Here is an 82517-nt window from a genome sequence, read left to right as displayed (position 1 = left end):
GCGGGCACGGTCGCTTCCGGTGCGGCGCCGGCCTTGGAAATTCGCACGGCGTCGTCGAATTCGGCGTCGATCTCAGCTGAGGGCTTGAACGTCACGCGGCTGACGATGACGGCCAGCAGCAGGTTGATGAGGAAGCCGGGAATGATTTCGTAGACGTCGCCCAGGACGCCCGGCATGGCCAAGGTTCCCCACAGGAAGGCAACGGCTGCACCGGCGATCATGCCGGTCAGGGCTCCGGCCGTGGTGAGCTTGCGCCAGAACAGCGCCAGCAGGATGGTGGGACCGAAAGCGGCACCGAATCCGGCCCAGGCAAAGCCCACCAGGTCCAGGATGGACGCGTTTCGGTCCAGCGCAATCAGGATGGAAATGACTGAGACCGCCAGCACGGCCAGCCGTCCGAGCATCACCATGGACTTAGGGGAGGCGTCGCGCTTGAGCACGATCTTGTAGAGATCCTCCACCAGGGCGGAGGAGGTGACGATCAGCTGCGAGGAGATCGTGCTCATGATCGCGGCCAGTACCGCAGCGAGGACAAAGCCTGCCACCAGCGGATGGAAGAAGATCTGCGAGAGCTCCAGGAAAACAGCCTCGGGATCGCTGATGCTGAGGTTGTTCTGCTGGAAGTAGGCAGCACCGATAAGCGCGGTCATGAGGGCGCCAATGACGGTCAGCAGCATCCAGCCCACGCCTATCCGGCGGCCGGCAACGGCGTCCCTGGAGGAGCGCAGCGCCATGAAACGGACAATGATGTGGGGCTGGCCAAAGTAGCCCAGGCCCCAGGCGAGGGCGGAAATGATGCCGACGGCGGTGCCCCCGGCGATCGGGTCCAGCATGTCGGGGTTGATCTCGCGGAGGGATTCGGTCATGCCGCCGAAGCCGCCCACCTGGCCCAGGCCTACAAGCGGAACGACAATGAGTGCCAGAAGCATCATCAGGCCCTGCACCACGTCGGTGTAGCTGGCGGCCAGGAAGCCGCCGAAGAGCGTGTAGGCGATGGTCACGCCGGCAACAATCAGCATGCCCGTCAGGTAGGTGGAGCCGAAGGAGCTTTCAAAGAAGACGCCGCCGGCCACCATGCCGGAGGAAACGTAGAACGTGAAGAACACCAGGATGATCACTCCGGACACCACGCGCAGTACCCGGGACCGGTCCTTGAGCCGGTTCTCCAGGAAGCTGGGCACCGTGATCGAGTTGTTGGACACCTGGGTGTAGGAACGCAGGCGCGGAGCCACGAACTTCCAGTTCAGCCAGGCGCCGGCGGTGAGGCCGACGGCGATCCAGCCCTCCACCAGGCCCGAGACGTAAATGGCACCGGGCAAACCCATCAGCAGCCAGCCGGACATGTCCGAGGCACCGGCGCTGAGGGCGGCCACTCCGGGCTTCAGGTCACGGCCGGCAAGCATGTAGTCATCGAGGTCGGTAGTGCGCCGGTAGGCCCACCAGCCGATCGCCAGCATGGCGAGCATATAAATCGCCATGGCGATCAGTTTGTACGTCTGGTCAGTCATCGTTTTGTTAGCCGTTCACTCTGGTTACGTATCGCGGTCGCGGCCCGAAGGCCCGTCCAAGTATGCCAAGCGTCACAGTGACCGGAGAAATCGCGCGGAATCCGGCGGTACTCAGCGGGAGCGGAAGACCGTGTCCTGCCAGTCCTTGTGGGCGGCTGCATCCCGGCCCATCATCACGTGCTTAACGTTGGTGTAATCCTCGAAGGAGTACACGGACATGTCCTTGCCGAAACCGGAGGCTTTGTACCCTCCGTGCGGCATTTCGGAGACGATCGGGATGTGGTCGTTGATCCAGACGCAGCCGGCGGCAATCTCCTCGCCGGCACGCAGGGACCGGGACAGGTCCCGGGTCCAGGCGGAGGCTGCCAGCCCGTAGGCGGTGTCGTTGGCGAGGCGGATGCCGTCGTCGTCGGAATCGAAGGGCAGGGCGGTGAGCACCGGACCGAAGACCTCATCCTGCACAATTTCGGAGTCCTGCGCCGCGCCGGTGACCAGGGTGGGCCGGTAGAACGCCCCGGCGGCCAGGTCTCCGCCCGGAGCGCTGCCGCCGGCCCGGACCGTGGCCCCGGCGGCGCGGGCGCGTGCAACGAATCCGGCCACCTTGTCGCGGTGGGCATGGCTGATCAGCGAGCCCAGGTCCGTGTCCGGATCGGCGGGATCGCCCACCACCACGGCATCCATCAGCTCGGCCACCCGGGCTGTGAAGTCCTCGAACAGGGGCCGCTGGATGTAGGCGCGGGTGGCTGCCGTGCAGTCCTGGCCGCCGTTGATGATGGAACCTGCCACGGCACCGTGTGCAGCGGCCTCGACGTCGGCGTCATCAAACACCACAAAGGGCGCCTTGCCTCCCAGCTCAAGGTGGACCCGCTTGGCGGTGCGGGCCGCCAGTGCCATGATCCGGCGCCCGACGGCGGTGGATCCGGTGAAGGAGGTCATGGCCACGTCCGGATGGGTCACCAGTGCTTCTCCCGCCACCTGCCCGGCACCGGTGACCACGTTGATCACGCCGTCGGGGATTCCGGCGGCGGCCGCCGCTTCGGCAAACAGCAGGGATGTTCCCGGGGTCAGTTCACTGGGTTTGAGCACAATGGTGTTGCCGGCTGCCACGGCGGGCAGGATCTTCCAGCCGGCCATCTGCAGGGGATAATTCCAGGGGGCGATGGAGCCGATCACGCCGATCGGTTCACGCCGGATCATGGAGGTTCCGCCGGCACCGTACTCGCCTGCGGCCAGCCCGTGCAGCTGGCGGGCGGCACCGGCGAAGAAGGAGACGTTGTCCACGGTTCCCGGAACATCGAACTGCGTGGACATTCGGATGGACTTTCCGGTCTGGGCGGTTTCCAGGGCGGCTAGTTCTCCGGCTCTGGCCTCCAGCTCAGCCGCGAGGCGCAGCAGCGCCGCGGAGCGGTCCGCAGGAGTTCTCCGGGACCACCCGGCGAAGGCAGCCCTGGCCGCGGCAACGGCGTTGTCGACGTCCCGCGGGTCCGCGTACCGCAGGGTCTCGGCGATCTCACCGGTGGCGGGATTGATCCGTTTGGCCTCTTCACCGCCGCCCTGCCGGTAGGCACCGTTGATGAACTGATGGCCGTCAAACGCCGGTCCGGTTGTTGTACTCATGAATCAAATCCCATTCCGATGCTGTCCAGTGCCTTGAGCCACGGTCCCCGCCGGCCCTGCCGCCGGTCCGCGCGGACCATGGCCGCCGTCGTTATTTTAATGCCCAGCCATGCCGCTGGTTCCGGGGGGAACGGCAGGGGTTTCCTGCGGACCATCTTCAGCCGGGTGCGTTCGGTGTCCTCGCCGGAGAGCAGGTCCAGGAGCACCTCTGCGCCGAACCGGGTGGCTCCCACGCCCAGGCCGGTGAAACCTGCACAGTACGCGGTCTTTCCGCCGTGCGCGGTATCGAAGAAGGGGAAGAACCGGCTGCAGGTGTCAATCGCGCCGCCCCACGCATGGCTGAAGGACACGTCTTCCAGCTGCGGAAAGGTGGCACGGAAATGGGCTGCCAGCCGCTCAAAGCTTGCACGGCGCACGTCATGTCCGGCCTTCAGCGAGCGGCCGAAATGGTAGACCGCGTCATAACCGCCGAAAAGGATCCGGGACCGTCCCTGCGCGTCGGTGGTGAGCCGGTAGTAGTGGAACCGGTTGTTCAGATCGGCCAGACCCTGGCGGTTGTGCCAGCCGACGGCGGCAAGCTGGCCGTCCGTGAGCGGCTCGGTCATGAGCACGTAGTCATAGACCGGAACCGTGTGCAGCCGGGTCCGTTTGAGCAGGGACGGGAACACATTGGTGGCCAGGGCAACTCGGCCGGCGGTGACGGTGCCGCCGTCGGCCGTGAGACGGACCCTGCTGCCGAGGTTCTCAATGCCGCGCACCGGGGTGTGTTCACGGATTTCGACGCCGGCGGCCAGGCAGGCGCGCCGCAGCCCCCACACCAGCCGGGCGGGATTGAGCATGGCAGTGCTTTTCCGGTCCCAGAGCCCGGCCAGATACAGCGGGGAATCAACTTCCTTCCGGACTGCTTCGCGGTCCAGGAACACCAGGTCCGGATCTGTTCCGGCTTCCTCGGCCAGCCACTGCACCTGGTGTTCTTCAGTGGCCACGGACAGGGTTCCGGTCCATTCAAAGCCGCAGTCGATGCCATAGCGTTCCACGGCGGCAGCGATTTCGCGCAGATTTTCCCGGCCCAGGCGTTCCAGCTGTTCGGCCTCGCCGGGCAGGTGGGCGCGTCCATTGGCGTCCCCGTGGGTCAGGGACGCTTCGCAGAACCCGCCGTTGCGTCCGGACGCCGCCCAGCCCACCCGGGATCCCTCCAGCAGCACCACGCTTCGGGCGGGATCACGTTCCTTGGCCAGCAATGCTGTCCACAGCCCCGTGTAACCGCCGCCGACGACGGCGAGGTCCGCGTCCAGGTGCCCGCTCAGCGCGGGCAGGGCCCCGGGGCGGTCCGGGTCATCCAGCCAGTAGGAACCGGATGCCGCCGCTGCCAGCGAGCCGGCGACGGCGGCCGGCGGAAACTGCCGTTCAGCCTGTTCGTAAACGGTGGCCATGGCTCTACGCGGTCACGAAGGAGTCCGCGATGCCCAGGACATCGTCGAGGATGCCCAGTCCCGTCCGGGCCTGATCATCGGTGACATTCAGCGGCGGAACCACGTGGATGCGGTTGAAGTTGGCGAACGGCAGCAGCCCGCGGTCCTTGCAGGCCGCGATCAGGGTGTTCATTTCCGGGCTGGAGGCGCCGTAGGGTGCCAGCGGCTCCCGGGTCTCCGGGTTTTTGACCAGTTCAACGGCCCAGAAAGCACCTGTGCCGCGGACCTCACCCACGCTGGGGTGCTTGGCTGCAAGGTCCGCCAGCCCGGGGCCAAAGACGGTGTCGCCCAGGCGTGCGGCGTTTTCCACCATGCCTTCTTCCCGCATGGCGCCGATGGTGGCCACGGCCGCGGCACACGCCAGCGGATGCCCGGAGTACGTCAGGCCGCCGGGGTAGGCCCGGTCCGCAAAGGTGGCGGCAATTTCATCCGAGATGGCTACACCGCCCAGCGGTACGTAGCCCGAGTTGATGCCCTTGGCGAACGTAAGCAGGTCCGGCATGACGTCCCCGCCGTGTTCCACGGCAAACCACTTGCCTGAGCGCCCGAAGCCGGCCATCACTTCATCGGCGATGAACATGATGCCGTAGCGGCGGGTCAGCTCCCGGACACCGGCCAGGTATCCGGGCGGCGGCACCATGATTCCGGCGGTGCCGGGGATGGACTCCAGCACCACTGCGGCAAAGGCGGACGGCCCTTCCAGCTGGATGATCTGTTCCAGATGGTCCAGTGCGCGCCGGCATTCCTCTTCCTCCGTGGTGGCGTGGAACTGGGAGCGGTAGAGGAACGGAGCGTGGAAATGGACGGTGCCCGCCGTGCCGTAGTCGTTGGGAATCCTTCGGGGGTCACCGGTGACGTTGACCGCCAGTGCCGTGCCGCCGTGATAGGAGCGGTAGGCGGAGAGGACCTTGTACCGTCCGGTGTGCAGGCGGGCCATGCGGACGGCGTGTTCAACGGCGTCGGCACCGCCGTTGGTGAAGAACACCGTGTCCAGATTCCCCGGTGTCAGTTCCGACACCAGCCGGGCCGCTTCCGAGCGTGCGTCGTTGACGTACTGCGGAGCAATGGTGCAGAGCTTGCCGGCCTGCTCCTGGATGGCGGCCACCACCTTGGGATGCTGGTGGCCAATGTTGGTGTTGACCAGCTGGGAGGAGAAGTCCAGCAGTTTCCGGCCCTCGCCGTCCCACACATAGGAGCCCTCTGCGCGGGTGACGGTCATGGGTTTGATCTGCTTTTGAGCGGACCAGGAGTGGAAAACGTGTTTGCGGTCCAGCTCATAGGCGCGGCGGCCTGCGGCGAGTTCGGCTTCGGTTACTGCGGATTCGGTGGTGGTGTTCATGATCGGTGTTCCTCCTGGGTCTTAGGCGTTCTGCGGGAAGCCGAGGTTCAGCCCTCCGTGGCTGGGGTCCAGCCAGCGGGTGGTGACCACTTTGCCACGGGTGAAGAAATGCACGCCCTCGGTGCCGTGTGCGTGCGAGTCGCCGAAGAGTGAGTTCTTCCAGCCGCCGAAGGAGTAGTAGGCCATGGGAACCGGGATCGGCACATTGATCCCGACCATTCCCACCTCTACCTCGTTCTCGAAGCGCCGGGCGGCGCCGCCGTCGTTCGTGAAGATCGCGGTGCCGTTGCCGTACGGGTTGGCGTTGATCAGGGCCAGGGCATCGTCGTAGCTGTCCGCCCGAATGACGGAGAGCACGGGTCCGAAGATCTCATCGGTGTAGATGGACATGTCCGGGGTGACGTGGTCGAACAGGGTGGGGCCAAGGAAGAATCCCTCGCCCTCGGCGTCGGGCGCCACGTCCCGGCCGTCCACCACCACGGCGGCGCCGGCGGCAGCACCTGCATCGATGTAGCCGGCCACTTTGTCGCGGTGGGCAGCGGTCACCAGCGGCCCCATATCTGCGCCGCGCAGGCCGTCGCCGATGCGCAGCGTGCGGGTGCGTTCGGCGATTTTGGCCACCAGCTCGTCGGCAATGGGTTCAACGGCCACCAGCGCGGAGATAGCCATGCAGCGCTCGCCGGCGGAGCCGAAGCCGGCATTGACGGCGGCGTCCGCTGCCAGGTCCAGGTCAGCGTCCGGCAGGACAATCATGTGGTTCTTGGCGCCGCCCAGGGCCTGGACACGCTTGCCGGCGGCCGTGGCTTCACGGTAGACGTACTGCGCAATGGGGGTGGAGCCGACAAAGGAGACGGACTTGATGTCCGGGTGGTGCAGCAGAGTGTCCACCGCTTCCTTGTCACCGTGGACCACGTTGAAGACGCCGTCCGGCAGGCCCGCTTCCTTCCACAGTTCCGCCATCCAGTTTGCCGCCGTCGGGTCCTTTTCGCTGGGCTTGACGACAACGGTGTTGCCGGCCGCGATGGCGACGGGGAAGAACCACATGGGCACCATGGCCGGGAAGTTGAACGGACTGATGATGGCGGCCGGACCCACCGGCTGCCGCACTGAGTGCACGTCCACGTTGGTGGAGGCATTTTCCGTGTAGCCGCCCTTGATCAGATGCGGAATGCCGCAGGCGAATTCCACCACTTCCTGGCCGCGGCTGATTTCGCCGAGGGCATCGTCGAGCACCTTGCCGTGTTCGGCGGTGATGATGGCGGCCAGCTCCGGTTTGCGGGCGTTCAGCAGCTCACGGAAGGTAAAAAGGATCTGGACCCGGCGCGCCAGTGACGTGTCACGCCAGCCGGGAAAGGCTGCTTTGGCGGCTGCGACGGCCTCGTTGACCGTCTCTGCCGAAGCCAGCGCCACCTGGGAGGTGACCTTCCCGGTGGCCGGGTTGGTGACGTCGGCCAGCCGGGTGCCGGCCGGCCCCGTGAAGGTGCCGTTGATCCAGTGCTTTGTGGTTTGCATGCCTGCTCCTGTGGATGGAATGCGGGAAACGTAAGTGGCACCATCCTGCCGGGAGCCACCCCCGGGCACCATTGGCAGCGTGTTAGGAAATGTGCAGACTTCTTTACGGTTTGTAAGGCCGACGCCGGATGGGACGGCTAGACTCGCGGCATGATGCTGACCGTTGCGGCCGTGCTGGAGCTGGACGTGGTGCGGGCCGGAGCACCCGAGGTGCTTGCCGGAGCCGGATTCCTGGACTGCCCGGTGCGCTGGGTGCACGTTGCGGAGCTGCGGAACCTGGCTGACCTGCTGGAAGGAGGAGAGCTGGTGCTCACCACCGGACTGGCTTTCGGGGATTCGGCCGGGGATGCGGCGGACTATCTGGCCGGGCTGGAGGCAGCCGGAGCGGCGGCGGTGATGGTTGAGCTCTCCGGTGATCGGCGGGCGGATGCCGCGGCCCTCGCCGCCGCTGCTGAGGGTGCCCGCTTGCCGGTGATCCGGCTGCACCGGCAGATCCGGTTCGTGGAGGTCACCGAGGTGGTGCACCGGCGCATCGTGGCCCGGCAGTTTGAACAGGTTGCCCGGGCGCGGGAAGTCCATGAAGTGTTCACTCTGCTGAGCCTGCAAAGTGCCGGAGTGCAGGAGATTGTGGACCAGGCCGCCCAGCTGGTGGCTGCGCCGGTGGTGCTGGAAGACGGTTCGCATCTGGTGGTGGCCTTCGCGCCGGGGCCGGTGCCGCCGCAGGACCTGCTGGGGAACTGGCAGCGCCGCTCGCGTGCAGTCCACCGGACCGGCCCCGAGATCAGGGAGGCCAAGGCGCCGCCAGCGGAAAGCGGACAGGCGCCGCCGTCGGAGGGAAGCGGACAGGCGCCGGGTGGAACCTGGCTGCAGGCGCCGGTGGATCTGGGCAGTCGGCAGTGGGGCCGGCTGGTGATTCCGCAGGCCCCGGCCTCGCCCGAAGCTGTTGCCGAGGCCTCCATGGTGCTGGAACGGGCAGGCCAGGCGCTGGCGATAAACCTGCTGACGGAGCGGGACCAGGCCGGACTGGCGCAGCAGGCCCAGGCAGGGCTCATCCACGAACTGCGCTCGCCGCGGGTGCCCGGGGAAACTGAAGCCCAAACACGGGCGGAGGCGCTGGGGCTGAAGCCCTCGCCGGCCTATCTGCCGCTGGTGCTGCATTTGGACGCCGGTGCCGGAGCTGATCCGATGTCCATGCAGCGGAAGGAACGCGCGTTGCTCGAGCTGCTGGACAGCGTGGTTTCCTCCACCCGGAATACTGCGCTGGCCGCAGCTCTGCAGACCGGCCAGGTGGCGGTGCTGCTGGCCCTGCCGGCCCGGTTGCTGGAGGACAGCGTGCTGGAACGCATCTGCGGGGTGCTGGCCGAACGGTCTGCCGCAGCGGCGGAACCGCTGATCTGGACTGCGGGGGTTGGCCGTGCCCGCTCCTCCCTGGCGGAAGCTGCCGCCGGACTGGATGAGGCGGCCCATGTGGCGCAGACGGCAGGAACACTGTCCGGCGGCGGCAAACGGTTTTACCGGTCCACGGATGTCCGGCTGCGCGGGCTGCTCGCGCTGCTGCGCGAGGATCCGCGGGCGGTGTCCTTTGCGGACGCTGAGCTGTCCGGCATCCTCGGGGACGGGGCAGGGGAGGACCTGGCGCTGCTGCAGCGTTTCCTTGAATGCGGAGGCAACAAGACAGCGCTGGCCCGCAGCGGCTTCCTGAGCCGGCCCACCCTCTACGCCCGGTTGGAGCGGCTGCAGACCCGGCTGGGTGTGTCCCTGGATGATCCGGAATCCCGCACCTCGCTGCACGTGGCGGTGCTGCTGCACCGGCTGCGGGTTCTCCCGGCGGGGTGATCAGGTTCCCGCCTCTGCCGGGACCGGACCGAAGCCGCGGGGCTGATGCCTATAACTCGTAGAGATGCAGGACGGGATGGTTGCCGTCCGGGCCGGTCCAGTCAGCCCGGACGGTGTCGAACCGGGTCCAGCCGTGCTTTTCGTAGAGCCGGATGGCTGAATCGCTGCCGTCCAGCACATCGAGCACAAGGGAAAGGCCGGCTTTCCCCGCATACTCCTCAACTGCGGACAGCAGCGTGCCGCCTGCTCCCGTTCCCCGGGCTGCATCGCAGACAAAGAAGCGCGTGAGGCTCATAGCCCCTTCCCTGACTGCCGGCCCCTGCGTTGTGAGTGCAATGTGCCCAACAGTCCGTCCCGCTGTTTCGGCGACCCAGGCGGGGCCTCCGGACGGAGCACAAATCCAGGCCCAGGACACGTTGCCGGGCCTCAGGGGATACCGGTCGCGGCGGTGGACTTCACGAAGCCCGGCAATAAGGTCTGTTTCGTCGCCTTCCCGGCGTTCACGGATCCACACCCTGAGAAACGTAGCCCGGAACCGGCGGCTTTGTCCCGATTCGCCCGCAGATGCTCCCTGCCCGCCAGCGTAACCGTGGCTCCGGCACCGCCGTCATGCGGTAGGTTTTCCCCATGACTTCGACCACCTCGGTTTACGGCCAGGCTGTGGCTGCCGTACAGATTGACAATGACCGGATCCGGGTAACCGAGTGGCGTTTCCCTCCGGGAACGCAGACCGGCTGGCACCGCCATGAACTGGACTACGTGGTGGTGCCCACCATCGACGGGCACATGAGCTATGAGACCGCAGAGGAGCAGGTCACCAAGGATCTCGTGGTCGGAGCCTCCTACGCCCGTGAGGCCGGAGCCGAGCACAATGTCATCAATAAGACGGACACGGAATTCGCGTTCATCGAAATTGAGCTCAAGCAGCAGGCCTAACCTTCGCGACGCACTGCCAGCAGGTCGCCCACTTCGCACTCCAGCGCCCGGCAAACGGCGGACAGGGTGGAAAACCTGATGGCCCGCGCCCGGTCATTCTTCAGCACTGACAGGTTCACTACGCTGACCCCCACCAGCCGGCTGAGCTCGGTCAGGGTCAAGCCGCGCTGCTCCAGCAGTTCATCGAGCCTGCAGCGGATGCCGTCTTCATCTTCGGCCGGCATTCAGACCAGCCCCTCGGTGTCTTTCTGCAGCCGGCGGCCGTACTGGAACGCGCCCGCCACCAACACGAGCGCGAGGCCAGCCACAGCGGGTGCAAGGCTGAAGCTGCCCACGAAGAGGACATACCCGGCCCCCGCGTCCCCGTTGACTCCGATGACGTCCGCCAGACGCGTGCGCCCGATGGTGTCGATGACCTGACCGGCGCTGCCGGCCAGTGCCAGGACAACGCCGCACGCCCCGATGACCCATGCCGAGCCGGCGGTGAACAAGACTTTCCTCCTGAGCCGGAAGGCCAGCAGGAACATCAGGCCCAGGACAGCCAGCACGGCCACCTGGTTCAGGGCTTCACCCCAGGCCAGCAGGGCGGCTTCAGCGCCGGGAACCTGCGGAACCGTTGCATCCACCGACGCGTAGCTCGCCTTGGCACCAAGGGACAGATCTGCCGGGCCGAACTCATCGGTGGCCAGTGGAAGGGTCAGCGTGGTGGAACCGCTGAAGTAACCGACGATCCGCCGGACCGAAAGGACGGTGGCGGCCACGGCGCCGGCAGCAGCCAGAATCATTGCCGTTGCGGTGTCACTCCGGGAAACGATTCCGTTGCCGCCGGCCGTGCTGCGCTGCGTGCCAATGTTCTGCTTCACGATGGGACCCCCGGTTATCGTTTATCGACAATATCGCTAAACGATAACCGCGGATGCCTCCGAGGGCAAGGCCCATGCGGGTTGACCAGGGTCGGGTCAGCGCCCGGAGATCAGATCCGCGGCTTTGGCGATGGGCGACGTCGTGCTCCGCCCGCTTCCTTCGGCGCGGTCCGCAGCGTGGTACGCCCGGTACATCGTGTTGACGCCCAGCCAGCGCAGCGGTTCGGGTTCCCAGCTCCGGGCGCGCCGGTTGACCCAGGGCATCCTCGTCAGTTCGCTGTCCGGCGCCAGAATGAGGTCCCGCAGCGTGCGGCCGGCAAGGTTGGACGCCGTGACGCCGGTGCCCACATAGCCGCCGGCCCAGCCGACGCCGGTGGCCGGATCCAGCCCCACGGTGGCTTTCCAATCCCGCGGAACGCCGAGCACTCCGGCCCAGGCATGGTCGATTCGGGCTCCTGCTGCTGCCGGAAACATCTCACTCAGCAGGGACGCGAGGCCGGCGATGGTGGCAGGCTGTGTAGCGCCGTCGGAGTCGGTGCGGGACCCGAAACGATAGGGGACGCCGCGGCCGCCCAGCGCAATCCGCCCGTCGGCAGTGCGCTGGGCATACATATAGGCATGGGCCATATCCGCCACCGTGTCCCGCCCGGCCCAGCCGATCTCCTCCCACACGCGCTCCGCCAGCGGCTCCGTGACGATCATGGAGGAGTTCATCGGCAGCCATTCACGGTGCGAGCCGGGCAGATTGGCGGTGAACCCCTCGGTGGCCCGCAGCACATAACGGGCGCGCACGGTTCCCCGCGGGGTCTCCGCGGCGGCCGGCACTCCGGCCCGTCCCGGCCGGATTTCGGTCACCGGCGTCTGCTCATACACCGGCACTCCCAGCGCCTCGACGGCGGCGGCCAGCCCGCGCACCAGCTGTGCCGGCTGGATCCGGGCGCAGTGCGGATGGTGCAGCCCGCCCAGTGCGCCGGCAATGCGCACCCGGCCGGCGGTTTCCGCCGCATCGAGGAGCCTGGCCCCGGACTGCGGCCACTGGTCCTCCTCCCGGACCCATGCCCGCAACCGCTGAAGCTGCGCCGGGTTGCGCGCCACGTTCAGCTCGCCGCCCTTGACGATTCCGGCGTCGATCCCCTCCGCGGCCGCGACGGAAATGACCTCGTCCACCGTGGCGTTCAACAGCTCCTGGAACCTGCCCACCGCGGCGCGGCCGTGCGATTTCACGTACCGGCCGCGCCCGCCGGTGATGGAATTGGTCAGCCAGCCGCCGTTGCGGCCGGAGGCACCAAACCCGGCAAACCGGGATTCGAGCACCACCACGGACAGGTCCGGGCGCGCCTTCTTGAGGTAGTAGGCGCTCCACAAACCGGAGTAGCCGGCACCGACGACGGCGACATCCACCTCCGCGTTCCCGTCCAGGGCAGGGCGGGGAACCGGCAGTCCGGTTTCCGCGTACCAGAAGGACACCTGCCCGTTGACGGGCCCGTTGGAAGCTGCCATGTCAGAGGTGGTTCAACCCCTCCGTGAGGACGCTCCGCAGAATGGACTCCATCTGGTCGAACTCCCGCTGGCCCATGGTCAGCGGGGGAGCGAGCTGGATTACCGGGTCTCCCCGGTCATCGGCGCGGCAGTACAGGCCGGCGTCGTACAGGGCGGTGGAGACGTAGCCGCGCAGCAGACGCTCGGATTCCTCTTCGCTGAAGGTCTCCTTCGTCGTTTTGTCCTTCACCAGTTCGATGCCGTAGAAGTAGCCCTCACCGCGCACGTCGCCAACGATGGGCAGGTCCAGCAGCTTCTCCAGCGTGGCGCGGAACGCCGGCGCGTTGGTCTTGACCCGCTCATTGAGTCCTTCACGCTCGAAAATGTCCAGGTTGGCCATGGCGACGGCGGCGGAGACCGGGTGCCCGCCGAAGGTGTAACCGTGGTAGAACGTTGTGTCGCCGCGGCTGAACGGCTCAAAGAGCCGATCGGTGGCAATCATCGCTCCGATGGGGGCATAACCGCTGGTCAGGCCTTTGGCGCACGTGATGATGTCCGGCTGGAAGCCGAAATCGGTGCTGGCGAACATGGATCCGATCCGTCCGAAGGCGCAGATGGTTTCATCTGCCACCAGCAGGACGTCGTACTCGTCGCAGATTTCCCGGACCCGCTGGAAATAGCCCGGGGGAGGAGGGAAGCAGCCGCCGGAGTTCTGCACGGGTTCCAGGAACACCGCCGCTACCGTGTCCGCACCTTCGAACTCGATGGCCTCGCCAATCCGGTCCGCCGCCCAGCGGCCGAAGGCTTCCGGATCCTCCAGGCCTGCCGGTGCGCGGTACTGGTTGGTGTTCGGCACCCGGAACGCACCGGGAACCAGCGGCTCAAACGGTGCTTTCATGTCGGGGATGCCCGTGATGGACAGGGCACCCTGCGGCGTGCCGTGGTAAGCGACGGCGCGGGAAATGACCTTGGTTTTGCCCGGCTTGCCGGTCAACTTGAAGTACTGCTTGGCCAGTTTCCAGGCCGATTCCACCGCCTCGCCGCCGCCGGTGGTGAAGAAGACCCGGTTGAGGTCCCCGGGTGCTCCCTCCGCCAGGCGTTCAGCCAGATCGATGGCCGGCGGATGGGCATAGGACCACAGCGGCATGAAGGCCAGCTCGCGGGACTGCTTGGCGGCTGCCTCGGCCAGTTCTTCCCTGCCGTGTCCCACCTGCACCGCGAAGAGCCCGGCCAGGCCGTCAATGAGCTCATGACCCCGGTCATCGTAAATCAGGTGCCCGCTTCCGCGCGTGATGACGGGGACCCGCCCGCCGGCCGCGGGCCCGGAATGACGGGCCATGTGCATCCACAGATGGTCCCGGGCGGCCTGTTGGCGGTCGGTGCCGCGGGGTGTGGTGGAGGTGGTTTGGACTGCTGCTTCGGTCATCGTGTGCCCCAGTTGTAGGCCTGCTTCCGCAGGGAGAGATACATGAATGTTTCGGTTCCGCTGACGCCGGGAAGGCTGCGCACCAGATTCACCAGGCTCATCAGATCCTGGTCGCTTTCGCAGACCACTTCAGCGAAGATGTCGAACGAGCCGGCCGTGACCACGCAGTAATCCACCTGGCCGATGCCGGCGATCAGATCTGCGGCCTGTTCAACATCGCCGCTGGTCTTGATGCCCAGCATGGCCTGCCGCGGAAAACCCAGCTGCAGCGGATCAGTCACCGCCACAATCTGCATGATGCCGGCGTCGGCCAGTTTCTGGACCCGCTGCCGTACTGCTGCTTCGGACAGTCCCACAGCCTTGCCAATGGCGGCGTAGGACCGCCGGCCGTCTTCCTGGAGCTGTTCGATGATGGCCTTGGAGACGTCATCAATTCCCGGCGCCGCCGCAATTTCCCCAGTCATCAGTGCCTTTCTCGTTCGACGGTGTTTGTGGCCGAACCGCGCCTGGTTCACATTGAAGCGGGTAAAGGACGGTGAAACAAGGTTTTTCAGTACGGATTACTCATATTTATCGGGAGATTCTTTCGGAAACCGTTGTGTAACAAAAGATTTACAACTAAAAACCTTGTTTGCCCCGGTGCGGCTCTGACAATATCAACGCAACATCCTCCCGTCCGCAGATGTTCAGCAAGGAGCACGCCCATGGCAAAGCGCCCCATCACCGATCCGATGCTCAGAAGCATCGTCAACGCCCAGCTCTCCCGCCGGAAGATGCTCGTGGGTGCCGGCGGGCTGACACTGGCGTCCATGCTGGCTGCCTGCGGAACCGGCGGCGGCACGGCCGGAAAGTCAGCGGCGGCTGCCACGGCCGCCGCCGATCTGTCCGAGTCCGAGAAACTCGTGAACTGGGCCAACTGGACCCTTTACCTGGACTATGACGACTCCACCGGCACCTATCCGTCGCTGGAAGCCTTCACCCGGGCCACCGGAATTGACGTGAACTATTCCGAGGATGTGGACGGAAATGACACGTACTTCGGAAAGATCCAGGGCCAGCTGGCAGCGGGACAGGATATTGGCGCGGACATTGTCACGGTCACCGACTGGATGACCAGCCGGCTGATCAGGCTGGGATACACCCAGGAACTGAACCTGGACAACATTCCCAATGCCGCCAATCTCCTGGCCGGACTGCAGGACGTTGATTTTGATCCGGGACGGAGGCATTCCCTGACCTGGCAGACGGGCTTCGCCGGCATCGCCTGGAACAAGGAGGCGTTCCCGAAAGGATTGAAGAGTGTCTCGGACCTCTGGCAGCCCGAACTGAAGGGACGCGTTGAGGTCCTCGACGAAATGCGCGACACCATGGGCCTGATCATGATGGAAAACGGTGTGGACGTGACGGGAAACTGGACCGCCGATGATTTCGACAACGCCCTTGATGTGCTGTCCAAGCAGATTGCCGACGGCCAGATCCGGCAGGTGAAGGGGAACTCCTACAAAGAGGACCTCATCTCCGGTGATGCCCTGGCGGTCATTGGCTGGTCCGGGGACATCACGCAGCTGAATTTCGAAGAGGGCAACAAATGGGAGTTCGCCCTGCCTGAAGCCGGTGGAACCCTGTGGTCGGACAATATGTCCATCCCCGTAGGCTCCCCGCACAAGGCCAATGCGGAGAAGTTGATGAACTACTATCTGGACCCGGAAAATGCGGCCACCGTGGCCGCCTACGTGAATTACATTTGCCCGGTTGAGGGTGCGCGTGAAGCGATGGAGGCAATTGACCCGGAGCTGTCCGATAATCCGCTGATTTTTCCCACCGATGAGTACATGGCCCGGGCCCACGTGGTGCGCACCCTGAGCGCGGACGAGGAAACCGATCTGTCGGACCGCTTCCAGACGGCGATCGGCAACTGATGGCTGCCATCGATCTGCGGCCTGAGCCGGACTCCCGCGGGGAAACCTCCGGGCAGGACCTGGTCCTGTCACGGCTGAGCAAGCGTTTCACGGATTTCACCGCCGTCGACGGGCTGGACCTCGTCATCCCCTCGGGCTCCTTCTTCGCGCTGCTGGGGCCTTCCGGCTGCGGCAAGACCACCACGCTGCGGATGATCGCCGGTTTGGAGCAGCCAACCTCGGGAACCATCAGCATCGGCGGCCGGGACATTACGGGCACCACGCCCCACCGGCGGCCGGTGAACACGGTGTTCCAGAACTATGCGCTTTTCCCGCACATGAGCGTGCTGGACAACGTGGGCTTTGGGCTTAAACGGCGCAAAGTGCGCGACGCCGATGCCCAGGCCAAGGCGGCCCTGGAACTGGTGGAACTCGGTCATCTCGGCAACCGGCGCCCCGCCCAGCTGTCCGGCGGCCAGCAGCAGCGGGTTGCGCTGGCGCGTGCCGTCGTCAACCGGCCCGCGGTCCTGCTGCTGGACGAACCGCTGGGTGCGCTGGATATGAAGCTGCGCCGCCAGATGCAGACGGAGTTGAAGAAGATCCAGACCGAAGTGGGCCTGACCTTTGTCCACGTCACCCACGACCAGGAGGAAGCCATGACCATGGCGGACACCGTGGCCGTGATGAACAACGGCCGCGTGGAGCAGATGGGAGCCCCGCAGGAGCTCTACGAGCTGCCCCGCACCGCTTTTGTGGCGAACTTCCTCGGAAAATCCAATCTGATGCAGGCCGACGTCACCGGGGAGAGCGGCGGATATCTGCAGCTCAACGCCGGCGGCCAGCACCTGCAGGTCCGCCTCGACCGGGCTACGGACCACGCCGGGCGGGTCCTGATCGGCATCAGGCCGGAAAAGCTGCGCATGCTGCCGGGGGCCGCCGTACCGCCGCCGGTACCGCCGGCAGCACCCGGGAGGCTGCCCGCCGGGGGTGCGGAAGGAACAGAAGCTGCGCTGCGCGCCGTCGTCCTGGACGCTTCCTTTTCCGGTGCCAGCACCGAGTACCTTGTGGAGGTTGAAGGGATCGGCACCATGGGCGTGTTCAGCCAAAACCGCGGAGCTGCACTGGCCGCACCCGGCGACCGGGTGAGCCTGAGCTGGGATGCCGACCACGCCTTTGGACTGCGCGGTGACGAGGACCGTCTGGCCGGCGCGGGCGAGGACGGACTCTGATGGCGCTGCTCACCGGCAGCCGCTCCGTCGGAGCAGGAGCTGCCGGAACAGACACCGGGGCAGGCACCGCGGGCGGCGGGGAGGACTCAGCCGGCCGGCGCCGCGGACGGATAGGCTACCTGCTGATCCTTCCGGGCTTCATCTTCATGCTGCTGTTCTTCGTCCTGCCGGTGTTTTCGCTGCTGGCAACCTCCCTCTATGTAAAACCGGAGGGAGCTGACGTAGGCCAGTTTGCTCCGGCCCTGGAATTCGGCAACTACGCGGTGGTGCTGCAGAACTACTGGCCGGCCATTGTCCGCTCCTTCGGATTTGCGCTGATCGCCACTGTCGCCGCCCTCGTCATCGGCTACCCGATGGCCTATCTGGTGGCGGTGCGGCTGCGGGAACACAAGCTGCTCAAGGGCATCCTGCTGGTGCTGATCATCGCGCCGTTCTTCACCAGCTTCATCCTGCGCACCCAGGCCTGGAAACAGATCCTCGCGGACGAGGGCCCCGTAGTGGGAGTCCTGCGCGCAGTCTCCCTCCTGCCCGACGACGGACGTCTCACGGCCACGGCCTTCGCCGTCATCTGCGGACTGACCTACAACTTCCTGCCCTTCATGGCACTGCCCATCTATGCCTCCCTGGAACGGATGGACATGCGGCTGATCGAAGCCGGGGGAGACCTCTACGCCAGTCCGCTGGAAACGTTCCGGCGGATCACTTTTCCCCTGTCCCTTCCCGGGGGTCATGGCGGGCACCCTGCTGACCTTCATCCCGGCCACCGGCGACTATGTGAATGCGGCCCTGCTGGGCAACAACCAGAACACCACCATGATTGGGCAGGTCATCGATTCGAGGTTCTTCCGGGTGGTGGACTACCCGGGAGCGTCCGCCCTGTCCTTCCTGCTCATGCTGGCCATCCTGTTCCTGGTCCTGCTGTACGTGCGCCGCTTCGGAACCAAAGAACTGATGTGAGGGATTCCATGCAACAGACCATTGGACGCTGGCTGATTCCGGTCACCGCCGGATTGGCCTTCCTCTTCCTGCTGGTGCCGATCGGCTATGTGTTTGCGTTTTCCTTCAACGACGCCGGACGCACCAACCTGACCTGGCGCGGCTTCACCCTCGCCAACTGGCAGAATCCCTGCGGGGCGCCGGAAGTATGCGCATCCCTGGCCAACAGCCTGCAGATCGGAGCCGTCTCCACCGTGCTGGCCACGGCATTGGGGACGGCAATCGCCGTCGGGCTGGTGCGGTACCGCTTCCGGTTCAGCGCAACGGCCAACATGCTGATCTTCCTGCCGCTGGCCACTCCCGAGGTGGTGCTGGGAGCGTCACTGCTGGCCCAGTTCCTGAACCTCGGCGCGGAGCTGGGCAAGGGCACGCTGATCATCGCGCACACCATGTTCTGCATCTCGTTTGTGGTGGTCACGGTCAAGGCCAGGGTTGCCAGCCTGGATCCCAAACTTGAGGAGGCGGCAGCGGACCTCTATGCCTCGCCCCTGCAGGCCTTTTGGCGGGTGACCTTTCCGCTGCTGCTGCCCGGCGTCATGGCCGCCGCGCTGCTCGCCTTCGCGATGAGCTTTGATGATTTCATCATCACGAATTTCAATTCAGGGTCCGTGGACACCTTTCCGAAGTTCATTTACGTGGCGGCCACCCGGGGAATTCCCGCACAGGCCAATGTCATCGGATCGGCAATGTTTATTGTCTCGCTGCTGGTGGTGATTGGCGGCCAGATGATTTCCCACCGCAGGGCCAAGGTGCTGGCAGCCCGGTAACCGGCTCAGCGCCGGCGGCGGATGCGGATCGGCCCCTTTGCCGTGAGGATATCCACCACTTCACCGTGCTGCGTGACGTCAACGTCTCCGGTCTCCACCAATCTGGCCGCCGCCCGCCGGGCACTGTCCATCAGCGGACGCCAATTGTCCGGCGCCACCGCACGGGCGGCATCCGAGGGGCAGATGGTGGAAGCGGGTGCCCGGCCCGCGAGCAGACCAAGGATGGCCGCTTCAAGGCGGGCGCCGGCGTCGTCCTGCTCGGCATCTGCGTTTGGGGCGGCCTCCGCTGAGCTGTTATCCATGCAGGCCATTGTGCCGCGGATTCCGGGAGGCCGGAACCGGTTTATGTTTGCCGGTTCCCCGTTTGCCGCCCGGTGTGGCCGCGCGGGCCTGCAGCGGACCACACTGGAAAAGCAGATCCGGTGATAACCCAACCAAGGAGACTGACATGGCTGATCCGGTGTCACCGCAGGGAGCGGAGCATGAGCTGTTGATGGTGCGGGACTTTCCGGTCCCGCAGCAGGCCGTTTACGATGCCTGGGCCGATCTGGCGCATGCCACGGACTGGTGGGGTCCTGAGGGCTTTATCGTGCCCCCGGAGCGGGTGAGCATCGATAACCGGGTGGGCGGAACCTACCGTGCCTGCATGGTCAACACCCTGACCGGCGATGAGCTGTGGTGGGGCGGCACCCTGAGGGAGCTGAAACCGCCGGACCGGCTGGTCATGACGCAGGAATGGCAGTCGCCGGACGGAACGCCGTCGAGCCCGGAAACCCTGATCACCGTGGACCTGGCCCCGCATGACGGCGGTACGCGCCAGACGTTCCGGCAGGGGCCCTTCGCGGACCGGCGTGATTTGGACGGGCACCAGAGCGGCTGGAACTCGTCCTTTGACCGGCTCGCCCGTTATTTGGCACGCCACCGCGGCGCGGGTGAACGGCGCGGGTGAAAGGCGGTAAGCCGTGCGCAAAAGGGCCGCGTGAAATAAGAGCGTGCCCTTTGCTGTTGCACCATGAGTGCCCGGGCAAACAGCCGGCAAGGCACAACGTGCAACGAAAGGCCGAAAACCCACATGACTGTTCCGCTGTCGATCCTCGATCTTGCCATCATTGACGAGGGCGAAACCGCACGCGAATCCTTCGCCTCCAGCCTCGCCCTGGCACAGCACGCCGAGAAGCTGGGCTACACCCGTATCTGGTACGCCGAGCACCACAACATGCCCACCATCGCCTCCTCGGCCACCAGCGTGCTGGTGGGCTACATTGCCGCCCACACCGAGAGCATCCGGCTCGGTGCCGGCGGGGTCATGCTGCCCAACCACGCGCCGCTGACCATTGCGGAGCAGTTCGGGACCCTGGAGACGCTCTTCCCCGGACGGATTGACCTGGGCCTGGGCCGCGCGCCCGGCAGCGACCAGAAGACGATGCGTGCCCTGCGCCGCGATCCCATGTCCTCGGACAGCTTCCCGCAGGATGTGCAGGAGCTGCAGGGTTACCTCACCGGAAACACCCTGATCCCCGGCATTGACGCCACCCCGGGCAAGGGCACCAACGTGCCGCTGTACATTCTGGGCTCGTCCCTGTTCGGTGCCAAGCTGGCTGCGGCCCTGGGCCTGCCCTACTCCTTCGCCTCGCACTTTGCCCCGCAGGCGCTGCAGGATGCGGTGGCCATCTACCGCCGGGACTTCCGCCCCTCCGAGCAGCTGGCGGAGCCGTACGTCATTGCCGGCGTCAACGTCATTGCCGCGGACACCTCCGAAGAAGCACAGCAGATGTTCATCGACGGCCAGCGCCGGCGCGTCACCCAGCTCTTTGGCCGGGACCGGACGTTCACGCCCGAGGAAGCGGACATGATCCTGGAGTCCCCGGGCGGACAGCAGGTCAAGCAGATGGGCCGCTACTCCGCTGTCGGAACCCCTGCCGAAGTCCGCGACTACCTGGACTGGTTCAGCACGCACGCCGATGCCGACGAACTGATCGTGGCAACCCAGACCCCCACCCTGGAATCCCGGCTGCATTCCTTCGAGCTGCTGGCCGGCGTGACGGAGCTTGCGCGGGCGTAGGGCCAGCCTGTGCTAGAAACGAAGCATGATTGAAACCCCGCAGGTAATCCAGTGTTCCGTCGGCATGCGCTGGGGGGACATGGATGCCTACGGGCACGTGAACAACGTGGAAATCCTGCGGATTCTGGAAGAGGCACGGATCCATGCCTTCGGCCCGCCCGGCGGTACCGGCGGGCCGGGGCAGGAACCCGTCGTCGCCCTCTTTAACAATCTTCCCGAGGGCACCCAGGCGCTGGTGGCGGAACACCGGGTGAAGTACTTGTCGCCGTTGACCTACCGCAATATTCCGGCAGACATTGCCGTATGGATCAGCGCGGTCAAAGCCGCCAGCCTCACCATCGCGTACATCATCAGGGACCCGGTTACGGGGCAGGACTGCGCCCGGGCCGAAACCACTCTGGCTTTTGTCGACGCCGGCACCGGCCGGCTGCTGCGGATCGTTCCGGAGCAAAAGGAGCTCCTGCGCCCGTATCTGGGTGCATCTGTTTTCTGAACCGTTCCTGCACAGCGGGACTGCCTCCGCCGTCCCGGAGGGATTGGCTAGGGTGGAGGCCATGGGGCGGGAGAGAACTCCGCCGGGAAGCAACAGGTAGCCAGTGGCGCAGCGCAAGACAGACCGGAAGAACGAGCAGGGGGATCAAACCCGTACGCGGATTCTCGAGGAAGCCATGCGGCTTGCCGCCTGTCACGGTTACGAGGGCACCAGGCTCTCCATGATCAGGAAGGCCACGGGACTGTCAGCCAGCTCCATCTACTGGCACTTCTCGGACAAGGACGAGCTGTTTGCCGCAGCCCTGGAGCGTTCCTTTGAGCTGCAGTCACAGTCCATCCCGAACTGGCTGGACTCACCGCCGGGGGACTCCCGGACCGCTGACCTGTACGGCAACATCCTGCAGTTTCCCCGCATCGACGACTCCATGGCGTACTGGCGGTTTGGCCTTCAAATTTCCGTGGTCCGTCCCCGGATTGTTTCCCCGGCACGCGCCCGGTTCCTGCAAATCCGCCGTGAAAGCACGCAGTGGCTGGTGAAATGGTGGGAACGCACCCTGCCCGCGGACATGGAGCAGAAAGAAGCCGCTGCCGGGCTGCTGGGGCGTTTGACCATCGCCATCCGGGACAGCGAGTTCATCCAGCGGCACGGCTCGGGCGGGCTCGACGAGGACCGTGTCACCTGGATGATTGCCGCCTGTCTGAATGCCGCGGCGGACCGGGTTGCGGAACTGGCGTCCAGCGGCTCCCTTGATGCCGTCAGGGACGCGCCCGCGGCTGCTCCTGCACCTGCACCTGTCCCGGAAGGCAGCGGTGAAAGCCCGCGGGACGTGTTTTTGCGCGCAGCGGAGGACACCATTGTGGAATTTGGCTACGACGGCGTCACGGTGGCCCGGGTGTGTGAGAAGGCCGGGCTTCCGGCCAGCTCGCTGTACTGGTCCTTCAAAGGCAAGGATGATCTGGTGGCCACTGTGGTGGACAACGCCTGCCGGGGATGGGACAAAGCAAAACCGGCCATGGAAGCGCGTCCGTTGGACGGTGACTGGTCCGTGGTCCTGAAGCGTCTGCAGTTGAAGACGCTGGAAGGTTTTACTGCCCGGACGCGGATCCGCAGGCTGGGTCTGCTGCTGCTGCTTCAGCCCGCTGCGGGCCCCGGCGCCGGCAACCAGCGGCTGGAGCCGGTGCTGCAGAACATGCAGAGCATGACCGACGAGTGGTTCCGGAGCGTCCTCGACCCGGAGCTTGATGACACGTCACGGAGCGAGCTGGCCGGGTATCTGTCTGAATGCCTTTTCCGCATCCTGGACGGGCTGATGCTGAGCAGGCAGATCGAAGAGGGACCTTGGGACCCGGAACTGCTTTCCGATGTGACGAGCACGGCGCTGTACCGTGTTGCCGGCCTGATGCAGGCCGGCAACACGGTGGCGTGGAATGCCTAGGCGCTGGCCCGCACCGGATCCAGCGACGCACCAACCTTCCGGGCCGCCTGAAGCAGCTCCTCCGCCCAGGCCAGGACGGCGGCCGCATCGGCCTGGCGGGGAAGGCCGGCGATGCGCAGGACCAGCCGGACCTTGCCTGCTTCATCAAAAACGGGGGCAAGCAGCGAATCCACGTCATACCTCCGTCCCTCTTCGAGGATCACCGGAGCGTAGCTGCTGGACGTGCGGGAAATGATCTCCCGGATATTGCGTTCCTGCGCCGGCGTGTAGACGCCGGAGGAATAGTCACGCAGCGCCTCGAAGATTTGCTCGTCCCGGTAGCCTCCGCGCATGGTCATCGACCAGCCCCGGCTTCGCACCGCCTCCAGGCGTTCCCGGTATTCACCGGGGGTGCACTCGTCACTGGGCAGTGCGCGCGACAGCCAACGGTCCACGGCGTCGTCATCCTCCCAGGCCAGGCACAGCTCGCCCATGGGCGGCATCAGCGGAATCCGTTCACCCAGGCGGTCCTGTGCTCCCGGCGCCGATCCCGTCACGGCAACGTTGACCGCCATTTGGTCGCTGATGACGGCCATGGCCGTGCACTCGGCGTCGAACAGCTCCGCCAGCCGGTCCATTTCGGAGCGGCCGCGCTCGGCCAGCCGGACTCCGGTGATGAGGTCCGCTTCGAAGGGTGCGCTCAGCGAAAGCGGTGCAAACCGCCCGTAGCCGCCCTGGAAGAACAGCAGCGGAGCCACCGGGCTGCACACCTGCAGTTCCTGGACAGCGCCGAGCACGATGTGGTGGTCTCCGGCGTCGCTGACGGATTCGAACGTACAGTCGATGAAGGCCACCACGCCGTCCAGCACCGGGGCGCCCAGAGGCGACGGATGCCAGGACACGCCGTCGAACTTGTTGGCGGCCCGCCCGGCAAACGTGCGGCAAATATCTTCCTGGTCCGCGGCAAGGACATTGACGCAGAAGGACTGGGCGGTCCGGAGCCGTTTGAAGGTCTGCGACGCAACGGTGGGAAGGAAAGCCACCAGGGGCGGATCCAGGGACACCGAGGTGAAGGACCCCACGATCATGCCTACGGGTTCGCCGTCGTCGGCTATCCCGGTGATCAGGACCACTCCGGTGGGGAAATGGCCCAGCACGTTGCGGAATACCAGCGGATCGCTCATTGCCGGGCGTTGTTCGCCGTTACTGATGTCGCTCATCGTTTCTGCCTTTCATCCGCCGTTGTACGGTTACCGACGCGCCAGGAGGTCCAGGGCCACATCCACGATCATGTCCTCCTGGCCGCCCACCATCCGGCGCTTGCCCAGTTCCATCAGGATGTCCGTAGCGGGGATTCCATAGCGGCTGCTGGCCGATTCTGCGTGGCGCAGGAAGCTGGAGTACACGCCTGCGTATCCCAGCGAGAGGGTTTCCCGGTCAACGCGCACCGGGCGGTCCTGGAGGGGGCGTACCAGGTCATCGGCAGCATCCATCAGTGCCGAAAGGTCGCAGCCGTGCTCCATGCCGAATTTGTCCGCGGCGGCAATAAATGCCTCCAAGGGGGCGTTGCCGGCCCCGGCGCCCATCCCGGCCAGGGAAGCATCCACACGGTTGGCGCCGTGTTCCACGGCAGTCAACGAGTTCGCAACGCTCAGCGAGAGGTTTTCATGGGCATGGATGCCGATCTCCGTAGCGGGATCCAGCACCTGCCGGAAAGCGTCAATCCGCTCCGCGACGCCCGGCATGGTCAGTGCACCGCCGGAATCGACCACGTAGACACAGGTGGCGCCGTAGGTTTCCATGAGCTTTGCCTGCTTGGCCAGTTCGGCGGCCGGAATCATGTGGGACATCATCAGGAAGCCCACCGTGTCCATGCCCAGTTCCCGTGCGGCTCCGATGTGCTGCGCTGATACGTCCGCTTCGGTGCAGTGGGTGGCCACGCGGACCACTGATGCACCGGCGCTGTGCGCATCCTTGAGATGGTGGATGGTGGCGATGCCGGGCAAGGCCAGGGTTGCAACCTTTGCCTGCTTCACGGCCCCGGCTACGGCGGAGATCCATTCAAGGTCCGTGTGGGCGCCGAAGCCGTAGACACACGATGAACCGTTAATGCCGTCTCCGTGCGCCACCTCGATGGAGGCGACGCCGGCGTTGTCCAGGGCCGTGGCAATCGCCACGGCCTGGTCCACGGTGTACTGGTGGCGAATGGCGTGCATGCCGTCACGGAGGGTGACATCGGAAATGTAGAGCCTGCTCATGGTTATGCCTCCTGCATCGCCGCGGCGGCGTGCTGTTCGGGGACCCCGGCGAGTTCTGCCCAGCGGTCGGCAACGGCCATGGCTGCGGAGGTCATGATGTCCAGGTTCCCTGCGTAGGCGGGGAGGTAGTGCGCGGCGCCGGTGACTTCCAGCATCACGGTGACGCGGGTGCCTTCAAAGCGGCCGGTACCCGGGATGTAGAGGGCGTTGTCCGGACCGAAGGTTTCAAACTGCACGTCCTGCTTGAGCTTGTAGCCTGGAACGTACTTCTGCACCTGCTCCGCCATGGACAGCACGGAGGCCTCGATGCCGGCGTGGTCCGGTGCGCCTTCCACCAGGCAGTAGACAGTGTTGCGCATCAGCATGGGCGGTTCGGCCGGGTTCATGATGATGATGGCCTTGCCGTCGGCTGCACCGCCCACCTCCACCAGTGCCCTGGCGGTGGTCTCGGTGAATTCGTCGATGTTGGCCCTGGTGCCGGGGCCGGCGGAGCGTGAGGCCACTGAGGACACAATTTCGGCGTAGCGCACGGGGGCCACCCGCGAGACCGCGGCCACCATGGGAACGGTTGCCTGGCCTCCGCAGGTCACCATGTTCAGGTTGGTCTCCTCCAGATGATCCTCGAGGTTGACCACAGGAACACAGTAGGGGCCCACCGACGCCGGGGTCAGGTCCAGGACCCGGACGCCGGTGTCTTTGAGGAGGTCCCAGTTGCCAAGGTGCGCCGAGGCGCTCGTGGCATCAAAGACAACCTTGATGTCCTTGAAATTCGGCAGGGCGAGCAGACCCCGGATGCCGTCCGATGTGGTGGCTATGCCCATGCCGGCGGCCCTGCGGAGCCCGTCAGACTCAGGGTCGATTCCCACCATGGCGCCCATCTCCAGGCGTCCCGATCCGCGCAGCACCTTGATCATCAGATCCGTGCCGATGTTGCCGGAGCCAATGATGGCGACCGGCCACCGTTCGTTGTTTTCCACTAGTTCTCCTCATGTTTGATGCGGACCTGTCCGAGGCCCTGAATGCTTGTGACGGCGGAAGCGCCGGGCGGGAAAGATGCCATGGGTCCAAGCGCCCCGGTCATCAGGATTTCGCCGGCACGCAACGGCCGCTCCAGCTGGGCCATGCGCCGAACCAGCCACAGCGCGGCGCGGTAGGGATGGCCGAGGCAGGCGGCGCCGGAACCGACGGACACAACCTCGCCGTTGACCTCCATGACCATTCCGGCTGCCGTCAGGTCCAGTGCCGACGGCGATACGGGGCGGGTACCGGTGACGACGCGTCCGCTGGAGGCGTTGTCCGCGATGGTGTCGAGGATGGAGATGTTCCAGTCCCGGATCCTGGAGCCCACTATTTCGATGGCTGGAAGCAGATAGTCCACTGCCGCAATCAGCTCGGTCAGCGTGGTGTCCGGTTCGGGCAGGTCCTTCTTCAGGATCAGCGCAACTTCTGCTTCTACACGTGGCTGAAGAACCTCACCGGCGGCCAGCATTTCCCCGTCAGCGAGGCACATGTCGGCAAACAAGACGCCGAAGTCCGGTTGGTCAACACCCATTTGGGCCTGTACGGCTTTGGAGGTGAGGCCGATTTTCCGTCCCACCACCCGGCGGCCTTCAGTGATCCACGCGTCCTCGTTGGCCCGCTGAACGGCGTATGCGGCCGCAACGCCCCCCTCGGCAAGGGCGTCACGGATCGGTTCAATCGCCACCCCCTCGCTCTCGGCACGGCGCAGCCGCCCCGCCAGTTCTGCCAGCCCCGTTGGATGCGTGGTCTCAATACCTGCAGTCATTCGTCCTCCCAAATCAGGCTTCAGTATGTCCCGGCCCGCGGGGTGGCCGTCCCGGCAGTCCCGGAGAGCGGGATGGGGTCGGCGAAATTGATGCTGGCACTCGCCTGTAGTGATGTGTACAGTGAAGGCATGATGTGGTTCAGCTCACATCAGCTCGTAGTCCGGTTGCTGTGCCAAGGAGGTCGCCCAGCCATGAAACTCTCGATTTCACGGGGTCCGTTGAATCCAATGTGCTCGGAGTGTGTCCGATGACCATTTCAATGACGTCCCCCAAAACCGTTGCCTGGCCGCCGGCAACCGGTACCCTGGCGCCCGTCCCCGACGGCGGGCTTCCCCCCTCCATGGCGGCGAGGATGACGCTGATCATGGAAGCGTTCGATGCCCGCGACGTCCGCCTGCTGCTGGACGAGATTGCCACGCGAACCTGCCTGCCCCGTTCAACCACGCACCGCATTCTTGATCAGATGGTGCAGCTGGGCTGGCTGGAGCACACCCCGGAGGGCTACGGCATGGGCTGGCGGTCGCTGCAGTTCTGCGGCCTCAATGACAGCCACACCCGGATCCGCGCGGAGGCTGCTCCCTTGCTGCACAGCCTGGCAATGCGCACCGGCATGGTCGTGCACCTGGCAGTTCTGAAGGGCGCCAGCATTCACTACCTCGACAAAATCGGCGGCCGCACGGCTACGTCCGTTCCGTCCCGCGTGGGCGGCAACGCTCCGGCGCACGCTACCGCGCTGGGGAAGTCGATGCTCGCCTGGATGAGCCCCGAGCAGCTCGATGAACTCTTCAAGAACGGACTGCATCCGCACACGGGCCGCACCATCAGTGATCCGCAAAGCCTGTACGCGGAACTGCACCGCATCCGGCAGCGCGGCGGACTGGCGTATGAAGCGGGTGAAAGCTATGAAGGCATTTCCTGCGTGGGAGCGGCCATCCGCAGCCGCAGGAAACCGGTGGCCAGTATTTCGCTGGTCGGCGGAAGCCAGGATCCGCTGGAGCGGATGGCACCGCTGGTAATGGACGCGGTCCGCCGGGTGTCGGCAGCACTGTTTCCTGCAGATGCTCCTCATACGGCCCGGACCTGATTCCTCAACGTACCTGAGCCCCCGATGGCCGCGATTCCTCAACGGCCGGCTGCCGGGGGAGTCGGTGCGGCGCCCACGGACCGGCGGGCAAACTTCCATCCCCGGGCTGTCCGGACAAACCGGTCGGTGTAAATCCCCAGGGAATCACGCCGGGTGCCGTCGTGGGTCAGGCTGAAGACATGGAAGTATGCGGATCCGGTTGCCGTATCAGCATCCGCGTCCGCGTCGATGATGTGGTTCAGCACCAGATGGAGGGTGTTCGAAGGCCCGGACATGGTGTCCGCGAAGAAGCTCCGCAGCTCTCCCGTGCCCCGAATCTCCGGCAGCCCCCAGGCTGAGCCGTCCCACACGCCGTCGTCCGCAAACAGCGACACCAGCTCATCCAGCCGGCCGGCGTCGAGGTGGCTCGAATACCGGTGCATCAGCTGAATCAGCTGCTCGACGTCGCTGCCGGTCACGGTCTGTGCTGCTGGAGTGGTCAAGGGGTTCCTTCCGGAATAAGGGAGTAGCAGGCACAGGGGGAGGGACAGGCCAAACTGTCCCTCCCCCTGTGCCGCGCGGAAGCTGCGGGTGCTAGCTGACGGTGACTGCCTGGGGCGGTGTGAAGGCCGCGAGCGGCTCGCCCGCGGAGTGGTCGTGGCCCCAGTAGCTTTCGGAAGTGATTTCCTCAGCCGTGTAATAGGACTCGTCCACGAGCATGCCGGCGGTACCGAACTCGATGTCCCAGCCGCCGGGTGCGCGGACGTAGAAGGACACCATCTTGTCGTTGGTATGGCGGCCCAGGGCGGCAGACAGGCTGAAGCCCAGCTTGGTGACCTTGTCCAGCGCGCGGCCAACAGTGTCCAGGTCCTCGACCTCCACCATCAGGTGCACGAGACCGGGCTCTTCGCCATGCGGGGCGGGGCCGATGGCCAGGCTGTGGTGGCGCTGGTTCACACCGAAGAAGCGGAACCGGACGGCGGGGCGGCTCGGGCCCAGACGCACTGCACCGCGCGGGAGGAAGCCCAGGACGTCGGTGTAGAACGACGTCGTTTCATCCATCTTGGTGGTGGGAAGCACCACGTGGCCCATGCCCTGGGCGCCCGTGACAAACTTCTGGGCGTAACCGGTGATCAGCGGACTGTGGTCCAGCCGCGGACCGAAGAAGATCTCCACGGGCGTTCCGCCGGGATCGGTGAAGGTGATCACCTGTTCCAGACCGCGCTGGTCATTCTCTTCCTCGGTCAGCCAGGTGACGCTGATTCCGGCACCTTCCACTGCCCTGGCCACGGCTGCGAGACCAAACTGGTCGCGGACTTCCCAGCCAACGGCCACAACGGCATCCTTCTCGCCGGGGAGAACGACCAGGCGGGATTCCCGTTCATCCATGCGGAGGTACAGTCCGTCCGGATCGGGGCCTACGGTTTCGGCGAAGCCAAGACCTTCAACGGTCAGCTCGCGCCAGCGGTCAATATGACGGGTCTGGACCTTCAGATAGCCCAGTCCTTTGATGTGAGTCAATGTTTCCTCGCCTTGCTGTGTTGGGGTTGCGGTTGACGGGCTGAACTAGACCATGCTCGACAGATTTGCCGGCGGTTCCAGTCCGAGCTCGGTGAGAACGGCAGCGTGGTACGTGGGGCCGGGTACGTGGATGGCATGTGCCAGGCCCATGTGCGCATCCCGCCAGAACCGCTGGATCGGGTTGTTCATGCGCAGTCCGTTGCCGCCGGAGCGGGACAGGATGGTGTCGACGGCGGCCGTGGCGCGCCAGGCGGCCTGGATCTGCGTCCGGCGGCCTACGGCGCGTTCCTCCAGGGAAATCTCGCGGCCCCGGGCCGCCGTGTCGTAAATTCTGCTGATGTTGTCCAGAAGCGCTGCGCGCGATGCCCTGATCTCCCCGGCGGCCTCGCTGACGGCATACATGCTGTAGGGGTCCTGGGTGCTCTTGAACCCGTTGCCCTGCTGACGGTTGCGCTGGTATTCCAGGTGGGCATGCAGGGCACCCTCGGCGATGCCGATGACGGCGGAGGTGAGTCCCAGCGGGAACAGGCTGTAGAACGGGATCCGGTGAATGGGGTCGGTCTTACCCGCTTCCCGGGCAACCTTTCCGGAGAAGAGGTCCGCCTGGTTGATCACCCGGTACCCGGGAACAAACTTGTCCTTGATGGTGACGTCTTTGCTGCCGGTTCCCTTCAGCCCCACAACATCCCAGGAATCTTCCACGATGGTGTAATCGGCGCGGGGGACAACAATGTGAACGGACTGGAACGGCTGCAGCGGCTTGCCGTCGGCCCCGCCGACAAATGCTCCCAGGATCACCCAGTTGGCGTGGTCGGTCCCGGTGGAAAACTGCCAGTGCCCGGTGACCTGGTAGCCCCCGTCAACCGGAGTAGCAACGCCCATCGGCGCATAGGGAGAAGAGACCCAGGTGTCCTGGTCGGCACCCCAGATCTCCTCCTGCAGCTTGGGAGACATGATCTCGAGTTCCCAGGGATGGACGCCGACGACGCCGGACACCCAGCCGGCGGCACCGTCGAGGCTGGCGATCCGCATGACGGTTTCGGCGAACTCCACCGGGTGCGCCCGCGTTCCGCCGTACTCCACGGGTGCCAGCAGCTTCATGACACCGCTTTGGCGCAGGATGTCCACGGTGGTATCGCTGAGCTTTCCCAGATCCTCGTTGATTTGACCCTGGGAACGCAGCTCTTCCCCCCGTTCGGTCAGGACATCTGAAGTTGCAGTAATCGTCATTGATGCATCTCGCTTTCTCTCCGGGGCGTTGACGCCGCCGCTGTGGTGAATCTAGGCGCGATGCTCCGGGCCGGCCCCGAATGTCTCATTCACTGGGATTTGGGCCGGCCGCTGCTTTTATCCCGCTGATCGAGACCTGCACGCCAGCTGTTCACTGCACTGCTTAGGGTTCTCATAGACCGACGAGACTCGTACATCGAGGAGCCAGAAAATGACCACGGACCTTCGCCATGAAACGGGCACGACGGCCCCAAGCACTGACGGATTAATCCTGCATGAGCTGCAGACCGAACACGGTGTGCTGCGCTGCCATGAAACCGGCGACGGACCGCCGCTACTTTTCCTGCACGGCTCCGGCCCCGGGGTGACCGGACTGCGCAACTTTGCCGGCATCCTTCCGGCCTTCGCCCGGCACTTCCGGTGCCTCGTCCTGGAGTTTCCCGGCTTTGGTGTCAGCGACCCCACTGACCTGCACCCCATGCAGGCGGGGATCCAGGCCGTCGGTGACCTGATGAACGGCCTGGGCCTGGACAGCGTGGACATCATCGGCAACTCGATGGGCGGATTCATCGGCACGCGGTATGCGATCGCGGAACCCGAGCGGGTCCGCCGGCTGGTGACGATGGGCGGGATGGGAGTGAATCTTTTCAGTTCCTCGCCGGCCGAGGGGATCAACCTTCTGATGGCTTTCACCGAGGATCCTACGAAGGAACGCCTGGTCCAGTGGCTGCAGTCCATGGTTTACGACCAGTCACTGGTCACCGAGGAAATGATCGAGCAGCGCTGGGAGCAGGCAACGGACCCTGACACGCTGAAAAGCGCACGGAAGATGTACAGCCGTACTGCCATGCAGGGCGCCGCTGCTGCGGCGGCAGCTTCCGATGCGGCCCCCTCCTGGGCCCAGCTCCACAGGCTTAAGGCCAAGACCCTGATTACCTGGGGCCGTGATGACCGCGTTTCCCCGCTGGACGGGATCCTGGTGCCCCTGCGGACCATTCCCGACGTGGAAGTGCACATTTTCCCCAATTGCGGCCACTGGGCCATGATCGAGCAGAAGGAAGCGTTCGAAAGCACCGTGCTCTCCTTCCTGCGCCGGAAAGAGGCAGACAAGTGAGTGCCCCCACCACCCGGATAAGCCCGGCGAAAACCGCGGCGCCGCTGCAGGTGCGCGTGGTTGAGGTCATCCGGGAGACCGCCGACGCACACACCCTGGTGCTGGAACCAGAGGGTGAAGGCCGTGACAGCTTCAGCTACAAGCCCGGACAGTTCCTGACCATCCGCATTCCGAGTGACCGGCCGGGCGGGGCCGCGCGGTGCTATTCACTGTGCAGCACGCCGCTGCACGATGAAAAGCTCAAAGTCACCGTCAAGCGCACGCGGGAGGGCTTCGGCTCCAACTGGCTCTGTGACAATGCCGTGGAGGGCAACGTGCTGGACGTCCTCCGGCCGGCGGGCACCTTCACCCCGCGCTCGCTGACCGACAATTTCCTTCTCTTTGCCGGCGGCAGCGGGATCACTCCGGTGATGTCCATCCTTAAATCAGTGCTGGCCGCGGGGACGGGCCTCATCACCCTGTTCTACGCCAACCAGGATGAAACCTCGATCATCTTCCGTGAGGAGCTGATTGCCCTCACCGCGGCCTACCCGGGCCGGCTTACCATCATCCATTGGCTGGGAACGGTGCAGGGCCTGCCCGACGACGCCACCCTTAGTGCACTCTCCGCGCCCTACGTTGACCGTGAAGTCTTCATCTGCGGCCCGGGTCCGTTCATGGACTGTGTCTCGCGGGCACTGGAAGGCCTGGGCATGCCGTCGGGGCAGATCCACATTGAGCGCTTTGCCTCGCTGGGAACCGATCCCTTTGCGCCGGTGGAAACCGTGGTCAGCGACGGATCGGGCACAGACACTGTTGTGGACGTGGAAATGGACGGCGTCAGCACATCGGTGCCCTGGGCGGGGGGCAACAGGCTCCTGGATGTTCTGCTTAAGGCAGGCCTGGACGCTCCGTATTCCTGCCGGGAAGGCGCGTGCAGCGCCTGCACCTGCCGGATTCTTCAAGGAGAGGTCCGTATGGAGAACAACGAGGTCCTGGACGCAGCGGATCTGCGCGACGGATATGTGCTTGCCTGCCAGGCGCTGCCCGTCAGCGGTCCGGTCCGCATCACGTACGACGAATAGAATTGGCTGTTCCCGCACGCCGTCCGGGCCTGCGGGAACAGTCGACTACGCACTAAGGATTCGGCAATAAAGAAGGAGAGCAGTTCATTGTGAACTGCTCTCCTTCTTTATTGCTCCCGGTCCCGAAGGCTACTTTTCCGGGACGTCCCGGTAAATGACCTCAATGGTCCCTTCCAGCGAGGCGGACCGAATAGTTTCAGCCAGCGTCTCGCAGCCGGGAAACTGTTTGGTCTGGTTCTCACCGCTGCAGGAGCGCGGACGCTCCAGGCAGGCCTTCTGCGCCGTTTCATTCCACTGGATGCTGGTCTGCTGCCAGTTCGACTTGCGGACCAGGACCGACGCTGCGCAGCCGCTGCAGGCAAGCGGCTGCATGGGGTTGTCGATAAGCCGGACATCGGTGGGGGACTGCATCAAATCAGCTGCCCCTCTGCGGCCTTCCGTGCTGCCACGTTCTCAGCCACCTGCTTGCGCCAGCTCTCAACCGGCTTGGTGGTGTCCAGCTCGTGTTCAAAACGGTCCGTCATCTCCGGCGTTACTTCAGCGGCGTCCACAAAGAACTGCTCGTACCAGCGGCGGATCTGGTAGACGGCGCCGTCTTCCTCGCACAGCAGCGGGTTGTCCACGCGGGCCTTGTTCTGCCAGATCTGCACGTCCTGGTTAAAGCCGTTCAGGATCCACTTGGCCTGGTTGCTGGCAATCATGTCCGGATCGCCGGGCAGCTCAGGCTTCTTCTCCACAATGATGCCGGACATCAGGACAAAGGAGTCCTCATCAATGGGGTAGTGCGCATTGATGAGGACGGTCTTCATGGTAAAGGTCTCATAGGTGTAGGCGAGGTCGTCAATCATGAAGGAGGGCCCGTGGTAAGACGCCACCGAACTTGTCTTCTGCATCTTCGGTGCCTTGGGGTCCGGATTGGCAGGGGTGACATCCTCACGCGCAATCCCGTCGAAATACTGGGTGGCGGTATGGCCTTCGAAGACGTTCTTGAAATAGGTGGGGAAGTTGTTGTGGATGTAGAAAAAGTGCGCCATGTCCACGATGTTGTCCATGATTTCGCGGGTGCTGGTCTTGACCACAAGTTCGGTCCAGACCCAGTCGGTCCAGCCGTCATCCTCGGCGCCTTCAATGCGGGGAATGACAACCCCCTCGGGCGGCGGATTGCCTTCCGGGTCATTCCAGACAAACAGCAGCCCGTCCTGCACGAGTGTCTGCCAGGTGGCGGTGCGTGCGCGCATGGGAACCCGGCGCGCGTAGGGGACGGACTTGCAGCGTCCGTCGCCTCCCCAGCGCCAGTCATGGAACGGGCAGGCAATCTCGTTCCCCTTCACGGTGCCCTGTGACAGGTCTCCGCCCAGGTGCCGGCAGTAGGCGTCCAGAACGTTGACTGCGCCGTCAGATCCGGAGAAAATCACCAGCTTCTGGCCGAAGGCCTTCACAGTGTGCGGCTTGCCGTCCTTGTATTTGTCCGCCAAGCCAAGGCAGTGCCAACCGCGCGCGAACCGCGTGCGGGTCTGGCCGGCTTCAATCTGCCTGATTTGATCCTGATCTGACTCAACAATGCTCATGTGGAATCCGTCCCTTCAATTGCGTTTATTTGGAGCCGAACTTCTTGACTGGAATCTACGCACACATAGGCACGGAACGGAGCCAGTCCCGATGTATGGGACAACGGCTCACGGCCACATTCCCTCCTGCAAGTCTTGCCCCGGGGCTCGGCGGTGGACGCCTGTGGGTGGGGCCCGGCAACGAAAAGGAAAACGATGACAATCGGGCAGGTAAATGTGCAGGACTGGGACAGCGAATATGACGTCATTGTGGTCGGTTCCGGAGCAGGGGCCATGGCAGGTGCCTTCAGCGCTGCCTCCCGCGGATTAAAAACACTGGTAGTTGAAAAGACACCGTTCCTTGGCGGGACGTCGTCCTATTCCGGAGCCTCCTGCTGGCTGCCTGCCACTCAGGTTCAGGAGCGGGCGGGTGTGGCCGATTCCGTGGATGCCGCACGCGCCTACCTGCAGTCCCTGCTGGGAGAGACTGAAGCTGACCGGCGGGAAGCCTTCCTGGCCAGTGCCCCGGAGTTGGTCAAAGCCCTTGAACATGATCCGGCCATTGAGTTCCGCTGGACCGCGTTCCCCGATTACTTTGCCGGTCCCGGTCGGATGGACGCGGGACGGTCCATGATGCCGCTGGATCTTCCGAGAAGCGAGATTGGGGACCTGGCCGCGCTGGTGCGGCCGAACATCGAGAGCGACCGCAGGGCAGAGCCGCACCCCGACGGCCCGTTGACTGCCGGACAGGCACTCATCGGTCGCCTTCTGCTGGGTTTCATGAATACCGGCAACGGCTCTGTGCGCACCGAAACCGAGATGACCGGCCTCATCGTCGAGGAAGGACGGGCGGCCGGCATCTCGGTGGAGACGGCAGAAGGGCCGCACACGCTCAGGGCTGCAGCGGGAGTGCTGCTGGGAGCCGGCGGATTTGAATCGAACGCCGGGATGCGCACGCACAATGGAACGCCCGGTTCAGCGGACTGGAGCATGGCGCCGCAGGGATCAAACACCGGCACCGCCATCCGGAGTGCGCAGGAGGCCGGTGCCGCTGTTGAGCTGATGGAGGAAGGCTGGTGGTGCCCAGGGGTCTTGCAGCCGTCGGGTGACAGCGCCTTCACCCTGGGCTTCCGCGGCGGACTGATGGTGAGCGGGGACGGACGGCGTTTCGCCAATGAGTCACTGCCCTATGACCGGATGGGCCGCCAGATGGCTTTCGCCGCGGAAGACCGGATCCCCTCATGGTTTGTCTTCGATTCACGCTTCGGCGGCGGGCTGCCGGCGATCATGCGCCCGGACATCACGTCACCCCGGGAACACCTCGACGCCGGAACCTGGGTTCAGGCGCAAACCCTTGAGGAGCTGGCTGAGCGGACCGGGCTGCCGGCGGAAGCACTGAGTGAAACAGTGCACCGGTTCAACAGTTTTGCCGAGTCCGGCGTGGACGAGGACTTCCACCGGGGTGAAGACCCGTATGACCTCTTTTTCACGGATCCTTCGCACGGCCCCAATCCGGCCCTGGTGGCACTGGACCAGCCGCCGTACTTTGCGGCACGCATGGTGCTCAGCGATCTGGGCACCAAGGGAGGCCTGCGCACCGACCCCGATGCCCGTGTTCTGTCAGAAGACGGAGAACCCATCCCGGGCCTGTACGCCGTGGGCAACACGAGCGCATCCTTCTCCGGCCGGTTCTACCCGGGACCGGGCATTCCCATCGGCACCGCAATGGTCTTCGCTTACCGCGCGGTCCAGTCCATGGCTGCGAGCTAGGCATCCGGTTTCGGGGCTGCACGGATCACGGTGCCGTCCGTGCAGTCCCGCGGCAGCGGCCTGTTGGAACCGCACCGCCGGGGCTAGCATTTTTCTATCGGCCCAGGCGACTGCCGGTGCCATCCTCAGTTCAGCGTCGGCTTCCTGTTCATCTCCACGCCGGCTGAAGGTCCGGGACCGGAATAAGGTCCCGGCCCAGCCCTGTAAGGAGAATGACCGTGTGGTCCCACAGTCTTGGAATCTCTGCGTTGGAAGCCCTCTGGGTCATCCTTTCGGCCATTGGCATCTATGCCGCGTTTTTCGTCCTGATCCGAACCGCGGGGCAGCGTGCACTGGCCAGCTGGTCCACGATGGACAAGGCCATTGTGATCGCTTTCGGCTCGGTGCTGGGGAGGGTGGTTTTGGGCTATACGCCCACGCTGGCCGCCGGCGTCATCGGCCTGGCCACCATGTTTGCACTCTTCCGTTTAGAGGCCGTCCTGCGCCGGACCAAGCGGGGTGCCTATTTCTCCAGCAAACCGATCCTGCTCATGGCGGGGGACCGGATCCTGCCTGACGGACTGCGATCAGCAAAAATCGTGGAGGACGAGCTGTTTTTCAAGCTGCGCCAGGCGGGCATCAGGAATTTCGCCGAAGTTGCACTGGTCGTCCTGGAACCCACCGGTGATGTCTCGGTCCTGCGGCGGGGAGAACTCATCGAACCCCTGCTGCTGCGCAGAATTCCCAACAGGGACAGTATCCCGGCCCATCTGGTGCTGCCCGGCTGAACGGATCCGGGCTGCGGGGACGCCCGGTTTCACGTTCCGGCAGATCTCGTGTAGAGTCTTACTCAGTTGTTGGTTGTTGCGCATTTTGTATTTCAAGCGGCGAAACCCAAACGGGCTAGCCGCTTTTCTGTAAAAGCGGTAAATGAACACCGCGACTGAAGCTCCCCGAAAGTCGGGACCAGCTTCACTCCAGAAGGAATATTAAAATGGCTACAGGTACAGTAAAATGGTTTAACTCCGAAAAGGGCTTCGGCTTCATCGAGCCCGACGACGGCAGCGCCGACGTGTTCGCTCACTACTCCGCTATCAACTCCAATGGTTACAAGTCCCTGGACGAGAACCAGAAGGTTAGCTTTGATACCGAGCAGGGCCCCAAGGGTCCCCAGGCTACGAACATCCAGGCGCTCTAATTTAGAGACTTCGGTTCAGTACCAGTACTGAATTGCCTTACAAAAGCAGGACGGGTTACCCGTCCTGCTTTTGTGTTTAACCAGAACCTTCCAGCCTGAACCGGCCGGACAGCAGAACGGCGCTCCGGCAGCGAAGATGCCGGAGCGCCGTTCTGCTGAGCTGAATCAGTCCCGGGCGCGGAGGGCACTTTCACGCAGGTACTGTTCCACGCGCGTATAGGCATCGCGGGTGAGGGCCTTCCACAGTTCCACGGCCAGACGCGGATTCTCCTCCTCAAGGGTGTCCATGGCCTCCGCGGTGAGGACCTTCAGACGTACCGGTCCGGCGGCCTTCACCGTTGTTTCCTGGCGTTTCTCCGTGCCCAGGGCCATTTCACCGAAGGTCATGCCCGGGCCCAAGGTGGTGAGCTTGATCCGGGAGCCGTCCGGTCCCGGCATAGAGGTGGCAATGGTGCCGGCAACGATGAAGAACACACCGCCGAAGCGCTGACCCACCCGCCGGACCACGTCGCCGTCGTCGTAGGAACGCTCTTCCATAAGGTCCTGGACAATCCGGGCGTCCTCGGGATCCAGCTGGTTCAGTGCCGGTGAATCAACGGGCTCCATGACGTCCGGCAGCACCAGTTCACTGCCGTACGCATCGATGAGCTGTGTCTCGCAGTACTCAACGGCAGCGTTGCGGGTGGGGAAGGAGGGAACCTCGCGGCCGCGCGCGGCCAGATCTTCGGTGACCGTTCCTTCGCCGTCCACCAGCACCAGGCCGAGTCCGTTCAGCGCCAGCATCTGCGCGGATTCGGCGAACAGGCGAAGTGCCACTTCAGAGACTTCGTCAACGCTCCTCAGGTCCAGGACCACCATTTCGACGGCGTCGTCCAGATTGGAGAGCGCCCGCACCACCGATTCCGCGCCGGCGAAGAGGAGATCCCCGTTCAGCTCCAGCACCTGGGCACGGTGGCCGTGGCTGCGCAGTACCTCGGCGGCTTCATCGGTGCGCCGGATTCCGGACGGCGCGGCAGTGATGTCAAAGACGTTGCGGATGGCTGAACGGCCGGTGCGGGCAGCGCGGACAAAATGCAGCTGCATGTCGTGGGAGATCCGCTGGCTGGTGGCAACCCCGCGGACGCTGGAGCCATGGGCGTCCAGCGGAGGAGAGTAGACCGCCAGTCCAACCTGTCCGGGCAGCACGGCAATGGTTCCGCCGCCAACCCCGGACTTTGCCGGCATGCCGACGCTGGAGAGCCAGGCACCGGCGTCGTCATACATTCCGCAGGTGGTCATGACCGAAAGCACCCGTTCCACCGGCTCAATCTCCAGAACCTGCTCGCCGGAAAGCGGGTTGCGGCCGCTGTTGGCCAGTGTGGCGGCCATCATGGCAAGATCCAATGCGTTGACCATCACCGAGCACTGGCGGAAATAGTCCTTGATGACCGGTGCCGGATCGGATTCGATGATGTCAAAGGAGCGCAGCAGGTAGGCGAGGGCATGATTGCGGTGGCCGGACTTGAGCTCAGAGCGGTAAATCCGTTCACTGACGGACAACGGACGCCCCGCAAAGGCGGAGTACGTATTGAGAATCCGGTTGAAGCGGGTGACGCCGCCTGAGCCTCGGACCAGGGAGGTAGCGGTGAGGGCGCCGGCGTTGATCATGGCGTTGGCCGGCCGGCCGGTGCCTTCGGCGAGAGAAATCTCATTGAAGGAATCTCCGGAAGGTTCCACATCCACCTTCGCGTCCACCGCGTCCATTCCCCGGTCAGCCAGAGCCAAGCCGTAGGTGAAGGGCTTGGAGATGGACTGAATGCTGAATTCTTCCCGGGTGTCGCCCACCTCGTAGACATATCCGTCGGCCGTGGCCAACGCAATGCCAAAGTTATTCGGGTCCACATTCGCCATCGCCGGAATGTTGCTGTAGGGCTTCCCGTCCTTGAGCTCCGCGATTTCGGCATGGATCCTGCGGAGGTAGGTCTCAATGGGGGAGGAGCCGGGATAGGAGCCGGGATCGGATGGGGAAGGGGCCGCCGAAGCGGCGGTGGCGGAGGTAGTGGAACGCATCTCTCCAGCCTAACGAGTAGTGCGGGAAAGGGGGGTGACGGCCTGTAGGCCGCTGTGTATACTAATTTCAGTTGCAGTGTTGCGCATGTTGATAGTCCAAGCGGCGAAACCCACATCAAGGGCCAGCCGCTTTTTCTGTAACATGCCGCGTACGGCACAGCAACGTGAAACTCCTCGAAGGTCGGGGGTGGTTTCTTTAGAAGGATGATTAAACATGGCAACAGGTACCGTGAAATGGTTCAACTCCGAAAAGGGCTTCGGCTTCATCGAGCCCGATGACGGAAGCGCCGACGTTTTCGCTCACTACTCCGCTATCAACTCGAGTGGCTACCGCTCCCTCGAAGAGAACCAGAAGGTTAGCTTCGATACCGAGCAGGGCCCCAAGGGTCCCCAGGCCGTAAACATCCAGGCCCTCTAAATCTAGACTTTGGGTTCCTCAGGGAACCGGCTTGAATAGGAAGCAGGACGGGAAGAAATTCCCGTCCTGCTTCTGCGTTAACCCTTCGCGCGGCCGGCCTACAACTTGGTCAGCTGCCCGCCGTCCGGCGCGGGAGCAGCGGGCTGCACCTGCGTAGCGGGCTGCGCCGGCGCGTCCGGCAGCACAACTGCCCGGCGGCGCTTCCTGGTCTTAACAGACCGCCCGTACACCAGGTACATGGTGGTCCCCATGATGATCATCAGCAATACCGTGTAAACGAAGGTCAGCGCCATTGCGTCACTGATGTTCTCGCCCTGGGTGCTGTTCTTGATCACGATGCCAAGGGGCTCGTACAGCGGATGGTAGAGGAAAACCGCTGTGTCGTAGTCGTCCAGGAGGCTGTTGAAGTTCAGCGCGGTGATGGCAGCCGCCGTCGGGAGCACGATGGGCAGCAGGACCCGCCGGAACGTGTACAGGGACTTGGCTCCCAGAATCGCCGAAGCGTCTTCAAGGCTGTCGCTGATGGAATAGAAGGCAGCCTTGAGCATCCGCAGCGTAAACGGGATCTTGATGATGATGTATGCCGCGAGAAGCACCCAGACGGTCCCGGTCAGCACCTGGCCCCCAATGAGCGGCGACGGCCGGTCGAAGGTCATGATCAGGCCGAGGGCAATGAGCGTGGAGGGCAGGATCCAGGGGATGTGCAGCAGGTACTCGGCCGCGGTTGTCACCGGGTTCCGGAACTTCTGCACCATCCTTGCCACGAACAGGAGCCCGACGACGACGAGGACTGCCGCAACCGCGCTGTAGATGACACTGACGGCGAACGGCCGGAAGGCGGACTCGTCGGTGAAGACGGTGATGTAGTTGTCGAGGGTGAACCGGTCCCACGACAGCGTGGCCGAGGAGATGCTGGCGGTATCCGTGAAGGAGAAGACAACGATCAGCAGGATGGGCAGCGAATACACGAGGAACAATGCGTAAGCGGCGACATGGACCAGGGCATTGGCTACCGGGTTTTCGATCTTCTGCTTCTTCATGCCCGCGGAAACCTTCGACACGGAGAAATACGTTCCGCCGCGCTCAACGCGGCTCATGACGGCGAGCATCACCACGGTGGCCAGTCCCAGGATCAGGGCGAGCAGTGCGGCAATGTCACGGGAGGTGGAGGTGCCGGAGAAGGTCAGGATCATCGGGCTGATGGTCTGGAAGTTTTCCCCTCCCAGCACCTGGGGTGCGGTCAGCGCGCTTAGGCCGCCCAGGAATACCAGGATGGTGATCGCGAATAGCATGGGCCGCATCATGGGCAGCACAATGCGCCACAGAATCCGCAGGGTGGAGGCGCCCATGTTCCGGGCAGCTTCGATGGTTTGGTAGTCCACCTTGTTCAGGGCGGAGGACAGGAACAGCATGTGGTTTGAGGTCGTGGAGAAGGTCATGACAAATACCACGGCAAAGAACCCGCTAAACCAGGCCGGGTTCAGTCCCGGAAACCATTCCAGGAGCAGGTTGGTGACAAAGCCGTTCTGGCCGTAGATGAACTTGTACCCGGCAACCAGGACAATGCCGCCGTAGATCAGGGTGGTGGCGTAGCCGAGCCAGAGGATGCGTGCGCCCCTGATATCGAAGTACTGGGTGACCAGGACAATGAAAATGCCCACGGCGTTGACCGTCACGGACAGGACCACGGCAAGGATGAAGCTGTTGGCCAGGCTTTTCATGGCCCGGTCAGAACTCAGCAGCTTTTCCACGGCCCGCCCGGAAAACTCTCCCTTGGGGAAGAAAGTCTCGGTCAGCAGGTTGATGTTGGGAAGGATCAGGAAAGTGCTGATGAACCAGACCAGCACAATGGAGGTGACAACCACCAGCGGGGAACGCCACATGCTCTTGACGGAGGTCTTCATGCCGGGCCGCCTAATACTGCAGAACGTTGGCTGGATTGATAAACACGTCCACGCTGTCTCCGACGTCCATGCGGGTCAGGCCGTTCTCTGTCACCAGGGCCTTGATCCGGTTGCGGCCGGCGTCAACGGTGTAGCGGCTGTGCATGCCGTGGTAGCTGCGGGAAGAAACAACGCCGTTGACCTTCACGGCTCCGGGGCCGGCGGTAAGCGGATCAAGTGATACCTTCTCCACCCGCAGGTAGGAGTTCTTGCCCGGGTCCAGGGCGGCGGGGGAGTGCTCATTCAGCCGGCGGACCAGTTCCTCATCCAGCACGTTGATGTCACCGATGAAGTTGCAGACAAACTCCGTGGCGGACCGTTCATAGATCTCGGCGGGGGGTCCCACATGTTCCACCACGCCCTTGTTGAACACGGCAATGCGGTCGGACATGGTGAGCGCTTCGTCCTGGTCATGGGTGACGTACACAGTGGTGATGCCGAACCGGCTCTGCAGGTCCTTGAGCTGTCCGCGCAGCTGCACGCGCAGCTTCGCATCCAGGTTGGACAACGGCTCATCCAGCAGCAGGATTTTCGGCTTGAGCACCAGCGCCCGGGCAATGGCCACGCGCTGCTGCTGCCCGCCGGAAAGTTCAGCAACATTCTTCTGCAGCTGCTCGTCGCTGAGCTCCATTTGGCCTGCGATCTCAGCCACGAGCCGGGCAGTATCCGCCTTGGAGTCCTTCCGGACCTTGAGTCCAAAGGCAATGTTCTCCCAGACATTCATGCTCGGAAACAGTGCATAGTTTTGAAACACCATGCCAATGCTGCGCTTGTCGCTGGAAAGGTGCGTGACCCGCCGGCCGTCAACGAAAACGTCTCCGGCGCTGGGGCTGATAAATCCCGCCAACGTGCGCAGGGCGGTCGTCTTCCCGCATCCTGAAGGACCCAGGAGGGTGAAGAACTCACCCTCCCGGATCTCAAGATCCAGCTGCGGGATGGCGACAAAATCGTCGAAGGAAACTTCAATATTGTCGTACCGGATCATGATCTTGCTTCCTGTCAGGGCATGTATTCGAGTTCGATCTTTTCCACCCACTGGGAAATGTTGTCCCGGACAAACAGCCAGTCCAATTCCTGGGGCGGAATGGCTTCATATGCCTCGAGGACTTCCGGGTCCGTCATTTCCAGGGCCTTCTGGTTGGCCGGCAGGCTCGCGAACTCGGCTGCGAACTCTCCCTGGGTTTCTCCGCTGCCAAACCAGTTGATGAAGCGCTCCACCTCGTCCTGTTTGTCCGTGCCCTTGATGATCCCCACCTGTTCCACCGCATACGGGACACCGATTTCAGGAGCCATGACACCGGCGGTGACGCCGTACTGTGTTTCGCGGGCGGGGATGCCGCTGATGGTCATCTGACCCATGTCCACGGCGCCTGCCGCCATGCGGGCAAACAGGTCTTCCCCCTCCACGGCCTTGGAACCGTTTTCGAAGTAGGCGCGGACCTGTTCCCAGCCTTCATCGGAGATGCCCAGATCGCCCGACTCATCCTGGTAACGCATCAGGATGCTGGCCATGATGATCTGCTGCGTGGCGCCGGCCAGGGTACTGACTGACTCGTAGCGTCCCTTGTACTGTTCATCGGTCCACAAATCGGTCCAGTCCGAGGGCGCGTCGCTTTCGGGAACGGCGTCCGCGTTGTAGGCCAGGACGATGCCCTGCTGGACCAGCGGCCAGAAAGTCTCTCCGTCGCCGAGTTCCTCGTCCACGTCCGGAGCCCACTCCGGGGTGTACGGCTCCAGGAGGTCTTCGGCCTTGATTTGTTCGAAGTACATGTTGTTCAGTCCGAAGACAAGGTCGGCAACGGGGTTGCCGCCTTCAGCGATGATGCGGTTGGTCAGATCGCCGCCGCCCAGTCCCACAATCTCAATGTTGAAACCGGCCTCTGCCGCTTCCTTCTCAAGCCATTCACCTTTTCCATCGGAGTTGGAATTGGTGTAGACCACGAGTGTGGCGCCCTCGGAACCGCCTTCGTTGCTGGATTCCGTCGACCCTCCGCAACCGGTGAGCAGCAGCGCCGCTGCCAGTGAAGCCCCGACCATTTTTCTACGCACGTCTTCGTGTCCTTTCGATCCCCCCGGCCCGACGCCGCGATGGCCCGAACCTATCCGCAATGATGGTGGCAGGCAATGACCGGCCCGGCCAGTCGCGCATCAATTTCCGCTCTGTTCACGCGCGAGTTCATACTATGTAGGACAACATTTGGCGCGGACGTATTGTCCGCAGCCGCCCGGGCACCGCCCGCCCACCGATGGAGACCCTTGATGCGCCGTATTCCCGTCCGCCCGCTGGCTGCCCTTCTGCTGACGGCGCTGACGCTCAGCGCCTGCTCCGCGGGCTCGGGTGCCGGTCAGAGCGGCTCCGGCGCGGGGAGCGGCCAGGTAAGCGACGGCGTCGTCGTCGCGCTGACGGGTGAACCCGCAAACCTGGACTTCACCACCACCGCCGGCGCCGCCATCCCGCAGGCCCTGATGGCCAACGTGTACGAGGGCCTGGTGGAAATTGACCAGGAAGGCCGGATCCAGCCGCTGCTGGCCAAGTCATGGGACATCAGCGAGGACCGCACCACCTACACCTTCACCCTCGAGCCGGGAGTTACCTTCTCCAACGGGGAAGCGTTCACGGCCGAGGACGTGAAGTTCAGCCTGGAACGGGTGAAGTCCGACGCCTGGCTGTCCAGCCTGAAAACCAAAATGGATGTAGTGGATACCGTCACGGTGCTCAGCGACACCGAAGTGCGCGTGCAGCTGTCCCGCCCGTCCAACGCCTGGCTCTTCGATCTGGGCACCCCCGTGGGTGCCATGTTCGATGAAAGCGGTGTCCAGGACCTGGCCTCCACCGCCATTGGAACCGGCCCCTTTACCGTGCAGGCCTGGAACCGCGGCGAATCCATCGAGCTTGCGGCACGGACCGATTACTGGGGCGAAGCACCCAGGGTCCAGACCGCCACCCTGCGCTACTTCGCTGACGCCGTGGCCACCACCAACGCCCTCCGCTCCGGCGACGTGGACGTGGTCTACAACATGCAGGCCCCCGAACTGCTGCCCACCTTCGCGGACGACGACGCATTCCAGGTCCTGGAGGGGACTTCCAACGGCGAAATCATGCTGTCCATGAACAACGCCCGGCCTCCGTTCGACGACGTGCGCGTCCGTCAGGCCGTGCTGCACGCGATTGACCGGCAGGCCGTCCTGGACACGGCCTGGAGCGGATACGGCACGCTGGTGGGCGCACCCGTGCCGCCCACTGATCCGTACTACGAGGATCTCTCCGGAACCTACCCCCACGACCCGGAGAAGGCCCGTGCGCTGCTGGCTGAAGCCGGCGTGGAAAACCTCGACATCACCTTTACGGTTCCCACCCGCCCCTATGCCACCGCCGTCTCCGAAATTGTGGTCTCCCAGCTGGCTGAGGCCGGCATCAACGCCACCATCGAATCCGCCGAGTTCCCCGCCGTCTGGCTGGACCAGGTTTTCACCCGGCATGACTATGACATGTCCGTGGTCCTGGCCGTGGAGAGCCGCGACCTGCTCACCATGTTCAACAATCCGGACTACTACCTCGGCTACGACAACACCAGGATCAGGGACACTGCCGCAGCAGCGGATGCGGCGGATACGGCCGGCTACATTTCCGGCATGCAGCAGGTGGTCCGCACGATCAACGACGACGCCGCCGCCGGCGTGCTGTTCCTGTTCCCCAACATTGTGGTGGCCAAAGCCGGAGTCACCGGACTTCCCGCCAACTCAGTCACCGAAGCGCTGGACCTGGGCTCAGCAGGCTGGCGGTAACGGACCGTGGGAATCCGCCTGCTGATTAACGCTGCCCGGTTTGCCGCCACATTCCTGGCAGCTACCGTGTCCGTATTTTTCTTCATGCGCGCCATCCCCGGTGACCCCGCCCAGATAGCCCTGGGCGTCAACGCCACCCCGGAGCTGCTGGAGCAGACCCGACGGGAATTCGGCACCGACCGTCCGCTGCCGGTGCAGTACCTGGACTGGGTGGGGGGACTGTTCCGCGGTGACTTTGGGGTTTCCTACGTCACCCGGCAGGACATCAGCCCCCTGCTCCTGGACCGGCTGCAGGTATCGCTGATCCTGGTGGGCCTGGCCATGGCAGCGGCGCTGCTGATTGCCGTGCCGTTTGGCACCGTTGCCGCATTGCGGCACCGCAAGCCCAGCGGCATCCTGCTCAGCGGGCTGAGCCAGCTGGGTGTGGCGGTGCCGGGATTCCTGGCGGCAATCATGCTGGTGGTGGTATTCGCCGTCGGTCTGGGCTGGTTCCCCGCCAACGGCTGGACCCCGCCGGGGGTGGACTTTGGAGATTTCCTGCACCGGGTAACGCTGCCGGTCCTCGCCCTGGCGTCGGTCCAGGGCGCGGTCCTGACCCGCTATGTCCGGTCCGCAGTCCTCGAGGTCATGAATGAGGACTATCTGCGCACCGCCCGGGCCAAGGGCCTGGGAAAGCTGGAAGCGCTGGTCAGGCACGGGCTGCGCAACGCGGCGGTTCCCGTGCTGACGGTTGCCGGCGTGCAGCTGGCAGCGCTGATCATCGGAGCCGTGGTCATTGAACGTGTCTTTGTCATTCCGGGGCTGGGCTCCATGCTGCTGGACGCAGTGGGGAACCGGGACCTGCTTACCGTCCAGTCCGTGGTGATGGTCCTGGTGGCCCTGACACTGATCATCAACCTGGCCGTTGACGTTCTCTACACGATCATTGATCCACGGCTGAGGAAACGCTCATGAGGACCCGCAGACTCTCTCCCACGCTGCTGGCCGGAGCCGTGCTGGTGTCCGTGGTGGTGCTGGCCGCACTCGTGTCCTTCATCTGGACCCCTTACAATCCGGTGCAGGCTTTTCCCTCCGACCGCCTGCAGGGTTCCAGCCCCGAGCACCTCATGGGCACCGACCGGTACGGGCGCGACGTCTTCTCCGGCATCCTCTACGGTGCCCGGATTACCCTCTCCGTGGGCCTGGTTGCCGTGGGCATCGCTGCCCTGATCGGCACCCCGATCGGCATCCTGGCGGGGATGCGGCGGGGCGCCGTGGACGAAGTTGCCATGCGCGGCGCGGACATCCTGCTGGCTTTCCCCGCCCTGCTGCTGGCCATCATGTTCGGTGCGGTTTTCGGCGGAGGAACGACGACGGCGATGGTCGCCATCGGGATCGGCTCCATCCCCGGCTTCGCCCGGGTGGCCAGATCCGGCACGCTGCAGGTCATGAGCACCGAATATGTGCTGGCGGCCCGGGCCGCCAGCCAGCCGGCGCTGCGGATTGCCCGCCGGCACGTGGTGCCCAACATTGCCGGGATGGTGGTGGTCCAGTGCTCGGTTACCTTTGGCCTTGCCGTCCTGGCCGAAGCTGCCCTGTCCTTCCTGGGCCTGGGAACACCGCCGCCGGTGCCTTCCTGGGGGCGGATGCTGCAGGAATCCCAGCAGTTCCTGGGCACATATCCGTCGCTGGCCGTCTGGCCCGGGGCTGCCATTGCCGTGGCGGTGCTGGGCTTCAACCTGCTGGGTGACGGCCTGCGGGACCGGCTCGACCCCAAACTGAACGGAGAACGCTGATGTCAGCACCGCCTCCGGCCTCCACGCCGCTGCTGGAGGTTGCAGACCTGTCCGTCAGCGCCGGAAGCCGGGTGCTCGTGAAGGGCTTTTCCCTTTCACTGGCCCGCGGCGAACGCGTGGGCCTGATCGGAGAATCCGGGTCCGGAAAATCCCTGACAGCGGGGGCCCTGACGGGACTGCTGCCCGAAGAGCTGCGGACCACCGGATCTGTGCGGCTCGACGGCGTTCCGCACGATCTGGTGGGAGCATCCGACCGGCAGATGAGCCGCATCCGGGGCCGGCGGACGGGAATGGTCTTTCAGGAACCGCTCAGTGCGCTGAACCCGCTGATGCGGGTTGGCCGTCAGGTGGCTGAGGCGCTGACCCGGCACGGAACCCTCCGCGGACAGGCTGCAGCGGCGCGCGCTGTTGAGCTGCTCGCTTCCGTCCAGCTGCCGGATCCCGCAGACGCTGCCCGTGCCTATCCGCACCAGCTTTCCGGCGGCCAGCGCCAGCGGGTCATGCTGGCCATGGCGCTGGCCAATGACCCGGACCTGCTGATCTGCGATGAACCGACCACCGCACTGGACGTCAGCGTGCAGCGCCACATGCTGCAGCTGATCTCGGAGGGCGTTGCCCGGCGCGGGAGCGGCCTGCTGTTCATCACGCATGACCTGGCCGTTGCGGCCAGCATCTGTGACCGGATTCTGGTGATGCGCAACGGTGTTCTGGTGGAACAGGGACCCACCGCCGACGTGTTTGTCCGGCCGCAGCATGAGTACACCCGCGGACTGCTGGCCGCCTCGGATCTGGAGGCCACGGACAGTTCCGGACGGTTGTTCACGGTTTCATCTGCTGCCGGGTACATTCCCGGGTACATTCCCGGGGCTGCACGGGAGCAGGCACCGGCCACGCCGCCGGCGCCCCTGCCTCCGGAGGCTGCGGCTGAGGAGCCGCTGATCCGGGTGAACGGACTAAGCCGCACGTACCGCCGCGGGCGCAGCTCGCTTTTCCATGCTCCTGCCGAAGTTGCCGCCCTGCGGGACGTCTCCTTCGAGGTTGCCGCCGGCCAGCGCTTCGGCATTGTGGGGGAGTCCGGGTCCGGGAAGTCCACCCTGCTGCGGATCCTCGCCGGACTTGACCAGCCGACGTCGGGGTCCGTCCGGGTGGCCGGCAATGAGGTGGGCGGAGCGAAAGAGAACCAGCTGCTGGAACTGCGCCGGCAGCTGCAGATTGTCTTCCAGGATCCGATGGGATCCCTGAATCCCCGCATGCGCGTGCGGGACCTGGTGGCCGAACCGCTGCTGCTGCCGGGCGAACCGGTGGCTGCCCGCCGCCATGCCGGCAAGGTCGCGGAGATCCTCAACGCGGTAGGCCTGCCAACGGATGCTGCGGACCGCTTTCCGCACCAGTTCTCCGGCGGCCAGCGCCAGCGGATCGCCATCGCTCGTGCCCTGATCTGCGAGCCGCGCATCCTGGTGGCCGACGAACCGGTCAGCGCACTGGACGTCTCAGTACGGGCGCAGGTGCTGAACCTGCTCTCCGACCTGGTGGACAAATACCGGCTCACACTCGTCTTCGTCTCCCATGACCTGGGCGTGGTGAAACACCTCTGTGACACCGTGGCGGTGATGCACCGGGGCCGGATCGTTGAGTCCGGTCCAACCGGACAGGTTTATGCTGCCCCGGAGCACGAGTACACCCAGCGGCTCGTGGCGTCGTCGCTGTCCCTGCACACCCGCGCCCGGGCGCGGGCCTAGCGCACGGCACCGGGCACAGGACACACAAGGCAATACGGACGGAACAGCGGCAAAGCTGGCTATACTTCCAAGCAGCTTCAAGAACTGCGGCCGCCAAGCTCCGACTTGGCCGCATACCAACCCCACGCTCGTTGGGTGGTTCGGATGAAGAAGCGGCCTGCACTCGCCTTCGGGTAACCGGTGCGGGCAAGAGCACGCCGAAAGGACCGGCGCACGTCGCCGTATTCTCATGGACAATTCCGTTTATGCCCCTGACCGCTCCGCAGGCGGGCCCGCCGGCACCGCTGATCACCGCGCAGCCGAACCCCGGGGAGTTTCGCTTTCGGACTACCGGGTCATTACCGCCGCCCGCCAGGAGTTTCTGGACTTCCTGCTGGCCCGCACCGAGCTCCCGGCTTGAACGGGCAGTCCGGGCTGCTGCTGGACACAGCCGTGCTGGCTGACATCCGGAGCCCTGAACCCAGCACGGCGCTTCAGGAGTTTCTGCGGTGCCGCAGCAGCCTGCGGATATTCATTTCGGCACTGACACTGGGTGACCTGCGCAGACCGGACCGCGTCTGGCTGCAGGAGCTGACCGGCCGCTTCGGCTGCCACATCCTGCCGGTGGACCCGGCGGTGGCACTCGCGTCCACGGGATTGGACCACGACGCCGGCACTCTCACCGTGCTGGTGGCTGCCACCGCCCTGCACCACGACCTGACTGTGGTGACCGACCGGCCTGAAGATTTCCGGGGATTGGGAGCAGCTGCGGTTGACCCCTGGGAGGTTGGACGGCAACCGGCTTTTTCTCCGTAACGCTTTAGTCCTCATTCCGGAGAGTGTCAAGGTTTGTGGGAGAATACATACATTCCAGTGACCGACGGCACACGGCTTTCGGCTGCCCAAAATCAGAGATAGGAGTGCTGGCCCATGGCCGAAGAGAGCACTGTTCCCCCGTCAGGGGTCGCGCACGCGGACCGCATAGATGATGACGGCGGTGCCCCCGCCAAATGGAAGGTTGTCGGGCCCGGACTCGTCGTAGCCGCCACCGGTGTGGGCGCCGCGGACATGGTGGCCACGCTCGTCGCCGGATCCCGGTACGGTTACGGCCTGCTCTGGGCGGTCATTGTTGGCGTAATCCTTAAGATCATCCTCGTTGAGGGCGCAGGACGCTATACCCTGGCCACCGGCAAGACGATCTTTGAGGGCTGGCGCTCACTCGGCAAATGGACCACGTGGTACTTCGGCCCGTACATCATGATCTGGGGCTTCGTCTACGGAGCAACGGCCATGTCTTCCGCAGCGCTGCCGCTGGCGGCGCTGTTCCCCGCCGTTGATCTGTGGGTCTTTGCCATCCTCATGGGCCTGGCCGGTTTCGCCATGGTGTGGTTCGGGCGGTATGCCACCTTCGAGAAAATCACTGCTGCCCTGGTGGGCATCATGTTCGTTACCGTGGTGGGGCTGGCAGTTATTGCCGCGCCCAACATTCCGGAAATGATGACAGGGCTTGTCCCCGTCATCCCTGAAGGCGGCGTGGTGTATACCCTTGCCCTGGCCGGCGGCGTGGGCGGAACCATCACCCTCGCGGCATACGGCTACTGGCTGCGGGAAAAGGGCTGGTACACGCCCAAGTGGATGCGCGTCATGCGGATGGACAACTCCGTGGCGTACGTGATGACCGGCATCTTCGTGATTGCCATGCTGATTGTTGGTGCCGAAGTGGTCCGGGCCGCCGGAATCTCCCTCAGCTCCGGCGATGAAGGCCTGCTGGACCTCTACGACGTCCTCAAGGCAGAGTACGGGGATGCGGTGGGCACCGGCTTCCTGGTCGGATTCTGGGCTGCCTCCTTCTCCTCCATCATCGGTGTCTGGAACGGCGTCTCGCTGATGTTCGCCGATTTCTGGGGCAACATGCGCGGCAAGGAGTCCGGACACAAGGACACCCGGGTGGGCGGGAAGTACTTCAAGTTCTACCTCCTGTGGCTGACCTTCCCGCCGATGCTGCTGTTCATCCTCGGCAAGCCCATCGGCTTGATCCTGGCCTACGGCGTCCTTGGCTCGCTGTTCATGCCCTTCCTGGCGATCACGCTGCTGGGGCTGCTCAACGGCCGCCGCGTGCCCAAGGCCTGGGCCAACAAGCTGCACACCAACATAGCCCTGGGCATTACGGCGCTGCTGTTCATAGTGCTGGGGATCCAGCAGGTCATCGACGCCGTTATGAAGGCGTTCTAACCGGCTTCACACAGCTGAAAACCCAGCGCTGAACTGCCCTGCCGCGGCTTTCGAGGCAGGGCAGTTTAGCGCAACGCAGGCACTTCTGCGAGGGGTCCCGGAGGGGGTAAAAAAACTCGTCACGGGCCATCCACGCCATGATTTCCCTCGGCTACGCTGGAAAAGCGAGAAGAGGTTGCAGCATGGAAAGTTTCGCAGCAGATGGCCCCAACCGGCTCATTTCAGGGCGATACCGACTCATCGAACCCATAGGCCACGGTGGCATGGCCACCGTCTATCGTGGACAGGACGAGGCTCTCGGCCGAGACATTGCCGTGAAACTCTTCCGGGCCAGCGCCGTCGCCCCAGACGACGTTGGCCGCCAGGAAACCGAAATGCGGTTACTGGCGTCCCTCTCCCATCCGGGCCTGGTGACCCTGTTCGACGCGGGCAAGGACGACGCCGGCCGGGACGACGGCGAAGCCGGCGAACCGCGGGCCTTCCTCGTCATGGAACTTGTTGACGGCCCGGACCTGCGCAAGAGGCTCCGCGACGCCGAGCCTCTGAGTCCGCCGGACGTCGCCTACATTGGTGCCGAACTGGCTGATGCCCTGGCGTATATCCACGGGCGCGGAGTCATCCACCGGGACGTCAAGCCGGCCAATATCCTCCTGCCTCCAACGGTCTCAGGAACCCTTCCCAGGGCGAAGCTGACCGATTTTGGAATAGCCCGCATGCTGGACGGTGCCCGGATCACGGCTACCAACGCCACCCTGGGTACCGCTAATTATCTGAGCCCGGAGCAGGCCAGTTCCCGGGATGTCGGGTTTTCCAGCGATATCTATTCCCTGGGCCTGGTGCTCCTCGAGGCCGTCACCGGCCACATCGAGTTCGGCGGCAGCGCGGTGGAAGCGGCCATCGCCAGGCTGAGCCGCAACCCGGAGGTTCCGGACGCACTGGGTTCCTATTGGTGTGCACTGCTCAGGTCCATGACATCCCGGGACCCTGACCTGCGACCCACAGCCGCAGAAGTATCAGCCGCACTGCGCGAGTACCGGTGGTCTGCCCATACGGTACCGGCTGCGGAGCCGCGAAACCGGCAGGCGGAATGGGAAGCAGATGACGGCGGACCTCCCACCGCCGGCGTGATGATCCAATCTGACGCCGTGGTCCAATCTGACGCAGACTTCCGGTCTGCCGGCGGGGAACAGCAGCTGGACCAGCTACTGGAACGCGGCTTAGCCCAGGCTGAGGAAACGGTGTCCGAAAACATACCTGCAGTATCGGAACGGAGCGTGCTCCCGGCTCGGGCGGCAGCAGGTCCGTCAACCCCTGCAGCACCCGCCCCGCCGCTGACGCCGCCCCGGGTCGGTTCCGTCAAAGCTCAGCCGGCATCTGCGGACCCGGCAGTACAGGCCGTGCCCGGACGGCCGAGCAGGCTGGCGCTGGCGGGACGAACGCTGCTGGGCTTTGTGGCCGTAGCGGTCTTGGCCGTGACCGTGATGATGGTGGCCGACCGGCTGGGCATTTTCCCCCAGGACCGGAGTTATCCGGCAGTTCCCGGACAGTTGGGGGAGAGCCTTCGAGAGCTGCAGGAAAGCGTCACGCCGTGAGGTACCGGCGGGCGGTGTCCGCAGCAGCGGTCCTGCTGGCCGGCAGCACAGCCCTGGGCGGATGCGGTTTTCCCGGTCTCGAGCCCGGTGCGGCGAAGGAACTGAGGGAAGAGGTGGCCGATGTGACGGAGGCAGCACAGTCCGGCCGGTACCAGGAAGCACTCCGGGACCTGGACGACCTGACCGGGCGGCTGGAGACTGCCGCGCAAGAGGGGGACGTGTCCCTGACCCGTGAGGAACGGATCAGTGCGGCCATCGACGCCGTGCGGCTGAGCCTGGAGACGGAGATCGCCCAGCAGAAGTGATCTGCGCGGCCAAGGGCCGGGACCGGAGATAACCAAGGGGCGGGACCGGAGATAATGGGTGCATGACTTCAGCCGAGCGCGCCTCCCGCCCTGCCGCCTCATCCGCCTCCGCCCCTGCACCCGGCGTTCCCGCCGCGGATGACCGGTGCCCCTGCCTGAGCGGGGAAACCTATTCCGGCTGCTGCGGAAAGTACCATTCCGGTGCACAGGACGCTCCCACCGCTGAAGCCCTGATGCGCTCGCGGTACTCTGCCTTCGCCGTCGGCGACCAGCCGTATCTGTTGAAGACCTGGCACCCGTCTACCCGCCCGGCCGTCCTGGAACTGGACAGCGGACTGCAATGGAGGCGGCTGGACATCATGGAAACTTCCGCCGGCGGCCCGCTCGATGAACAGGGAGTGGTCCGGTTCCGTGCCCATTACCGGGACGGAACCACCCGCGGAATTCAGGAAGAAACCAGCCGGTTCATCCGCGTGAACGGAGTCTGGCTCTATCTGGACGGTGAATAGCAGGTCTCTCTTCCGCACCCTCCTTCCCCGCTCCTAAGCTGGAAAAGACCGATCAGGGGGCGCCTGAGCCCCGTGTTCCGGCATCCACCGGACCAGGTTGCAGAGGCGGCCTGTCATCAGGATCGGTCCTAGCAGACGAGGACACCATGAAAGCACTTGTCTATGAGGGTCCCGGACAGAAATCGTGGAAGGATGTTCCGGATCCGCAGATCCAGGAGCCGCGCGACGCCATCGTCAAGATCGATACCACTACCATCTGCGGCACAGACCTTCACATCCTCAAGGGAGACGTCCCGGCCGTGACCCCGGGCCGGATCCTGGGACACGAAGGGGTGGGTACCATCACCGAAACCGGCAGCGGCGTCAGCAACTTCAAGGTGGGCGACAAGGTCATCCTGTCCTGTGTATCGGCCGACGGTTCCTGCACGTTCTGCCGAGACGGGCTGTACTCCCACTGTGTAGGCGATGAGGGCAGCTCCGGCATCGGATGGATTTTCGGACACCTGATTGACGGCACCCAGGCCGAATATGTGCGGGCTCCGTATGCCGACACGTCGCTCTACCACCTGCCGGAAGAAGTCTCCGCGGAACACGGCGTGCTGCTGAGCGACATCTTCCCCACAGGCTTCGAAATGGGAGTGCAGTACGGGCAGACAAAGCCCGGCGACGTGGTGGCCGTGATCGGTGCCGGACCGGTTGGCCTGGCCGTCATCGCCACTGCGAAGCTGTACGGCGCTGCCAAGGTCATTGCGGTGGACCTGGATGCCAACCGGGTGGAGCAGGCCCGCAAGTTCGGTGCCACCCACGGGGTGAACTCCGGCGATTCGGACTGGCGCGAGCAGATCATGGCCCAGACGGATGGCTGGGGCGTGGACGTTGCCGTTGAGGCCGTAGGCATCCCGGCGACCTTCGAAATGTGCACCGACATTGTCCGTCCCGGCGGCAATGTGGCGAACGTGGGAGTTCACGGCAAGCCTGTCAGCCTCGCACTGGACCGGCTCTGGATCGAGAACATCAACATCAGCATGGGCCTCGTGAACACCAACACGCTGCCCATGCTCCTGAAGCTGGTTGCCGAAGGCAAGCTCCCCGCCGAGGAGTTCATCAGCCACCGCTATCCTCTCGATGACATCCTTACCGCGTATGACACTTTCTCCCGGGCCGCGGAAACCGACGCCCTGAAAGTGATTCTTCAGGCCTAAGGCATCCCGCAGGCCGCAGGCCGCCTTTCCCCGGCGGCCTGCGGCCTTTTGCTGCGTGCCCGGCCGAGGAACATAATGGGGGCGGCGCTCCAAACAGCCGCCGCCATCTTCGCGAAAGAGGTTTGCCATGTCAGCCGGCACCATGCTTGCAGGACGTCTCAACGTCGAGACCAAGGAATTTGCGCTTCAGGAAGTCCCCGTCCCGGAGCCCGGACCGGGATTTGTCCGGGTCAAAGTGGGTGCGGCAGGTGTCTGCCTCTCCGATGTCCACCTCATCCAGGGCCTGCTGCGCCCGCAGTTCCTGAAGGGCAGCGAAGTGACCCTGGGACATGAGGTTGCCGGCACCGTGGATGTGCCCGGCCCGGGCGTGACTTCAGCGAAGCCGGGGGACCGCGTGGTCATCCAGGCCGGTTACGAGTACAACGGTGCCACCCTCACCATGGGCGTGGACTACGACGGCGGCTGGGCCGAGTACGTCGTCGTGCCGGCGGGTGTCCTGGTGCCGCTGGGGGATGACATTCCCTTTGACCAGGCATCGATTATTCCGGATGCCGTTTCCACTCCCTGGGGTGCCATTTCCTCCACCGCCGACGTACGCGCCGGCGAAGCCGTGGGCGTGTGGGGTATTGGCGGACTGGGAGCGCACGGTGTCCAGCTGCTGCGCCTCATCGGCGCCGCCCCCATCATTGCTGTGGACCCGATAGCCGAGGCCCGGGAACGCGCCCTGGAATTCGGAGCGGATTACGCCTTGGACCCGATGGCCGATGGTTTTGCCGATGCCGTGAAGGCGGCTACCTCCGGCAGGGGACTGGACGTGGCGCTGGATTTTGCCGGCGTTGATGCCGTGCGTGCACAGGCCGTCAAATGCCTGGGCCGGCGCGGGCGGCTTGTTCTGGTGGGTCTGAGCGGCACTCCGATCTCCATCGCCGACAGCACCGGGTTCTCCTACGCGCGCAAGCAGATCCTGGGCCATTACGGCTCCGAGGCCCATCACGTGCCGCAGTTGGTGAACCTCACCAGGCTGGGCCGGCTGGACTTCGCCAAATCCATCAGCGGCCGTATTCCGCTCAGCGAAGCCGCACAGGCGGTGAAGGCGCTGGACGCCAAAGAGGGCAACCCCATCCGCCTGGTGCTGGTCCCGTGAACCCTGCCGCGGCAGGGGAGGAGATCACAGCCGGCCTGCGGAACAGGTGTCCGTGAGTCAGGAACAGCGGCGGAATCAAGAGCAGTGGTGGCGGGACGCCCTGATCTATCAGGTCTATGTGCGCAGCTTCGCCGACTCCAACGGCGACGGCATCGGCGACCTGCCCGGTGTGACCTCCAGACTGGATTACCTTGCCGGGCTGGAGGTTGACGCCCTGTGGCTGACACCGTTCTTTCCCTCGCCCCAGGCCGACGGCGGCTACGACGTCAGCGACTACCGCAACGTGGATCCCATGTACGGAACGCTGGCGGACTTCAAGGACCTGCTTGCTGCCGCGCATTCCAGGAACATCCGGATCATCGTGGACATTGTGCCCAACCACTGTTCCGACCGGCACCCGGATTTCCAGGCCGCACTGGCCGCGGAACCGGGCTCCCCGGAACGGAGTAAGTTCATTTTCCGCGACGGGAGAGGCGAACACGGCGAGCTGCCGCCGTCGGACTGGCAATCCAAGTTCGGCGGACCGGCGTGGGAACGCGTCCCGGACGGCCAGTGGTACATGCACATCTTCTCCCGGGAACAGCCGGACTTTAACTGGCATCACCCCGAGGTGCGGGCGGACTTCGAACACACCCTGCGGTTCTGGTCGGACCTGGGCGTGGACGGCTTCCGGGTGGATGTGGCGCACGGGCTGATGAAGGACCTGGAGCCGCCGCTGCGCAATACCGCCGGAGCGGATGCCGCCCCGCTGCTGTCCCCGCCGGAGGGGGACAACCATCCGTTCTGGGACCGGGACGACGTGCACGGTGTGTACCGGCAGTGGCGGAAGATCCTGGACGACTATGATCCCCCGCGGCTGGCGGTGGCCGAGGCCGGTGTGAGCCTGGAACGGCTGCCGATGTATGTGCGTTCGGATGAGCTGGATCAGGCCTTCAACTTCTTCTATCTCCGCAGCCCCTGGGATCCGGCAGCATTCCGCACCGTGATTGATGCCGCCCTGGCCGGGGTGGCCCGGGTGGGGGCGGCCACCTCCTGGGTCCTGTCCAACCACGACGTCGTCCGGCACCGCACCCGCTACGGACTTCCCGCGGGCACCGATCTGCTCCGCTGGAGTGCCTCCCACGGCACCGATCCGCTGCCCGACGACGCCGCGGGCCGGCGCAGGGCACGGGCGTCGGTGCTGCTCACCCTGGCCCTGCCCGGGGCCGCCTATCTGTATCAGGGCGAAGAACTTGGCTTGCCGGAAGTGCCCGACCTTCCCTCCGACAGCCTGCAGGACCCCATCTTGCCCGCACCGGCGGAGCGGAAAAGGGACGGGACGGCTGCCGGGTTCCGCTGCCCTGGCAGGCCGCTGCGCCCGGCTTCGGATTCACTGAGGGCATCCCGTGGCTCCCGCAGCCCGAAGGCTGGGGGCTTCACGCCGCCTCCGGGCAGGAGCACGACGCCGGATCCTTCCTGACGCTGTACCGGCGGGCAGCTGCCGCCCGGCGGCGGTTCCTGGCAGCGGGTGGTCCGGGAACTGACATTTGCTGGCAGGACGCCGGTGCCGGCGTCCTGGCCTTCAGGCGCGGCCGGCTGCTGTGCCTGGTGAATTTCGGTGCCGGAGATTTCCCCCTGCCTGCCGGGGAGCTGGTCCTGGCCAGTGAGCCCGGGACCCGCGGGACACTGGCAACTGACACGTCCGCCTGGGTGTTGACGGGGTAACCCCTGCACAGCGGGACAGGGCCGGTTTACGCTGGAGGAACAGCAGATCCCACCCAACCGACAAAGCGGGTTTGGCGTGACAGACTTCATTGCGGAGCGCTGGAATGACATTCTTTTTTCCAGCTGGCAGCATTTCTCGCTGGTGGTGCAGTGCCTGACGGCCGCCGCAGTGCTGGGCGTACTGATCGCGGCTTTCGCCTACCGGCGGCCGTCCCTGCGGTCTGCCGCGGACAGCATCAGCGCCGTGGGTTTGACCGTTCCCTCCTTTGCCCTCATTGGCCTGCTTATTGCCCCGCTGGGGTTCGGCGTGCTTCCTGCCGTGATCGTGGTGGGCTTTTACGCCCTGCTGCCCATTCTTCGCAACGGCATTGTTGGCCTGACCGGTGTGCCCAGGAACACTGTGGAAGCAGCCCGGGGCCTGGGAATGGGACGGCTGCGGCTGTTCTTCCGGATTGAGCTTCCGCTGGCGTGGCCGGTGATCCTCTCCGGCATCCGGGTCTCCGGCCAAATGGTGATGGGGATAGCGGCCGTGGCAGCCTATGCCCTTGGCCCCGGCCTGGGCGGCTTCATCTTTTCCGGCCTGTCCCGGCTGGGCGGTGCCAATTCCCTGGAATCCGTGGTGACCGGCGTCGTGGGGGTGGTGCTGCTGGCACTCATCCTGGACCTGCTGCTGGTGGGCCTCGGCCGGCTGACTATACCGAGAGGCATCCGTGTCTGAAACGAATTCTCCTTCTGCCCGGCCATCCGGCGGAATCCTGCTCCGGGACGTCTCCAAACGCTTCCCCGGCCAGGACCGCGCGGCCGTGAACAACCTGAACATGGAGATCTCCTCGGGAGACATGGTCATGCTGGTGGGACCTTCCGGCTGCGGAAAGACCACCACGCTGAAAATGATCAACCGGCTCATTGAACCGACCTCCGGGCAGATCCTGCTGGGCGGCCGGGACATTTCTGCCGTCGACGGCGATCAGCTGCGCCGCGGCATCGGCTACGTGATCCAGGCCGGAGGTCTTTTCCCGCACATGACCGTGGCGGCCAATATCGGCGTCGTTCCCTCCATGCTCGGGTGGGACAAGGCACGCACCGCCCGACGGGTTGATGAACTGCTGGACCTCGTTTCCCTGGACCCGGCGCGGTACCGGAACCGGTACCCCAAGGAGCTCTCCGGCGGGCAGCAGCAGCGGGTGGGAGTGGCCCGGGCACTGGCGGCGGACCCGCCGGTGCTGCTGATGGATGAACCGTTTGGCGCAGTGGATCCGATTACCCGGGAACGGCTGCAGGACGAATTGCTGCGCATCCACGCGGATCTGGAGAAAACCGTGGTCTTCGTGACCCATGACTTCGATGAGGCCCTCAAGCTGGGGGACCGCATCGCGGTTTTTGCCGAGGGCGGGCGCCTGGTCCAGTACGACTCACCGGAACGGATCCTGGCGGAACCGGCCAACGACTTTGTGCGGCAGTTTACCGGCGCCGAAGCCGGTCTTAAGCAGCTGGCACTGGCCCGGATCAGCAGTGTCCCGGCTCTGCCGGTGGTCAGCGGAACCGCCGGCGAAGGTCCGCGGAGACTCCTGGCCCGCGCCCTGGCAGCGGGCCAGCAATCAGCGGTGGTTGTCGACGGAACCGGCAGCCCCGTTGCCTGGCTCTCCGTGGCTGAGCTGGAGGAACTGCGGGAGCTGCCCGCAGACCGGCAGCCCCAGCTCCCCGTTGTGGGCCCGGGCAACAACCTTGCCGATGCCCTGAGCCTGGTGCTGGTGTCCAGCCGTGACGGGGTACTCGTTAGTGACGCGCAGGGGCACCTGCAGGGCGTGATTGACGCTTCGCTCATTCTGCAGGCGGTACGCACGCGGCAGTGGGTATCCAGCGCCAGACAGGAACGGGAACGCAAACGCGGCTCCAAGGCGCACCCGGCACCTGCAGGGTCCAAGAAAGCCGGGGAGCCATGAGCGCCAACAGCGCGGCGGGAGTTGTCGCCGCAACGAAACCGGCGGAACGGGAGCAGACGCTCACGGGTGCCGAAGCTGCTTCCGAGCTCCGGGGGAACTCCCCGCGCGGGCTCATCTGGCAGCTGGCGGGAATCGCTGCGGGTCTCGCGGCCCTGTTGTTCTGGCTCTCGGCAGCAAACCTGACGCAGACCGAACTGACCACCCTGAATCCGGCCACCCTTTGGGTCTACACGCTGGAACACCTGCGGCTGACGGCAATTTCAGCCGTCATCGTGCTGCTCATCGCCCTTCCGCTGGGTGTGCTGCTGACCCGCAGGCCGCTGCGTTTTCTAACCGGACCGGTGCTGTCCGTGGTCAACATCGGCCAGGCGGCACCGGCGATCGGGCTGGTGGTCCTGCTGGCCTTCTGGCTGGGATTCGGTTTCCGGACCGCAGTGGTGGCTCTGGTGCTTTATGCCCTGCTGCCTGTCCTGCGCAACACCATGCTGGGTCTGGACAACGTGGATTCCCGGCTGGTGGAGGCCGGGCGCGGGATGGGCATGAGCGCGGCGCGGGTGCTGTTCCGGGTGGAGCTGCCGCTGGCAGTCCCGCTCATGCTGGCCGGAATCCGCACCGCCCTGGTGCTGCTGGTGGGTACCGGGGCCCTGGCCACGTTTATCAACGGCGGCGGGCTGGGCGTCCTGATTACCACCGGCGTGAACCTGAACCTGCCCCGCGTGCTGATCAGCGGCGCCGTCATGGTGGCCCTGCTGGCCCTGATGGTGGACTGGATTGGCCGTGTGGTGGAGTACGTTGCCCGTCCGAAGGGTCAATAGATGAGTACGGCACCCCAGGCCGGAAGGCCGCGCCGCAACCGGCCCGCCGCCGCGCTCGCGGGAGTACTTGCGGCAGCCGCTCTGGCATTGTCAGGGTGCGGACTGCAGCCGGCCGGTTCCTACGTGCCGCCGGTGGAACCGGGAAGCATTGAACCGATTGAGGGCTTGCCCGAGGACGCGTCCGTCACTGTGACCTCAAAGAACTTCACGGAGCAGCTCATTCTCGGCAAAATGAGCGTCCTGGCCGCCAAAGCCGCCGGGTTCGAGGTCACTGACCTCAGCAACGTGCCCGGCAGCACCCCCGCCCGGGAATTGCTGCGCAGCGGGCAGGCGGACATCATGTGGGAGTACACGGGAACCGCTTGGCTCACGTATCTCGGCCAGGAACAGGGGATTCCGGACCAGCAGGAGCAGTGGCAGGCCGTATACGACGCCGATATCGCCAACGGGCTGACGTGGGGAGCCCCCGCGGAGCTGAACAATACGTATGCGCTGGCGATGAGCCGTCCGCGGGCGGAAGCACTGGGCATCAGCAGCATCTCCGACCTGGCGGCACTGCCGGTCCAGGACCTGACCTTCTGTGTGGACGCGGAATTCAACTCCCGGCAGGACGGGTTCAATCCCATGCTCCAGCTTTACGGGCTGGAACGGGGCAGCGTGGTTCCGGAAGGAAATGTGGGCCTCTATGACACCGGGGCCATCTACGGTGCGGTGGACCAGGGGGAGTGCACTGTTGGGGAAGTCTTCGCCACGGACGGGCGGATTGACGCGCTGGACCTGCTGGTGCTGGAAGATGACCGCGGCTTCTTTCCGGCCTACAACGCGGCACCGGTGATCTACACCAAGACCCTGCAGGAGTATCCGGAACTGGAAGCGGTCCTCGAACAGGTGGCGGTGAAGCTGGACGATGAAACCATGCGGTCACTGAACCTCAGGGTGGATGTCCAGGGCGAGGAACCGGAGCAGGTTGCCTATGACTGGATGGTGGCGGAGGGGCTGGTAAGTCCCGCCCAATAGCCGGTACCCAGCCTCCTGACATGGACCTTCTTTGCGTTCGCCATGAGGACTGGGGTTGGATGATGGGACGCCCGCCCACTCATCCGGAGGACAGCACTGTGACACTGCCCGGTACCGAACCAAGTACAGAGACTGACGAAGAGACTGCCCCGGGGATGCTTGCCCCTGCGGAAGACAGACGGGTGCTGCTGCGCAAGCGCCTCGGATTATTGCTTGGTGCAGTGCTGGGCGCGGTGGTCTACCTGATCATGCCCCAGGATCTGGCCCAGCCTGCCCGCGCAACCGCCGCCGTCGCCGTCCTGATGGCGGTCTGGTGGATGACGGAGGCCATTCCGCTGGCCGCGACTGCGCTTCTGCCGCTGCTGCTGTTCCCGGTCCTAGGCGTGTCCACCATCAAGGAAACGGCGCCGCCTTATGCCGATCCCATCATTTTCCTGTTCATGGGAGGCTTCTTCCTCGCCCTGGCCCTGCAGCGCTGGAACCTTCACCGCCGCATCGCGCTGGCAACCGTCCTCCTGGTGGGGACCAAGCCCAAGCAGCTGATTGCCGGCTTTATGGTGGCTACCGGATTCCTCAGCATGTGGGTGTCCAACACGGCAACAGCGGTGATGATGCTGCCCATCGGCATCTCCGTGCTGACGCTGGTGGCCAACTTGAATGAAGAAAAGAAGGCTCCCAAGAACTTCAGCATCGCGCTCATGCTGGGCATCGCCTATTCCGCCTCGATCGGCTCCCTGGGCACCATCATCGGAACCCCTCCCAACGCCCTGATGGTGGGTTACATGGCTGATGCCCATGACGTCAACATCGGCTTCGGCCAGTGGATGCTGGTGGGAGTGCCGCTGGCCGTCATCTTCATGGGTCTGGCGTGGTACCTGCTGACCTGCGTGATCTTCAAACCGGAAATCACGGAGATCCCCGGCGGCAGGGAAATGATCCAGCGTGAGTACAAGCGCCTGGGCCGGATGTCGATGGGCGAAAAGCAGGTGCTCGCCATCTTTGTCCTGGCCGCCGGGTCCTGGATCACGGTCCCGCTGCTGTGGCCCGATTCCAACATTGCCGACGCCGTCATTGCCATGGGCGTGGCCATCCTGCTTTTTGTCATCCCAGCCAGTGTCAGGAAAGGCGTGCCGCTGCTGGACTGGAGCAGTGCCAAGGAACTGCCGTGGGACATCCTGATCCTCTTCGGGGGCGGGCTCGCCCTGTCCTCCCGGTTCACAGCCAGCGGCCTCAGTGAATGGATCGGCACCCAGGTATCGGCACTGGAGACGCTGCCGCTGATCCTGATTGTGGCGGTGGTTGCGGCCCTCGTCCTGGGGCTTACCGAACTCACCAGCAACACGGCAACGGCGGCAACGTTCCTGCCGCTGATTGGCGGAGTGGCGATGGGCCTGGGTGTTGACCCGCTGCTGCTGGTTATTCCGGTGGCCATCGTCGCCACGTGTGCGTTCATGCTGCCGGTGGCCACCCCGCCCAACGCGATTGCGTTCTCTTCCGGCCACGTTCAGATCGCGGATATGGTGAAGGCCGGCCTCTGGCTGAACCTCATTGCCCTGGTGCTGACCACGCTGGTGACGTTCACTTTGGCCGTCTGGGTGTTCGGGATCGTGTACTAGAAGAAGGCCAGCATCTCCGCCAGTACTTCCTCCGGGGCTTCCTCGGGAAGATAGTGCCCGGCGTCCACCGCCCTGCCGGTGGCGCCGGGCACTGCTTTGCCCCAGAGCGCCAGCGGCTCGAACTGCGACTCAATCACGCCGTGCTCACCCCAGAGCACCCGCAGCGGCACCTCCGGAGTCCGTCCTGCCTCGCGGTCCGCCCGGTCATGCTCCAGATCAATGGTGGCTGAGGCACGGTAGTCCTCGCACATGGCGTGAACAGCGCCGGGGGAGGATAAAGCTGCCACATAGGCGTCCAGCACGGGAGCGGGAAACGGCTCCAGCCCGGCATAGCGGCTGCCCATGATGTTCTCTATGTAGGACCGGGAGTTGGCTTCAATGAGGGCCTCGGGCAGAGGAGCCGGCTGAATCAGGAAGAACCAGTGAAAGTACGCCTCCGCAAAGGCCCGGTCGGTGGCCGCGTACATGTCCAGGGTGGGAGCGATGTCCAGGAACATGGCCCGGGAGACCCTGCCGGGGAAATCCGCCAGCATCCGGTGTCCCACCCGGGCTCCCCGGTCATGGGCGCACAGGGCGAAACTTTCAAAACCCCGCTCGGCACCGAAATGCTCCATCAGCAGGACCGCGTCCCTGGCCATTTCCCGTTTGCTGTAGGTGGAGTGGTCCGTTTCTCCTGCGGGTTTGGAGGAACCGCCGTACCCGCGCAGGTCCGGTGCCACCACGGTGAACCGTTCGGCCAGTGCGTCGGCAACCCGGTGCCACATCAGGTGGGTTTCCGGATGGCCGTGCAGCAGCAGCAGCGCCGGCTTGGGACCGGAGCCTCCGGGACCGGAGTTCGCAGAACCGGCATCGCCGGCCCTCGATAGGCGGCCGGTCACGGTGATGCCGTTGACGTCCACGGCAAACTGCTCAAAACGGGTAAAACCGGGCAGGCTTTCAGCCATGGTGTCTTCCTTCCGTGGGACAGGCACTCGGGTGCGCAGCATGCACCAGCCAACCAGCCTGAGCCTGCTTCCGCAAAGCCGGTACACGCGGACGGGCTAGCCTGTCAGTTCAGCCCGCCACGCCTCGTAGACGGGGGCAGCTGCACTGTCCGCACGGTGGGCTTCGGTGCTGAGGCTTCGCGCCACGGCTCCCGGCCCGGCCAGATCGAAGCGCCGGGCCCGGGAGTCGTCGGGCACACCGGGTACGGCGGCCTGCCCGGGACGCCAGCCTACCGCCGTCGCGCTGGCCACCGCCTTGGCAGCTCCGAGAATTCCGACGGCGCGGTCCCGCGGGCCGGTGAGGTTCAGGTCTTCGAAGAGGATGTCCCCGCCCGGTCCGGCGGCACGGGTGGTGCTGCGCAGCCTGCCGCCGTGTTCGCCGCTGCGGCCCAGCACCAGGGTCTCGCGGACCAGGGCGCGCGCCCCTGCGGCCAGCTGCAACCGGGTTTCCCGCTGCACATTCGATCCCGCGGCAGCCACAAAGGACGCGCCGTCCCAGATCAGGGCTGAGTCCTCTCCCAGCTCCGCGTGCAGGGACCAGCGGGAGGGAACCAAATCGGCGTCGTACGCCACCTGGCCCGCCGGCTCCACCACTTCCAGGGTGACGCCGGGGCCCACTGAGACTTCAATCCGCACGTCGTCACCGCCCAGGAGCATCATATGGATGCCGATCAGGGCTACGCGCAGGTGCAGCGGACGGGCGGTCCCGTTGACCGGACGCGCAGCCAGGTACAGTCCTTGATCGAGCACTGAGAACCGTGCACGGCCGCCGTCGTGTTCCACGCTGATGCGGGTGGGGCGCGGCCGCACGAGGCCGGCGCCGGAGGAGGGGACAGTGACGGAGGCCGGGCCGGCGCCGGAGGCGGGCCTAGTGCCGGTGGGGAACAGCGCCGGGCTCCTCATCGTGCGAATGGATATAACCGCCGTCTTCATCGGCGTGGAAATGCGGTGCCATCGGACCCGGATCCTGCGGCGTATGGGAACCTGCGCGGTGCCGGGCCACCATGGCGCGAACCCACGCACTGAGGTCATCGATGGTGTCCTGCTGTTTGCGGGACAGGGCCAGCACCGGACCGCCTTCGCGGGCGGCGGTGGCGTCAGCGACCATCAGGTCCACATCCACGTCCACATGCGGGGCCAGGTCAATCTTGTTGATGACCAGCAGGTCCGCCCGGGCAATGCCGGGGCCGCCCTTGCGGGCCACGTCGCCGCCGCCGGCCACATCCAGGACGAAGATCTGCGCGTCCACCAGGGCGGGGGAGAAAGTGGCGGTGAGATTGTCGCCGCCGCTTTCCACCAGCACCAGATCCAGCGGGGCGAAGTCCGCCTCCAGATCTTCCACCGCCAGCAGGTTGGTGGTCACGTCGTCGCGGATGGCGGTGTGGGGGCAGGCTCCGGTTTCCACGGCGCGGATGCGTTCCGCGGGCAGCACACCGGCCGAGCGCAGGAACCGGGCGTCCTCGTCGGTGTAAATATCGTTGGTGATCACTCCGATCTGCAGCTCCCCGGACATGGCGCGGCAAATAGTGGCGATCAGTGAGCTCTTGCCGGTTCCCACCGGTCCGGCAACGCCCAGGCGCAGCGAACGGTTGGGATCGGACAGGGGTGAAGCGGCGGGCGGGGTCTCAGGCAACGAACAGTCTCCTTGTTCTTTCGGTGTGGTCTTCAGCCCAGTGCTCCATCAGGGGAGCGCTGAGTGCGGGAAGGTCTTCAAGGCTCCGGGCCTGCAGGGCCTCGTCGGCGACGGCGTTGATCTGCGGTTCGGCGTCCAGGATCCAGGCGGTGGCGCTCATGGGATCAATGGGCAGCAGTTTCAGGGCGGCGGCCACCACGGACTGCGCATCGTCGTAGCAGCACAGCCGGGCAAGGGCTGCTTCCCCCACGCCCAAGGCAGCGGCGGCCACGCCCAGCGCCACCGGCCGGGGCGGGCGCGGTGCCTCCCGTTTCAGGGCGCCGACGGCAGGATCCCCGGGAGCGAGCGTGGCTGCCAGCCGCAGCATTCCCCGGCCGAGGCGGCGGGACGCATCCCGCTGGGCGGCCGACGGCGTCCGGGCGTCAAGCGCAGCCTCCAGGGCCGCAAAGCCCGGGACGCCGCCGTCGTCATTTGGCCCGGCCGCCGCACAGATTTCCCGGGCCCGGCGGTGCGCCAGCACAGCGGCAACGGTTTCCATCCGGCCTACGGTCTGCAGACGGGAGATCAGGTACGGATAGACGCCGTCCACCTGCAGCCCGGCCATCACAGCAGGCTCCAGGCCGGCGGAATGCGAATACGCGCCCGACGGAAGGCGCGAATCAGCCAGCAGGAACGCCGCAATGGCCGATTCCCCTGCGCGGACGCCGCCGGGCACGGAAGATGTCATGCTTCCCGCCCTCAAAACAGACTGTAGCGCTGGGTCAGCGGAAGCTGCGAGGCCGGCGCGGGTTCAATGACCTGCCCGTCGATGCTGACCAGGAAGGTTTCCGGATTCACCCGGATGTCCGGAAGCGCAGTGTTATTGGGCAGGGAAGCTTTTGTCACATCACGCGTGGAGCGGATGGCGGTCAGCTTCCGCACCAGGTTCAGCCGGTCTGCCAGCCCGTCATCCAGGGCCGCCTGCGCCACGAAGGAGGTGGACAGATGCGGGGCCGAGGAGGCCCTGCCGGCCAGGGCCTCGCGCATCCAGACCGGCTGCGGGGTGGGCAGAGAAGCATTGGGATCGCCCATCTGGCCCGCCACAATGGCGCCGCCCTTGATCACCAGGGAGGGACGGATGCCGAAGAAGGCAGGATTCCACAGCACCAGATCCGCCATCTTGCCCGCCTCGACCGAGCCGACTTCGTGGTCGATGCCGTGGGCCACCGCGGGGCAGATGGTGTACTTGGCGATGTACCGGCGGACACGTTCATTGTCCGCAGGCAGGGCCGATTCCGAGGGGCCCATGTAGTCCTTCATCACGTGTGCCACCTGCCAGGTGCGGGTGATGGTTTCACCGATCCGGCCCATTGCCTGCGCATCCGAGGAAGTGATGGACATGGCGCCGAGGTCCTGCAGCACGTCCTCGGCCATCATGGTGTTGGCGCGGATCCGGGACTCGGCAAACGCGAGGTCCTCGGGGATGCGCGGATTCAGGTGATGGCAGACCATCAGCATGTCCAGATGCTCGGCCACGGTGTTGACCGTAAACGGCAGCGTGGGATTGGTCGACGCCGGCAGCACGTTGGCGGCGGAAGCCACCGTAATAATGTCCGGGGCATGTCCGCCGCCGGCTCCCTCGGCATGGAAAACATGGATGCCGCGGCCCTTGATGGCGGCCAGCGTGTCCTGAACGTAGCCGGCCTCATTCAGGGAATCGGCGTGCAGCGCCACCTGCACACCCCACCGGTCCGCCGCGGTCAGCGCCGCGTCAATGGCCGCCGGGGTGGAGCCCCAGTCTTCATGGACCTTGTAGCCGGCGGCACCGGCCAGTGCCTGCTCCTCCAGGGCTGCCTGGCTGACGGTGTTGCCCTTGCCGTAGAGCAGGAAGTTCATCGGCAGGGTGTCCAGCGCGCGGTGCATCACCTGCAGGTTCCACGCACCGGGGGTCACCGTGGTGGCCTTGGAACCCTCTGCGGGGCCGGTGCCTCCGCCGCCCACGGTGGTGATGCCTGAGGCCAGGGCTTCATGCAGCGCGTCGGTGCCAAGCAGATGCACGTGGGTGTCGATTCCGCCGGCGGTCAGGATCTTCCCCTCGCCGGCGATGACCTCGGTCCCGGGGCCGATCACCAGGGCGGGGTCGATGTTGTCCATGATGTCCGGGTTGCCGGACTTGCCGATGCCGGCGATGCGTCCGTCCTTGACCCCGACGTCGGCCCGGACAATGCCCCAGTGATCCACGATCAGCACGTTGGTGATGATCAGGTCCGGTGCGCCCCCGGCGGACGTGCGGGTGGACTGCGCCATCGATTCGCGGATGTTCTTGCCGCCGCCGAAGACCGATTCGTCGCCGCCGAAGGTGTAGTCCTTCTCCGGGCTGATCCACAGGTCGGTGTCCCCGAGCCGGACGGAGTCGCCAACCGTGGGGCCGTACAGATGGGCATAGTCGCGGCGGTTGATGTGCATCAGGACTCCGATCCGGAAGCGGGTGCGGCGGTGGGGTCACTGCCGCGGAGTTGGAGCCCGGGCACGGTGCCGGAGCCCGCCAGTTTCACGAGCGTGACTTCGCGGGAGGCCCCGGGTTCGAAGCGCACGGCGGTTCCGGCGGGCACGCCCAGCCGGAAGCCGACGGCGGCTGCCCGGTCAAAGCCCAGGGCCGGATTCACGTCGGCAAAGTGGAAGTGGGAGCCAATCTGGACGGGCCGGTCGCCGTGGTTGGTGACAACGAGGACGCGCGTTTCGCGGCCGGCGTTGAGGTTGTGGGAACCTGCAGCGGTGCGAACTTCACCGGGTATCAGGCCGCTCATGAAATCGGGTCCGTGATGGTGACCAGCTTGCGGCCGTCGGGAAAGGTGGCTTCGATCTGCAGGTCCGGAATCATTTCCGGGACACCCTCCATGACGTCCCGGCGGGTGAGGACGCTGCGGCCCTCGCTCATGAGATCCGCAACCAGTCCGCCCTCACGGGCCCGCTCAATGACCCAGCAGGAGATCAGTGCCACGGCTTCGGGATGGTTGAGCAGGACGCCGCGCGACCGCCGGTCTCGTGCCACCATGCCGGCGACGCTCAGCAGGAGCTTGTCCTTATCCGAGTGTGTGAGAAACATATGACGAGTGTTCCACCGCCATGTTTCGGCTGTGTTGCGTGTTACGTAATACCTGCAGGCAGTGCCCGGCCCGCTGCGAACCGGTAAGGGCCGGGCACTGGCGGTCTACTTGGATTTCTTGCTGTCCTTGTCATCCTTGTGGTGCTTGATGTCCTTGGCAGCTTTCACGGCCGCGGCTGCCGCCCCGGCCTTCACCGGTGCGGGAACCTTGACTTCTTTGACCTTGGTCCGGTTCTTGCGGTCCAGCAGCAGTGCAGCGGCAATCCCCGCCATCCAGAAATCCTTGGCCAGGGGTGTGCCCTGGGCTGTGGGCCGGATTCCGTCGTCTTCCGTGAGTCCCGGAGTCTTCAGGTACATGGTCACCATGCCGCCGGAGAAGGCTCCGAGCACCAGACCTGCCAACCGGCTGGGAACGAACGGTGTCAGCAGGGTCAGGCCCACCGTGATCTCCGCTGCGCTGAGCAGTTTGCCAAACCTGACAGCGTCAAGATCCATGACCTGGGGAAACGCGTTGGCCGCCATCTGCTGCAGCCCGGCTGCGCTTTCCTCGTCCAGGCCGCGTTTGCCCAGGCCGGAGTTCAGGATGTACGCGCCCGTGGTTAGACGCAACGGAATGTGGCTGATTCTCATGAGGGGTCCTCCCGTGAAGTCGCTGACACCCACGAGCCTACGGGCGGCGGCTGAAGTGCGCCAGAGCAGGTAATTCAACTCGCACCCGGCCGCCGGCGGGTCCTCCGCATCTCCGGGTCCCGTCAGCTACCTGTACTACTCAAGTGGTGAACACGCCGCCTGAGGTTCACCCTCAACTGGAAACTCTGGTTTGATGGAAAAGAAGAACCGAAGCACCTGTTGTCGACACAAGAAGGTCCTCATGGATTTCCTCCCGGCCGAACACCCCCGGCCGCGACATTTCATTCTTCATCTGAGCGACACCCACCTGGTGGCCGGTCCCGATCCTCTCTACGGAGCAGTGGACAGCCGCGCCAAGCTGGAGGAGCTCTTTGCCAAGCTCGAAGCTTCCGGACAGCGGCCTGAGGCCATTGTGTTCACCGGGGACCTGGCGGACAAAGGCGAGCCCCAGGCCTACAAAAAGCTCCGGGACATCGTGGCGCCCGTTGCGGAGCGCATGGGAGCGCGGCTGATCTGGGCCATGGGCAACCATGACAACCGCGAGCACCTCAAGTCCGCGCTGCTGGACGAAGCGCCGGACATGGCTCCGGTGGACCGCGTCTACATGGTCAACGGGCTGAGGATCATCACCCTGGATTCCACCGTTCCCGGTTACCACCACGGCGAGCTGAGCGGAGCCCAGCTGGACTGGCTGCGGAAGACCCTGGAGACACCGGCACCGGACGGCACCATTTTGGCCCTGCACCACCCGCCGGTCCCCAGCGTCCAGGACCTGACTGTCCTGGTGGAACTGCGCCATCAGCGCGATCTCGCGGCAGTGCTGGAAGGAACCGATGTCCGGTCCATTATCGCCGGCCACCTGCACTACTCAACGTTTGCCACGTTCGCGGGTATTCCCGTCTCGGTGGCGTCCGCAACCTGTTACACCCAGGACCTGACCACGCCCGGAACGCGGGGCCAGGACGCCGGCCAGGCGTACAACATGGTGCATGTCTATGAGGACTCGGTAGTGCACTCAGTGGTGCCGCTGGATGAGGACCGCACCGTGGGCGAGCGCGTGGACGAGGCCGAAACCCGCCGCCGGCTGGCAGCTGCCGGCATCCGGATCATGGACGCCCAGCAGCTGACTTCCGCCTGATACCGCCCGCCGGAGTTACATCTCCTCGGGGTACCGTTCCGGTTCCGGGCCCAGGTTGAAGAACCGGCCCGTGATGGTTTCGGGCTGAATTTCCACGTACCGGTACTTCAGGGTCCGCACCCATGGCTGCAGCGGCAACTCGTCCGCGTCGTCGATCTCGCTCTGCGTGTCCAGCGTGCGCGTGGTGCCCTGGACCACCACGGACCAGGCCTGGTCGCTGAGGATTCCGTCGGCCTCGAACGCCACGTGGTCATTCACGGTCAGCTCTGCCAGCTTGGTGCCGGGGCTGGTACGGAACAGAATGACGCCGTCGTGCGCGTAATAGTTCAACGGATAGATGCTGGGCCGGTTGGCCACGCTCACTGCCAGGCGTCCGTGGAAGGTTTTCTCCAGATACTTCCAGCACTGCTCGGGACTCAGTTCGACAATGGGGGGCCGTTCTTCGGTAGTCATGGCCCCAGTCTGCCAAGGGGAGGCCCGTGCCGCCACTGCACGGCCTTCGAACCGAGCTTGACGCGTGAAGCGACACACAATAAGAGTGGAGGTGGGAAACATTTACCCTGGTCATGAAGGATCTGACCTCGAACCACAAACTCCACACAGAGAGAACGTGATGACAGACGCAGCGAACTCCACTCCCGCCGGCAGCGAAGGCAGCGACGCCGTGCAGCAGCATTTGACCACCCGCCAGGGGCATCCGGTTTACGACAACCAGAACACCCGCACCGTGGGTGCCCGCGGTCCTGCCACGCTGGAGAACTACCAGCTTCTGGAAAAGATCAGCCATTTCGACCGTGAGCGGATCCCGGAGCGCGTGGTTCATGCCCGGGGTTTTGTGGCCTACGGCGAGTTCGAGGCCTCCGGCAAGTGGGGTGACGAGCCCATTGCCAAGTACACCCGCGCCAAGCTCTTCTCCGAGCCCGGCAAGAAGACCGACGTCGCCATCCGGTTCTCCTCGGTGATCGGCGGCCGTGACTCGTCCGAAGCCGCCCGTGATCCCCGCGGTTTCGCCATCAAGTTCTACACCGAAGACGGCAACTGGGACCTGGTCGGCAACAACCTGGGCGTGTTCTTCATCCGCGACGCCATCAAGTTCCCGGACGTCATTCACTCCCTCAAGCCGGACCCCGTCACCTTCCGGCAGGAACCGGCCCGGATTTTCGACTTCATGTCGCAGACCCCCGAGTCCATGCACATGCTGGTGAACCTCTTCAGCCCGCGCGGCATCCCCGCGGACTACCGCCACATGCAGGGCTTTGGCGTGAACACCTACCGCTGGGTCAACGCCCAGGGCGAGTCCAAGCTGGTCAAGTACCACTGGCAGCCGAAGCAGGGCGTGAAGTCCCTGACCGAGGAAGACGCCGCGAACATCCAGGCCAACGACCTCGGCCACGCGTCCAAGGACCTGTACGAGGCCATCGAGCGCGGAGACTACCCGCAGTGGGACCTGTACGTGCAGCTGATGGATGACCACGATCATCCGGAACTGGACTTTGACCCGCTGGATGACACCAAGACCTGGCCGGAGCAGGACTTTGAGCCCAAGTACGTGGGCACCATGACTCTGAACCGCAATGTTACGGACCACCACAACGAGAACGAGCAGATCGCCTTCGGCACCGGTGTGCTGGTGGACGGGCTGGAGTTCTCCGATGACAAGATGCTCGTGGGACGTACGTTCAGCTACTCGGACACGCAGCGCTACCGGGTGGGACCGAACTATCTGCAGCTTCCGGTGAACTCCGCGAAGAACGCCCGGGTTGCCACCAACCAGCGCGGCGGCCAGATGTCCTTCGGCACCGACCTTGCGCCGGGCCAGAACCCGCACGTGAATTATGAGCCGAACATCACCGGCGGGCTCCAGGAGGCACCCAAGACTGCGCCGTCCGAGCTCGGCCCGGAGCTTGAAGGCCGCCTGACCCGTGCCCGCCTGCCCCGCACCAACGACTACATGCAGGCAGGCCAGCGCTACCAGCTGATGGAGCAGTGGGAGAAGGATGACCTGGTGGCCAACTTCGTGGCCAACATCGGCGAAGCCATCCGCCCGGTGCAGGAACGCATGCTCTGGCACTTCTACATGTGCGATGACGAGCTGGGCGCCCGCGTCGGCGAGGGCCTGGGCATCAGCCTGGAGGAGATCAAGGATCTCGGTCCGTTGGCCACCCAGACCCTCAACGAGGAAGAAACCAACCGGATGAAGAACCTGGGCCACAACGGCCCGCGCAACGTGGAGGGCCTCACCATGACCCACTGCGTGCCGAATGAGCACGTAGTCGTCTCCCGCTAACCGCGCTGCTCAGCCCTTAACTGAATAACGACGGCGGAACCCACCTCAGGCGGGTTCCGCCGTCGTCGTTCCGGCCCTATTTCTCCCAGGGTGCCTTGATCGGGAAGAACTTCTCAAGGAAGTCGGTGACGCGCTCCGCGCGCTCCTGGGCGGGAACCTCAGGGAAGCTGCCGTCATTGAGGCAGAACAGGTCCATATTCCGCTTCGCCAGCAGCTTGTCCATGGCCTTCAGCCCGGCGTAGGAGGTGGTGTCCACATACTTCACCTTCGCCGTTTCCTGGGTGACGGCACGTCCGGTGAGCAGCGCGTAATAGTGGTAGAGCGAATTGGTGACGGAAATGTTGTCCTTCGCCCGGAACGTGCTTGCAGCGGTGGCCGCGAACTCGTTCGGGAACTCAGCCTCCATCTCCAGGAGCACGCTTTTGCGCAGGGGAGCCGCAGTGTGTTCCAGATGCCGGGTGGTGATCCGGCCAAACCGCTCCCACAGCAGGCGCCGGTTGACCCGGGCTGCGTTTTCGAAACCGCTGCGCTCGGGATCATTGGCACCGAGGCCAATGCGGGTACTGGCTTCGATGAACTTGGTGATGCCGCCGGGGGAGAAGAACAGGTCGGGTCCCACCGGCCTGCCGAAGAACATGTCGTCGTTGGAGTACAGGAAATGCTCGGCCAGGCCGGGGATGTGCTGGAGCTGGGATTCCACTGCCTGCGAGTTGTGGGTCGGCAGGACGGAGGGATCCTTGAAGTGCTCCTCGGCGCGGACAAAGGTCACCGAGGGATGGTCGGCCAGCCAGTCCGGGCGGTCCGAGTCCGTGGCAATGAAAATCCGGCGGATCCACGGGGCGAACATGTAGACCGAGCGCAGGGCGTACTTGAGTTCGTTGATCTGGCGGAAGCGTGCCTCGTGGTCATCGCCTTCGCCCACCACGGCGTCCTTCATCCGGGCGGCGCGGGCAGCCTGGTATTCCGCCGAGCTGCCGTCCACCCAGGAGAACACCAAGTCCACGTCGAAGTCGATGTCCGTGGCGTGGTCCGCGAACATGTTCTCGATGGTCGGCCAGGTCAGACCGTGCTTTTCCACGGTTCCGCGGACCACTTCGTTGGCCGGCAGGGTGCGGCGGGTCAGCGAATTCTCCACGGGGAGGGTGATTTCCGGGCCGGTGAGGTCCCAGAGTTCCAGCTGCACGCCGGCTGAGGGACCGAACGTGAGGTTGGTGCCGCTGACGGCCCGGGGACGGTAGACCCGGATGATCCGGGACTTGTCCGAAGGCGAGAGGTCGCCGTCGGCGATGAGCAGGGTGCGGGACTTTTTGGTGTCGACACTGCGTGAATAGAAGGGTTCTTCCCGGCAGGCTTCCACCATGGCGCGGCGGAGCTGCTCGCGGTGGGCCAAATCGACGGCGATCACGGGGCGCTGGTCATTTCCGCGCACCAGCAGGTAAGTGATGCCGGCGTCCTCCAGCACTTTGCGGACAAACAACAAGTCTTGGACCATGGCCTGGTTGGGGGTCAGCCCGGTGTCCATCAGGGTCAGGCGGCCCTTGACCTTGGCGACGTCGGGCCGGTGTTCCACCCGCTGGACCACGGCGAGGGACGCGGTCTGGAGGTCTTCACTTTCATGCTCGGGTTCGGGGGTGCCGAAATACACATCGTGTTCTGCTGCTATGTCTGTAATCGGAACCTCCAATAAGTTTCGAATGCGGGGTCGGAGGCCGCGTCACATGCGGGCGCGGCTCGTGCGGCTCTGCACATGTGGGTACTGCTGGCTTGCGGGGTGCGGACCGGATCTACCGGGCGCGTTCCGGATAGGCCGGATGCTCTGGGCGAGGGTGCCGCAGCTGAGTAGCATTGAGGGCTAGCGCGGACGTCTCAGGGAGCTGATGTGAGATACCGTAACACCACGCTGGCGGCGACAACGCTGCTTGTGCTCAGTATGTCATCCTGTGCCTCTTCTCCGGACACCGGGGCGCCCTCGGATGCCGGAGGCGACTGGCCGTCTTACACCACACGGGACGGGGCGCTCGCCTTTGAGCACCACCCCAACTGGACCGTGGAGGAGATTGAGCCGCTGGCCAATGACCCCGCCGGCGGTGTTTCGGTTCAGGTGAACGACGCCGGGGGAGACCTGATTGCCCAGCTGGACACCGGGATTATCACCGGTTTGGTGTGTGCGGACCCGGACGAAGCCGCGCAGTACACGGAGTACGACTCCGTACCGATGCCCGAGCTGGATTCGGCCCAGGGCACTGATCAGCGGTTTGTGTACCGGTCGGTGGCGTTTTCCACCCCGGAGCGGGGCGAGCCCCTGGCCACCTATGCGGTGATCAGCGAACTCGGTGACCGCGGCGAGTGCGGGCTCTTTGATTTCTTTACCTTGACGGAATCCAGCGGCGGCCGTTTTGCCGGGCGGTTTTCGGGCGAGGACGCCGCGCCCGGCCAGTCCTATTTGGACGGAGCGGCCGCTTACGGGGACAGTGCTGAATTCCGTGATGTGAAGCGGATGCTGGTGTCGCTGCGGGATATGGACTGATCCTCGTCCGGCAGGGCTGGAATAGACGGTTTCCGCTTTTCTCTGGCGTGCTGTGGATAACTCCGTATGCTGTGGCGCAGCCACGTACTGTTGGCGTCACGTCCAGTCCCGCACCATTTATGCCCTGGGGGTATTTCGATGTTCCGTACTCGCACCCGTTCTGTCCCGGTTTCTGTCCGTCTGGGTGCTGCCGGGGTGGCAGCTGTCATGGTGTTGGGAGGCTGTTCCGGTTCCGGGGAGCCTGAGGCTGAAGCTGCGGAGACTAGTGCATCCAGCGCTTCGCCGAGCGGGAGTGCCAGCCCCAGTGCGTCCGCGACGCCAACGCCAACTGCGACGCCGACGCCTACGACGGCTGCTTATAAGCCGGCGACCGCCGAGGGGCCTGCGGAGAATGTGCCGCTGCCTGTGATGCCGGAGCTTGCGAAGGAAAAGTCGAAGGAAGGCCTGGAGGCTTTCGCGGAGTACTGGTACTCACTAATCAACTATGGGTACGAGACAGGTGACCCTGGGCCACTTCGTGCTTTAAGCGCCGATACGTGCTTTGCGTGCGAGAGTTATTACAAGGTTCTCGCTAATGGCTACTCAGAAAATGAGTGGATGATGGGGGCGAAATTGCACCTTCAAGACCTCAGTTCCAACTATGTTGAAACAGCTGAAGGAGCGTTCCAAGCAACGATATTGATCCTTCAAGATGACCTGCAATACTACGGTCCAGCAGGGCACTTAGGGACGGATCCAGGAACTAGCTCACCAGCTGTACAACTAATGGAGGCAATGTTCACCGCGGAGGGCTGGTATGTGGTGACTCTTGAGACTCTAGAGATGTGAGAAACGAATGCCGCGGCGAGGATGGACCGTAAGCTTAATAGTTTTCTTATTACTTATGATTGATGGCGTCTCGATGTCGAAGGCGAATGCCACAGACGGTGAGGGTGCTTGGGCTCCTGGGGGAGTTAAAGGAATCGTGCGTGAAAAGGACCCAGAGACAGGGAATATGGTCCCAATAAATGTGGGAACGCCCGATAGTCTGTTCGGGTTTTATTATCGCCCTGTCTGCTTCGATGAGAACGATGGCGACATCGATTGTTTGGCAGGTCAACCAGTGGAATGCGATGCGGCACCCAATGGGCAATACGTGTGGTGGCATAGCGGGCTGAAGGCAACTCCTCGTGAGACCTGGCCTAGGTATGGAGACACTCCAACTTGCATCTACACGTCAGATCCTGACGAAGTCGCTGCGGAGCTGGTTGGATTGGTTCTCGAGGAGTTCCAGACCGCACCCATTGATCCTGGAACGTTCGCGCTGCAGCCTAGTCCCTATTCTTTGGTCAATATGCCGACCAACTTATATGCCGAGGCAAGGGAACAAACATTCGACATGACGCTGCTAGGGCAGAGCGTGCGCATTCAAGTGACGCCTACAGAGTACGAGTGGAATTATGGAGACGGAACCATATATGGCCCCGCAGCTTGGCCCGGGAATGCGCTTCCTGAGGAGCTCGTCGGCGAAGTAACCGAGACGAGTCACGTATACCAGGAGCCAGGCGATTACTTTGTCTCAGTTGCAATTTACTTTTCTGGAAAGTACTCGATAAATGGTGGGCCGATGATACCCATTGATGGGCGCGCCTTGACCTTCCCCCCGGTGCAAACGATCAGCGTCTGGAAGTCTGAGTCACGCAATGTGGCAGATGACTGTTTTCAAAACCCAAGCGGTTTCGGTTGTTAACGGTGGCAGTGACAGACGAATGAATTAACCCTCCTGTGAGTCCACGGTGCTCATGGCAGATGGACTGCCCAGGATTTCGTTTGGTCTAAGGCCGCCGGTTCCGAAGTTCCTTCTCCGGGGAACACAGGCTAGAGGACTGCAGGCCGCGCGACCCTAAACAGTGTTTGGGGATCCTGCAGCAGCGCGGGGTAAGCAAAAGCCGCACGGGGAATGGTCCCGGCAATCGAGACGGTCCGTTTCGCTGTGTCGTTGGTCAGTGACGCCGGGCCGACAGTTCCAACCTTTAGGACGGCACGGTCGGCGCCGAGGAGAACGACGTCGTCGCCGTCCTCCATGTCCTCCAGGAAGCGCACCAGCTGGCGGCCCCGTTTTCCTGTGACCGGTGTGCCTTTTGCGTTCAGCATGGGCAACTCGATCGCCGGATTGCCGTTATCTTTATCCGCCGCCGGCCGGGCAACCCACAGCGTGTCGCCGGTAGGTTCCGCGGGCAGTTCAGGATGCTCGGGCTCCGGCCAGACGTAGGGCAGCCCTGCACGGGTGTCGGGGAAGAGCGGGGCGTAAAAGTCGGGCGATTTAGTAATCAGGTTGGAGCGGTGGCTCTCGTGCAGGGCAGCATCCCCAAACCAGGGCGGAAGCACGACGTCGTCATCCGCGGCTTCCGGGGCGAACTCCAGCAGCTGCGGGTAGACAGTGTCGGCGTGCCCGCGCGAGGTCCATTCGTTGGTCATCGCCAGCCCGTAGGCGGTCAGCGCCGGGACGTAGCCCATCCACATCCGCATAGCCGGGTGACTCTGCCAGCCGTAGTCCGGAATCACGAGGGCGCGCAGGACCTGCAGAGTTTCCACGCGTTGCTTGCCCAACCGGGCCTGGTCCAGGACAGCGGCGCTGCGGCTGAAGCTGTCATAGGGGAGAAACGTCTGCACGGGTTTAGTGTGTCATCCGTTGTCAGGGGAGAGGGACAGGGCAAGGATGAAGTCGCGGAACACATGCCCGCCTACCGTAAAGTTCCGTCGGCCAATCTCGCTGAATCCAGACTTTCGGTAAAACGCCTGGGCACGCAGGTTGAGATCATTCACGCCCAGCCACAGTGTCCGGTATCCGGATGCGGCGGCGGTGTCTACGGCTGCCTGCATCAGCGCGGCAGCTGCTCCGGCGCCGTGGGCGGCAGGGTGGACGTAGCACTTGGACAGCTCGGCCGCCGGAGCCGGCAGCTGCTGGAGGGCATCGGAAACCTCCGCGTCACTGGCTGCGGCGAACACCAGCAGCGCGTAACCAATCAGGCTGCCGTCCTGTCTGGCGGCCAGGATCTGTTTCGAGTCGTCGGCCAGGTACTGCCCAAAAGCGGTTTCGGACAGGTGCTTGGCAACGAAAGCTGCACTGTCGGCGGCGGACACCTGCGGCGGACAGGCGAGGGGAAAGGTCAATGCAGCAAGAGCCGCCAGCTCCGGGGCGTCGGCGGGAGATGCTGGGGTAATGGAAACGGTCACGGATCCAGCTTAGGCACGAGAAAGCGCAATCCTTTGTGCAGATCTCAGGCCTTGCGAAAATCCTTCGTGCACGTCAGGGGCTCAATAAGGGGTTTTCGGGGCGTTTGGGCCCGGGAGGTGCACGAAGGATTCGGGGGCGGGGTGTTTGGGCCCGGGAGGTGCACGAAGGATGAAGAAAGCAGGCCGCAGTCAGTACTCGGCGTACATTTCCCCCACGGCCAAGGGAACGTCCGTCCGGTTGTCCGGCCCGGGCAGCGGGCAGGCCCAGGCCTCGTCATAGGCGCAGGACGGGTTGTACAAAAAGTTGAAGTCCAGAACCAGGCTGCCCGGAGCCGCCCCCTGCCCGAGGTCCGCACCCTTGATGGTGTCCAGCAGGTACCGGCCGCCGCCGTAGCTTCCGCCGTCGGTGCCGGACAGCGCATCACGCACAGGCAGGAAAATGCCCCCGCCGTAGGACGCCAGCCGCCACACCGCCAGCCGGCCCACGCCGTCGGCCGCCGCGGTGCCCAGGCGGACAAACGGAACCACGCCGTCGGTTCCGGTGGGCACGTCCATCCGCTCGCCGGCGCCCTCCTCATCGATCAGCGCATCGCAGCGCAGTTCAGGGTTGTAGGCAGCCACCTCCAGGCCGCGGAAGCGTTCCCGGGCGTGCGGTTTCAGCGGCGATGCGGGATGTTCGGCGAAGAGCCGGTCCCGCTCCGCGCGCCACAGATCGTGGGCGTACGACGGCGACACCTCCCGGGCAGTGAGGCGCACCTGGGCGTAGAGGCCGAAGACGCGCTGGCGCCAATCCGCTGTCTGAAGGACCGTGACGGGGGAGATCATCTGTTCAGCGTAGTGTGTTCGAGTGACTACCGGACTGCTCATCGTTGTACTTGTGGCAATCTTCATCGGGGCCATCGCGCAGCGGATCGCCGGCCTCGGGTTTGCCCTGCTCATTTCTCCGTTCCTCGTGATCCTGCTGGGGTCCCACGGGGGCGTGCTGATGGTGAATGTCTGCGGCCTGGTGTCCTCGGCGCTGATCATGACGCGGGTGCGGAAGGATATTGACTGGGACATGTACCGCTGGCTCGCCATCCCGGCGGTCTGCGGCAGCATCCCGGCTTCGGTCGCCGCCGTGTTCCTGCCGTCGGCCCCCATGGCCGTGGTGGTGGGTGCCGTGGTGCTGGTGGCCCTCACCGTGTCGCTGGTCATGCAGCGCACCTCGGTGACCGTGACGGGCAACGCGCCGAAGGTGGTTGCGGGTTTCCTCTCCGGAGTGACCAACGCGGTGGCCGGGGTGGGCGGACCGTCGGTCAGCGCCTATGCCCTGATGGCACGCTGGCCCCAGCGGTCCTTCGCCGCCACCCTGCAACCGTTCTTTGTCACCATTGCCGTTGTTACTCTGACGGCCAAACTGTCCCTGGACCCCGGACAAATGCCGCCGTTCCAGCCGTGGGCATGGGCGCTCATTGCCCTGATGATCATTGGCGGCATTTACGCCGGGGAGAAGCTGCAGCGTTTCATCCGCGACGAGCAGGCCCGGGCCGCCGTTGTTGTCATAGCATTCTTCGGTGCCGCGGCTGCGCTGGCGAAGGGCATCTTCGACCTCGCCGCCTGACCAGCCCGCAGGCTGGAAACACCGGTCCGCGCCAGCCGCCGTGTCCGACTCACGGCGCCTCCTGATCCGTCCGCCGCGCAGCGGATGGGACGATAGAAGTGATGAAACTCTTTACCCGCCCCAAAACTCCGGGTGTCCTACCGATGCCCCTGTGGCTGCAGGGAGTGGTCGAATTCGGCCAGGCTGCAGTCCTTTCCGCCCTGCTCGTTTTCCTGCCACTCATCGGCGTCTGGTTCGCCGACGGCTTCACCGACCGGGACTTTGCGTCGCTGGCCCGGCTGGGCGGGCAGGGCTGGCTCCTGATCCACGGTGTCCCGCTGACCCTGACCTTCCCCGCCGGAACGCTGGCCAGCGGAGCCACATCCGGACTGCTGTCCCTGTTTCCGCTGGGTCTGACGCTCATCCCGTTTTTCCTGTCCTGGCGTGCCGGGCGCAGGCTGGCCAAGGCCTCCTACGCGGACCAGCTGTGGCAGGCACTGCTGGGGGCGCTGGGAACCTACGCCATTATCGGGGCTGCCGCCGCCTATTTCTCCGGGAATGAAGACGTGTCTATTTCCGTGACCGCAGGCGCGTTGATTCCGCTGATCTCGGCGGGCCTGGGACTCTTCATTGGTGCCCGGCGCGAGGCCGGATCCTGGGTGCGGCTGATCGGCGTGGACCTCACGGACTGGATTTCCCGCACCAGCCAGCACTCCCGCTGGGCCGGATCCTACGTGTGGGCAGTGGTCAGGGCCGGGGTGGTGGGCATTACCGCGGCACTGGGTTTCTCAGCGCTGCTGGTTACCGCGGCCCTGGCCATGAGCTGGGCCGAGATTGTGGCGGTTTACCAGCATCTGGATGCCGGAATCATCGGCGGCGTGGTGCTGACCGTCGTCGAGCTGGGGATGATGCCCAACTTCATGGGCTGGGCGCTGGGCTGGACATCTGGGGCAGGTTTTTCCCTCGGGACGGGCAGCCTGATCAGTCCGCTGGAGACCACTGTGGGTCCGCTGCCCGCGGTTCCTGTGTTTGCTGCGCTGCCTGCCGGCGGCGCCGAGTACGCTGTTGCCGCCCTGGCGCTGCCGGTGGCCGCCGGGTTCCTGGCCGGCTGGTGGTTCCTGCGGGAAGGCGAGAATCATTTTGACGAGTGGCTGTCCCTGAAGATCCGTGCCCGCTGGTTTACGGCGCCGGTCTCCACCCTGCTGCTTGGAGCTTTTGTGGGCCTGGTGGCCGGAATCCTGGCTGCGGCCGTGGTCCTGATCTCGGGCGGATCAGCGGGCATAGGCCGGTTCGTGGACGTGGGTGCTGATCCGCTGTGGACGGGACTGTGGATTGCGGCCGAAGTGGCCGTGGGCGTTGTGGCGGGCTACGCCGTCGGGCCCTGGCTGGAGCGCGAGGAACGCCGCTGACGGAGGTGCTGGAAGAACAGCAGTGCGGCATATCCGAACAGGGCAGTGCCCAGTAGCGGGCGGATCCAGCCCAGCTCCGCGCGCTGCGCCAGCAGGTCCGGATAGCCCAGATACGGGATCGTCGCTGCCACTCGGCCCTGCAGCGCAGAGGCGGGAACGGCAGGATCGGGCAGCGGGTTGGCATCGCCCCGGAGTACCAGCTGCTGCGACCCGTCCGGGCCTGAGGAGAAACCGGCTAGCCGGTGAGTGACCGGAAGCGATCCGGGTGCGCTGCCAGCCGGCTGAAACGTGAGGACATCGCCCACCTGGACGTCCTCCGGGTCCACCGATCGGACCAGCACCACATCCCCCGGGCTCAGGCCCGGTTCCATGGAGGATGTTAGGACGGTGAGCGGACGCAGGCCGACAAGTGCCGGTCCGGCCACCAGTGCCGCCAGCGTGACGAGGATGCAGGCTGCGGCCAGCTTCCGAATCAGCGGAAAAGGCCCGAGGCGCTTTTTCAGCGCGGCAGCAACCCGGTGGTGAACTGGTCCCGGCACTCGTCCTGAGCCGAAATGGTCAGCGCGTTGGCCAGGCAGCTTTCAAGTTTCTCCGTGCTGTCCCACGTGGCAACTGCCAGTCCCAGGCCCAGCGTCATCACCACGGAGGCAACCAGGCCCAGAGTAGTCACGAACATCTGTGCGGGTCCGCTGTTGAAGCGCACCACCTTCACCAGCGTCACAATGCCGACGGCGATCGCGGCAACTCCCAGTGCCAGCGGCACCAGCTTCCACGGCAGGGCAAGCCCCGAGGTGAGCAGCACGGCGGCAACCAAAGCCACGAAAATCCGCAGATATCCGCGGATGCTTCGCTTTTGCTCGTCGGTGGCAGCGGTCTTTTCGGGC

General features: G+C 64.8%; 81 protein-coding genes, 1 pseudogene and 1 riboswitch (1 of these 83 cut by a window edge). Of the genes and pseudogenes, 42 read left to right on the top strand and 40 right to left on the bottom strand.

All coding sequences use genetic code 11. From position 1 onward, the window contains the following. From putP to QMA10_RS03170, 5 genes are all read right to left on the bottom strand, one after another. A partial coding sequence (gene putP / locus QMA10_RS03190; protein WP_290166091.1) for a sodium/proline symporter PutP occupies positions 1-1508 on the bottom strand: 1508 nt, incomplete at its 3' end. A gap of 111 nt (positions 1509-1619) precedes the next feature. Beyond that, positions 1620-3125, bottom strand: coding sequence for a gamma-aminobutyraldehyde dehydrogenase (locus QMA10_RS03185; RefSeq protein ID WP_290166089.1), 1506 nt, complete (start codon positions 3123-3125; stop codon positions 1620-1622). After that, positions 3122-4558, bottom strand: coding sequence for an FAD-dependent oxidoreductase (locus QMA10_RS03180; RefSeq protein WP_290166087.1), 1437 nt, complete (start codon positions 4556-4558; stop codon positions 3122-3124). The genes QMA10_RS03185 and QMA10_RS03180 overlap by 4 nt, the downstream gene beginning before the upstream one ends. 4 nt (positions 4559-4562) lie before the next feature. Further along, positions 4563-5936: an aspartate aminotransferase family protein gene (locus tag QMA10_RS03175; RefSeq protein ID WP_290166085.1), complete on the bottom strand. Its 1374-nt coding sequence runs from the start codon at positions 5934-5936 to the stop codon at positions 4563-4565. 21 nt (positions 5937-5957) lie between these two features. Then, entirely contained in the window at positions 5958-7448 is a 1491-nt protein-coding gene (locus QMA10_RS03170) for a CoA-acylating methylmalonate-semialdehyde dehydrogenase (protein ID WP_290166083.1), read from the bottom strand. Positions 7449-7598: 150 nt separating this feature from the next. On the opposite strand from QMA10_RS03170, the gene QMA10_RS03165 reads away from it, so the two are divergent. Further along, positions 7599-9284: a PucR family transcriptional regulator ligand-binding domain-containing protein gene (locus QMA10_RS03165; RefSeq protein WP_290166081.1), complete on the top strand. Its 1686-nt coding sequence runs from the start codon at positions 7599-7601 to the stop codon at positions 9282-9284. Positions 9285-9333: 49 nt separating this feature from the next. On the opposite strand, the gene QMA10_RS03160 is transcribed toward QMA10_RS03165, so the two are convergent. Next, on the bottom strand, positions 9334-9699 hold the full coding sequence (locus tag QMA10_RS03160) for a GNAT family N-acetyltransferase (protein ID WP_290166125.1): 366 nt from the start codon (positions 9697-9699) through the stop codon (positions 9334-9336). Between the two features lie 212 nt (positions 9700-9911). On the opposite strand from QMA10_RS03160, the gene QMA10_RS03155 reads away from it, so the two are divergent. Beyond that, complete coding sequence (locus QMA10_RS03155) at positions 9912-10220, top strand: cupin domain-containing protein (RefSeq protein WP_290166079.1); 309 nt, start codon at positions 9912-9914, stop codon at positions 10218-10220. On the opposite strand, the gene QMA10_RS03150 is transcribed toward QMA10_RS03155, so the two are convergent. The 5 genes from QMA10_RS03150 to QMA10_RS03130 form a co-directional block, all read right to left on the bottom strand. Continuing rightward, complete coding sequence (locus tag QMA10_RS03150; protein WP_290166077.1) at positions 10217-10444, bottom strand: helix-turn-helix domain-containing protein; 228 nt, start codon at positions 10442-10444, stop codon at positions 10217-10219. The genes QMA10_RS03155 and QMA10_RS03150 overlap by 4 nt on opposite strands. Continuing rightward, a complete protein-coding gene (locus QMA10_RS03145; protein WP_290166075.1) occupies positions 10445-11083 on the bottom strand; it encodes a hypothetical protein in 639 nt (212 codons plus the stop codon). A gap of 96 nt (positions 11084-11179) precedes the next feature. After that, positions 11180-12583: an FAD-binding oxidoreductase gene (locus tag QMA10_RS03140; protein ID WP_290166073.1), complete on the bottom strand. Its 1404-nt coding sequence runs from the start codon at positions 12581-12583 to the stop codon at positions 11180-11182. A gap of 1 nt (position 12584) precedes the next feature. After that, entirely contained in the window at positions 12585-13988 is a 1404-nt protein-coding gene (locus tag QMA10_RS03135; RefSeq protein ID WP_290166071.1) for an aspartate aminotransferase family protein, read from the bottom strand. Next, the gene (locus QMA10_RS03130; RefSeq protein ID WP_290166070.1) at positions 13985-14452 is read right to left on the bottom strand and encodes an Lrp/AsnC family transcriptional regulator; all 468 of its coding nucleotides are present in this window, start codon (positions 14450-14452) and stop codon (positions 13985-13987) included. Before QMA10_RS03130 ends, QMA10_RS03135 begins: the two co-directional genes overlap by 4 nt. 240 nt (positions 14453-14692) lie before the next feature. Between QMA10_RS03130 and QMA10_RS03125 the strand changes: the two genes are divergently transcribed. The 4 genes and pseudogenes from QMA10_RS03125 (at position 14693) to QMA10_RS03110 (ending at position 18878) form a co-directional block, all read left to right on the top strand. Next, complete coding sequence (locus QMA10_RS03125; RefSeq protein WP_290166068.1) at positions 14693-15907, top strand: spermidine/putrescine ABC transporter substrate-binding protein; 1215 nt, start codon at positions 14693-14695, stop codon at positions 15905-15907. Then, positions 15907-17115: an ABC transporter ATP-binding protein gene (locus QMA10_RS03120; protein ID WP_290166066.1), complete on the top strand. Its 1209-nt coding sequence runs from the start codon at positions 15907-15909 to the stop codon at positions 17113-17115. Before QMA10_RS03125 ends, QMA10_RS03120 begins: the two co-directional genes overlap by 1 nt. Beyond that, positions 17115-18072 (top strand): annotated as a pseudogene (locus QMA10_RS03115) (ABC transporter permease). The gene QMA10_RS03120 and the pseudogene QMA10_RS03115 overlap by 1 nt, the downstream one beginning before the upstream one ends. Positions 18073-18080: 8 nt before the next feature. Next, on the top strand, positions 18081-18878 hold the full coding sequence (locus QMA10_RS03110; RefSeq protein ID WP_290166064.1) for an ABC transporter permease: 798 nt from the start codon (positions 18081-18083) through the stop codon (positions 18876-18878). A gap of 5 nt (positions 18879-18883) precedes the next feature. Here QMA10_RS03110 and QMA10_RS03105 read toward each other — a convergent pair whose 3' ends face one another. Next, positions 18884-19180: a DUF3253 domain-containing protein gene (locus QMA10_RS03105; RefSeq protein WP_290166062.1), complete on the bottom strand. Its 297-nt coding sequence runs from the start codon at positions 19178-19180 to the stop codon at positions 18884-18886. 146 nt (positions 19181-19326) lie between these two features. Between QMA10_RS03105 and QMA10_RS03100 the strand changes: the two genes are divergently transcribed. From QMA10_RS03100 to QMA10_RS03085, 4 genes are all read left to right on the top strand, one after another. Beyond that, a complete protein-coding gene (locus tag QMA10_RS03100) occupies positions 19327-19827 on the top strand; it encodes an SRPBCC domain-containing protein (RefSeq protein ID WP_290166060.1) in 501 nt (166 codons plus the stop codon). Positions 19828-19950: 123 nt separating this feature from the next. Next, on the top strand, positions 19951-20940 hold the full coding sequence (locus tag QMA10_RS03095) for an LLM class flavin-dependent oxidoreductase (protein ID WP_290166058.1): 990 nt from the start codon (positions 19951-19953) through the stop codon (positions 20938-20940). 25 nt (positions 20941-20965) lie between these two features. After that, entirely contained in the window at positions 20966-21433 is a 468-nt protein-coding gene (locus tag QMA10_RS03090) for a thioesterase family protein (protein ID WP_290166055.1), read from the top strand. Between the two features lie 103 nt (positions 21434-21536). After that, complete coding sequence (locus QMA10_RS03085) at positions 21537-22868, top strand: TetR/AcrR family transcriptional regulator (RefSeq protein WP_290166053.1); 1332 nt, start codon at positions 21537-21539, stop codon at positions 22866-22868. Here the strand turns inward: QMA10_RS03085 and QMA10_RS03080 are convergent. From QMA10_RS03080 to QMA10_RS03065, 4 genes are read right to left on the bottom strand one after another with little or no spacing between them, the layout of a single operon-like run. Continuing rightward, positions 22865-24067 (bottom strand): flavin reductase, encoded by a 1203-nt coding sequence (locus QMA10_RS03080; protein ID WP_290166051.1) that lies wholly within the window; start codon positions 24065-24067, stop codon positions 22865-22867. The two genes, QMA10_RS03085 and QMA10_RS03080, sit on opposite strands and share 4 nt — an antisense overlap. Positions 24068-24097: 30 nt before the next feature. Then, complete coding sequence (gene dmpG / locus QMA10_RS03075) at positions 24098-25105, bottom strand: 4-hydroxy-2-oxovalerate aldolase (protein ID WP_290166049.1); 1008 nt, start codon at positions 25103-25105, stop codon at positions 24098-24100. A gap of 2 nt (positions 25106-25107) precedes the next feature. Further along, positions 25108-26082: an acetaldehyde dehydrogenase (acetylating) gene (locus QMA10_RS03070; RefSeq protein WP_290166046.1), complete on the bottom strand. Its 975-nt coding sequence runs from the start codon at positions 26080-26082 to the stop codon at positions 25108-25110. Further along, positions 26082-26891 (bottom strand): fumarylacetoacetate hydrolase family protein, encoded by an 810-nt coding sequence (locus QMA10_RS03065; RefSeq protein WP_290166044.1) that lies wholly within the window; start codon positions 26889-26891, stop codon positions 26082-26084. Before QMA10_RS03065 ends, QMA10_RS03070 begins: the two co-directional genes overlap by 1 nt. A gap of 248 nt (positions 26892-27139) precedes the next feature. Here QMA10_RS03065 and QMA10_RS03060 point away from each other — a divergent pair, with 248 nt between their 5' ends. Beyond that, positions 27140-27976, top strand: a complete 837-nt coding sequence (locus QMA10_RS03060) for an IclR family transcriptional regulator (RefSeq protein WP_290166042.1) — start codon at positions 27140-27142, stop codon at positions 27974-27976. Positions 27977-28014: 38 nt separating this feature from the next. Here the strand turns inward: QMA10_RS03060 and QMA10_RS03055 are convergent, their stop codons facing one another. The 3 genes from QMA10_RS03055 to QMA10_RS03045 form a co-directional block, all read right to left on the bottom strand. Beyond that, positions 28015-28458, bottom strand: coding sequence for a nuclear transport factor 2 family protein (locus tag QMA10_RS03055; protein ID WP_290166040.1), 444 nt, complete (start codon positions 28456-28458; stop codon positions 28015-28017). A gap of 91 nt (positions 28459-28549) precedes the next feature. Continuing rightward, positions 28550-29476: a VOC family protein gene (locus QMA10_RS03050; protein ID WP_290166039.1), complete on the bottom strand. Its 927-nt coding sequence runs from the start codon at positions 29474-29476 to the stop codon at positions 28550-28552. Between the two features lie 45 nt (positions 29477-29521). Further along, positions 29522-30706 (bottom strand): hydroxylase, encoded by a 1185-nt coding sequence (locus tag QMA10_RS03045; protein WP_290166037.1) that lies wholly within the window; start codon positions 30704-30706, stop codon positions 29522-29524. 211 nt (positions 30707-30917) lie between these two features. Between QMA10_RS03045 and QMA10_RS03040 the strand changes: the two genes are divergently transcribed. Both QMA10_RS03040 and QMA10_RS03035 read left to right on the top strand, forming a co-directional pair. After that, complete coding sequence (locus QMA10_RS03040) at positions 30918-31820, top strand: alpha/beta fold hydrolase (RefSeq protein ID WP_290166035.1); 903 nt, start codon at positions 30918-30920, stop codon at positions 31818-31820. Next, complete coding sequence (locus QMA10_RS03035; protein ID WP_290166033.1) at positions 31817-32884, top strand: ferredoxin--NADP reductase; 1068 nt, start codon at positions 31817-31819, stop codon at positions 32882-32884. Before QMA10_RS03040 ends, QMA10_RS03035 begins: the two co-directional genes overlap by 4 nt. A gap of 129 nt (positions 32885-33013) precedes the next feature. On the opposite strand, the gene QMA10_RS03030 is transcribed toward QMA10_RS03035, so the two are convergent. Further along, the gene (locus QMA10_RS03030; RefSeq protein WP_290166032.1) at positions 33014-33295 is read right to left on the bottom strand and encodes a hypothetical protein; all 282 of its coding nucleotides are present in this window, start codon (positions 33293-33295) and stop codon (positions 33014-33016) included. Continuing rightward, positions 33295-34452 (bottom strand): Rieske 2Fe-2S domain-containing protein, encoded by a 1158-nt coding sequence (locus QMA10_RS03025; protein ID WP_290166030.1) that lies wholly within the window; start codon positions 34450-34452, stop codon positions 33295-33297. Before QMA10_RS03025 ends, QMA10_RS03030 begins: the two co-directional genes overlap by 1 nt. 195 nt (positions 34453-34647) lie before the next feature. Here QMA10_RS03025 and QMA10_RS03020 point away from each other — a divergent pair, with 195 nt between their 5' ends. The 3 genes from QMA10_RS03020 to QMA10_RS03010 all read left to right on the top strand — a co-directional run bounded on the left by QMA10_RS03020 (position 34648) and on the right by QMA10_RS03010 (position 37378). Beyond that, complete coding sequence (locus QMA10_RS03020; protein ID WP_290166028.1) at positions 34648-36201, top strand: FAD-binding protein; 1554 nt, start codon at positions 34648-34650, stop codon at positions 36199-36201. A gap of 212 nt (positions 36202-36413) precedes the next feature. Then, positions 36414-36968, top strand: coding sequence for a YetF domain-containing protein (locus tag QMA10_RS03015; protein ID WP_290166026.1), 555 nt, complete (start codon positions 36414-36416; stop codon positions 36966-36968). 206 nt (positions 36969-37174) lie between these two features. Then, positions 37175-37378 carry a cold-shock protein gene (locus QMA10_RS03010; protein WP_104055090.1) on the top strand — a complete coding sequence of 68 codons (204 nt, stop codon included), beginning with the start codon at positions 37175-37177 and terminating at the stop codon, positions 37376-37378. 165 nt (positions 37379-37543) lie between these two features. Here the strand turns inward: QMA10_RS03010 and glsA are convergent, their stop codons facing one another. Continuing rightward, positions 37544-39427 carry a glutaminase A gene (gene glsA, locus QMA10_RS03005; protein ID WP_290166023.1) on the bottom strand — a complete coding sequence of 628 codons (1884 nt, stop codon included), beginning with the start codon at positions 39425-39427 and terminating at the stop codon, positions 37544-37546. A gap of 214 nt (positions 39428-39641) precedes the next feature. On the opposite strand from glsA, the gene QMA10_RS03000 reads away from it, so the two are divergent. Then, positions 39642-39845: a cold-shock protein gene (locus QMA10_RS03000; protein ID WP_104055094.1), complete on the top strand. Its 204-nt coding sequence runs from the start codon at positions 39642-39644 to the stop codon at positions 39843-39845. 98 nt (positions 39846-39943) lie between these two features. Here QMA10_RS03000 and QMA10_RS02995 read toward each other — a convergent pair whose 3' ends face one another. The 3 genes from QMA10_RS02995 to QMA10_RS02985 are packed head-to-tail and all read right to left on the bottom strand — an operon-like array spanning position 39944 to position 43837. Next, positions 39944-41749: an iron ABC transporter permease gene (locus tag QMA10_RS02995; RefSeq protein ID WP_290166018.1), complete on the bottom strand. Its 1806-nt coding sequence runs from the start codon at positions 41747-41749 to the stop codon at positions 39944-39946. 10 nt (positions 41750-41759) lie between these two features. Next, complete coding sequence (locus QMA10_RS02990; protein ID WP_290166016.1) at positions 41760-42773, bottom strand: ABC transporter ATP-binding protein; 1014 nt, start codon at positions 42771-42773, stop codon at positions 41760-41762. Between the two features lie 14 nt (positions 42774-42787). Then, positions 42788-43837 (bottom strand): extracellular solute-binding protein, encoded by a 1050-nt coding sequence (locus tag QMA10_RS02985; RefSeq protein WP_290166014.1) that lies wholly within the window; start codon positions 43835-43837, stop codon positions 42788-42790. A gap of 210 nt (positions 43838-44047) precedes the next feature. Between QMA10_RS02985 and QMA10_RS02980 the strand changes: the two genes are divergently transcribed. The 18 genes from QMA10_RS02980 to QMA10_RS02895 all read left to right on the top strand — a co-directional run bounded on the left by QMA10_RS02980 (position 44048) and on the right by QMA10_RS02895 (position 63146). Continuing rightward, positions 44048-45574: an ABC transporter substrate-binding protein gene (locus QMA10_RS02980; protein WP_290166012.1), complete on the top strand. Its 1527-nt coding sequence runs from the start codon at positions 44048-44050 to the stop codon at positions 45572-45574. Positions 45575-45580: 6 nt separating this feature from the next. Then, a complete protein-coding gene (locus QMA10_RS02975; protein ID WP_290166010.1) occupies positions 45581-46528 on the top strand; it encodes an ABC transporter permease in 948 nt (315 codons plus the stop codon). Then, positions 46525-47349 carry an ABC transporter permease gene (locus QMA10_RS02970; protein ID WP_290166008.1) on the top strand — a complete coding sequence of 275 codons (825 nt, stop codon included), beginning with the start codon at positions 46525-46527 and terminating at the stop codon, positions 47347-47349. Before QMA10_RS02975 ends, QMA10_RS02970 begins: the two co-directional genes overlap by 4 nt. Continuing rightward, positions 47349-49088 carry an ABC transporter ATP-binding protein gene (locus tag QMA10_RS02965; protein ID WP_290166006.1) on the top strand — a complete coding sequence of 580 codons (1740 nt, stop codon included), beginning with the start codon at positions 47349-47351 and terminating at the stop codon, positions 49086-49088. The genes QMA10_RS02970 and QMA10_RS02965 overlap by 1 nt, the downstream gene beginning before the upstream one ends. A gap of 75 nt (positions 49089-49163) precedes the next feature. After that, a riboswitch (SAM riboswitch) is annotated at positions 49164-49287 on the top strand. Positions 49288-49317: 30 nt separating this feature from the next. Further along, on the top strand, positions 49318-49488 hold the full coding sequence (locus QMA10_RS02960; protein ID WP_290166004.1) for a hypothetical protein: 171 nt from the start codon (positions 49318-49320) through the stop codon (positions 49486-49488). Then, complete coding sequence (locus tag QMA10_RS02955; RefSeq protein ID WP_290166002.1) at positions 49485-49883, top strand: hypothetical protein; 399 nt, start codon at positions 49485-49487, stop codon at positions 49881-49883. The genes QMA10_RS02960 and QMA10_RS02955 overlap by 4 nt, the downstream gene beginning before the upstream one ends. Before the next feature lie 114 nt (positions 49884-49997). Next, positions 49998-51299 (top strand): Nramp family divalent metal transporter, encoded by a 1302-nt coding sequence (locus QMA10_RS02950; RefSeq protein WP_290166000.1) that lies wholly within the window; start codon positions 49998-50000, stop codon positions 51297-51299. Between the two features lie 137 nt (positions 51300-51436). Continuing rightward, a complete protein-coding gene (locus QMA10_RS02945) occupies positions 51437-52891 on the top strand; it encodes a serine/threonine-protein kinase (RefSeq protein ID WP_356833502.1) in 1455 nt (484 codons plus the stop codon). Then, positions 52888-53196 (top strand): hypothetical protein, encoded by a 309-nt coding sequence (locus QMA10_RS02940; RefSeq protein ID WP_290165996.1) that lies wholly within the window; start codon positions 52888-52890, stop codon positions 53194-53196. Before QMA10_RS02945 ends, QMA10_RS02940 begins: the two co-directional genes overlap by 4 nt. 62 nt (positions 53197-53258) lie before the next feature. Further along, entirely contained in the window at positions 53259-53705 is a 447-nt protein-coding gene (locus QMA10_RS02935; RefSeq protein ID WP_290165994.1) for a YchJ family protein, read from the top strand. A 146-nt stretch (positions 53706-53851) separates the two neighbouring features. Then, complete coding sequence (locus tag QMA10_RS02930) at positions 53852-54907, top strand: zinc-dependent alcohol dehydrogenase family protein (RefSeq protein WP_290165992.1); 1056 nt, start codon at positions 53852-53854, stop codon at positions 54905-54907. A gap of 127 nt (positions 54908-55034) precedes the next feature. Beyond that, entirely contained in the window at positions 55035-56051 is a 1017-nt protein-coding gene (locus tag QMA10_RS02925; protein ID WP_290165990.1) for a zinc-binding dehydrogenase, read from the top strand. A 52-nt stretch (positions 56052-56103) separates the two neighbouring features. Continuing rightward, the gene (locus QMA10_RS02920; protein WP_356833496.1) at positions 56104-57510 is read left to right on the top strand and encodes an alpha-amylase family glycosyl hydrolase; all 1407 of its coding nucleotides are present in this window, start codon (positions 56104-56106) and stop codon (positions 57508-57510) included. 321 nt (positions 57511-57831) lie between these two features. Continuing rightward, positions 57832-58473 (top strand): ABC transporter permease, encoded by a 642-nt coding sequence (locus QMA10_RS02915; protein WP_290165988.1) that lies wholly within the window; start codon positions 57832-57834, stop codon positions 58471-58473. Beyond that, entirely contained in the window at positions 58466-59698 is a 1233-nt protein-coding gene (locus QMA10_RS02910) for an ATP-binding cassette domain-containing protein (RefSeq protein ID WP_290165986.1), read from the top strand. Before QMA10_RS02915 ends, QMA10_RS02910 begins: the two co-directional genes overlap by 8 nt. After that, entirely contained in the window at positions 59695-60513 is an 819-nt protein-coding gene (locus tag QMA10_RS02905; RefSeq protein ID WP_290165983.1) for an ABC transporter permease, read from the top strand. Before QMA10_RS02910 ends, QMA10_RS02905 begins: the two co-directional genes overlap by 4 nt. Further along, complete coding sequence (locus QMA10_RS02900) at positions 60514-61530, top strand: glycine betaine ABC transporter substrate-binding protein (protein WP_290165981.1); 1017 nt, start codon at positions 60514-60516, stop codon at positions 61528-61530. It abuts the gene before it with no gap. 155 nt (positions 61531-61685) lie between these two features. Further along, on the top strand, positions 61686-63146 hold the full coding sequence (locus tag QMA10_RS02895; RefSeq protein WP_290166123.1) for a DASS family sodium-coupled anion symporter: 1461 nt from the start codon (positions 61686-61688) through the stop codon (positions 63144-63146). On the opposite strand, the gene QMA10_RS02890 is transcribed toward QMA10_RS02895, so the two are convergent. From QMA10_RS02890 to QMA10_RS02855, 8 genes are all read right to left on the bottom strand, one after another. After that, positions 63143-64090 carry an alpha/beta hydrolase gene (locus tag QMA10_RS02890; RefSeq protein WP_290165979.1) on the bottom strand — a complete coding sequence of 316 codons (948 nt, stop codon included), beginning with the start codon at positions 64088-64090 and terminating at the stop codon, positions 63143-63145. The genes QMA10_RS02895 and QMA10_RS02890 overlap by 4 nt on opposite strands. Before the next feature lie 96 nt (positions 64091-64186). After that, positions 64187-65032, bottom strand: coding sequence for an urease accessory protein UreD (locus QMA10_RS02885; protein WP_290165977.1), 846 nt, complete (start codon positions 65030-65032; stop codon positions 64187-64189). After that, positions 64998-65762 (bottom strand): urease accessory protein UreG, encoded by a 765-nt coding sequence (gene ureG, locus QMA10_RS02880; RefSeq protein WP_290165975.1) that lies wholly within the window; start codon positions 65760-65762, stop codon positions 64998-65000. The genes QMA10_RS02885 and ureG overlap by 35 nt, the downstream gene beginning before the upstream one ends. Then, complete coding sequence (locus QMA10_RS02875) at positions 65755-66489, bottom strand: urease accessory UreF family protein (RefSeq protein WP_290165973.1); 735 nt, start codon at positions 66487-66489, stop codon at positions 65755-65757. Before QMA10_RS02875 ends, ureG begins: the two co-directional genes overlap by 8 nt. An 11-nt stretch (positions 66490-66500) precedes the next feature. Continuing rightward, the gene (locus QMA10_RS02870) at positions 66501-68207 is read right to left on the bottom strand and encodes an urease subunit alpha (RefSeq protein ID WP_290165971.1); all 1707 of its coding nucleotides are present in this window, start codon (positions 68205-68207) and stop codon (positions 66501-66503) included. Beyond that, positions 68207-68539 carry an urease subunit beta gene (locus tag QMA10_RS02865; protein WP_356833549.1) on the bottom strand — a complete coding sequence of 111 codons (333 nt, stop codon included), beginning with the start codon at positions 68537-68539 and terminating at the stop codon, positions 68207-68209. Before QMA10_RS02865 ends, QMA10_RS02870 begins: the two co-directional genes overlap by 1 nt. A gap of 5 nt (positions 68540-68544) precedes the next feature. Then, positions 68545-68847 (bottom strand): urease subunit gamma, encoded by a 303-nt coding sequence (locus QMA10_RS02860; RefSeq protein ID WP_290165967.1) that lies wholly within the window; start codon positions 68845-68847, stop codon positions 68545-68547. Between the two features lie 105 nt (positions 68848-68952). Further along, positions 68953-69477 carry a hypothetical protein gene (locus tag QMA10_RS02855; protein ID WP_356833487.1) on the bottom strand — a complete coding sequence of 175 codons (525 nt, stop codon included), beginning with the start codon at positions 69475-69477 and terminating at the stop codon, positions 68953-68955. Positions 69478-69718: 241 nt separating this feature from the next. Here QMA10_RS02855 and QMA10_RS02850 point away from each other — a divergent pair, with 241 nt between their 5' ends. Next, on the top strand, positions 69719-70615 hold the full coding sequence (locus tag QMA10_RS02850; RefSeq protein ID WP_290165965.1) for a phosphodiesterase: 897 nt from the start codon (positions 69719-69721) through the stop codon (positions 70613-70615). Positions 70616-70630: 15 nt separating this feature from the next. On the opposite strand, the gene QMA10_RS02845 is transcribed toward QMA10_RS02850, so the two are convergent. Further along, positions 70631-71068 (bottom strand): pyridoxamine 5'-phosphate oxidase family protein, encoded by a 438-nt coding sequence (locus QMA10_RS02845; RefSeq protein ID WP_290165963.1) that lies wholly within the window; start codon positions 71066-71068, stop codon positions 70631-70633. Between the two features lie 160 nt (positions 71069-71228). On the opposite strand from QMA10_RS02845, the gene QMA10_RS02840 reads away from it, so the two are divergent. Continuing rightward, positions 71229-72902, top strand: coding sequence for a catalase (locus QMA10_RS02840; RefSeq protein ID WP_290165961.1), 1674 nt, complete (start codon positions 71229-71231; stop codon positions 72900-72902). A 76-nt stretch (positions 72903-72978) separates the two neighbouring features. Here the strand turns inward: QMA10_RS02840 and QMA10_RS02835 are convergent, their stop codons facing one another. Continuing rightward, entirely contained in the window at positions 72979-74484 is a 1506-nt protein-coding gene (locus QMA10_RS02835) for a stealth family protein (RefSeq protein WP_290166121.1), read from the bottom strand. A 297-nt stretch (positions 74485-74781) separates the two neighbouring features. Here QMA10_RS02835 and QMA10_RS02830 point away from each other — a divergent pair, with 297 nt between their 5' ends. The 3 genes from QMA10_RS02830 (at position 74782) to QMA10_RS02820 (ending at position 77158) form a co-directional block, all read left to right on the top strand. Further along, positions 74782-75429 carry a hypothetical protein gene (locus QMA10_RS02830; RefSeq protein WP_290165958.1) on the top strand — a complete coding sequence of 216 codons (648 nt, stop codon included), beginning with the start codon at positions 74782-74784 and terminating at the stop codon, positions 75427-75429. A 66-nt stretch (positions 75430-75495) separates the two neighbouring features. Continuing rightward, positions 75496-76257: a DUF6318 family protein gene (locus tag QMA10_RS02825; RefSeq protein WP_356833482.1), complete on the top strand. Its 762-nt coding sequence runs from the start codon at positions 75496-75498 to the stop codon at positions 76255-76257. 136 nt (positions 76258-76393) lie between these two features. After that, positions 76394-77158: a hypothetical protein gene (locus QMA10_RS02820; RefSeq protein ID WP_290165956.1), complete on the top strand. Its 765-nt coding sequence runs from the start codon at positions 76394-76396 to the stop codon at positions 77156-77158. Positions 77159-77286: 128 nt separating this feature from the next. Here the strand turns inward: QMA10_RS02820 and QMA10_RS02815 are convergent, their stop codons facing one another. The 3 genes from QMA10_RS02815 to QMA10_RS02805 all read right to left on the bottom strand — a co-directional run bounded on the left by QMA10_RS02815 (position 77287) and on the right by QMA10_RS02805 (position 79470). Continuing rightward, a complete protein-coding gene (locus tag QMA10_RS02815; protein WP_290165954.1) occupies positions 77287-78081 on the bottom strand; it encodes an MSMEG_6728 family protein in 795 nt (264 codons plus the stop codon). Positions 78082-78093: 12 nt separating this feature from the next. Continuing rightward, positions 78094-78645 carry a GNAT family N-acetyltransferase gene (locus QMA10_RS02810; RefSeq protein WP_290165952.1) on the bottom strand — a complete coding sequence of 184 codons (552 nt, stop codon included), beginning with the start codon at positions 78643-78645 and terminating at the stop codon, positions 78094-78096. Between the two features lie 189 nt (positions 78646-78834). Next, positions 78835-79470, bottom strand: coding sequence for a DUF1684 domain-containing protein (locus QMA10_RS02805; protein WP_290165950.1), 636 nt, complete (start codon positions 79468-79470; stop codon positions 78835-78837). 22 nt (positions 79471-79492) lie between these two features. Between QMA10_RS02805 and QMA10_RS02800 the strand changes: the two genes are divergently transcribed. Then, positions 79493-80245 (top strand): sulfite exporter TauE/SafE family protein, encoded by a 753-nt coding sequence (locus tag QMA10_RS02800; protein ID WP_290165947.1) that lies wholly within the window; start codon positions 79493-79495, stop codon positions 80243-80245. Between the two features lie 101 nt (positions 80246-80346). Further along, positions 80347-81633: a DUF6350 family protein gene (locus QMA10_RS02795; RefSeq protein ID WP_290165945.1), complete on the top strand. Its 1287-nt coding sequence runs from the start codon at positions 80347-80349 to the stop codon at positions 81631-81633. Here the strand turns inward: QMA10_RS02795 and QMA10_RS02790 are convergent. Continuing rightward, a complete protein-coding gene (locus tag QMA10_RS02790) occupies positions 81591-82172 on the bottom strand; it encodes a signal peptidase I (protein ID WP_290165943.1) in 582 nt (193 codons plus the stop codon). The two genes, QMA10_RS02795 and QMA10_RS02790, sit on opposite strands and share 43 nt — an antisense overlap. Then, a protein-coding gene (locus QMA10_RS02785; protein ID WP_290165941.1) for a hypothetical protein crosses the window boundary here: on the bottom strand, positions 82133-82517 show its 3' portion. Its footprint extends 53 nt past the window's final position; the window shows 385 of its 438 coding nt (coding positions 54-438); the start codon falls outside the window, past its right edge; the stop codon is at positions 82133-82135. Before QMA10_RS02785 ends, QMA10_RS02790 begins: the two co-directional genes overlap by 40 nt.

The organism is Arthrobacter sp. APC 3897 (assembly GCF_030407495.1).
GTDB lineage: Bacteria > Actinomycetota > Actinomycetes > Actinomycetales > Micrococcaceae > Arthrobacter_B.
This window is presented reverse-complemented; position numbering and strand designations above follow the sequence as displayed.

Excerpts from the sequence above, each read along its gene's own strand:
- QMA10_RS02825 (WP_356833482.1), top strand. The coding sequence starts at position 75,496 with ATGCTGTGGCGCAGCCACGTACTGTTGGCGTCACGTCCAGTCCCGCAC.
- QMA10_RS02900 (WP_290165981.1), top strand. The coding sequence starts at position 60,514 with ATGAGTACGGCACCCCAGGCCGGAAGGCCGCGCCGCAACCGGCCCGCC.
- dmpG (WP_290166049.1), bottom strand. The coding sequence starts at position 25,105 with ATGAGCAGGCTCTACATTTCCGATGTCACCCTCCGTGACGGCATGCAC.
- QMA10_RS03065 (WP_290166044.1), bottom strand. The coding sequence starts at position 26,891 with ATGACTGCAGGTATTGAGACCACGCATCCAACGGGGCTGGCAGAACTG.
- QMA10_RS02935 (WP_290165994.1), top strand. The coding sequence starts at position 53,259 with ATGACTTCAGCCGAGCGCGCCTCCCGCCCTGCCGCCTCATCCGCCTCC.
- QMA10_RS02930 (WP_290165992.1), top strand. The coding sequence starts at position 53,852 with ATGAAAGCACTTGTCTATGAGGGTCCCGGACAGAAATCGTGGAAGGAT.
- QMA10_RS03110 (WP_290166064.1), top strand. The coding sequence starts at position 18,081 with ATGCAACAGACCATTGGACGCTGGCTGATTCCGGTCACCGCCGGATTG.
- QMA10_RS02845 (WP_290165963.1), bottom strand. The coding sequence starts at position 71,068 with ATGACTACCGAAGAACGGCCCCCCATTGTCGAACTGAGTCCCGAGCAG.
- QMA10_RS02855 (WP_356833487.1), bottom strand. The coding sequence starts at position 69,477 with ATGAGAATCAGCCACATTCCGTTGCGTCTAACCACGGGCGCGTACATC.
- QMA10_RS03030 (WP_290166032.1), bottom strand. The coding sequence starts at position 33,295 with ATGCAGTCCCCCACCGATGTCCGGCTTATCGACAACCCCATGCAGCCG.
- QMA10_RS03015 (WP_290166026.1), top strand. The coding sequence starts at position 36,414 with ATGACCGTGTGGTCCCACAGTCTTGGAATCTCTGCGTTGGAAGCCCTC.
- QMA10_RS03185 (WP_290166089.1), bottom strand. The coding sequence starts at position 3,125 with ATGAGTACAACAACCGGACCGGCGTTTGACGGCCATCAGTTCATCAAC.
- QMA10_RS03010 (WP_104055090.1), top strand. The coding sequence starts at position 37,175 with ATGGCTACAGGTACAGTAAAATGGTTTAACTCCGAAAAGGGCTTCGGC.
- QMA10_RS02970 (WP_290166008.1), top strand. The coding sequence starts at position 46,525 with ATGAGGACCCGCAGACTCTCTCCCACGCTGCTGGCCGGAGCCGTGCTG.
- QMA10_RS02795 (WP_290165945.1), top strand. The coding sequence starts at position 80,347 with ATGAAACTCTTTACCCGCCCCAAAACTCCGGGTGTCCTACCGATGCCC.
- QMA10_RS03100 (WP_290166060.1), top strand. The coding sequence starts at position 19,327 with ATGGCTGATCCGGTGTCACCGCAGGGAGCGGAGCATGAGCTGTTGATG.
- QMA10_RS03040 (WP_290166035.1), top strand. The coding sequence starts at position 30,918 with ATGACCACGGACCTTCGCCATGAAACGGGCACGACGGCCCCAAGCACT.
- QMA10_RS02860 (WP_290165967.1), bottom strand. The coding sequence starts at position 68,847 with ATGTTTCTCACACACTCGGATAAGGACAAGCTCCTGCTGAGCGTCGCC.
- QMA10_RS02805 (WP_290165950.1), bottom strand. The coding sequence starts at position 79,470 with ATGATCTCCCCCGTCACGGTCCTTCAGACAGCGGATTGGCGCCAGCGC.
- QMA10_RS03130 (WP_290166070.1), bottom strand. The coding sequence starts at position 14,452 with ATGACTGGGGAAATTGCGGCGGCGCCGGGAATTGATGACGTCTCCAAG.
- QMA10_RS03155 (WP_290166079.1), top strand. The coding sequence starts at position 9,912 with ATGACTTCGACCACCTCGGTTTACGGCCAGGCTGTGGCTGCCGTACAG.
- QMA10_RS03135 (WP_290166071.1), bottom strand. The coding sequence starts at position 13,988 with ATGACCGAAGCAGCAGTCCAAACCACCTCCACCACACCCCGCGGCACC.
- QMA10_RS03140 (WP_290166073.1), bottom strand. The coding sequence starts at position 12,583 with ATGGCAGCTTCCAACGGGCCCGTCAACGGGCAGGTGTCCTTCTGGTAC.
- QMA10_RS02905 (WP_290165983.1), top strand. The coding sequence starts at position 59,695 with ATGAGCGCCAACAGCGCGGCGGGAGTTGTCGCCGCAACGAAACCGGCG.
- QMA10_RS02890 (WP_290165979.1), bottom strand. The coding sequence starts at position 64,090 with ATGGCTGAAAGCCTGCCCGGTTTTACCCGTTTTGAGCAGTTTGCCGTG.
- QMA10_RS02885 (WP_290165977.1), bottom strand. The coding sequence starts at position 65,032 with ATGAGGAGCCCGGCGCTGTTCCCCACCGGCACTAGGCCCGCCTCCGGC.
- QMA10_RS02945 (WP_356833502.1), top strand. The coding sequence starts at position 51,437 with ATGATTTCCCTCGGCTACGCTGGAAAAGCGAGAAGAGGTTGCAGCATG.
- QMA10_RS03060 (WP_290166042.1), top strand. The coding sequence starts at position 27,140 with ATGACCATTTCAATGACGTCCCCCAAAACCGTTGCCTGGCCGCCGGCA.
- QMA10_RS02950 (WP_290166000.1), top strand. The coding sequence starts at position 49,998 with ATGGCCGAAGAGAGCACTGTTCCCCCGTCAGGGGTCGCGCACGCGGAC.
- QMA10_RS02960 (WP_290166004.1), top strand. The coding sequence starts at position 49,318 with ATGGACAATTCCGTTTATGCCCCTGACCGCTCCGCAGGCGGGCCCGCC.
- QMA10_RS02850 (WP_290165965.1), top strand. The coding sequence starts at position 69,719 with ATGGATTTCCTCCCGGCCGAACACCCCCGGCCGCGACATTTCATTCTT.
- QMA10_RS03090 (WP_290166055.1), top strand. The coding sequence starts at position 20,966 with ATGATTGAAACCCCGCAGGTAATCCAGTGTTCCGTCGGCATGCGCTGG.
- QMA10_RS03180 (WP_290166087.1), bottom strand. The coding sequence starts at position 4,558 with ATGGCCACCGTTTACGAACAGGCTGAACGGCAGTTTCCGCCGGCCGCC.
- QMA10_RS03095 (WP_290166058.1), top strand. The coding sequence starts at position 19,951 with ATGACTGTTCCGCTGTCGATCCTCGATCTTGCCATCATTGACGAGGGC.
- QMA10_RS03080 (WP_290166051.1), bottom strand. The coding sequence starts at position 24,067 with ATGAGCGACATCAGTAACGGCGAACAACGCCCGGCAATGAGCGATCCG.
- QMA10_RS03125 (WP_290166068.1), top strand. The coding sequence starts at position 14,693 with ATGGCAAAGCGCCCCATCACCGATCCGATGCTCAGAAGCATCGTCAAC.
- QMA10_RS02990 (WP_290166016.1), bottom strand. The coding sequence starts at position 42,773 with ATGATCCGGTACGACAATATTGAAGTTTCCTTCGACGATTTTGTCGCC.
- QMA10_RS02840 (WP_290165961.1), top strand. The coding sequence starts at position 71,229 with ATGACAGACGCAGCGAACTCCACTCCCGCCGGCAGCGAAGGCAGCGAC.
- QMA10_RS03150 (WP_290166077.1), bottom strand. The coding sequence starts at position 10,444 with ATGCCGGCCGAAGATGAAGACGGCATCCGCTGCAGGCTCGATGAACTG.
- QMA10_RS03045 (WP_290166037.1), bottom strand. The coding sequence starts at position 30,706 with ATGACGATTACTGCAACTTCAGATGTCCTGACCGAACGGGGGGAAGAG.
- QMA10_RS02870 (WP_290165971.1), bottom strand. The coding sequence starts at position 68,207 with ATGCACATCAACCGCCGCGACTATGCCCATCTGTACGGCCCCACGGTT.
- QMA10_RS02875 (WP_290165973.1), bottom strand. The coding sequence starts at position 66,489 with ATGACATCTTCCGTGCCCGGCGGCGTCCGCGCAGGGGAATCGGCCATT.
- QMA10_RS03025 (WP_290166030.1), bottom strand. The coding sequence starts at position 34,452 with ATGAGCATTGTTGAGTCAGATCAGGATCAAATCAGGCAGATTGAAGCC.
- glsA (WP_290166023.1), bottom strand. The coding sequence starts at position 39,427 with ATGCGTTCCACTACCTCCGCCACCGCCGCTTCGGCGGCCCCTTCCCCA.
- QMA10_RS02925 (WP_290165990.1), top strand. The coding sequence starts at position 55,035 with ATGTCAGCCGGCACCATGCTTGCAGGACGTCTCAACGTCGAGACCAAG.
- QMA10_RS02995 (WP_290166018.1), bottom strand. The coding sequence starts at position 41,749 with ATGAAGACCTCCGTCAAGAGCATGTGGCGTTCCCCGCTGGTGGTTGTC.
- QMA10_RS03105 (WP_290166062.1), bottom strand. The coding sequence starts at position 19,180 with ATGGATAACAGCTCAGCGGAGGCCGCCCCAAACGCAGATGCCGAGCAG.
- QMA10_RS02895 (WP_290166123.1), top strand. The coding sequence starts at position 61,686 with ATGCTTGCCCCTGCGGAAGACAGACGGGTGCTGCTGCGCAAGCGCCTC.
- QMA10_RS03000 (WP_104055094.1), top strand. The coding sequence starts at position 39,642 with ATGGCAACAGGTACCGTGAAATGGTTCAACTCCGAAAAGGGCTTCGGC.
- QMA10_RS03175 (WP_290166085.1), bottom strand. The coding sequence starts at position 5,936 with ATGAACACCACCACCGAATCCGCAGTAACCGAAGCCGAACTCGCCGCA.
- QMA10_RS03170 (WP_290166083.1), bottom strand. The coding sequence starts at position 7,448 with ATGCAAACCACAAAGCACTGGATCAACGGCACCTTCACGGGGCCGGCC.
- QMA10_RS02965 (WP_290166006.1), top strand. The coding sequence starts at position 47,349 with ATGTCAGCACCGCCTCCGGCCTCCACGCCGCTGCTGGAGGTTGCAGAC.
- QMA10_RS03020 (WP_290166028.1), top strand. The coding sequence starts at position 34,648 with ATGACAATCGGGCAGGTAAATGTGCAGGACTGGGACAGCGAATATGAC.
- QMA10_RS02980 (WP_290166012.1), top strand. The coding sequence starts at position 44,048 with ATGCGCCGTATTCCCGTCCGCCCGCTGGCTGCCCTTCTGCTGACGGCG.
- QMA10_RS03120 (WP_290166066.1), top strand. The coding sequence starts at position 15,907 with ATGGCTGCCATCGATCTGCGGCCTGAGCCGGACTCCCGCGGGGAAACC.
- QMA10_RS03165 (WP_290166081.1), top strand. The coding sequence starts at position 7,599 with ATGATGCTGACCGTTGCGGCCGTGCTGGAGCTGGACGTGGTGCGGGCC.